Raw genomic sequence first — 115,343 nt, 5'->3', positions numbered from 1 at the left:
TCATCACCCGCGGTTTCACTGACCACCCCGCCGGTTCGGTATTGATCGAATTCGGTCACACCAAGGTCATGTGTACCGCGAGCGTGACCGAGGGGGTGCCGCGCTGGCGCAAGGGATCGGGACTTGGGTGGCTGACCGCGGAGTACGCGATGTTGCCGTCGGCGACCCACACCCGCTCGGACCGCGAAGCGGTCAAGGGCCGCCTGTCCGGACGCACCCAGGAGATCAGTCGGCTGATCGGGCGGTCGCTGCGTGCCTGCATCGATCTGGCGGCACTGGGTGAGAACACCATCGCCGTCGACTGCGACGTCTTGCAGGCCGACGGCGGCACCCGCACCGCGGCCATCACGGGTGCGTTCGTGGCGTTGTCCGACGCGGTGACCTATCTCGCGGCGTTGGGCAAGCTGTCTGATCCCCGCCCACTGTCCTGTGCGATCGCGGCGGTCAGCGTCGGAGTGGTCGACGGGCGGATCCGCGTCGATCTGCCGTATGAGGAGGACTCCCGCGCCGAGGTCGACATGAACGTCGTCGCGACCGACACCGGCACCCTCGTGGAGGTGCAGGGGACCGGTGAGGGAGCGACGTTCCCGCGGTCGACGCTGGACAAACTGCTCGACGTGGCGCTGGTCGCGTGCGACAAGCTGTTCGCCGCGCAGCGCGAAGCACTCCAGCTTCCGTATCCTGGCGTCCTTCCCGAGGGAGCCCCGGCGCCGAAGGCGTTCGGCAGCTGACCCGGCTGCTGGTCGCCAGCCGCACCTTGGCCTAACTGCCCCGCGGTTTACCCACCGCCGACACCGCGGCCAAGACGAGCCTCTTCCGGTCGGTCACGACTCGTTCTTTGCAGCTCGAATATCGGGATGGTGCGTGTGGTTTTTGACTGGTAATTCGCGAACGCGAACGCGGGTACGGTCGCGTTGATCTTGGGGATGATCGCCTGACGTTCGGACGAGTCGAGCTCGTGCGCGACGACGTCAAACGAGTCGGTGGCGAGTTCTACGCGGGCCCGCGGGTTGGCCCGCAGGTTGTGCACCCACCCCGGGTTGACGTCGGCGCCACCGTAACCCGCGACTATCAGCAGCTTGCCGTCGATACGGAAGACCACCAGCGGCGCGACGCGCGGCTCGCCCGACTTCGCGCCCTTCGTAGTGAGTAGCAACAGCTCGTTGCCTTCGAATCGCCCACCGACCTTGCCGGCGTTGGCGCGAAACTCGTCGGTGATGTTGTTATTGAGCGCCTTGAGCGTCTCGTTATCGGGTTTTTGGCTCACTGTGGACGAAGCTACTTCGTCGCCCTGTCTATTCCTTGCGGCGTGTCGCGCTGTACGTCGTACCGGCGCTGCTTAATGCGATTCGCGCCGCCGACTCATATCTCGCAGTGCGTAACGTGGCCGGGGTGCATCGGCAACGGCCCAGACGCGTGTTTAGGAATAGATGATGACCCGCCTGCTGGTCGCCAGCCGTAACCCGAAGAAGCTGGCCGAGCTGCGCCGGGTGCTCGATGCCGCCGGTCTGACCGGATTGAGCTTGGTGTCGCTCGATGACGTTGCGCCGTTCGAGGAAGCGCCGGAGACCGGCGCGGTTTTCGAGGACAACGCCTTGGCCAAGGCGCGCGACGCGTTCGCCGCGACCGGGTTGGCTTCGATGGCCGACGACTCCGGGCTGGAGGTCGCCGCGCTCAATGGCATGCCCGGTGTGCTGTCGGCGCGCTGGTCGGGCGCGCACGGCGACGACGCGGGCAACACCGCGTTGCTGTTATCGCAATTGCGCGACGTGCCCGAGGGACGTCGCGGCGCGGCGTTCGTGTCCGCCTGTGCGCTCGTCTCTGCCGCAGGGGAGGTCGTAGTGCGCGGCGAGTGGCCCGGCAGCATTGCGCGGGAACCGCGCGGCGACGGTGGCTTTGGTTACGACCCCGTCTTCGTTCCGCAAGGGCATGACCGCACGGCAGCGGAGCTGAGCCCGAGCGAGAAGGACGCCGTCTCGCATCGCGGTCGCGCACTGAGGCTGTTGTTGCCGGCGCTGGAAAAGCTGGCTCGATCCGGGGGTTAGCTACGTTGGCGAGGTCCGGCCGGGCGTCGTTGACTTTCGCCCCACCAGACGCGGCGGAGGGGGGTTGACCTTTTGCCCGCCTTCTAGCGACAAACTCGTCTCTGCCCACCGTTGTCGCTCAGAGGTGGGCATTCGCGCTGTCACGCCCGGCGAGATCGGTGTGGCGGTGGTGACCTATAAGCCGAAACGCGCTTTGACGTCCCGGGTTTGGAAGTGTTCGACCATGATGCCGAGCAGCGGAATGGTCCCGGAAAGCAGCACACCGACCGTCTTGCCGAGCGGCCAGCGCACCTTGACCGCCAGATTGAACGCGGTCAAAACGTAGATGAAGTAGACCCAGCCGTGCACGACTTCGATCCATCGGATCTCGTGGTGAAAGACGAGGTGCGAGACGATCTCGTAGCACAACGCGATGAGCCACAGACCGGTCGTCCACGCCATGATCCGGTAGCCGAGCAACGCGGTGCGGATCTTGTCGACGGGGACTGCAGGCACTGATGATCCGGGCGTCTCCGGTGTCGTCATTGGGCTGTCCTCTTCTGCTTTTCGGCGTCTTGTGCGGCGAGCTCGGCCAGGTAGGCGTTGTACTCCCGCAGCGCGGGATCGTCGGATGACTGCGGCGCGGGCTTGGCTCGCTCGGGCAGCAACCCGGCGGGTATCTCCGTCATCGCCGTTGTGCTTCGCGGCGGTGGCGGTTTCTCTTCATAGCGGACGAACTTGCGGTACGCGTACACGCAGAACCCAGCGAACAGCGGCCATTGCAACGCATAGCCAAGGTTCTGGAACGAGCCGGAGACGGAATTGAACCTGGTCCACTGCCACCAGCCCAGGGCAAGGCATCCGCACGCCGCGACGAACACCAGCGCGATCAGCGCCGGCCTGCGACGATGCGTAGTGGACACCCCTTGACCGTACCGCTCACGATTTGGGCCCGACGAATTCATCGGGTCAGCTCGCGGCAACTTGGAACTTTGGCAAGCGATACGATCGCCACGCCGCGGGCGTGATGGAATTGGCAGACATGCCGGCTTTAGGTGCCGGTGCTCGAAAGAGCGTGAGGGTTCGAGTCCCTCCGCCCGCACTCGTTCTGTGGGTCTATGGGCTGGTGAACACCGATACGGTTCTTTGCCGGCACCGCTGCACTGCGACGCGAGACGTTTGTCCCGCCGGTTTACGCGTGAGCCAGACTTGTCTAGTGCGCTTCGAAAATTCGCATAGAGGAAAAGGTGTCGCATTGCCGGGTGTCACAACTGCCTAAGGTACTGCCGAGACCGCCGGTTGCAGCGAGTGTCGAGCTTGCGCGTTCGGTATCATTTCCGGCGGGGCTGTTCTGGCCGGGGACCACCGACGGTTGCCTGGCTGAACCGCATGCCGCCAACCAGGCCTTGCGACTTGAATCTGTTGGCTTTTGTATCAATACGTCCAGCTTGATTGGAGCGATGGACACCGCGATCGCGCGGTCACGTCGGGTATCACCACTGCACCGCGAGGACCCGAGCCGACACTTCGACGGCCTGCGTGTCTGTGGTCTTCCGCTAAAAGACACTGTCGATGCCGGCGCCGTGGGCCGACAAGGGTCAGGTTCCAAAGGTTCAGTGCCTGCGTCTGGACGCCGGACAACGGTTCGCGCCCAACTAGGCGACCGCCGATCACATTCCACCAAAGCAGGTCACCGAAGATAGCTTCGAATTGCATTTTGGCACGAACAGTCTCGGTTATTTTGCAATCGCGGGACTGCCGTCGGAGAACATGTTGACCGTCGAGGGGTCGTGAGTTGTCTTCGTCAGCAGCAACTTTCACAAGATGGGTGGTGCCATTCTCTTCGACGATCTGAATCTGTCGTCCGGGTTGCGACAGCGCGAGGCGATCCAGAGCACGCTGAGAAACCAGGCTTTGCGGCCCGAATCTGTTGACGCTTAGTTGAATAGACCGAAGAGTACCCCACGTCGGTTGCGGCCATCGTCAACCACCTGATGCTCAACAGCCAGTGCCTGCGCTTCGCGCCTAAGTAAGTCGCCGCCGTCGACTCGACGGGGGAGATAGTCAGGTGGTGATGCGCTCCACTTCGACGGGCACGGCGGTGACGCTGGGCTGGCCGGTCAGCAGATCGGGCGCGGGATCTGTCAATCGATTGACGTTCTGGCTGTGCCATCCGTGCGCGATCCAGACGGTCTCGCGGGCCATCGACGGATCCACGAGCACCTCTCCCGTCACCTCGCCGCGTCCCGTGTGCACCCGCACCCGATCTCCGGTCTCTATCGCGCGTTCCCGCGCCACGTCGGCACTGATCCGGATGCGAGGAGCTCCTTCGCCATTCGTTATCCCGTAGTGCGAGCTGTTGACACTTTCGATCGTGCGACCGTTGACCAAGCGGGGTCCGGCAACGTCGCTGCGCAACACGAGGCCGGGCAGGCGCTCGGTCAGCACGCGAGGCGCGAGCCTCCACTTCCCGCCCGGCAGCGCCTTCTCGTGAAACCACCCGTAGCGAAAGTCGACGTCGCGGCCATCGATACCCGCCTCGAAGACGGCCTCGGCGTCTGCACAAGTCAGGCGGGTAATGGCGTACATCAGCTCTCGGTCCGTCACGGTCTCGGCGTCGACTCCGGGGATCACTGACAAAATGTCGAAACCCATGCGGGACCCCACCGCGGAGAGGACCTGCCACACGTGCCGGCGTTGCGCGCCCGGTTCCACGATCGCCGTCGACACATAGGCTCGTTCGAATCCGTACTGCGGGAGGAAGCGCATGTCGTGGCGTTCGGTTTGCCAAGTGCACGGGACGACGTGTGTGGCGATCTCCGTCAGCTCCCACTCGAGGATGTCGATCACCACGAGCACCTCGAGGGTGGCGAGGGCCGCACGGAGCCGCGCTGCGTCAGGTGCGGCCCCGATTGGATCGGCTCCCACGACAATCAGCGCACGAATGTTTCCCGCCTCGATCTCGTCGACCATGGCGACGGACGGTCGCTCAGTGAAGATCTCGCCAAGTTCCGGCCGACTGGCTGGGCCCGGGCCCGTCGAGCCGCCTTCGGGCGCATGCCCTTCCCATTGCGGTCCGTCCATCATCGCGTTGTTCCCGGGCAGGAAGCGCATTCCGCCCTGGCGGTCCAGCGAGCCAGTGAGGATGCTCACTACCCAGATCAGCCAGTACGTCACTACCGCGTCGGGAGAGAAGGAAATCCCGGTGCCGGGCAGGAACGAGACTTTGCCGTGCCGCTTGATAGCGGCGAGCAGATCGAGCAGGTCCCGTTCCTCGAGTCCCGTCCGGTGCGTCGCCACCTGGAGATCAAAGGGTGCAAGCACGGTGCGCAGATTCTCGACATCGCCTGCATCGCAGGCTGTTTCGAGCTCGTCGGCGTCGAAGCCATCCCGCAGGAGCTCGCGTGCGAGCCAGGCGAAGATGAACACGTCTGACCCCGGCCGGGGCGCGAGGTGTCGATCTGCAATCCGGGCGGTGCGCGTGGCTCGTGGATCGATGACCCACACCTCGCCGCCGCGCTTGCGGAACGCGCGGACCCGGTCGTTGAAGTTGGTGGCCGGCGTTCCGACGTAGCCGCCGGACACCGACGGGTTCTGCCCGACGACGACCGTCAACGTCGAGGCCGGCTCATCGGGGACCCAAACCGGCACGGCTTGGGTGAAGCCGGTCACCAACTCAGCCGCCCGCATCAGCGGTGCCACATCGAGTGTCAGTGAACTGTAGAGCGACTTCGTGCCGACCATTCCAAAGAAGGTGTGCATCGCGAACAGCTCGTTGACGGAGAAGGTTCCCGTACCGGAGAACTTCGCAATGCTGTCGGGGCCATACTCGTCCTTCAGCCGATGCAGCTTGGTCGCCAGATCGTCGAAAAATTCGGTCCATTCGACCTCGAGACCGCCGATGCGCGGCCGGTCGATTCGGTGCGCGGCATGGTGCACCCGTGGGATGTTCCGGCCCTTTTTGCAGCTGTAGCCGTGCGATGCTGGATGGTCACGATCGGCGACGACCTTGGTGATCTGGTCGCCCTCCACTGTTGCGTACATTCCGCAGCACGCTGCGCAGAGAAAGCAGTTGAATCGCACCAGTTGAGGCGCCGTCGCCTCTTCATTGATCATGCGGGGTCACTCTCGACTTCGCGTGCTAAGAGGTTGCGGCCTTCACGAGTGGGCGTCCGCCAGATCGGCTGGGTCGGCGGCAGCGTCCCGGCGAGTCACCCGCACATTGAGTTTCGCCAGGCCCCGCAGTGTGGGATTGGTACGCCAGCCGGGCTCTCCCACGATCTCGATGCGGTCCACATGCTTGACGATCTCGCGCAGCACGGTGTGGCCCTCCAGCCGCGCCAACTGCGCGCCCAAGCACAGGTGAACCCCCGAGCCGAACGATAAGTGGCCGGTGGGGTTGCGTTCTACCCGAAACTCGTCCGGGTTTTCGAAATGACGTGGATCTCGATTCGCCGCGCCCCAGAGGAGCAACACCCGTGATCCTGCGGGGATCGTCGCCTTCTCGACCACATAGTCGGCGCGCGCCGTACGGTACAGACCTTGAATCGGCGCGTAGTACCGCAGCTGCTCTTCGATGGCGCTGGGGATCAGATCTGGGCGATCTTGAAGAAGCTGGAGCTGGTCGGGGTTGTCGGACAACGTCAGAAAGAGTGTGCCGAGCATGTTCGTCGTGGTTTCGTTGCCGGCCAGCAGCAGGAGGAAGGCGAAAAAGAACAGCTCGTCGTTGGTGAGTTTGCCGCTGTGCGCGTTGGCCACCAGTCGACCCAGCACGGTGTGCTCGTCGAGCAGTTGTCCTTGGCTCAGCTTGTTGGTGAAGTAATGGTGGAAATGGCCGATCGCCCTCATACCGGCGATCCCCTGCTTCACGCCCGAGAGCGACATGTTCGCGTTGGCCAGGCGTACAGTTTCGTTGGACCAATCCTTGAAGGCCGCCAAATCGTCGTCGGCGATGCCGAGGATGTGCGCAATCACAGCCGTAGGCAATGGCTCGGCGAGCGTATGTACAACGTCCACTTGACGATTCGCGAACAGCGGGGCGGTGTGGTCGACTGCGAGTTGTTCGACCATGGCTTGCCACGACTCCAACGCGCCACGGGTAAAGGCGGGCTGGGCTTGCTTGCGCATTGCGGTGTGTCGGGGAGGATCCACCGTCAGCAGCGACGGCGAGCGCATGCGGTTGTAAGAAATACCGTCAGCGCTCGACAACACATGAGAGGCTCGGGCACCAGCGCGTACGTGCTCGTAGCGACTCAGAATGTAGATGCCTCTGCGCGGGTTGAATAGAACGGGCCCGCGTGACAGGAGCTCACGGTAGTGGGGATAGGGGTCCGCCGTCGTCGCCGGATCGAGCGGATCGAAGTCTGTGATTTCGACGCCGCTGGGAATCGGCCGCCTGCGAGCCGCACGCACGACGCCGTTAGCCATGTCGTCGAGGAAGCCCATGGCAAGGCTGGGCCCGTACATTTTGAGGAATCGCAACTGCGATCGGATGGGCATGGTGGTCAAGCCTAGAACGGCCCCTGCAGGCTGTAAATATCTAAACATCATAGACTTTGTGCCGTTTCGCTTGCGATACATTCCAAGCCAATGCCGTTGTCGCAGGAAATAGGTGCGCTCGTAGCAAGTCGGCGCGGGCTTTTCGATTACGTTCAGGACGCTGAAGCGGCTCGGCCGGAGCTGAGACAATGCCACGGACAGAACGTTATCGACGACATTCGCGCGGTATCTGGAGGGCAAGGTCTCAAGCGGTTGTAGGCGTTTGCTTGACTTATTTATCTGAATTAGGAAAATAGCAATGAGCGCTCAGAGCTGATCTCCGGCCTGAACGGAGCACGTATCCGCGATGTCGCCCGACGTCGGTTTGCAACGGAGGAGCGAGTAGGTGCCGAACTGGGGTCAGGACCTGGAAGGGGTCCGCACACTGGTCGTTGGCGCGTCCTCCGGAATCGGTGAGGCGGTGGCGGTCGCGGCGCATGCCCGAGGGGCCCGCGTGTGTGTGGCCGCTCGCCGCTTCGACCGGTTGAAACGGCTGTCCAAGGCTCTTGGTGGATCGGCGCACGAGCTCGATGTGTCCGACCCTGCAGCGGTTGAAGAAGTGCTCAGGGCCGTCGATACCCGCCTCGGCGGGCTCGATGCCCTCGTATATACCAGTGCTGTTGTTCCGTTCGCCCGTATTGAGGAGACGGACTCCACCACCTGGATGCACGCATTCGCTGTCAATGCCGTCGGCGCATCTCACGTGATGCGAGCGGCCGCGCCCTACTTCGCCCGTGGCGCCGTCGCCCTAGTCACCTCTAGCCACGAGACTGGACGTCCGCGGGTAGGGGTTGCAGCATATAACGCGAGTAAGGCTGCTCTCGATGAGATTTGGCGTTCATGGGGGGTAGAGCACCCTTCGGTGAACGTGGTCCGGGTGAACCTCGGCCCTACGAATGGGACCGAAATTTTGCGAGGAGCCGACCAGGATCTGCTTGCCGACCTCAATAACACGTGGGCACAGCAGGGAATCACATCCGAGTCGGTATGCGACGTCGTTGACGTCGCCAACACTTTGCTGTCGCTGATCGCAAACGCTCGACGCACGCCGTCGGTCCGAATCGAGACAGTCCATATCGTGCCGCGTCCCAGGGCCGAGTAGCCGAGCACTGCGCCGACATGATAAGCGGGAATCCACAATGGTTCTGAGACCCTACGGCGGTACCGTCGTTCATTGTCAGGCCAGTGACGGCTGCCGAGCCGGCACTGACGTTCCCAGTGCTGGTCCGGTGCGACTATGAGCATTTCGGTGTTGTTGGAGATGGCGTCGTCGGCGGATCCGGACCGGACGGCTGTGGTGTCCGATGGCTTTCGGCTGACGGTGGCGGAGTTGAGTGATTTGGCCGACGGTGGAGCAGGTGCCATCGCGTCCTCAGGCGCCGAGCATGTCGCTTATCTCGGCGCCGGCGGGGCGATGCTGCCGCTGCTCTTGTTCGCCTCGGCGCGGGCTGCGATGCCGATAACCCCACTGAACTACCGACTTTCCGCCGATGGTCTGCGTACCCTCATCGGTCGGCTCGCCGAACCACTGGTGATAGTCGACGACGAGTACCGAGACATGATCGGCGCAGCCGGCAAGCAGGTGCTGTCATCGGCCGAGTTCCTGCACGCTGCACGCAGCGCCGAACCCTCTGCTGAGTTCGCCGATCCGGAAGCGGTTGCGGTCGTGCTGTTCACGTCGGGCACAACATCAGCCCCGAAAGCAGTTGAGCTGACCCACAATAATCTGACCAGCTACATCACCGGCGCGGTGGAGTTTGGCTCAGCCGATCGCGATGACGCGGCGCTGATCTGCGTGCCGCCGTACCACATCGCCGGCGTCTCAGCTGCACTGTCGAACCTCTACGCGGGCCGGAAGATGGTTTATCTGACCAACTTCGATGCACATGCCTGGGTCAGGCTCGTGGGCGAGGAAGGGGTTACGTCAGCGACGGTGGTGCCAACGATGCTCGATCGGATCGTCGCCGTGCTCGAAGAGTCTGCCGGAAAGGGGCCGACGTTGCCCACTTTACGGACCCTGGCCTACGGCGGTTCAAAGGTTGCCGCGCCGCTGGTGCGCAAGGCACTTTCGTTGCTACCCGAGGTTGGATTCGTCAACGCCTACGGGCTCACCGAAACCAGCTCCACGATCGCTGTTCTCACACCCGACGACCATCGGGTAGCGCTTGCATCCGATGATCCGGCAGCCGTGCGTCGGCTCGGTTCGGTAGGTCAACCGGTGCCAAGTGTCGAGGTGCAGATCCGCGGTGAGGACGGCACGGTGCTCGGCGCCGGTGAGGTGGGTGAGCTCTTCGTCAGGGGCGAGCAGGTGTCGGGCCGCTACACAGGCGTCGGTTCCGTACTCGACGAATACGGCTGGTTTCCGACCAGGGACGTGGCCTACCTCGACGAGGAGGGCTACCTATTCATCGGGGGGCGTTCGGATGACACGATCATTCGAGGCGGCGAGAACATTGCCCCGGCCGAAATCGAGGAGATCCTCGTCGAGCATCCACGCGTGCGCGACTGCGCGGTGGTGGGCGCCGACGATTCCGAGTGGGGTCAGATCATCGTCGCCGTCGTGGTGCCCACCTCAGGTGCCACACCCGACGTGGAGGACCTGCGCTCCTACGTTCGCCAGCAGCTTCGCGGGTCACGGACCCCGGACAAGGTCGTCTTCCGCGACGAACTGCCCACCAACGCGACCGGCAAGGTGCTACGGCGCGATCTCGTCAGCGAGCTGAATTTCAGTAAGGAGCCTGCATGATCAAGAACGGAACGCGTCTACAGAGTCAGGTATGCGACACCCAGGTGATCGTGGTGCGTAGCGCCGACAGTCTCGATGACCTTCGAGCCGGCGGTGTACCGATGGTCCCCGTTGGCACCGAGGCCGCCGCGGGCGTGACTTTCGACCCCGAGTTCTCGGCAGGCACGCTCATGGGCAAGCGCTACATCGATGACACCGGCGCCGAGGTGCTCGTCACCAAGGCGGGCAACGGTTCGCTGTCGATCGGAACCATCCCCTTGGTCATCAAGGAAGCCAAACCGCTGCCCGCCAGCGACTGACTGCGTGGGTCTGCGCCAAACCCTCGCGTCGCTCACGGGCCGTTTCGAACCCCTTGTGCCCCTTGAGACCTGACTCAATCGCGGATTTGAATAGCCTGCTTAGGACAGGCGTGAGCTGCTGCTTGCACCTTCTTGCGCAGTGCCTCGTCAGGCTGCTCTTGCAGGACTTTCAGAGTATCGTCGGGTTGCATTTCGAACACTTCTGGCGCCTCGGTCGCGCACATGGCGTTACTTTCGCAGATTTCCCAATCCACAACGACTTTCACAGCTGCCTCACCCTACCCTTCACCATGAGCGTGGTTTCAAAAGCCGGTAACCCGGCTTATCGTGAGAACGGGAAATTGGCATGTCTCATAAGGTGATCGGTACAGAACTCCAGCCGCGGACGGTGCTTGTGTGCACCTGTACCGCAGCGGACATGTCGGCGTCCCATTCAGGGAAGCGGCGCACCGTTTCCTGCAGCGCAATTCGACCCTCGAGTCTGGCCAGTGCGGCCCCAAGGCAGTAGTGGGCTCCGATCCCAAAGGCGACGTGCTGCTTGGGTTCTCGGGTGATGTCGAATTTATCTGCGTTCGGATACTGGCGCTCGTCGCGACCGGCCGACCCGGTCAATAATAGTACCTTGGACTCCGCGGGAATCACCGTCCCGTGCATTTCCACCTCGTCGAGCGTCCACCGGCCTTGTACAGGTGACGGCGCCTCATAGCGCAGCAGCTCCTCGACGGCTCCCGGGATGCGGCTGTGGTCCTCGACCATCAAGCGGAGCTGGTCGCGGTGCTTGGGGAATGTGACTGCAGCCCAACCCAGAAGTCGTGCAACGGTTTCGGTGCCTGCGGTGACGAGCAGACCTCCGAAGTCGGCGGCCTCGTTGTCTGTCAGCTTTCGGGTGACACCCTGTTCATCGGTCAGCTCGGTCTGGGTCAGGGCGGTAAACAGGTCGTCTTTGGGATTGTTGCGTCGCTCCTTGAGCGCGTCGAGGATGTAGCCCATCACCCACATGCGCGCATTGATGGAGATCTCGTTGATCATCCCGGCCTGCGGGTCGATGTGGAAGATCTCGTCGATCTTGAGCCGGACCTCTTCGCTATCGGACTCCGGCACGCCGAGCATGGACGAGATGACCATCGAGGGCAGTTGCTGGGCGAAGTCGGTGACGTAGTCGAAGCCGGCACTTCCGAGGTGGGGGTCGAGCAGTCTGCCGCAGAGGGCGCGGATTCGGTCCTCCATCTCTGAGGTCCGCTTTGGAGTAAACGCTCGGGAGATCAGCGCTCGCAGCGCAGTGTGCGAAGGCGGGTCCATGAAGATGAGTACTTCCAACTCACCGAAGTCGTTACCCATGTACTCGAGCACCGTGCCATGAGAGGACGAGAACGTCTTGGTGTTGCAGGAGGCGGCCTGCACGTCGGCGAAGCGGCTCAGTGCCCAGAAATCGTGCTTGTCGTTGCGGTACACGGGGAATTCATCGCGCAATCGCCGCCACACGGCATGCGGGTTTTTGTCGAGCTCGGCGTCGTACGGATCCCAGTAAATCTCGTCAACTGCTGCGACCACGTGCACTCCCCTCGTGTCTGTTCAGTTCGGTGCCGCCGTCTGGCGTTGGATGTGTAACGCCGCGCCACAGCACCCTCCCACGAACCATTCCTTCTCGCCGGTGGACGCGCGCTCTTGCGGGTAAAAGCCGAAGGTGGGTTGATGGAGATTATAATAGGCGACTAAAAAAGTCAATGTCGTGGGAATTTGGGAGGATTGAGGTCGGTTGCCCGGTGACGGCGCGATGCACGGGGACGCCCTTAAAGCCGACGGAGCAGGTCGAATCTTGACCCGGGGGCGTTGGCGCAGGCAGAGGGCCGGCGCCATGGACATAGGGTCGGCTGAGCTAGGCCCTCCGCCGATACTCGACAGACTTCCCGAATTGGTATAAAAAAGAGGCGGTCGTTTGGTTTCCGCTCGACATGCGGGCCGGGATGGGGTTGTGGAGTGACTTTTGGCGCGCGAACCCATGGTGGCGCGGTCGCAGGCGGCTTGCCGACTTTGAGTGCCGCTCCCAACGTCCGACTGCGCAGGCGGCCCGGGAGCGGACGGCGACCAAACACCTTTGAGCCATCTCGGCTTTCTAATGCCACACCCGACAGGAGCTTCCCATGGAATTGAACGACATGATCATGGTCAGCATCGACGACCACTACATCGAACCGCCCGACATGTACGACAAGCACGTGCCCGAGAAGTACAGGGACCAGGCGCCCAAGCTTGTCCGCAACGAGCACGGCATCGACGAGTGGGTGTTCCAGGGCGACAAGGCCTCAACGCTGTTAGGGCTGGGCGCGACCGTCGGTTGGCCCAAGAACGAGTGGGGCTTCAACGCGGGCAGTCTGTCGGAACTGCGGCCGGGCTGTTTCGATGTGCATGCGCGGGTGCGCGACATGGACGCCAACGGCATGCTGGCGTCGCTCAACTTTCCGACGATGGCGGGTTTCAACGCGCGGACGTTCGCCGAAGCGCCCGACAAGCCGTTGGCGTACATCATGCTGCAGGCATACAACGATTGGGTCGTCGACGAATGGTGCGCTGAGTACCCGGGACGATTCATCCCACAGGGCGTCGTGCCCATGTGGGACGTCGAGCTGGCGGCCGCAGAGGTGCACCGGATGGGCAAGAAGGGCCACAAAGCGATGTCCTTCCTGGAGACCCCGCATACCAAGGGGTACCCGAGCTTTCTGTCCGGCTACTGGGATCCGATGCTCAAGGCGCTGTGCGACGAAAACATGGTGCTCTGCCTGCACATCGGTGCCGGCTATGACGTCATTCAGAGTCCTAAGGAAGCGCCGGTCGACCACATGATGGTGCTCGCCTGCCAAATCAGCGCAATCACGGCGCAAGATCTGCTCTTCGGTCCCACATTGCGAAACTTCCCCGACCTGAAGGTTGCGCTGTCCGAGGGCGGAATCGGGTGGATTCCGTTCTACATGGATCGGATCGATCGCCACGTCGATAACCAATCCTGGCTCGACCATGGCAACGACTTCAACGGCAAGAAGCCGTCCGAGATCTTTCGCGAGCACATCCTGGCTTGCTACATCACCGATCCTGCCGGTCTCAAGCTCCGCGATCGGATCGGTATCGACAACATCGCCTGGGAGTGCGACTACCCGCACACCGACACCACCTGGCCCTATTCACCCGAGCTGGCCTGGGGTGAATTCATGGACGCCGGCTGCACGCCAGACGAGATCAACAAGATCACTTTCGAGAACGCGTGCCGGTTCTTCGACTGGGATCCGTTCAAGTACACCCCGCGCGAGGAGGCCACCGTCGGCGCGCTTCGCGCCAGGGCCACCGACGTCGACGTGAGCCGGATGCCGCGTGCCGAGTGGAAGAAGCAAAACGAGGCCGCCGGCATCGGCGTCTGGTGACCGCGACCGACTTCTGAGAGGAACAAACATGACGAACGTCGTGGCGCCCCAGGCGCCGCATACCGACGACTCGATTGCCTCGATCGGATTCATCTCGGCGGATTCGCACGTCAACGAACCGCGCGACCTTTGGTCGTCGAATCTGCCTGCGTCGCTGAAGGATCAGGCCATGCGAGGGCTCGCGTCCTCGGGTGACGGTGGCTGGAGTCTCATCATGGACGGCCAGCACGCGTTCCAGAAGGACATGCAGGCCGAAGAGGACCGGCTGGCGGTCCTCAAGCCCGAGAAGCGACTTGAGGTCATGCGTGAAGACGGCGTCGCCGGCGAGTGCATCTTCCCGACCATCGCCCTTCAGGTCTGGATGCTGGAGAGCCCCGAAGGCGGTCAGGCCAGTTGCCGCATCTACAACGACTACATCTACGATCAATTGCACCGGCACTCGCCCCGGTTCTGCTGTGCCGGCATCGTGCCAACCTGGACCCCCGAGATGGCGGTCGCGGAGGTCGAGCGCATCGCCGAGATCGGTCTGGGCGCCATTATGCTTCCGGCGCTGGCGAACCCGATGTGGAATCACCGGCAATGGGGTCCGATGTGGGACGCGATCGAGCGGACCGGCCTTCCGGTGGCCATGCACCAGGGCACCGGGCACCCCATGAGGGCCTTCCGCGGTCCCGGCGCCACGGTCGCCAACAACCTCTATATCCAGTCGATGGCTCCCCAGGTCGCCACCCTGCTTGCAACCTCCGGAGTGCTCGCCGACCATCCGGGGATCCACGTGGTGCTCGTGGAGTACAACGTCGGGTGGATGGCGTGGGCGAACGAGGCGATGGACAACTCCGACATCGCCTTTCGCCGCTACGACGAGTTCGTGTCCTACGGCGGCCAGAAGGGCCAGCCGTCGGTCTATCCCGACCTGGAGCACCCGCCCAGCTACTACGCAAAGCGTCAGGTGCACTCCACGTTCGCGAGAGACACCGTGGGAATCGGCAACATCGCGCATACCGGCCCGTCAATGCTGATGTTCGGCAACGATTATCCCCACGAAGAAGGGACGTATCCCCACTCGCGCGAGATCGTCGCCGAGCAGGCCAAGCTGATTCCGGACCCGGCGATCGCCCGAAAGGTGTTCCGCGAGAACGCTCTCGAGGTCTTCAAGTTCGACCCCGCGGAAGTCACACCTCTCGTCTGAAACGTCGACGGCAAGCAGTTGCCCAATAGAGCTCTGGGATCAGAGGAGGTACATCATGGTCGCGGCACGCGATGCGCAACAGTGGGTGAAGGACGGCGGCTTACACGGAATCGGAGACTCGCTCTTCACACCATTCTGCGGTAAAGACGGCGACGAGATCGATTGGAATTCCTACCGCACACTCGTTCGCTACTGCATCGGCGACCTCGGTCACAACATGCTCTGGCTGACCAGCGGATGCGCCGAATGGTGGGCGTTGACACTCGACGAGCGCAAACGACTCCTCGAGGTCGCCGTGGCGGAGGCGCGCGCGATCAATCCGGCAGTGGTGATCCAGGCCTGCACGACTGCCGAGTGCGCCAAGGACGTGGTCGACTTGACGCTGCACGCTCAGGAGAACGGCGCCGACATCGCCTTCATCCAAACGCCGACGATGGAGGTGCACGGCGGCGAGGGGGTAAAGCGATTCTTCCAATATGTCGCCGACCGGACGGACATCGCGTTGGGGATGTTCAACAGCAATTCGTCGGGATACGTCATGACGGGCGAGGAGATGGCGGCTGTCCATCACGCGGTCCCCGCGGTAGTGGCCGTCAAGGAAGGCGTAATGGACAGCACGGTGAACACCATGGTGCTGCACGCGCTCGCTCCAGACATCGCCATCTGGGAGTGCGACACGTTGGTCTACGAGGCGGGCTGGTTGCAACAAGGCATCGTTTGTTCCGGACAACTCGGGAACATCGCGTGGCTCTACGAGAGCGCGGACAACAAGTGGTTCAGCGCGTACTGGCAACTGATCTGGGACGGCAAGCTGGACGAGGCGCGCGCCCACCGCGGCGCCAATGTTGGCGGAATGCCGTTGTCGCCGAAGTTCGGCGAGTACCCGGGCAGGCCAGGCTATCTCACGCATTGGGGTGAGGTGGTGAAGGTTGCGGCGAGCACGATTGGCCTGCCTGTAGGCGACTACCCGTACTCGCGTCCGCCCCAGGCGCTGCTCGGCGAAGCGGGGCGCAAGGAGATCGCCGATCTCTTCGAGGCCGCCGGACTGGCGGGAGTAGCACTGAAGAGCTCCGCCGTTACCGGGACGCTCGAACATGCATAACGGATCGATGAATATGCGGCCACGGCATGGCCGGGGGGAAGTAGGCGCCGCATGACCGCACTTGTGCCGCTGGTGGACTATTTGGTGCTTGGTGACGATCCGCACTTGGTGACGCACAAATGCACGTCGTGTGGTGCACAGTTCTTTGATCATCGCAACGCTTGTGCCGGTTGCGGCGGAACGACATTCGAGAGTGCAAGGGTGTCGCAGACCGGCATACTAAGGACATTCACGATTGTCAACTTCGCTATGCCAGGGGTTCCCGTTCCGTTCGTTGCCGGCGTCATCGACTGTGATGGCACCAGCGTGCGGGGGAACGTGATCAACGTCGACCCCCACCCCGACCACGTCAAGACCGGGATGAAGCTCCGGCTAGCGACGTATTCGATCGGGAAGGACGGAGAGGGCGTCGAGGCGATCGGCTTCGGCTTCGAGCCTGTCGATGCGGCGTGATCACATACTGCTGTCCCCTTAAGAGCTGAAATAAGAGGTATCGAATGGCTTCCGACGACATCTACATTCTCGGTATCAGGATGACGAAGTTCGGAAAACACCCCACGCTTGACGTGCTTGACTTGGCTTCCGAAGCGACGTTGGGCGCGTTGTCCGACGGGGGTGTATCCATCCGTGACATCGGCGTGATTGCGGCCGGGAACCTGTCGGGCATGGGCACCGGACTTGGCCAGGACGTGCAGAAGCAGGTAGGGCAGACCGGGATACCGGTATTCAATGTGGCGAATGCCTGTGCGACCGGCGCCACCGCGCTGCGTACGGTGATGATGGCGTTGAAGGCCGGGGAGTGCGAGATCGGTCTGGCCGTCGGTGCCGAGAAACTCTCTGGGGCAGGCATGCTCGGCCTCGCCGAGGCTCCGAGTGAGGACCGTTGGGTCCCCAAGGGTCGGTTCGGTGCCGTGGCACCCCTCGATGGCCGAATCGGCACCGCGGCAATGCCAGGCGTTTTCGCTCAGGTGGGACTGGAATACGGCCACCGGTACGGGGGAGTGAGCTTCGAATTGTTCGCCCGGATCTCTGCGAAGAACCACGACCACTCCACGCTCAATCCGCTTGCCGCGTATACGAAGTCGATGACCGTTGAGCAGATCATGGGCGAGCCGATGATGGCCTATCCGAATACCCGCGCCATGTGCTCGGCGAACTGCGACGGTGCGGCGGCGGCCGTCCTGGTCACCGGGGAACGGCTTAAATCGATGTCGTCTGAACAGCAGAAGCGGGCAGTGAAGGTGTCGGCGTCGGTCCTGACGACCGACCCCTGGGAAGAGGGCTGTCAGGTACTGCCCAACATCAACACGCTGACACGGAACGCCGCGGTGCAGGCATACGAACAGGCAGGTGTAAGTCCGGAAGATCTGGATCTCGTCGAGCTTCACGACTGCTTCGCCACCGCGGAGTTGGTCCACTACGACAACCTGATGCTCTGCCCCGAGGGTGGCGCCGTCGACTTTTTCGAGTCCGGAGCGCCAGGCAGAGACGGCAGCACGCCGGTCAACGTTTCGGGCGGGCTCGAGTCGAAAGGCCACCCCATCGCCGCGACGGGAATCGCGAACGTCTGGGAGATCTGCCACCATCTGCGTGGCGAAGCAGGCCCGCGGCAGATCCCGAATGCCGTTGTGGGCCTGGCCCATGTCATCGGCCTTGGTTCGACATGTGGTGTACACATCTTGGAGAAGTCCGCTTAGGGCCGCCGGGCAACCTTTTCAGGTGTCGGTCGAGGCCAAGATCCGTCCACAGAAACCCTACGGTGAATTATTGAATATACATTACTAAGTCGACTAGGCTACCCGCATGGGTGAAATGCGCATGCTGATCGACGGCAAACTCGTTGAAGCGGACGGCGGAAATGTCTTCGACAACATCAATCCGACGACCGAGGAGTCGTTGGGGCACGTTGCCAACGGTTCGGCGTCGGATATGGCGAACGCGGTGGCCGCCGCACGGAACGCCTTCGACAACACCTCCTGGGCGATCGACACGGAACTTCGCAAGCGTTGTCTCGATCAGCTTCAGGCGGCGCTCGAAAGTGAGCAGGAAGAACTTCGACAGGAGCTCGTGGCCGAGGTGGGCGCCCCGATTGCCTTGACCTACGGCCCGCATCTCGACGCGCCGCTCAAGCACGCCATCACCTGGCCACGCGACATGATCGACAAGTTCGAGTGGTCTCGATCGCTGGGGCCGGCCGACGCGCTGGGTTGGGGTATGCAAACCGAGCGGGTGGTGTGGAAGGAGCCGAAGGGCGTCGTCGGGGCCATCGTCCCGTGGAACTTTCCCGCCGAGCTGACCCTCACCAAGCTCGGGCCAATCCTGGCGATGGGAAACACCTGCGTGCTGAAGCCCGCCCCGGACACACCGTTCAATGCGACCCGCATCGGTCGGCTCATCGCTGAGAAAACCGAGATTCCGCCCGGCGTCGTCAACGTGGTGCCGTCGAGAGACCACTCGGTCGGCGAGGTACTCACTCGCTCGCCCGACGTCGACATGATCGCGTTCACTGGGTCGACCGGTACAGGGCGTCGCATCATGGAGGCGGCGGCATCCACCATCAAAGACGTGTTCCTGGAGCTGGGCGGTAAGTCGGCACTGGTCATACTCGATGACGCGCCGCTCGAGGAGGTGTTGGCCACCGCTGCCATGGCGTGCATCCACGGCGGTCAGGCTTGCGCACAAGCTTCTCGGCTGCTGGTGCCTCGCAGCAGGTACGACGAAGCGGTCGAGATCTGCAAGACCAGTTTCGAGAACTGGAAGTACGGTGACCCCAGCGTATTCGAGAACATGCAGGGTCCACAGATCAACAAGACTCAGCAACAGCGGATCATCGGCTTATTTGACAGTGCGCGCGAACAGGGAGCTGCCACCGTATTCGGGGGTGGAATCCCGACACATTTCGAGAAAGGCTTCTTCGTCGAGCCGACTCTGTTCGCGAATGTCACCAACGATATGCGCATTACTCAAGAAGAGGTTTTCGGACCCGTTCTAAGTGTGATCGCTCATGACAGTGACGACGACGCCGTTCGCATCGCCAACGACAGCACGTACGGCCTCTCGGGCGGCATCCACTCGGCCGATCACGAACGGGCGCTAGCGGTCGCCCGCAGAATCCGGACCGGCACACTGAGCGTCAACGGCGGAATATGGTACGGAGCGGACGCACCGTTCGGCGGCTACAAAATGTCGGGCATCGGTCGTCAGTGTGGCATAGAGGGGCTTGAGATCTTCACCGAGACAAAGCTTGTGGGGTGGCCCGTCGGTGACGAAGCCAAATGACCTGACTGGCTCGGCAGGGCTATGATTGCCGCCGTAAACCGGGCGACCTGCTGTCTCACCGATCAAAGTTGTTGTCGTGAGCCGGCTCGCCCTGCCCACCTAGTGCAGTTCTGAACGCCGTTCTACGGAGGTTTGGGATGTCCGATGCGGCCGGAATCGAGCCGATCAAGGTGGGCTTCCTGACCGACTACATCGCCGGGAGCGCTGCGATCGACGACCAGACCATATACACCAACCCGATGGACTTGGTGTTTGGTCGGGGATACGAATCGGGGGTGATTCACCGGCCCGTAGAGCTTGTTTCCAGGACGGTGCAGGGTCTGCCGCGGGGCAACGTCAGGGCGGTGGTCAACGCGTTCGGTGAGCTCGTCGACGAGGGATGCCTTGTAGTCATCGGGCCGGGCATCAGCGACAACGCCATCCCGCTTCGCCCCGAGATCGAGCGCCGGTTCCGCGTGCCGGCGATCAGCGTTTGCGGGTCTGAGGAATGGCTCGGCAAGTGGACCTTCGTGCTCCCAAACGGATCCATGACCGACGAGCCGATCTTCTGGGCGCAGATGTTGAAGAAACACGGCCACTCCACTGTTGGGATGCTGATCGAGCAGGCATACATCGGCCACAACTACGCAGAGAACTTCCGCCGCGCCGCCAGCGCGGAAGGTATCAAGATCCTGGTCGAGGAGAACGTATCGCAGACGGGTCAGGACGTCTCAGCAGCGATCGAGCGGATCCATCGATCTGGAGCTGAGGCCATCATTCACTGCGGCTTCGGGCTCGGCCACGCCGGGATCAACGCCGCGCTCGACAAGCTGGGGTGGAATCCACCGAGATACATAGGCACCGCTTTCGAGACTGCGTTCAACGAGCACCTGTGGGATGCCACCAGGGGATGGATCGGCCTTGAACAGTACGACGAGGGCAATCAAGTCGCGCAGCAGTTCCTCGACGACTATGAGGCCGTGTACGGCCATCGGCCAGCCTTCTACGCTCCGTTGCTGTTTCGAGACTTGGCAATGGTCGTCCTGCATGCGCTGGCCGGCGCGAAGCCGCTATCCCCGCTCGCCGTGAAGGAATCCATTGAACGGGTGAAGATGCTGCCTGCTGCGTGTGGATCGGCCGGTACCCGAATCTCTTTCGGGCGCTGGATGCACCGGGGATGGGTCGGGTCACGTTACCTGGTTGCACGGACACTGGACCCGGACGGAAAGGAGCTCGGACAGTACTGGAAGTCGACACTGGTCGGCCGTTTCGGCGACGAATGAGTCGGCCCACAGCCGAGGGAAGGTACCGGAATGGCTCGGAACAAGCAACGCATCCTCCTGGTTCGCACGCCCCGCTGGCCGCGACCGATCACGGGCCCGGATCGGGCTCGGGCGGCATGGCCGCATCGGCTGCCGAGGCGGCATGGGCGATCTCGTCGAAGATGATGGTCGGCACGAGAAGGTCTTTCGTATCGTCGATTTCCGATAGGTGGGCTTCGACGTCCTCGGCAGTGAAAGCGCGGTCGGGACTGAACCAGCCTCGTGTCACGCCGATCTGCAGTCTGGCCACACGCCCCTGAAACGCGCTGAAGACCGTGTGCGTTCTCGTGCACCGCTCGCTGGCGAGATACGCGACAACAGGCGCGACCTGATCGACGCGCAACGAGTCCAAAAACTCGCGCGCCTCGGGTGTTTCGACTGCCTCACCGAAAAGCGCGGCGGCCATTCGGGTCGAGGCCATCGGCATGATCGCGTTGGCGGTGATGCCGAATTCGGCTCCCTCGATGGCCGCGACGTTCATCATGCCGAGCATCCCGGTCTTCGCGGTCGCGTAGCCGAGCAATCCCGGCTGCCCGAATACGCCGGCCGCTGAGGACACGAAGACCAACCGTCCGTAACCGGCGTTCTTCATCGCCGCGAAGCCCGGCCTGACAACATGGAATGCGGCCTTAAGGTGGTTTCTCAGTGCCGATTCGAACGCTCCGGTGGAGTACTCGGAGAGCGGCGCAGAAGCGATATTGCCCGCGTTCGCGACGATGATGTCGAGCTTGCCGAACTCACGTAGCGCAAGATCGACCGCTTGAGCGCCTCCCGACTCGGTGCTCGCGTCGCTGGTGCACGGAACCGCTCGACCGCCGGCGGCCACGATCGCATCGGCCACGGATTCCGCTGGTGCGGAATCGGACCCGTTACCTGCCGGATCGGATCCGTTGTCGTGCACAACCACCTGCGCGCCTCGACGAGCGAGTTCGTGGGCATATCCCTCGCCCAGCCCTCGACCCCCGCCGGTTACGATAGCCACACGGTCAGTGAGGGTGATTTTATCGGCCACGTTAACCTGTTGGCGGAGTAGTGGTTACGGAGCGGCCGTGGGTTGGATTCGCGCAGCGACGGTCAGCTGTGGGATGAAGCTGCTGTTGCCACAGCGAATAACGGAATCCACGACACCGGTGAGGTGTTCGACATCGACTATTCCACCGTGCAAGTGGCCTTCCTGCATCCAGGTTTGAATTGCCGCCTCGAGAACCGCCGGATCCCAGTTCTTATTAATCTCCGTGGTCGACTCGCCTTCCCCGCCAGGGCAGTCCCCGAGGGCCATACTGGTAAAGCCGACTCCCGGGTGTTCCACCCGCCATGCCACGACCAGCTTGTCCAGCGCGGCCTTGGTAACTGCGTAGGCACCGAGCATCGGCCACGGGGTGGTGTAGTCCGCGCTGAGTGAGGACAGATAGATGGCCGATCCGTTGCTGCGACCGAGGTGCGGCAGCATCGCCGCGGTGACCAGCGACGCTCCGGTCACGTTGGTTGCGAACAGCGCCGCCCACTGCTCCGCGGTCGTTTCGGCCAGCGGAGCAAGGACGCCCATGCCGGCGCTGTAAACGAGCGTGTCCAAGCCACCGAATTCACTCAGTACGTCGTCTGTGGCCCGCTGGCACGAGGTGGGATCGGTAACGTCACACACCACGGCGACCGCACCGTTACCGGCCTCGCGGGCGGCATTGGTCAGGCGCTCACGCCGGCGCGCGAGTAGGGCGACCTGATGACCCCGCTTACTCAAACCGATCGCGATGCTGCGACCGAGGCCGCTCGAAGCACCGATCACCGCGATGCGCTTTAGCTCGCTTGTCATCGCGTCAGCTCCGTTGCGGCGCCCTTCATGGACGGACACCGTTGGCCATGTCATAAACCTCCCAGATGGCCGGTCGTATTGTCTGGGTTCTCATTGGCCGAAATCCGCACGGCCCCATACGGGCATGTCCAGGCAGCTATAAAGTCCCGGCGCCGCGTCACAAGTAGTGGGGATTGCGTTCACGACGCGCCCGGCGGTCGCGTCGACTCCGGGTTGATCGCCGCCCGAAAGGCTCAGAGTCACATCCACCTTGGGCGTACCGTCGATGACGACCTGACTGGTGCGCACGTTGGCATCAGGTGTCCCGTTGACGACCGGGGCCCAGTCGTCAACTACCTTGTCGATCATTGAGTAAATGATGCTCATGGTGATGCGCGGTGTGCCGCCAACGAACGCTTCGTGGACGAAGCGCACAGTCGCCACAGTCCCTTTGGGGATCGGGCCGGCCAAACACTCGTAGTCGGCGTCGGCCACTGCAACCTCGCGTCGGGTGCGGACTTCGTCGAACGTTGCACCGAGCGTCTTGGCCACGGCCGCGAACGGCCCCAACCACCCGCCGATTCCTGCGCTGTCGACCATCGCGGGCTCGTCGGGTCCCTGACCGAATCCCATGAAGCTGAAGACCATTGGATCCTGGTAGGTGGCCATGAACACCCGCTCGGAAAGAGTGATCGACTTGATCGCATGCGAGACACTGCCACAGGCGATGATGAACGCGTCGGTGGTGTACCCAGGTGCGATACCGCTGCAGAAGAAGGAGGTCTTACCAGCCTTACAGCCATCCTCGAGACGATCGGTGATCTCGCGTGGCACCAAGGGCGGGTACGACAACATTGGCATCGTCGAAGTGACGATGTTCTTCCCGGACGCGAGTATGGCGGCCATCTCATCGATGACCTGACTGTCCTCGCGCCCGAAATCGGTCGCGAAGTAGGTCACACAGTCAGCGTCGCAGGAGAGAAATTCGTCGAAATCAGTTGTAGCACTGAGCCCGACCGGATTGATGCCGACGATTTCTCCTGAATCGCGGCCGGCCTTCTCCGGCGTGTGCACCAGATGCCCGACCAGCTCGAGGTCGGGGCGAGCGATCACCTCCCGTAGGGCCTGTGCGCCGGTGTCACCCGTGCCGTAATGCGCGACGCGGTACGTTTTTGAGCTCATTGCGCGACCCCGGTGATTCGAGGCCTTCGGACGGAGTGCTTCACCGTCGCGATCCTGCGCGCCGGGAAGCGTAGAAGGGTAGATCGACCGGTGACAGGTGCCCGGACCGGGCTGCGACGACCGCGGGGATCGCATTCGTCGCGGCAAGTGCGGTCATGGGGAGGCCAGAGGTTATCCCGTCGGGCATCGGATCCGGCATCAACAGTGCTCGATACGTTGGTCGCCCTTCCACCGTATAAGCGATCGCTCCGTCTATGCCCGCCGGCAGACGCGGCCAGTGATCGGGAACCTGCGCGTCACGGGTGATCTGGGCGATGTATTCGATAGAAACCACCGGCTTGTCGCCCACGACGCCGGCGAGCTGCCAGTAGTACCCACAGATTGTGCCGGCCGGATAGGTCCCGACGTTGGTGGTCACGATGTCGACAGGGGAGGCCGCCGTCTCCCATTCCAGTCTGATGCCGTCGAGCTTGATCCCCAAAAGGTCTGCGATAAACCAGATCTCCGGCGTCCACCGGGTCTCTACCGTTCCGTCGGAAATTCGCGGCGGCACAAAGCCGTCGGGCTTCCCGAATCCCATCGATTCGCGCAGCACCGCCTCGAGCGGGTAGTCGTTCGCGAGGTCGGGAGTGAACTGCTGCTCGCGATATCCGGTCACCTCGCCGGACATCGAGAGCAGCGCCGCCGGGACGTTCATGCTCATCGCTCCGGGTTCGCTTCCGGTGGCGTACAGCGACGCGCCGCCGCTCTCGCATGCCGACTCGATGATCTCTCGAAATTCGGGTGGCGTCGCGCCTGGGTAGCTGATCTCGACCACGGCAAACGTGACCACGTTAGTCCCAGCACGCAGGAACTTGGCCATCTCTCCGACGGCTTCGAGCTCACGACCCACGGCATTGCCCGCATAACAAAGGCAGTCCGCCTTCAATCCCACCACAGCGTCCAGGTCGCCAGTCGCGAGGACCCCGGTGGTAGGGAGCCCGCAGAGCTCCCCGGCATCTTTACCTACCTTTTCCGGTGTGCTGACGTACTGGCCGACGAGTTCGAGTGCCGGGTCCTCGATGATGGCGCGCAGCGCCTCACGTCCCGTGACCCCGGTACCGCAGTGAACGACGCGCAGCGTCAACGTGTGCCCCCACTTCCCTGTGCGGCGTACACCTCGGCGGCACTTCCGCCGATACCGTCCGGATAGAACTGCTTGGCCCACCGTCGAATTGCGGTGAATCCCTCGTATTCCGCGGTCGCCAGCGCGGGCGGGTCCGAATAGCGCTGGTGCTGCCAGATGACGATGTCCTGCTCGAATTGCTTAATCACTTCTTGGCTGAAGACCTGCGCATCGGCTTCGGAGTAGGCGGCGTCATCTCGACCGATGTAAGCGGTGAATCGGACGTCGCTGGTGTAGTCGTCGACCGGGGTGACCCCCTGAACCGTGCGGCCGGCGAGCAAGCCATAGCTCCTGGTCACTGTCACTCCAAGGCCGCCGTTGATGGCTTCTACGTAGCTTTCGGCGACTTCGGTTTGTGCCTCGTCGCTATCTGCCGCACCGAAGGCGAAAGCGAGCTTGAAGTCGACGAAGGAGACCGGCTCGGCGAAGTCGTGCCGGGTGAAGACTGCCTCAGGAGTACCGTGCACATACCTGAAGTGGGCGAAGTCAACGCCGTTTTCCTGCACGTATTGCGGATGTATTTCCAGTCGCTCGCAGTACAACCTGCGCGGTCGGTGGAAGTCGTCGGGGCTGCTGCCGTCGTTGAAGTCGGCGAACACGTCGGGCGCGTCGAAATACGGTTCTCGACCTTGTACGTCATGCCAGATATAGACCGACTCGTTGCGCTCCACCACCGGATACGTGCGAATCCGCCTGCCTCGATTCGGGCGATTCTGGTAGGGAATACAGACGTTGCGGCCCTCCTGGCTCCATTGCCAGCCATGAAACCCACACTGCAACACCTCGCCGACGACTTTTCCACCGAAACCAAGGTGTGCGCCGAGGTGTTCGCAGAAGGCGCTCATGACCGTCAATCGGCCGGACTCGGCCCGCCAGGCGATCATTTCTTCGCCGAAGTAGGTCATCCTGCGGACGTCGCCAACGCCGATTTCATCGGACCACGCAACCTGGAACCAGCCGGTGGGCTTCATCGACAACGGCGGTTTGGGCATGCGAAAAATGCTAGCCGAGCCGACACAGCATTTTCTAGTGGTTCTAGAAATCTAGCTCAGGCCGCGGTGCGTCGTGCGCTGTGGCGGTGCGTCAGTCTTTGATGCCGGATAGTTCTTTCTGAATAGCGACCACATCGACGACCGACGAGCCTGACTTCGTGTCTTTGTGGTGGCTGAGCGCCTGAATGGATACGTCGTGGCCCTCGGCGGCCTTGCGCAAAGCACCGACTGACGCCTGGTCCCTGCTGATGTGGGCGAACGGGTCGAAGGAATACCAGCGCATCGCGTTCTCGTGAGTCAACTTGTCGATCTCGTCGTCTGGCACGTTGTTCGCCGACAGCACGGCCCACAGCTCTTCCGGCGCGCCGGGCCACATCGAGTCGCTGTGCGGGTAATCGGCTTCCCAGCAGATGTTGTCGATGCCGATCATGTTGCGCAGCGTGACGCCGACCTTGTCGCTGATGAAGCAGGTCAGGAAGTGCTCGCGGAACACCTCGCTGGGCAACTTGCCCTTGAAATCCTGGTGCGTCCACGTCGAGTGCATCTCATAGGTGCGATCGGCACGCTCGAGGAAGTAAGGAATCCAGCCGGTGCCACCCTCAGAAAGGGCAATCTTCAAGTCCGGATATTCCTTGATCGGCTTGGACCACAACAGATCCGCCGCAGCTTGGACGATGTTCATCGGCTGAAGGGTGATCATCACGTCCAGTGGCGCATCGGGTGCGGTGATCGCGAGCCGGCCTGAGGAACCGATGTGGATGTTCATCACGGTGTTGTTGTCGCACAACGCATCCCATAGTGGCTTCCAGTAGTCGTCGTGGAAGCTGGGGTAGCCCATCGCGGCCGGGTTCTCGGTGAAGGTCAGCGCGTGCACGCCCTTCTTCGCGACCCGCCGCACCTCTTTGGCGCATTCCTCGGCGTCCCAGATCACCGGGATTGCCATCGGGATGAATCGTGCCGGGTAGGCGCCACACCATTCCTCGATGTGCCAGTCGTTATAGGCCTGCACAAGCGCGATGGAGAAGTCGTGGTCCTCAGTGGCGAACAGCCGCCCGGCGAAGCCGGGGAAAGAGGGGAAGCAGATCGAGGCGAGGATGCCGCCGGCGTTCATGTCCTTGATGCGCTCGTCGACGTTGTAACAGCCAGGCCGAATCTCGTCGAGGCCCTGGGGTTCCAGCCCATACTCCTCTTTGGGGCGACCCGCTACCGCGTTCAGCGCGACGTTGGGGATGACGGTGTCACGGAACTTCCAGACGTCGGAGCCGTCCGGGTTGTGCACCAGCCGCGGCGCATCATCGGCATACCGCTGTGGCAGATGATTCTTGAACATGTCCGGTGGCTCGACGGTGTGGTCATCGACACTGATCAAAATCATGTCTTCCTTTTTCACTGACCATTCCTCTCTGTCGTGGGCTTAACCACCCGCTCAATGTCGAGAGTGATCTCATCACCCGGTTCGACACACTCGGCCCCCTGTATTCGAGGCCAGGACGATGACAGGCCCCGCTCGAAGGTGGTGGCGCTGCGGCCTACAACGGCGCACATCGACCGGCCATGAGCGTCACGATCGATGATGGGCGCCCACGCGCCGAAGGCGTTTGGAGCTCGGCACCAATTACCCTATGAAACATTGGAATTCGCCACCCTGAATTGCAATCAGTCAGTCAGGACATCGGAAGTTGGTCTGCTGAGTCATATCTGGGCGTCCGCGAAATCGGCGGGGTCGGTGGCTGCGTCGCGGCGAGTCACCCGCACGTTGAGTTTAGCGAGCCCCCGCAGGGTGGGATTCGTGCGCCAGCCGGGCGCTCCCAGTATGTCGATGCGGTCCACGTGATCGACGATCTCGCGCAGCACGGTGTGGCCTTCCAACCGGGCCAGATGGGCGCCCAGGCACAGATGAACTCCCGAGCCGAACGCGACGTGTCCGGTGGGATTGCGTTGCACTCGAAACTCGTCGGGATCCTCGAACTGACGGGGGTCCCGGTTGGCCGCCCCCCAGAGCAGCAACACGCGCGACCCGGCGGGAATTGTCGCCTTGCCCACGACGTAGTCGGAACGCGCCGTGCGGTACAGGCCTTGGATTGGCGAAAAGTAGCGCAGCTGCTCTTCTATGGCGCTGCCGATCAGCTCTGGGCGCTGTTGCAGGAGCCGCAGCTGGTCGGCGTTTTCGGACAACGTCAAAAACAGTGTGCCGAGCATGTTCGTGGTGGTCTCGTTGCCGGCGAGCAGCAGCAAGAAGGCAAAGAAGAACAACTCATCGTTGCTGAGTTTGCCCTCGTGGTTGTTCGCCACCAGTCTGCCCAACACCGTGTGGTCATCGAGTAACTCCCCCTGGCTTAGCTTCCTGGTGAAGTACGCATGGAAATGTCCGATCGCTCGGATCCCCGCTACCCCTTGCCGCAGCCCGGACGGCGACATATTCGCGTTGGCCAAGCGAACCGTCTCGTTGGACCATTCCTTGAAGGCCGCGAGATCGTCATCGGCGATGCCGAGGATGTGCGCGATCACGGCGGTGGGCAATGGCTCGGCGAGTGTCTGTACGACGTCCACCGACGAGCCGGTGAACAAAGGGGCCGTGTGGTCGACGCAAAGCCTCTCAACCGTGTCTTGCCATGACTGCAGGGCTCCGCGGGTGAAGGCCGGTTGCGCCTGCTTGCGCATTGCCGTATGCCGCGGTGGATCCACCGTCAACAGAGCGTCTGCACGCATCCGGCTATAAGCGATGCCATCCGCACTGGACAGCACGTCACTGGCCCGGGCGCCGGCGCGCACGTCCTCGTATCGGCTCAGGATGAAGATGTCGCGTCTCGGATTGTAGTGAACGGGCCCACCCGCCAGGAGGTTCCGATAGTGGGGGTAAGGGTCCGCGGCCATCTCCGCATCAAGTGGATCGAAGTCGGTGATCTCGACGCCGGCCGGCGGGGGTTTCCTGCGCACCTTGCGAGCAATAATGTGCGTCGCGTCGTCGGCGAATCCGACTGCAAGGCTTGGCGCGTACATCTTGAGGAACCGCATCTGGGATCGGATCGGCACGATGTGAGTGTAGATCCGCACGCGAGCAGTTGTAAAACAAGATTAGAAAACGCGCCAGGGCACGCCACAGGGCATTTTTCTCACGCCGATCGAGATGCGGTAGTGCCTGAGACTCTTACGGGCGAGTGGTGGGCGTGGATAACTTGGGGCTTTCTAGTATAGTTAGAAAATTGCGGCTGCGGGGCATGCGTCTTGGACCTCAGACAATTGTTTTCGCGCCACGTACGAAGAAGTTTCGGGTACCGGTACAAGGAGGTTCCGTGGTTCATCTACCCATGGCGGGTGTCAGGGTCTTGGAAGTTGCGCAGTTCACTTTCACGCCGGCGGCTGGCGCCGTATTGACGGAGTGGGGCGCAGACGTCATCAAAGTCGAACATGCCGAGACGGGCGACGCGCAACGCGGCCTTCGCATCGGTCCCTACGCCCCGGCGGAGGGTTCGTTCGCGCCGATCATGGACCATCCGAATCGAGGAAAGCGCAGCATCGGCCTAGCGGTCGACACGGCGGCCGGCTATGGGGTGCTGATGGATCTTGCTCGCACCGCAGACGTCTTCCTCACCAATTTTCTTCCCGATGCCCGCCGTCGACTGAAAATTGACGTCGACGACTTGCGAAAGGTGAATCCCAACATCATTTATGTACGGGGCAGCGCCAACGGTCAGCGTGGGCCCGACGCAGAGAGCGGCGGCTTCGACGGCACGACGTTCTGGTGTCGCGGCGGTAGTGCATGGAGTGCGACGCCCCCGGACTGCCCCCGACCGATTTCGATGCCAGGGGGGGCGTATGGCGACACCATCGGCGGAATGACCATTGCCGGTGGAATCGCGGCTGCGCTATTTGCCCGCGAGGCGACCGGCGAGCCTTCGGTGGTCGACGTATCACTGCTCGGCCTCGGGCTGTGGTCCATGGCGTTAAATGTTTCGAATGCTCTGATGACCGGGACCAATATCGAACCCCCGCCGCTAACTGCTCCGGTTGCGGCCGTAGCCAACCCGTTCGTCGGCTTGCTGCGCACATCGGACGATCGCTGGCTTTCTTTGGCGATCCTGCAACCAGGACGCTACTTCGCCGACACTTGCAAACACCTTGGCCTCGACCATTTGCTGGATGATCAGCGTTTCGCGACGGCCGAGGGAATTATGGAGCACACGAAGGAAATCGCCGACGAAGTCGCGCGCGCGATTGCGTCCCAACCTCTTTCGTACTGGCTGAACCGACTGCAGACACTGGAGGGCCAGTGGGCTGCGTTGCAGAATCAGCTGGAGGTCGGTGCCGATCCGCAGGTTCTGGCCAACGGCTACCTCGTTGATGTGATCGACGCCGAGGGAACCAGTCGCCAACTCGTTGCGAACCCCGTCCAGTTCGACGAACGTCCCCCGTCTGGTGCGCGCGGGCCCCTGTTCGCGGAGCACACCGACGATATCCTTCGCGAGCTCGGCAAGACCGAGGATGAGATGATCCAACTGAAAGTCGAGGGTGCTTGCACGTGATGGCAGACGTCGCAGCCCATTCCCGCGAAGTTCCGTCCCACGACGCCCTCGACTTAGGGCACGGCGTGTTCGGCGCCGCGGATGCCCACTTCGAATGTGTCGTTCGTGCGTTCTCCACATTGTTTCCCGGCGGTCGCCTCGGCGGTGGAGCCTTGGCGGTCTATCTCGACGGACAGCCCGTCATCGATGTCTGGAAGGGGCGGGCAGACCGGGACGGCCGCGTGCGCTGGTCTGCAGACACCGCGCCGATGCTGTTCTCAGCGACCAAGGGCATGGCCGCCACGGTGATCCATCGCCTGGCCGACCGAGGGCTGATCGACTACGAGGCACCCGTCGCCGACTACTGGCATGCATTCGCTGCCAACGGCAAGGCGGACTTGACGGTTCGTGAGGTGATGAGGCACACCGCCGGCCTGTCGGGTCTTCGCGGGGCCACGCAGGCAAGCGTGTTTAACCACATCGAGATGGAGGAGCGGCTGGCCGCGGCCTCGCCGGGCCGCCTCTTCGGCCAACCCGCTTATCACGCACTCACGTTCGGCTGGCTGATGTCTGGACTCGCGAGGGCGGTCACCGGCAAGGACATGCGGATCCTGTTCCGGGAGGAGCTCGCCAAACCGCTGAACACCGACGGCTTCCACCTGGGCCGGCCACCCGCCGAATCACCTACCCGAGCGTCCGACATCATCGCGCCACAGAACATGACGGCACATCCGATCCTCACCTGTGCCCTACAGCGGGTCGCCGACCGCGTTTCGGGCGCGTACCGCTCAATGTACTTTCCCGGTGTCACCTCGGCCATCAAAGGTGACAACGACATGCTGGATGCGCAGATTCCGGCTGTCACCGGCTTCGCGACGGCCCGGGCGCTGGCCCGCATGTACGGGGCGATCGCCAACGGGGGAGAGGTCGACGGCACGCGGTTCTTGTCGCGTCGCCTGGTCACGAGTCTTGTCGGCGAACGGAATCTACAGCGGGACCGAAACATCTTCATACCGTTGGCTTTCCACCTTGGCTACCATGCGTTCCCGATCGGCATGCCGGGCTTCGGTCACATGGGCTTGGGTGGCTCATTCGGCTGGAGTTACCCCAAGATGGGCCTGGCGATCAGCGTGGTGCACAACCGGTTGATGACGCCGTTGGGGCCGGCCGACTTCGGCGGGTTCGTCGGTGTGTACGCGCTGATCCGGCAGGCTGCCGCCCGGGCACGCAAGCGCGGGTACCGGCCGGTGCAGGGATTGGGGGCGCCGTACTCCGGCCCGGGCGCCGTCGTGGAGTAGCGGCCTTCGAATCCTTTGAGCGTAGCCCACTTTCATGGTCTGGGCAGTGCGAGGTTGCGCCGTTCACGAGGTGACGGGCGGATCGTGGCAGCGGCACCCCGAGTGCCTGAACCATCTGCGCCGCAACGTCTTTGCCGGCAACTCGATCCGGGATTAAAAGGGCGGTCTTGCACAGCTTCGGGGGCGAATACCCGCGTGGTTGGTATCCGTGGCACCGCAATTCTGTGCCGCGCGATCTGGCTGTTTGTGACCGTTGTTCGTCCATATGCAGACCCTGGATTTCTATGACAGGACTGTGGAATAGCGGGGAGTATCCATCAATTGCCTCCACGTGCGGCCATGATGCTAGATGAATTCGCCTAGGGGACCAAGCGTTTCCGGACGCCATCGATGACTGTGGCTAGCCCATACTCGAACAGGTCGTCGCTATCGAAGACACCCTCGGCGCCCGACACACTAAAATACGTGGCTTCTCCGCTGCCCGCGTTTTGTGTTGAGTTGTCGAACCACAGCTGACCCGTCATAAATGCGGCCACGGTTGCATATGCAAGCATCACTTCTTGCGTGCCCGCACCCGTCTCGGACAGTATCTTTACGCCCGTCTCAAACAGACGTTGGTAGGCAGCACGCGGTTTTCCGGCTTCGAAGGTTTCCGGGAGCATTAAGCGTATGCGTCTTAGCTCGCTCCGCACTGAGCGTTCAAACGTCCGTAGCCGGAGGTCCCACGGTCCAGGCGGCGGCTCCTTGACACGGTTTAAAGCCGCGTCAACCACTAGAGCAACCAGAGCTTCCCTGCTGCGGATGTAATGGTAGAGCGCGGCGGCAGTCACGCCAAGGCTGTCGGCGAGCATGCTCATGGTCAGTGCCCCCACACCGACTTGTCCGGCGAGTTTGGTTGCGGTCTCCAATATGTCGTCGAGGCTGATTACCGGCGGACGCCCCAGGGATGCGGGCCGTCGTGGCTCAGACGACGCGCGGTTCGAGGGTGCACTACGTTTGCGGCTCGGTCGCGCCATGCTGTGGTCAGCCCTCCTGACAAGCGTCAAATTTCGCGCAATATCTAACAACCGCCAAGTATCGCACGCCGAGCAAGTAAGCGCGCGTGGTCTGCGATCCGCCCCCGTTCAGCGCGCCAGGTCGAGCGCGATCGCTAGCCAGGGTGCGGGTAGCGGCCGTCGGGAGCCCTTGACTTTTCTAGCTATCTTAGGAAAAGTCGGTCGCACATTTCAGATCAGATCACCCTAGGAGAACTGATGCGCCTGAAAGGCAAAGTTGCGTTTATCACCGGCGCAGGGCATGGGCAGGGACGTGCCCATGCGATCCGCCTTGCCGAAGAGGGCGCCGACATCATCGCGGTCGACATCTGCGAACCGGTCCCCAGTGTTCCCTATCCGATGGCCTCGAAAGAGGAACTTGAACAGACGGTCAAGGAGGTTGAGGATCGCGGGGGTCGCATCGTCGCCCGTGTCGGAGACGTCCGTTCGCGAGAGCAGCTCGCAGAAGCGGTCAGGGCGGGCGTTGACCAATTCGGTCGGCTCGACATCGTGTGCGCCAACGCAGGCGTGCAGTCGATGTACGACGAATACCTCGGGCAGTCGTGGATCGATGGTGTTGACATCGATCTCTTTGGCGTACACCACACAATGGCCGTGACATTTCCACACCTGAACGACGGTGCCTCCATCATCATCACCGGGTCGACGGCCGGAATGATTCCTGGGCTCGTGGACAACCCGGCGCTCGGCTTCGGCGGAGCCGCCTACGCGTGGTCGAAGCGGATCCTCGCCCAGTACACCGAGGTGTTAGCGCTGCACCTCGCCCCCAAGTTCATCCGGATCAACTGCATCCACCCCACCAACTGCGACACCCAATTGCTGAATCACGAAACCGTGTACAAAGCGTTCCGGCCAGACTTGGAAAACCCGGGCAGGGAGGATGCGATTCCCGCGTTCACCATGATGCAGGCCATGCCGGTCCCGTTCATTCAGCCCGAAGACATGTCCAACCTCGTGGCTTTCCTGGCGAGCGATGACTCACGCTTCATCACGGGACAGAACATTCGCGTCGACGCCGGGTCGATGCTCAAGGCCAACCGTCCGGTCGGCACCTAGTTCTCGAACGTGCCGTGCAGTCGGGATCCGCGGATTAGCATCTTCACACACATTATGTGGAGCGAGCAGGGCAGATAGGGGGTAGGGGAGGGCCAGTGGCGCAGCAGCACGTCGACGCGGCCGCAGCCGCGCCCCGAACCACTAACGCTGTTCGCTCAGATGTGACCTCCGGGATCACCGGCCACAGGCTGCAGCGACCGTTGGCCCCGGCTTTCGCTGGTGGGCGCCGAGCGGTACACCGGGGCGTCAGGATTCCCCTGCGTAGCGCGGCAACAACGGGTCGTGGCTTGCAATTGTTCGTGGACGTGGTGCGCTACGCGGCAGTCGACGCCTTCTCCCTGAAGCTGCCTCTCGGCGAGGCGCTCGTCCAAGCATGGACGTTATTCAAGGTGACCGCGGTCGCTGCGCTGCTGATGGCCATTCCGTTCGGGGCGTTGGTGACGGTAGTGACGTCCGGCCTCGTCAACCAATTGGGGGCGACCTCGCTGCTCGGAGCCGCAAGCGGGGTGGGCGTCATTCGCCAGGGCGCGCCCATCACTGCGGGCCTGCTGATGGGTGGCGCTGCCGCGTCGGCTATTGCCTCGGAACTCGGAGCGCGCGAGATCCGTGAGGAACTCGACGCAATGCGGGTTATGGGTATCGACCCGGCCCGCCGTCTGGTAGTGCCTCGGTTCTTTGCCCTGCTCGCGATCGCTCCTATCTTGGGTGTGTTGATCATGGTGTCGGGCACCGCGACGGCATACATCATGTCCGTCAATTTCACCCAAGTAACACCCGGTAGTTTCTGGCTGTCGTTTGGAGCGTTCGCAAAAATGGTGGACGTTTGGTTTGCCTTGGGTAAGACACTCGTCTTTGCCGCGATTGTGGTGATAATTTCGTCGCTTCGTGGAATGGAGGCAAAGGGCGGGCCGCGTGGTGTCGCCGATGCTGTGAATTCATCGGTAGTACTCAACGTTATCTGCATCGTTTTTGCGAATCTTGCGATAACGCAATTGCAGACAATGTTTTTTCCGATGGAGGTGGCATAGTGACCACCACTCAAGCCGGCGCGCCCTCCGCGTATTGGACCACACGACTGGTATCTAAGGTCTCTGCCTTCCCTTTTCGGGGCTTCCGCATGATCGGACAAGTGGCGCTATTTGCCGCCCAGAGTTTATGGTTGCTGCCGCTGACTGTCCACAAATATAGACGAGAAACGCTCAGGCAAGTCAATAGTCTTGCGTGGGGTCGAGGCTCGATCATAGTGGACGGCGGCGTGATAAGTGTATTGCTGCTCCTTGGAATTGCCCTCGGCGCTTCGCTTGCCATCGAAGCGCTCTCGATCTTGAATCAGATCGGGTTCGGTGCGCTTTCGGGATTGATCTCCGGGGTGGGATGTGTTCGGGAAATCGCTCCGCTGGTAGGGGGAATCGCGTTCGCAGCACAAACGGGTTGTCGGATGACAGCCGAGATCGGCGCCATGCGGATCGGCGAAGAAATTGATGCCGTCGAATCGTTAGGAGTACGACCAATACCCTTCGTAGTCGGTACACGGTTGATCGGCGCTATGGCATGCGTAATCCCCGGATACGCGTTAACGCTGATCGCAACGTTCGTCGTAATGGACACAGTCGTCGTCAAGTTCTACGGCCAGCATGCCGGCACGTTTAACCACTACTTCATCGAGTTCCTGACGCCCAGGGACCTCGCGTACTCCGTGATCAAGGTCGCTGTGTTTTGTGCCGCGGTGACGTTAATCCATTGCTACTATGGATATTTCGCCGCTGGCGGCCCCGAGGGTGTGGGTTCTGCATCGGGCCGCGCGGTGCGCGCGAGCATGGTCATGCTCATGGTGATGGATTTCACATTGACCGTGTTACTGTGGGGCATCCAGCCAGTGTTCGTGTTCAAAGGCTAGGTGGTAAGTTTGCTACTCCAGACTTCGGCCGAATCCGAAACACGAGCGCTGACAATTATCGGCGCGGCGGTGGCGGTCGTAGCTGCTGTCGGCTTGACGTTGGTCATCCTGAAGCCATTCCAAGGTCAACCCAAAGATCAGCTTTCGATTTCGATCGATACCCCCTATATCGCTCAGGGCATCATCGAAGGTACCCCGTTGGTCATGCATGGCGTGGAGCTCGGGAAAGTCACAGAGATTTCCAGCATTGCCGGCGGGCGCATCCGGCTGGGTGTCAATTTACACAGATCGCCCACCGCCGGTTTGACTGACGCAATGCAGATTGATTTTCGGCCCATCAACTATTTCGGCGTCAGCGGAATCAACATAGTTCCCGGGGCCGGTGGTCAGGCGCTCCGGAATGGTCTACTCATACATGCTGTACCGAGAGGAAATTACACGCTGCAGACAATGCTCACTCGTTTTGGCGAGCTTTCCAACAAAGTTATTACACCGCAACTGGTCAGCGTCATCGACCGGATCACCAGATATACCGATGCGCTGAATCCGCTGATCGAAACCGTGTTCATCGCAACTAATACGCTGGCGGAGGTGCAGACGGTGCCGACCGAGCGGCTCCTGGCCAATGCGACGGGTATCAGCGTGACCACTCCTGGTTTACTCAATGCAATCACGGATTCAGGCGACGTCGTCACGCATGGGGACAATAACTGGATGCACGAAGGCATGGGTGACCTTAGCGACAAGCAGTGGTACAAGGAATATGGAGTCCCTCACTGGAATGCCATCGTCGACGGAATTTTCGGATCGGTCGGAAAAGTCGAGTCGTCGCATGTCGGTGACCTGCTGCCGTTAATTAACGGTTTCCAGGGGATCTTGGACACGACGGCCCCGTTGCTGCGCCCTGAGGGCGTCGGCGACACGCTGGTCGAACTCCGTCACCGCTTCGAGAAGTTGTACGGCGGTACCCCTGAGCAGCGGGCGCTCCGGGTTCGCATCGTCCTTGACAAACTTCCCGGCATCGCCGCTCCCGTCGATGCCATGGGGGGTGCCTGATGAAACCCTTTGCGGCGGCGTGGCGACTCGTGTTAGTCGGTGTTGTGGCGGTTAGCGGCCTCATTCTGCTCGCGAGCGCGATCACCAGGCCCGTGGCGCCGTCTGTGCGCTCTTATACTGCCGAGTTCACCGACGTGTCCGGGTTGTACACGGGGGCCGACGTGCGCGTCCGCGGAGTCCCCGCGGGGAAAGTCCGATCCATCGATTTGCAGCGCCACGACGGCCAAAGCGTCGCAGGAGTCACGTTCACGCTCGAGAACCGCTACGGCATCGTGGCGAACACCCGGCTTGCCGTCAAGTATCAGTCTCTGACGGGTTCGCGGTACCTCGACGTGGTTAATTCGTCGGAGTCGTACACGGGAGCCGACCTGGTCAAACACGTGCCCCTGGCGATGACGTCGCCGTCGTTCGACGTCACCAGGTTGTTCAACGGGCTACAACCCGTGCTCGCGACGCTCAGTCCCGAGGAAGTCAACAGATTCACCCAGAACGCTGCGTCTTTTCTGGCCGGTGACGGAGGCGGCCTGGGACCCATGCTGAAAAGCATCGACACTCTCACTCGATTCGTGTCGGATCGCCAGCAAGTGATCGCAGTCCTGATGCGTAACCTCTCCGCCGTCGCCGACGCGATGGGCGGCAAATCACCCGACATGGTTCAGATGTTGGACTGGATCAACCGCCCTTTGGACGGTGTGCTCGGGGTGCTAGACGAATTCCGAAAGACCGAGCTCTACAGCACCGATTTCTTGAAGCCGTTAACGGCTGTTCTGACCAACGTCGGATTCCCGGTAAGGGGCAACAGCGCGGAAAGCTTCATCTATCAACACCCCGACCAGGCATTGGATAGCAACGTAACCAACATCAACGAGGGGATGGACCGGTTTTTCGGAAACATCGATAAATTCATGGATGCGTTCAAGCTCGTGCCGGTCATGTGGGAGAACATCGGACCGCCGTCGGCACCTAACGACCCGCTGCCGTGCTCTCGGGGTCGCTTCCAGCTTCCAGAGCAGATGGACGTCCTTCTGAACGGACAAAGGGTGGTGCTATGCAACCGCTGAAACTGCTGCGTAACCCCACCGCTTGGGGTGCCGGCGCATTGGTGCTGGCCACCGTGGTGTCGCTCGTTGCCGCCTGGTTGTACATCAGTCCTCCGGGCCAGAAGATCGTCACCTTCTATACCGACGACGCCGCGTCGCTCCATTCCGGTGACCTAGTTCGGATCGCAGGCATCAACGTGGGCAAAGTATCCGACCTTTCATTGGAATCCAACCGGGTGCGTGTGCGGACAAAGGTCGACGGCTACGCGTTCGTCGGCGATCAGTCGCAAGTCGAGGTCCGGATGCTCACCGCTGTCGGGGGTTACTACGTGAACCTCGTACCGTTGGGTGACAAACCGTTGGGCACCAAGGCCATTCCGCTGGAGCGAGTGACAATGCCCTACAGCTTGATGACCATCCTCGCCGATACCACGAAGATCACCGACAAGCTCCAAGGCAACCCGCTCAAGGAGTCACTGGATCAACTCCAGAGTGGGCTCAGCGGCGACAACGCCGAGGCGCTCTCCTCGGTGATCGACGCGGGCAACAGCCTGGTGTCGACGATCCAAAAACAACGCGGTCAACTCACGGCCATCCTCAATTTCTCCAACGAGTACATTGACGCGCTAAACGGCTACAACGACGGAATCAGGACGCTGGTCCACAAGATTTCGATCGTCATTCAGACACTCGTGATCTACGGCAAGAAATTCGGCGACGGAATCACTGCGTTCGCCGACGTTCTGGGTCAGCTTTCTCCGATCGCATACTTTTACCGCGACCATCGTGCCGACTTCATGGAGAAGGTGCGGCATTACCTTGAGACCGCGCGGATGTATGCGGAGCACAACGGGGTGGTGGTCCGTTCACTACGGCTCATCGAGAACAAGTTCCAACGGGTGTTCGACGCGCAGAACGCGCCTCCAGACTTATTGGCCACCGACCTTTGTGTGCCGATGCCGGGGAGTCCGTGCTGATGGCCGGGCCGAAGTCGCGCCGCCTTTGTCGGATCGTCGTGGTCGCAGTGACGGCCGTCGTGACGGTGTCGACGGTCGGCTCGTGTGGCTCGTCGCCGAAGGGCGCGAGCGCCGACTATTGCGCAATCATGCCCGACGCCGTGGGGCTGTACGTGGGTAATCCGGTTACCCAGATGGGTTATCCGATCGGCAAGGTCACATCGGTCACACCGGGAAACTCCGACGTCCAGGTGCACTTTACGGTGACCGCGCCTCGTCGGCTGCCCGCCGACGTCAAGGCCATTATCCGCGCGACATCACTGCTCGCCGATCGGTCTCTCGAGCTGGTCGGCAACTCCGGATCGGCGCCCCAACTGCCCCCTGGCGGGTGTATCCCACTGGATCGCTCCTTCACCCCCAAGAGCCTTTCGCAGGTAGTGGGCTCAACCGCCAAACTGCTCAATTCGATAAGCCCCGAGGGTTCGACCAACGTTGCCGCTGCCGTTCGTGGAATCGATCAGGCCTTGCATGGCACCGGTCCGCGGTTCAACCAATTGATGACCAACACGGCGGCGGTGCTGGACAGTCCCGACCAAGCGATCAGTTCGATGGCATCCGTCATCGTCAACCTCGGTCAGCTGACCACCTTCGTCCGGGAACTGAGCGGGCCGATTAAGCAGATCATGCTGGACTTGCAAAGGACCCTGCCCGACATCATCAGGGTGGTCGAACCGGTTGGCCAACAGCTGTTCGGCACCTTGTACCTCTTCAAGATGACGTCGGATATCGAAGTGACGCTCGGCGAGCCGATGCAGGACACCATGGACGCGACGGCGATGGCCCTGCGGAAACTAGCCGCCCACGCTCCCCGGCTGGCCAACCTTCTCAACCCCATACCGTGGTGGATCAATACGGCAGCCAATTACTTCAACGCGCATGCGGCTCGCCACGTCATCAGGTACCGGCCCCCCATGTACCGCATCCGCACGCCCGACGGAGTCGGGATGTGCAACATCATGAACGCGAGCGCGCCGGGCAGCTGCGCCAATGTCCAGGGGACGCCCTACGCCGTCGACGTTGCGCTGTTGCAGTACGTGTTGACACAGGCGGCGAACCGATGAACCGCCGACTGTGCTCGATCGCCGCGGTCGCCGTCGCCGCCGTGGCCATGTCAACGACCGCGTCGGGATGCGCTGCACTCAATGTCAATTCGCTGCCCGAACCCGGCGGCAGCTACAACGGCGGGTACAACGTCGTCCTTCAATTCGAGAACGTACTCAACCTGCCCAACCACGCCAAAGTGGTGATGGGTGGTACTCAGGTCGGGACCGTCACCGATGTGAAGGTTACGAGCCGGCAGGTGGATGTCACCGCAAAGATCGACCGCAGCGTCTCTATTCCGTCGAATACTCATGCGGCACTCGAGCAAGCCACCGTTCTCGGTGACATCTATCTGAGCCTCGATCCACCTGATGGTCAATCCGCAGCACCACCATTGGCCCCGGGCGGCACAATCATGCTGGGGCAAACCAGATCCCCGCCCCAACTGGAAGACACGCTGGCACATCTCGCCGACTTCGTGTCGAGCGGTTCCATCCAACGTCTGCAGAACACGATCATCGGCATAAACCGGGTGACCCCGCCGGAGCCCGCGCTTCGGAACTTGGCTTCGCGGGTAACCGCCGATTTGAAGGATCTGTCCGACAACATAGATGTCGTCGACTATTTTCTGCATGGAGTATCCGGAACCGGCACCGTCCTGCACGACCGGCTTTCGTCCGCGCAGTATTGGTTCTCGCCGAGAGGCATGCGGGGCTTCGACCGTGCCATGCAGACGTCCAACTACCTCGGCAGACTCTTCCCATCGATCGGCAGCGTCTACACCGGCGGATACTGGCTGGCGCCATTTCTGCAATCGTTCGTCCAGTCGACCGACGCGTTACGACGTTCGAAATGGGCTTTCGAGGACGAGGAGCCTGCGTGGCGCAAGCTGTTTACCGACACGTTCCTACCGGAGGACAAATACCCGGCGATCAACATCACCTCGATCGTCGGCCCTGACGGTCGCGAGTTGTCGGGCAATGTGATGGATGTGCTACGGATGTTGGGCGCGGCGCCGTGAGAATACGAGATCTCGCCACGTTCATCGCGTTTGCGGCGATGATCGCTCTTGGGGTGGGCTATATCTGGTCGCTCGGTGTCCGGGTCGCGCCCCCGGCGGACCGGACGAACCTTTCCATGCAAGTCGCCGATATCAACGGAATCCTGCTCGATTCGAATGTCCTGCTCCGAGGGGTTCCGGTCGGCAAAGTGACGGGTATCCATTCGTCCTTGCAGGAGGCGACCATCGACTTCTACATCGACGGCCGCTACCACGTCCCCGTGGACAGCGAAGTGCGACTCGAAAACCTCTCAGCACTCGGTGAGCCCTACATCGGGTTGGTTCCGCGGGTCGACCACGGTCCGATGCTGCGCGATGGCCAGCGCATCGCCACGCAGAGGATCGTGCAACCACCGTCGATTTCGGAGTTAGCCGTCAGCGTCACCCGACTCCTCAACCAAGCGGATCCACAAGCGCTCAAGCGGGTCGTCAATGAACTCGATACCGGCCTGCCGCAACCAAATACCGTGCTGCCCAACCTTTCTCGGGCGTCGATGCTGCTCAGAAATGTCTCCGCGGACATGAACGGCAGGGGCCGGATACTGCTCGACAACTTCCAGGCGCTGCTGCAGAACGCGAGCTGGGTCGGCCCGTGGATTGCCGACGTCACACCCGGATTTCGAACCATCGGCCTGTCCAGCGGAGTCCTGTTCTCGGGATTGGAAATCGACAGGGCACTGGGTGGAGTGGCCATCTACGACACCGTCAACCGTCTGATCGACCGGATCCAGAAGCTTCTGGACGACCGCGGCGGTGACATCAAGGTGCTGGGCCAAGCACTTCTGCCCCATCTTCGGGGGATTGCTGGCTCGCTGATGAACTTCGACACCGGTCAGATGCTGTCCAACGTTCTCGAATCGGTGCCTGCCGACGGCACCATCACATTGAACGTCAATATTCCCTAAACCTCTTGACCCCCAGGTGAATAACTGAGATGAGAGTTCAGAAATCCGATGATGACCGATAAGAAGACAGACAACGAAGAACGCTCCGCGCCCGAGTCCGTCGATCAGGAGACCGATGAGCGCGAGGTGGACACGACTGAAGCGTCGAAGCAGGACGCATTGAAGAACGGCGAGGGACCACCCATCGCGGAGGATGAGCCCAAGGCCAAGCGCAGGCGACTGCAGGCGTCTATTTCGGTTCGCGCGCTGCTCGTTGCCGGATTGATCGCTGCCCTCGTTGCAGGCATCGGCGTGATGACATGGTTGTACGTCGGCGCCAAGCACGAACTGGACCAGCAAGCCCGGCAAGCGGCGAACACCAAGCGTGCCGAACAGATTGCCCTCGACTACGCCAAGAACGCCGCGGCCATGAACTTCAAAGATCTTCCGGCCTGGAAGGACAAGCTCGTCGCGGGAACCAGTCCCGACCTCAAGAAAAGGCTGGGCGCGGCGGCAGACCAGATGGAGCAGATTCTCGTTCCGCTGCAATGGGATTCGACGGCGCGGCCGCTGACGTCCAAAGTGCGATCGGAGGTTGGTGGCGCCTATGTCGTCGACGCGTTTGTCAGCGTGACGACGAAGACGGCGCAGGGTCCAGACCCCCTGCAATCCACCGCTACCTACAGCGTGACCGTCGACAGCAATAAGGACTGGCAGATCACCGACGTCGGCGGGATCGGCGCCGCGATAGAAGGACGATAAAGGGAGCGGGCCGATGATCAGGGCGCTGCGTCAAATGACGACCGCGGTGGTCGCCTCCGCGGTCGCGGTGTTGATGGCTGTCGCGGTGACATCGGCGACGGCAGGGGCCGATCCGGTGTCCGGTGGGGAGATGCCTTCCGATGACCAACTGATCCGGCCACTGCCGGTCGTCGTTGTCAAACCCACGAACTGGGTGCCGAAGTTCCCGTTTCCTTTCGACAAGACACGCAACCGAGTAACCGACGCGGACATCAACGCCGAACGTGAACTGTGCCAGTGGTATACCGCTCAATACGAAATATTAAGAGATCAGATCGACAGGCTGCAGTTCAACAGGATCCAGCAGAACGGACCGGGTGTCCGGATCGGGTCGGGTACCGACTGGGATTACAGCTTCGGGCCCATCCAACAGCAAGTCGACATTGTCACGGGAAACATCGATCGATCGATGGAGTTCATCACCCCTCGCGTGCAGGCGTTCACCATAGACCACGACTATGTGGGCGACATCTACCTGCCGCTATTCCAAGCGCAGAATTTTTACTCCTTGTGGCAGAGCCTGGGTAATGTCAACGACGGCATCAAAGCCCACCAGCCCGATTGGTTTACTGGTCCGTCGGTGCAATTTGTCAAGCGCGCGGGCAGCCAGATCAACCGATCCCACGTGTGCTGGTGAAGCGCGGCGGGAGAAACGAATGTCGAGATTAGGGGGCAGGCCCAGGCGCTGGATGCCGTCGGTTATCGCGACCATGACGCTTCTCGCCATCGGTTTCGCGCCAGCGCCCGCTGCGCGTGCCGACGCCACAGAAAACCTGCGGTCGGCGGTGACACAGGCCCGTGCCGCAACGTCGTGCGGAGCGCTTCGTGCCGATCCGGTTGCCGAACAGGTCGCGGCCAAGATCAACCAGTCGACCCAGGACTACATGGAACACCGGGCGACGCAAACACCGCTGACTGACCCGCTGACGGGCCTGAAGATTCTTGGCTACCGCGGCAGCAAGGCCAGTCTCCTCCAAGGGGCGTCGACGTCCGATGCTGACTCGATCAAGGCGCTTATTTTGCAGGGCTACAACAAGATTCCGGATTGCAGCTTCGCCGATATCGGCGCGAACATGCAACAAAACGAGCGAACCGGCTACTGGTTGACCGCCGTGGTGTTGGCCGGCCCGTGATGGGGGAAATTCGATGAGTCGCCGTCGCGCGGTCATTGTCACGGCGATCGCGGCCGCATCCGGACTGTCGACGGCCCCCGCCGCTAACGCTGCGGTACCCGTCACCTACGAGGTGGTATCAGCCGCCGTGGGGTCGGCGAACGTCGAGTTCTTCGACGGACATGGGCGCCAAGCTCTGCCGAATGTGCACTTGCCGTGGCGGACCACGGTCATGCTGGACAACCCTGGCAGCATGGGAACCGATGTCGCCGAGATCCGCGCTGATTGGCGGCCGGCAGCCGCGCCGAACAGGTGGGTGACGGTACGCGTCTACTTCGGAGACACCGTCCGCTGCGCCAACACCCTCGATGTAGGGGACGCGTCTTGCTATGGCGCTACAGGATTCAACAACTCCTGAACGTGAGGAAGGATGCGCACAATGCCATTCCGTCGATGGCTGACAGCGATCGGGTCCGCGATCGCGTTAGGTCTGTGCACTGCGATCCCTGGACACGCTGACCCGGCCCCTGATCCGTCGATATCGCCGTTCCCGGCTGTGGACACCATCACGGCCTGGTACACCAAACTGCCCGCCGAAGATTTCTTCATACCCAACAGTTCCGGCGTCTGGTTCCTGTCGCCCACCGGACTAAATTGCGGCATATGGACGTGGGGGAGCTTCGGCTGCACCGGTGACATCCCGGGAATACCTCCCGGCGAACGACACATCGCCTGGTTCAACGGGAACCGCTCGGTACACCACGGTTGGACGGCGGCCATCCAATTTCCCGGCGGCCAAGCGCAGCGTCCGCTGCCGCCCGGCAGTTACGTCAACTACGCCACTCCAGGCGCAGGTGAGACGACGTGTGCCGTCACTCCAGAAGGGAACACCTACTGCGGACACGGCGAATTCAAGTTCCTGACGACGCCGAACGGTACGTGGTTCAAAGCGTGGAACGACCGGGATTCCTACATCTGCAACAGTTACGGGACCTGCCCGCCGTGATGAAGCACGGCCGCTGGGCTCCGGCACTCTGCGATAGTTCACCACAAGTCAGGTAGTCCATCGCGGAGCCGGCCGCACACCCGCGAATTTCTCAACGGCATGGTGAAGCGCAGCATCACCGGTGATCGCCTCATCGACGAACTCGACCGCGTGACCACCTCCCGCGGCGCCAACCCAGCGGTGCTGCGGTGTCACAACGGGCCCGAATTAGCCTGCAGCGCAATGGTCGGCCGGCTCGACGGAAAAGTCGGCGTGCACGTCATCCCGCCCGGCGAACCCTGGCGCAACGGCTACGTCTAATCGTTCACGTGACGAATGCCTCAACATCAACAGCTTCTGATCCCTGGCCCATGCCCGCGTCGTCATCAGCGACTGCAAGCACGGCCCCGACACCTCGGCAATCCTTGCGTGAAATGTCGGAAACGACACCGCGAGGATCGGAGTTATTCGCGCAAAGGAAGGTTTCGCGCTCCAGCGCTAGGCCAACGCGAATCGGGCCAGGGCCACTACATCCCTCAGCTTGATCGTCGCCAGAACCCCGCCGTCGCAGGGAATGTCGACCCCAGTGAGGTAGCTGGCCTTGTCGCTGGCGCAGAATGCCAGCACTTCTGCGACCTCCTCCGGCCGGCCGAATCGCTTCAATGCGCCGAACTCCACCATGGCACCCGATCCGGCTTTTTCCTCCAGTCGGCCCATCGCGGTATCGATGCTGCCCGGAGACACCGAGAGGATTCTTGCACCACGCCGGCCGAAGCGCTCCGCCTGCGACGCGCAGTACCAAGTTACGAAATTCTTGCTGATGGCGTACCCCATCGGAATGATCTTGCAGACTGCTGTCATTTTCCTCATGAACGCGTCCTCATCCCGCAGCGCGACTTTGAACCCTCGTGTGGGAATCAGGATTTTAGGGAGCACGTTGGCAGCCACGGACGCGACGTTCACAATCGCGAAGCCTTCACCGGCGATCGCGTAGAAAGCCTCGTTCACGTGCACCGTACCGAGGGCGTTGACCCTGATGATCTTCTCATGTGTGGCCATGCTGGGACTCAGGCCCGCGGTATGGATGACCGACTTAACGGCCCCGAGCGCCGTTGCAGCGCTGACCAATTGCGCCACGGACTCGATGTCCGTAACGTCGCACAACACGGTCGTACATGGGATGCCGATGGCGTCGAGTTGGGTTGCCGCCGCGTCAAGGGCCTTCTGATCAACGTCGCTGATGACGATCGAATGGTCTCGCCCGAGGATTTTGCCTGTGGCGAATCCCATACCCCCGGCGCCGCCGGTGATCACACTCACTGGATGAGTCAACGGCCCCTCCGTTCTAGAACACTCCGCGCATTGGCTGCGGCGACACCCGCGACGCTGTGGGCAACTGCGGCACCTGCCTCTTCGAGCGGTGCCATCGCCTCGGTGCGCACGTCGAAGACGGTCAGCCCCTGGGGCCAGTTGGCCAACCTCCTGGCCAAGGGTGCGCCCAAATTCCCGAGGCCGATATAGCCCAGCGCAGGGGCGCTCATCGGATGGGCTCTCACCGTTTGAATTTCATCATCGCTGTGATGCCCGTCAATGGAGCCGCGCACTGGAGCCAAGCCCGATCTCCATCACCACGCCGGTCAGCACGCCCGGGTCGGTGACAAGGTGCACGACCGCTCGCGTGACGTCCTCGGCTTCGAGCCATGGCTCGGGGATCGGGTTGACCCGGGTAGCGCGCTGCACGATCGCCTCGTCGGGGATCTTGCCCACCGGTATCGCCATCGGGGTGGCCACCGTGCATGGGCACACCACGTTGACGGTGATGCCCTCCTTCGCCACCTCGAGAGCGAGCGACTTGGCCATGCCGATAACGCCCCACTTGGTGGCGTTGTACGCGCTGATGTCGGGGAGGCCCATGCGTCCGCCCATCGATGACGTGACGACGATGCGGCCGAAACCCTTCTGGCGCATCGGTTTTACGGCGGCGCGTAGGCAGTGGAAGACGCCGGTGAGATTTGTGCCCACCAGTTCGGCCCACATCGTGTCCGTAATCTCCCAGAGCTTGGTCGGCGGCGAAACGATTCCGGCGTTGGCGACGAGCACGTCGAGGCTTCCCAGATCGGCCACGGCGGTTCCCACCGCAGCATCGACTGCGGCGGGGTCACGCACATCGGCCTCCACCGGCAAGCACACACCGCCGGCCTCGGCGACCAGTGCGCACGTCTCTGCGAGGTCGTCGCGGCTCGCGAGCGGGTATCTGACGCTGTTCATCGTGTCCGGTACGTCCAGCGCGACGACAGCCGCGCCGAGGCCGGCCAGGGCGATGGCGTGCGAGCGGCCTTGGCCGCGGGCCGCTCCAGTCACCAGCGCTACGCGTCCTTCGAGACGGCCGTCGCCGCTGCGGTCCACCATGGCGGGCAGCCTAATTACCGGTGCTCGTGGTGACGGGACTGTCTACCAGGGTGTCGAGGTAGGTGTCGACGACGGTCCATTTCGGTGTCCAGCCGAGTCGCTGTTTTGCCTTGGTGGAATCGATGATGACCGGCACGCTGTACAGCTCGGCGACGGCGGCGAAATCGGGGACGAATCGGAATCGGGTGGCGGCGGCAACTTGGCTCATCGTCCGGTAGAGCAGATCCTTCCCGAACGGCACCGGACGAAAACCGAAGATGCGCGCGATGTCTTCGCTGCTGATCACGCCCTCGCTGCAGATGTGATACACGCCGGGGGCGCCGGCGCCGAGTATGCATTGGACGAAAGCCGAGCCGACGTCGTCCTCGTGGATGGCTTGAGTTTCGAAGCGCGGCACGGGCATTGGGATCCGCAAAGGTAGCCGGCGGTTTCGGTCGATGAAGCGCCGCAGTCGCCGCAAGCCGCTACCGCTGCTCTTGTGCCCGATGACGTGGGGACCCATGACGCCCGGCGTGCGGAGCACATAGAGATCGATGCCTGGGGTGTCGGCTTCGAGTTCGGTCAGAGCGCGTTCGAGGTTGGCTTTCTGCCGCGCGTAATCGAAGTATTTGATCGGCCTCGGCGCCCATTCCTCGGTGACCCCGTACGGCATGTCGGGATCGAATCCGAGCGCCGAGATGGTCGAAGCGAACACGAAGCGCTTTGCGCCTGCGTCTGCGGCCGCCTTGAAGGTGTTCAAAGTGCCGTCGATGTTGATCGCGTACGTCGCGGGATCCTTCGGCGAACCGGTGATCGCGAAGGCCAGATGTACCACGACGTCCGCGCCGTCGAACGCCGCGGTCAGGTCGGTGGGGCTGCGCACATCGCCCGGCCGGTAGGTCATCTTCGACCAGCCGTGCTGGACGGGGTCGAAGTGGCTTCGCGCGATGCCGATGATCTCGCCGATGCGGTCATCTGCCTCGAGAAGTGGCATCAGACCGAACCCGAATGTTCCCGTCGGTCCGGTGACGGCGACCCGCAGCGCTTTGTCGGCCACCGTTTCAGTCTCTGACCTTGTCGCGCTGGGCTCGTACGACCGGTGGCGTCTTGCCCCACTCGGGCACGCCGTCCTCGGGCTTGGCCATGGGGTTACCGTCGTCATGCACTTGCGCCCAGTGCGCGTGGTTGAGTTCATGCAGTGAGAAGCACGCATTGAGCGAGTTGTGAAAGCCCATATTGTCGACGGTTTGATTGACCGATTCCTTGATGAGCAGCGCCGCCACCGTCGGCACTTCGGCGACCCGCCGGGCGAAATCCAGCGTCATGTCGCCGAGTTCGTCAGCGGGAAAGACTTTCGCCACCATGCCAAGTGCGAAAGCGTCATTCGCCGATAACGAGTCGCCGGTGAGCATCAACTCCTTGGTCTTGCGCGGGCCGAACTCCCAGGGGTGGGCGAAATACTCCATGCCGCACATGCCCATCCGGGTGCCCACGACGTCGGCGAATTCGGTGTTATCGGCGGCGACGATCAGATCACATGCCCACATCAACATGAGTCCGGCGGAGTAGACCTTGCCGTGAACTTGGGCAACGGTGATCTTGCGAAGGTTGCGCCACCGCAGCGTGTTCTGAAAGAAGTAGTGCCACTCCTGCAACATCAGGCTTTCCGCGCCCTTTCGGGTGCCCCCGTTGACCTTCCACGAAGGGTGCTGATTCGGCCCGGGAAGATACTCCTGCTGCGCCTCGGGAGACATGACGTCGTGACCGGCGGAGAACATCTTTCCGGTGCCGCCGAGAATGATCACCCGCACGTTGTCGTCGGCTTCGGCTGCCATGAATGCGTCGTCGAGCTCGACCAGCAGGCCACGGTTCTGGGCGTTCCTGGTTTCCGGTCGATTGAGCAGAATGCGCACCACCCGCCCGCCGTCATGGCTCTCGACGAGCAGGTACTTGTAATCGGCCATGGCGTCCCTCTTTTCCGATTCCGTTCAACTTCATGTGTGCCCGGACGAACATCTGGCTGCCGTCGGCGATTCAGTGGGCATGCATCGGCTATTATCTACGCGGCATAACTTTACCGTCTCAGACGTGTGGAGCAAGCCACTTCGCCGCTGTCGTGGACTCGTGCGGCGTCGACGACGGACACAAGGGACGCCACAGATGGACGACGAGGACCTGACCGAAGAGCAGCGGATGCTGCATCAGACCACCAGGCAGTTCATCGAGGAACAGCTGCCGGTGGCGGCGACCCGAATGCTCCACGACGACCCGATGGGCTACGACAGAGCGTGGTTGTCGCGAACAGCCGACCTGGGCTGGTACTCAATGCTGATCGCCGAGAAATACGGCGGCGGCAGCATCACTGGTCGCCCGCTCGTCGACCTGACGACCATCGCCGACTCGGTGGGCCGTTACCTGCAGCCCGGGCCGTTCATACCAATGAACGTTGTCAGCGCTGCGATCTCGGAGTTCGGCACCGACGCGCAGCGCGAAGATCTGCTCCCCAAGATCGCCTCCGCCGACGTGGTGGCGACGTGGGCCCCGTTCGATTCCGTAGGGGAGTGGGATGCGGGAGCGAGCCTGGAGGTGTCGCGGGATGGCGAGCAGATCGTGCTTCGAGGCGTGCGCGGCTTTGTCCCGGAAGCCCAGTCCTGCGACTACCTGCTCGCGGCCGGTCGGTGTGGTGGCGAGCCGGTGCAGATCATCGTGCCGACCCAGACCGCCGGTCTCGGCGTCGAAGCGCTGACGTGCTACGACCTTTCGCGTCGCGTCGCAGAGGTGTCGTTCGACGGGGTGCGCCTGCCGGCCGCGGCCGTCCTCGGCTCCGCCGAAGCCGCCGCGACCCAGAACCTGGAGCGTCAGCTGCAGATCGCTGTGGTGCTGGCTTGCGCGGAAACCGTGGGCGCGCTCGACGCGATGTTTTCGATGACGGTTGAGTACTCGAAGGACCGTATCGCCTTCGGCCGCCCGATCGGGTCGTTCCAGGCGCTCAAACACGTCATGGCCGACCAGTTGCTCTTCCTCGAGAGCTGTAAAGCCGCCACGGCCGAGGCCGCGCGAGTAGTCGACCGCGGCGCCGATGATGCCGCCGAAATCGCGTCCATGACCGCAGCGTATGTCGATGAGTATGCAACGCAGATTGCCCAGGAGTGCCTGCAGGTGCACGGCGGAATCGGCTTCACGTGGGAGCACGACCTTCATCTGTACATGCGGCGAATTCGGACCACCACGAGTATGTGGTGTGAAAAAGCCTGGCACTACGAGCGAATCTGTGAGGTGTGTGCGCTGTGAGCGAGGCAGGCGAACTCGATCAGTACCGCGCTGCGATGCGGGAATGGTTGTCGGCGAATCTCGCGCGACGCACAGCCGAATCCGACGGAGGAATCCCGAACGAGGTGACCGCTGAGGAAGTCGCCGCTGGCCGAACACTGCAGAGGAGGGTGTACGACGCGGGATATCTGGGCATCAACATCCCGATCGAGTACGGCGGTCAGGGGCTCGGCGACGCTCATCAACAGATATGGGTCGACGAGTCCGCCGGCTATGACGTGCCACTGCCGGCCGGTATCGCGTCTGTCGTCACGATGCGGGTTGTCCTGCCGACGTTGCTGCAGAACGCCACCGAGGAACAAAAGCGCGAGTGGATTCCGCGCATCCTGCGCGGTGAGGACATCTGGGTTCAGTTGTTGTCCGAGCCAGACGCGGGGTCCGACCTTGCCGGAATTCGCACCCAGGCCCGTCGCGACGGCGACAAGTGGATCCTGCAGGGCACGAAACTCTGGTCCTCTGGCGCAATCCACGCCGACTACGGGATCTGTTTGGCGCGTACGGATCCGACTGTGCCCAAACATCGCGGGCTCACCTGGTTCAAGGTTCCGTTGCATGATGAGCGCGTCACCGTGCGTCCGGTCCGCCAGGTCAACGGCAGCGAGGAGTTCTGTGAGGAATTCCTCGACGACGTCGTGGTCGGCGAGGACATGGTCATCGGGTCGGTGAACGACGGCTGGAAGGTCGCGAACTCGATGCTCATGTTCGAACGCGGAGCCGGACACATCGACCTGTCCCGCTCTACCTTCCAGTCCCGCAACAAGCAGGCTTCCGATCTCATCGAGTTGGCGCTGACCTGCGCTCCACCCGGCAGCGAAACGGCTCGCGGGCGCAGGATCGGCCCGATAATCGCAGCCCAGCGCACCAAAGACTGGGTTCACGAAGCGCTCACGCGTCGCGTTACGGCGCGCCTCATGCGGGGATCGGCCAACCCTGCCACGTCTGCGCTGATCAAGCTGTCGATTGGCACCCGCGGACCTGACCGCGCCATCGCCGGCATGCAGATCGCCGGGCGCAATGCGGTCGCCTGGCGCGGCGCCGGTTCGGCAGGGGAGAAGGCGGCCAACAACTTTGTCTATGGGCGACAGTTCGCAATCGCGGGTGGCAGCAATCAGATCCAGCGCAACATCATCAGCGAACGCGTTCTCGGCCTCCCCCGCGAGCCGAGCTACGACAACGAAAAGCCGTTCAAGGACGTCATGCGGGACGCCCGAAAGTGGACGGCCGGCTGACATGACCGGCAGAGGCGGGCAAACCTCGCCGCTTGCGACCGACTTTCCTAAGTTTGTTGGGAAAGTCGCAGCGGGACCCGGCGCGGAGGGAATGGTCCACCGGTTATGTGGATTGTGGCCGGTGACCGGGCGGAAAAGTTCAACCCGACGGTGTCGCAACCCACAGGCGTCATACTGAACATCGAACCGAAGCCCCCGAGGAGCAGAACCCCATGATTCGCGGCTTACGAGTGATGATCGCGCTGATCATGGGTTGCTCCGAGGCGGTGGGAGCCCCCGCAATCGCTCGCGCCGATGAGTCGGTGACGTACGAGGTACTCGCGCAGTCGCCCTCACTCGCTGCGGTGGACGCCGAGTACACCGACGGCGCGGGCCAAGTCGCGGTGCAGAATGTTTCGCTGCCGTGGCGAATGAATGCGACAGTGCCTGACGCTCATAGCGTCGACACGACGATTCGCGTCACGTGGCCATCGCCGGTGCGCTACAAGTGGGTGATCGTCCGAATCTTCACCCGCGGCAGCATGCTGTGCGAATCCATTGCCGACAAGGGCGAAACAACCTGCACCGGTAGGGGATATTACAAAGGCGAGATGCCCAGATGGATGCCGCCCATGTCTCCTCCCGGCGCTAGCTGAGCATCGCAGTCCCGGCCACTCCTACTACAGGCGGATGAAAATGAGAAACCGATTCGTACGCCGCTCAATGATCGGAGCTGCTCTCGCCGGGCTGATAGCCGGAGCCCCCCTCGCATTCACTCCCGCCACGGCGTCCGCCGCGCCATGTGATGGAGCAAGCTGTGTCGCACACGTGAGGACCGATGCAGTCGCGGGTGCGGAGTGCCAAGCGTCCAGACTCTATGCCTTCGGGCTCGACGCGAGCGGAAATACCTTCATCTGCTACGCCACATACCGCAACCCGACAACGGCGACGTGGGTGCCGGTTCCCGGCATCGTTGGAGTGCGTGATTTCGGGGCCCTCTGTTCCGGCGGAGGGGTGGCCCAATCGCTCGACGGCATACCGATGGTATGCAGAGATGGCATCTGGGACCGCTACACACCCGCACTTCCGGTGTCGTAAACGGCGTCAGTCGTCAAACCTGGCGGTAAGCAGCCTCTTAGCTGGGCATTCCTTGAGCGAGGTCGTCGTGGTCGATGCCGTCTGACTGTGTGCGTCGTTGGACGGACAGGTCAAGAACCGATGTCAGTTCCCTTGGCCGTGATTTAGTTATATATATTTGAAAAATCCGACGATCCGTGGCGGCCTCAGTGAGACCGCGCCACAGGAGGGGGTCAAACGTGAGCGATCAGGTGCTCTACCCGCCGATGCCCAAGCCCGACAGCGTGAGCGAATTCTTCTGGAGCGGCGTGGATCGCCATGAACTCTTGATCCTGCGGTGCCAGGCATGTGCGACCTATCTGCATCCACCCAAGGAGGTCTGTCGAACCTGTCTGAGCACAAACCTGAAGCCCGAGCGGGTATCGGGCAAGGCCACGCTCGTCACCTGGACAGAGCCCCGCAAGGCCTACGATCCGTACTTCGCTGCCCATCAGCCTTACATCTTCGCCACTGTAAACCTCGTCGAGCAGGAGCCGCTGCGCTTCGCGACAAATCTCGTCGACTGCACCGGTGACGAGCTGCGGATCGGACAACCGCTGGCAGTGACATTCCGTGAAGTCGCCCCGGGCTGTACCCTGCCGCTGTTCGAGGTCGTCGGGTGACGACCATGATGCAAAATCGCGTCGCGATCGCCGGCATCGGGTATTCGGAAACGGGCCGTATGCTGCCGTTCTCAGACGATCAACTCGTGACGCAGGCCGTCACGGCCGCCCTCGATGACGCGGGCCTGAAACAAGGCGATATCGATGGGATTTCGACGACCGGCGGCGTTTCAATGTCGATCGGATCCCTACTCGGCATCTTGCCCCTGAATTGGTTCTTCACCTCGAGCCTATACGGACCCTCTTTCGCCGAGACGGCAGTAATGGCCATGGACGCAGTCGCTTCCGGCTCGTGCCACACCGCACTGGCCTTGCGTGTCATTCGTCAGCCGCGCGCGGGGGAGCACCCGATTGCCGCGATAACCTCCGGCGGGCCGGCCGACGGACCTACCCGAGTCGGCGGGCAACAGCAGTGGACAGCGCCGTTCGGCGGCAGCCTGCCGGCCGCGTTCATCGGCGGCCTTCAGATGCAGCGATATATGAGCGAATTCGGTGCCACGGAAGAAGATTTCGCGCGGCACGCCGTCGTCCAGCGCAGTCATGCGATGCGAAACCCCGAGGCGTTATTTCGTGAGCCGCTCGGTGCCGACGAGTATCTGGCGTCGCGCTACGTCAGCAAACCGGTGCGACTCCTCGATTGCGACTACCCGGTGGATTCCGCATCCGCGGTCATATTCACCACTCCCGAGCGAGCCAGACAATGCAGTAAGCCTACCGTTCTGGTCGACTCGTGGGCGATGTCCGCGGTGGCCGACATCGACATGGCACTGCTCGACGACTTCACTTCGAACGCGATCGGTCATTGCAGTGAAACCCTATGGTCCCGAACCGATCTGCGGCCCGCAGACGTCGACTGCGCCGGACTGTACGACGGCTTCTCAATCATCACGTTCGAATGGCTTGACGCTCTTGGATTCTGTGGCCGGGGAGAGGCGCCACAATTCATCAACGACGGACACACCGGACCCGGTGGGTCACTCCCGACCAACACAGACGGCGGTGCTTGCAATGTCGGCCGTCGCCACGGGGCCAACTTCTGCATCGAATCGGTCAGGCAACTTCGTGGTGAATGTGGGGAGCGGCAGGTACCCGGGGCGGAAGTCGCGGTCTGGTCGAACGCCACCGGTTCGTTCGCAGGTACCGCGATCCTCACTGTTGATCGATGATGAAGAGGCTCAGCTGCCAATCAGTGCGAGGATCAGGTGCTCCTGGCCCAATCCGACGAGGAACCCGAGCGCCGCACCGACGACGATGATGATCCACTCGTCGTTCTTGAATATAGGACGCATCAGGTTTTCGAACGTCTCCGCGTCCATCTCGTTCATCTTTTCGACCATCAGTTCTTCGAGGTTAATCCGCTCCGAGAAGTATTTCTCGACATAGCCTATGTTCTCCGGGAGCTGCGCGATCACGACGTCAGCGATCCGCCGCTTCATGTCCCGGTACTGTCGGCCGCCGACCGCGTTGATGATGCGCGCCGCGAAACCCAGTTGCCTGTCGATGGATTCACGGATCTCGGTTTGAATCGCGTAAAAAAATTGGTCCGACATAGGGCCGGTGAGAAGGTCATTCAGTATGGCCTTTGGGGTAAAGATTTCATTGGCCATCAGCGCGGCGTAATCGCGGGTGATCTGCACGCGGTTCGCTTGGAACACGCCCTGCCACTTGAAGCCCGGGAAGATAGTGCGTCGGTGCAACGGCCGGAAGATCATCTGCAGCGCCACGTAGTCGGTGAGGCCGCCCGTCAGTAAGCCGAACGCGGGCAACGTCCACGCCCATCCGGTCAGACCGAATGCGAGGGCCTGGACCAGGCCGATGATGAATCCGAAGACCAGTCCGGCCCTGGCGAAGAATTTGAACGAAGTCTTGCCCATGTCGTCGAAGAGCTCGACGAGCTTCCTCTTGTCCCCGACCAGCTTTGTGACAACCATGTGCCTCACGTCGAAAAACCGGTCGAGTTGACCCTGGAACTGCTCGAACATGGCGCGCGAGGCCGCTGGCATGCGAGTTTCCACGCCTTTGACGATCAGGTCTTTGACCTGGTCGGGAGTGGCACGCCAAACCTGGGGCTGGAGCGACATCATCATCACGTCGACGATCTCTGCGGTCGCCCCCCGTAATGGTTCTTGAAGTTCGTTGACCATCTCTTCGGGATCTAACTGGTCGAAAATCTCGTGCGGAGCGATGATTTCGGATGTCAACGAGTCGACCATTTGTGCAGCCATCTTCGGTGCCAGTCGGGGAATCTGGCCCTGCCAGCCGAGGTAAGGCTTGATGCCCTTGAACTCGATCGGATAGAACATCATCTTGAGAGCGAGAATCTTTGTGGCCCAGCCGATCAGGGCGGCGCCGAGTGGGATCGAGATGTAAACCCACAACGGGTGGGTGAAGATGGCACCGAACTCGACATAGATCCTCACTTCGCGGCGTCCCATACTTGCTGGCCCAGCGCGCTGATCCGCACTGTTCGTTTGATCACCCGCGCTGGACGTATTCCGCGTCGCGCTTTGGCCTGCGCGAGGCTCACAGCGTCATCGGCGAGCAAGATCTCGTAGTCGCTCTCCATCGAGGTCGGGCCCTCAGGCCCGATGACCGCCAAACCCAAATGCACCATCCGGGCGAGGTAGAGCGGAGTGTGGTCGGGCAGTGAAACCCCTGCAACGCGACCTACAGTTGACGCGTTTTCCAGCGCCATCACCGAGCTGGCGCCGGCGCTGGGTTCCGCGACGTGCACAACGGGATAGGTCGACCCATCCGACAGCGCCGCGAGGATGCGTGCTTCGTCGGGCAACATTGCCTCTAGCAGAGCGCGGTGGAGATCGTCGAGGCTATCGTCGGGCGAGTTGTAAATCGCCCTGTCAAGCAACGACTGAAGGACATCGGTCGGGGACGCGAGCGCAGCCGCTTCGGCGAGCGGAGGCCCGTTCGCCGAGGTGCCTGCCGCATCGTCGAGCTGCGCGAGGTGTTGTCGAATCAGTCCGACCACATAGCGCTCCGAGGTGAGGACCACCGGCAACACACCGGCGACCATGACGTCTGCCGCGGTCTGAAAGCTGCTGCGAATAAGCCTCGTCGCGTACATTGGATCAGCCGTCGTTCTCTGCACCGCATCGATGGCTCGACCGGTATGGGTTTTCTTGCCAGACTAAATAGGTCACAGCCAGCGAGGTTACTCGGCCGATGCGGTCTAGAAGCCCGTTCTGCTGTCTTTCTTTAGGTGCGTTAAGCTTGGCCGACGACGTGCCTAACTCATGTTGGCCGCCTTTCGTCAGCAACCGATGGGTCCCCCTGCTGTGGTTCCGACCCGTAGTGTTCCGAGGACAACGCCCATGATTCGCAATCTTCCGTGATGATTTGCTGGTGACAGGCGTTGCCCGCGTTCCCTACCGCTCCTGCGCGCTCGCAGCGACGATGCGAAGCGGAGGCGACCGTCGGCTAGCCGACGGCTGAACGGATACTCTGGAAAATGGCCGATGACACGAGGCGGCGCTCGACCGGTCCGCAGGTGACCGTTCGGCACGGTTTCGGGAGCTGACGTGGTCGTCGACGGCGGTGAGATCATCGACCATCGTTGGTTGACGCCGGCAACCACGTTCGCCGAACACGGTCGCCGAAGGCTCGAGTTGCTCCCGCCCACCTGGGTGACACTGCATGGGCTATCGCGCGATACCGCAGCGTCGCCGCGGCGCGGACGGGGCTCGACGCCGCTCCGATGGAGCAGTACGACAGCCATGTGGTCCGCACGGAGAGCGGTTACATCTGCCTGTGGCGCGGCGACGAGGGTTTCGAAGCCGGCGATCCCGAACGCGCCGGCGCACGCCACCGGCTTTACCTTGTCAGTGATGGTCCGTGGCGTTATGAGCGCAATGAAGGCGTTTGACGGACCGAGAGTTCAACGCGCACTGTCGATTCCATTGGACTGCCAGCTCAAGTGTGACCGCTCATAGTGGAAATTTCGTTCCCGTAAGTTGCTCCGACAAGTCCCAAAGCGCGGCAGCCGTCGCGATGTTTCGCGCCGTCGGGCTGCGGCCGACTGGCTGGCTGCGGCCCACCATGACGAAATGTGGACCGATGAAGGTGTCGCCCGGCAGATCCTGCGACACCGCGTACAACGTCTGCCGGGCACCAAAGTCGGCGCTGGTGGACAACCGTTTCGTCGCCGCAGTCAACACGTCACCGAGGCGGCGCCCAGAAGTGCTCATCAAGTTGGTCTGCGAGTACCCGGGATGGGCCGCGATCGAACGCAGCCGCGAACCGGCAGCGTCGAGTCGGCGTTGCAGCTCGCCCGTAAACAGCAGGTTGGCGAGTTTCGATTGGCCGTAGGCGAGATAGCCGGCGTACTTTCGTTTCTTCCAGTTGAGGTCATCAAGGTCGATGCCTCCGCGCCAATGAGTGATCGAGGAGACCGTTACCACTCGGTCGTTGAGCTTGGGCAGTAGCAGGTTCGTTAGCGCAAAATGCCCGAAATGGTTTGTGCCGATCTGGCTTTCGAAGCCATCAACCGTCATCGAGTAGGGCACCGCCATGATGCCCGCGTTGTTGACCAGGACGTCGGCCGCGTCCACACCTTCGGCGAACTTCCGGACGGACGACAGATCCTGCAGATCGAGTGCGCGCACCTCGATGTCGCCGGTCATCTGTTGTGCGGCGGCCGTGCCCTTGTCTATATCACGCACGGCCATAATGACTTTGGCGCCCGCCCGGGCCAACTCGCGAGCCGTCACCGCGCCTAAGCCACTGTTGGCACCGGTGATGACGACGGTGCGTCCGAGGAATGACGGTAGATCCTCTGCGGTCCAATTGGTCACGCCCCGAGCATTCCTTTCGGCAGTTGACGGGCGCGGTGAGGCTCGACGCGCTGTTGACTTGGTTAGAAGTGAGTGGTAGACACGAATACAGAACGCGTCTCTTTGTCTACTATAGAGGAGCATGCGGTGCCGTTGCAAGACGATGTCCAGATCGTGTCGGTGGACGATCACCTGATTGAGCACCCGCGTGTTTGGCAGGATCGCCTGCCGTCCAAGTATTTGGAGGATGGGCCGAAGATCGTCGAGGACGAGCAAGGCCACCATCTTTGGGCGTACGAGGGTGAACTGCACGCTCAGGTCGGCTTGAACGCGGTGGCGGGCAGGCCTTATGAGGAATATGGGCTCGAGCCCATGAGATTCCAGGACATGATTCCGGGTTGTTACGACTCAGTGGAACGCGCCAGGGACATGGATTTGGATGGAGTGCAGGCGGCCTTGTGCTTTCCCTCATTCCCGGGCTTTTCGGGTTCGACGTTCCATAAAGCCAAGGACAAAACGCTGGCACTCGAATGCGTACGGGCGTGGAACGACTTCTCTCTGGATGAATGGTGTGCCTCAGCGCCGGACCGCTACATTCCGGTCGTAATGGTGCCGACGTGGGACGTCGATTTGGCTGTTGCGGAAGTGGAACGGACAGCAGCAAAAGGCGCCCGCACGATCAGTTTTCCCGAGAGTCCAGTGCCACTGGGTATGCCGTCCCTGCATTCTCGATACTGGGACCCGCTGTGGAGTGCCGCTGAGGCCACTGACATGCCGCTGAGCATGCACTTCGGCACGTCGACGTACCTGCCGGGATACAGCTTCGGTGCGAGCGGGGTCACCACCGACGATCAAGATCAATACGACCAGCACAGCGAGCAGGAGGATATCCCGTTCGCGGTGGCCATCACGCTCTTCGGCACCAATCTGATGTGGACCACCGTCGATCTGCTGCTATCCGGTGCGTTGCAACGTCACCCCAACCTGAAGATCTCGCTGGCCGAGGGCGGCATCGGATGGATTCCATACATCCTCGAGCGCACGGACTACGTGTGGGAGCGGCACCGCTGGTACCAGAAGATCGATAAGGAAGCTCGGCCTTCCGATCTGTTCAAGCAGCACTTCTACGGCTGCTTCATCGACGACGAGTTCGGTCTCGCGAACCGCGACGCAATCGGGGTGGACCGCCTGCTGCTCGAAGTGGACTATCCGCATTCCGATTCGAGCTGGCCGAATTCGCGTAAACGTGCTCAGGAGGTTCTGGTCTCGGTGTCCGACGGCGATGCACGAAAAATCGCCGAGGACAACGCCAGAGCGCTGTTCCGCTTCCCTCGGTCGGGCTGGAAGTGACACCTAATCCCCAAGCCGGAGCCGAGGGCTTCCTGGCCGGCGTCACCGTGGTCGAGCTTGCCGACGAGACCGCCGAATATGTGGGCAAGCTGCTTGCCGGCCTCGGCGCGAATGTGATCAAGGTCGAACCGCCGGGAGGCGAAGTCACCCGGACTTACGGGCCCTTCAAGGATGACGTCGAGAATCCCGAACAGAGCCTTCATTTTTGGCACTCCAATATCGGCAAACGAAGCGTTGTTCTGGATCTCGACGACGCAGGAGATCAGGCGCGAATGCGGGACTTGGTGTCCCATGCAGACGTTTTCGTACACACCCGATCAGCGGACTACATGCGTACCCGTGGTCTCCATCAGGCGGACTTGCGTGCCGATGCGTCCGCACTGATCTACTGCCGGGTATCGCCGTTCGGTGACGACGGACCGTGGGCCGAGTATCCGGGCAGCGACCTCGTCCATCTCGCGCTGGGCGGCGTGGCCATGAACTGTGGCTACGACCCCGAGCCGTCAGGACACTACGACACGCCTCCGATCGCGCCCCAGATGTGGCAGGCTTACTGCATTGCCGGCGAGACGACATCGATCGCGATCATCACGGCATTGATCTATCGGCAATCTTCTGGCCGGGGACAATACCTTTCGGTGTCTATCCATGATTCGGTCAGCAAGAACACCGAAACCGATGTGCCGAACTGGGTGTACCAACGCCTTACGAACCTGCGGCAGACATGTCGGCATTCGATGCCGACGGCGGCCGTCCCGGCGCTGGCACTGACCAAAGACGGTCGTTGGCTGCTGCCGTACCGGACCTACCTGCCCGGTGGCAGTGCGCTTTTCAAAGCTCTGGTCGACATGCTGGCGCGACACGGGATGCAGGCCGACCTGGACGATCCGAAGTACCTCGACGACGCCTACCGCGCCCAACCCGTGGTCGCCCAGCATATCGGCGACGTCACCGACCGCCTCATCGGTCAGTTCCTCGCCAACCGGGAGATCTGGCAGGAGGCGCAACAGGTCGGCATGCCCTGGGCGCCAATCCGTTCGCCACACGAGAACGTCACCGACCCGCACTTCAGCGCGCGAGAGGCATTCAAGGTTGTCGAGCATCCCGAGTTGGGCGAGAGTTACACCTATACCGGGGCCCGGTGGTACTGCCCTGAGGTGCCATGGCAATCGGACACTCGGCCACCGATGCTCGGTGAGCACACCGCGGAGGTATTCGAAGAGATCTCTACCCGCTGCGCACCTGAACTTCCCTCGAGCCATGCGGCCCACCGGGGGGCAGCCGCGGTGTCCCCGTTGGGAAAGCCATTCGCGTTGGCGGGGGTTCGCGTCATCGACTTGTCCTGGCTGCTTGCCAGCGCCGGTGCGGGCCGGTTTCTCGCGGCGCACGGCGCGGAAGTTGTCAAGGTCGAACACTCCAGCCGATGGGACACAATGCGTTTCGGTGCCGGCTTTGCTCCTGAGGGCGGACGTGCCGAGCGTGATAAGGCCCGGGGGCCGATTGCCGTACCGCCCGGGGACCGTGGGCCGAACAAATCGGGTGCGTTCATGGAGATCAATTCGGGCAAGCTCGGCGTGAGCCTGAATCTGAAATCAGATGAGGGCAAGCAAATTCTCGAGCGGCTGATCGCCGATGCCGACATGGTGATCGAGGGATTCTCACCGGGCACCATGGAGCGTATGGGATTCGGTTATCAGAGGTTAAAGGAGATCAATCCCGGAATCATCTATGTCCAGCAGTCGGGCACCGGTGAGCACGGCTGCTACAAGGGTATGCGGACTTACGGTCCGACCGCGGCCGCATTCGCCGGCAATAGCGAAATGTCCGGCATGCCAGCGCCGTTCCCGCCCGCTGGTATCGGCTATTCCTACCTCGACTGGTTCGGTGCCTACAACATGGCCACAGCGATGTTGGCGGCGTTGTTCAGAAAACAGTCGACTGGGCTCGGCTGCCACATCGACGCTTCCCAGATCGAGATCGGCATCTATCTGACCGGCACCGCGGTACTCGACCACAGTGTCAATGGACGCGTATATGAGCGGACTGGAAATCGCTCCCCGTACAAGCCTGCCGCTCCGCACGGTATCTATCCGACGCGCGGCGTGGACCGCTGGATCGCATTGTCGTCTTTCAGCGACGAACACTGGACGACGTTGATCGAGGTGTTCAACAAACCCGAACTCGGGGCCGACGCGCGGTTCGGCACACTCGCCGACCGCCTAGCACATCAGGACGAACTTGACGCGATCGTCGCTGCATGTACCGCCGAGTGTGACGGTTACGAGCTGATGCACACGCTCGCGCGCCGCCACTTCCCGGCAGGGGTCTGTCAGACGGCGCAGGATCGTTGTGAGAACGACCCGCAACTCGCTCACCTGGGGTGGCTGGAAGAAGTTCCACAGTCCGAGATCGGCACTTGGCCGGTCAGAACGCTGCCGGTTGCTTTCAGTGAAACTCCCTCCTACATAGGTGGTTTCGTCGGCCGTTCCGGTCCCAACTACGGTGAAGACAATTTCAGCTTCTACCCAAGGCAACTAGGGCTGACCACAGCGGAGGTCGAACAGTTGTTACGGACTGGTGTCTTGTAATACGTAGTCCTCGCGGATCAGAGAACTGATTCCACTACCCACCGAACAGGAGATTGACATGGGACGAGTGCAGGACAAGGTCGTCTTCATAACCGGTGTGGCGCGCGGCCAAGGGCGTGCACATGCCATTCGTCTGGCCGAAGAGGGCGCCAACATAATCGGCATCGACATCGCCGAAAATATCCCGACGGTGCCGTATCCAATGGCGTCCGAGGCGGAACTCGACCAAACGAGAGACCTCATCAGTGACGCCGGTGGAAAACACCATCTCGTCAAGGGCGACGTACGCGACAAGCAGGCTGTCGCCGAAGTTTTGCGCGAGGGTCTTGAATTGTTCGGCGGCCTGGACGGCGTTGTGGCACAAGCCGGCATTATGGCAGTGGGGAACACGGACCCTGCATCGTTCAACGACACCGTGGATGTCAACTTGGTCGGCGTGCTCAACACGGTCAGCGCCGCCTATCCGTTCCTGAAGGACGGCTCGTCGATCGTGATCACGGGTTCTTATGCGGCGTTCACGTCGGCCCTGAAAGCCGATCCCAACGGCGGGGCCGGCGGCCTGGGTTATGTCGCCTCGAAGCGCCTGCTCGCCGCGTACACCCACGAACTGGCGCTTGCGGTGGCGCCGCGCCGGATCCGTGCGAACGCGGTGCACCCGACGTCGGTGGATACGGCGATCATGCGCAATGAGCCGCTGTACAAGTCATTCCGGCCCGATTTGGAGTCACCGACGCTCGAGGATGCGCTCCCGGTCCTGCCGGCGCTGAATCTGTTTCCGGACCCGTGGATCGATGTCTCGGACGTCGCACACGCTGTGGTCTACCTCATCTCTGACGAATCGCGCGCGGTGACCGGCACGCAAATGCGAGTCGATCTCGGCGCTTGGATCAAGTTGCACGATTACACCTTCCCGTGAGTCGATGTGGGAAATCGGAACTGAACTCGGCCGCTCGGTCTTGGGTCGTCGGTGCAGCTCGCTCGTGCTGTTACGCTGGCTGTTTGTGAACGGCGATAATCCCGTGTGGCACGGTAGCCCGGTCGGGTGCGTTTGATGACCACTCAACAGGGCGCCACCTTCGGCCGTCGCTTCAAGGTGTTCACATCTCGCGCCGCGCAGGTTTCGGACGACTCACCGCGCAGAGACCGCATCGTCGATGCAGCTCGACGGTGCTACGTGACCATCGGCTGGGACAAGACCACAATGGAGGACGTCGGGCGCATTGCTGGTATGTCGCGTGCGACCCTGTATAAGAACTTCCCGACCAGCGAGGAGCTGCACCAAGCTGTCCGCAGTAAAGCCGTGGACCTGATGCGTCGTGATTTCGAAGACGCACTGGCCGAGGGTAAGGACCTGCCGGACAGTTTGGGGAATGTAGCTGCTGCGCTGACGGTTTGGTGTTCGACGATGCGGTCGGTGGACAATCCCAACGCGTTCTACTTTCGTATTCATGCCGAGGAGTCGGCCGTTATCATCGACGTGCTGGCAGAGGTTTTGGCTCCTCGAATGGCGCTCGCGCAAAAGGCTGGCGAGATCGACCGAAGTCGAGACATCGATCGGGCGGTGGAGTGGGTCGCGCGATGCGTGGCCGGCTTTGCGCTGTTGCCCACTGGCCGGGATTCGGAGCGCGATTATCCTTTTATCGCACGCGAATTCATTCGCGAATTTGTGGTGTCGCCCCTGTAAGGAGTGGCGCCAACACCCTTGCTTCGTCGGTGGTTTATTCCGTGCGCAGCCTCTCGATCAGATCGACGAGCTCCCGTTTACGGACCTTCGATGCCGGTGTCATCGGGATGTCAGCGGCAGACTCAAGGAACACGATGACCGTGGGTACCTTGAACGGCGAAAGTCGTTCACGTAAAGCCTCTTTGATCGACGCCTCGGTGAGATGTACGCCAGTAACTGGCACTACTGCCGCCGCCACCAATTGACCGCGATCCGCATCAGGCAGGCCGACTACGTGGGCCATCTCGACGCCTTCGATGATGTTCATTTCGCGTTCGACCTCGACCGGCGATACGTTGGCACCGGAGGTCTTGATGATGTCGTTCAATCGCCCGACGAATCTCAACCGTCCATTGTCATCGCGGACTGCGAGATCGCCGGTGCGATAGAACCCGTCGGCGTCGAACACCGCACCGCGAGACAATTTGTGCAAGCGTGAGGTCAGCGTCGGGCCACGAACCAGGAGCTCGCGGGCACCTCGTTGGTCGGCAGCTTCGGAGAGGCGGACCTCGAATCCGGGCTGAAATCTGTCGAGCGGTGCCGCGATCGAATACGGTCCCGAAGGGACCTCGGTGCCCCAGGCATACATCCCGAAAGTTTCGGTCATTCCCAACGCGGGCACCAGCTGCATTCCGGGTAATGCGGTAGCCGAGGATGCCGATCCGGTTGCGCGGTCCCGGATCACGGCATTGGCGCCCAGCGTCGACCGCTCAGTGCAGCGTGTTACTCCACCCGCAGCCATCGTGGGGAAGAGCGCCATGACGAGTCCGCCGACCCAAAAGAACGGCAGCGTCACGTCGGTCACCGTGGCTTCGGTGAACCCGAACATATCGCGCAGGTAGTGGGTTTTGTCGATGATCGCGCGGTGGGTGAACAGCGCTCCTTTCGGGTCGGCACTTTGTCCGGATGTATAGATGCAGAGCGCTTCGTCCTCCGGATGAACCTCGTATCGTGCTTGATCGAGGATCAGCTGCCAGCGACCGTCCCGCCCCCCGCTGACGATCCAATCGACGTCGCGTGACCATCCTGGCCCAGGGCCGTCGAACGCCACCATGCGCAGGTAGGGGGCTTCGGTGAGCGCCAGCTCGGGATCCTGCGCCGAAGCCAGGCCGGGCAACGCCTCGGCCACGAGTTTGACGAAGTCGCGGTCCAGGAACGAGCGGCTGGCTACCAGCAGGTGTAGATCGGAGTGGCGCACCAGCCGGGCGAGCTCGGCCGGCCGGCTGAACGTGCTCAACGGAATACACAGAGCGCCAATCTTTTCGATGGCCGCCCACCACACCACCCAGTCGGTGCCGTTGCCGAACAACAGTCCGACCCGAGTGCCTTTGCCGATGCCGCGCGCGAGTAGACCTCGCGCGATGCCATCCGAGCAGCGATCGAGTTCTGCGAACGACAACGATCCGGATTCTGCGATAACGCAGCAATTCGACCCAAATGATGCGGTCAGCTCACGTAGCCAGATCGGAATCGACACAGCGTCATGGGCCGACTCGGCAGGGCTGGTAGACATAGCGCCTCTTCCCTTCGCGCACACCTGCCCACGGCGTGCCTCTCCTATCCACGGTTCCCGGTAGGCATTCTGCATGATGCTCGCCCAGCCATTGACGCGTATACAAAAATTGTATTAGCGTCTACCTGTGTTATCCAGCGAAGAAGGGCGCCGTGACGACATGCTCTGAGTCCGCAGGTACCGAGGCGGTGGGCAGGTCGCTGAAGTTCATCGGTCCCGGCGTCGACGACATCAACCAGTTCTTCTTCGATGCCACCAGCAATGGCCAATTGGCATTTCAGCGATGTCGCGCCTGCGAGACATGGTGGAGTCTGCCGGCCTACGCGTGCTACGCCTGCGGTGCAAGCGAATTCGATGTTGTCGCGACTGGGGGGCGTGGGTCTGTCTATACCTATGCCATCCCGCGTCGTCCAAGCGCCGCTCTCGTCGACGTAGACCTCGTGTTCGTCGTGATCGAGCTCGATGAAGGGGTGCGGTATTTCTCCCGACTCGTCGGTATCGACCCTTCGCAGGTTGATTTCGGCATGCGCGTGGAGGTGCAGTTCGCGCCCGCCGATTCGGGTGTCATGGTTCCGGTTTTCGCTCCGGCCGGAGGTCCACCATAGCCATGCGGAGCTCTGACACCGAGGTGGTGGTTGCAGGGATCGGTATCACCGAAATGTCGACGGATTCCGGGGTGTCGTCGTCGACTTTGGCGATGAAGGCCGTTTCGATGGCTCTTGCAGACGCAGGACTGTCGCTGCGAGATGTCGACGGTCTGGTGACATATGAGGCCGATCCGACATCTCCATTCCTGCTCGCCCAACTACTCGGATTGCCTGAGTTAAAATGGTTTTCGATCACGCTGGCGGGCGGGGGCGGCGCGTGTATGACCTTCCAAGACGCGGCGCTCGCGGTGAGCACGGGACTGGCCGATCATGTGGTGATATATCGCGCAGAAAACTTGCGTTCAGGACGGCGGTTCGGGCAGGGAATCTCTGACTCCGACGCCGGCACGACCCAAGCTGTGCTGCGCCAGGTCTTTACCTACGGCTCCATCACGCCGGCGTGGTGGGAGGCGCCGACTTTTCATCGCTATCTTCACGATTACGGCAAGACCAATGCCGATTTAGCGCATGTCGTGGTGTCAGCCCGAAAGTGGGCGGAAACCAACCCCGCGGCTCGTTTCTTCGGGCGGCCGCTGACGTTCGAGGGCCACCAGGAATCCAAGTGGGTGGCCGAACCGGTTCTGCGCGTTAATGACTGCTGCTTGGAGAGCGATGGAGGCGCGGCGTTCGTGGTGACCACGGCGACGCGTGCATGCGACCTGAAGGCAACACCGGTCAAGATTCACGGCGCGGTCAGGGGAATGGCTCACCGGTCAACTCTGATGCAGAACTACTATGCGCCTGACATCAGCGGGGTGCCGGATCTCGACGTCGTGGCCGAGAACCTCTACCGGCACACCGGTATGACAGCGAGAGACTTCGACGCCGCCATCATCTACGACTCGTTCAGTCCACTCATCCCGATGTCACTCGAAGCCCTCGGATTCTGCGGACGTGGGCAAGGAATTGACTTCATCGCGGAGGGCCACACGTCTCCAGGTGGCGCGCATCCCGTGAATCCGAACGGCGGCCAGATCGGAGAGGGCTATCTGCACGGCTTCAACGGGATCGTCGAAGCGGTCCGGCAGATCCGCGGCAACTCGGTGAATCAAATCCCCGATGTCAACACCATGGTCGTGACCTCCGGGCCGGCCCTGCCGACGAGCGCGATGGTCCTGCAAGCGTGCTGACGATTCGGGCCATGCCTCATGGCTTCTGACCGGATAGGGCTTGCATTACGGAGAAGGGAGGAGCGAAATGTCGACCGTGTCATTGAGCCCCGGGAGACCCTACGTGAACGGAGCGTGGGACCACGGTAGCGGCGAGCGGGCCACGACGATTATCAATCCGGCAACCGAACAACCCATAGGCGAGGTTTACGAATCGTCTGTAGACGACGTCATTCGAGCCGTCGACGCCGCCCGGGAGGCTTTCGGCGACGGCCGGGGACCGTGGCCGAAGATGTCACCCAAAGAACGATCCGCAGTTCTTCACCGTTTCGCCGATGCCGTTGCCGCCCGGCGTGATGACCTGATGTTCCTGTTGAAGAACGAAATCGGCTGTGCGGGAATGGCCGGGGAGGTCAGTCAAGTCGAAGAAGCTATTCGGTTCGCCTACTTTTGGGCGGACCGAGCCGCGGAGCTCAAGTTCGACGAACCATTGCCGCCGAAAGCGGGCCTGACCGGAATGGGACAGGCGCTGGTACGGAAGGAACCGGCAGGCGTGATCGGGGCGATCACCCCGTTCAACTATCCAATTCTCTTGAACATGTGGAAGATTGGGCCAGCTTTGGCGACCGGCAACACGATGGTGCTCAAACCCTCGCCCTACACGCCGTTTTCGGCGTTGATCCTGGCGGATGCGGCCGCGGAAGCTGATATTCCGCCGGGTGTCTTCAATGTCGTTACCGGTGGCATCGACGAGGCGCGGGCGCTCACTGAGCATCCCGATGTGGCCGTCGTCTCTTTCACAGGCTCCAACGCCATTGGCCGGGAAGTGATGCGGCAGGCCGCGGGCACACTCAAGCGCGTAGTGCTGGAGTTGGGCGGCAAATCGCCCAACATCGTCTTCGCCGATGCGGACATCGACGATCCCATGCTGGTGATGTCGCTGGTCATGGGATTCACGGTGCACGCAGGTCAAGGTTGCGTGTTGCAAACTCGGCTGCTCGTGGAGCGGCCGGTCTACGACGCGGTCGCGGATCGGATCAAGAACGCGATCCAGGCGATGAAGGTGGGTGACCCGGCAGACCCCGCGTCAGAGATGGGACCCCTAATCAGTGCCGGTCAACGCGATCGTGTGCTTGGTTACGTCCAGTCCGGCGTCGCGGAACGGGCGACGCTGGCCTTCGGAGGCGGCCGACCCGCACACCTGGACCGCGGATTCTTCGTCGAGCCGACGTTGTTCACCGATGTCACAAACGACATGAAGATCGCCAGAGAGGAGATATTCGGCCCCGTGGGAGTGATGATTCCGTTCGACGGGCCCGATGAGGCGATCGCAATCGCGAACGACACACCCTACGGTCTCGGTGGCTCAGTATGGAGCGGCGACTCGGTGAAGGCCTTCGAGGTGGCCGGAGCGCTGCGAGCCGGCTACATCCATATCAACGGCGGTGACCAGAGCTTTGGTGGACCGATCGGGCCCGCGCCTTTCGGCGGATACAAACAATCGGGAATCGGTCGCGAACACGGCTCCGCAGGAGCCGACGAGTACATGGAGATCAAGACCATGCATTACCCGGTCGGCTGATGCGCTCAGCCGAAATCACTGTGAAAGCGAGTCTTTCGTGACCGGGGCGGGACCAGTTTTAGTCACCGGCGCGTTCGGCCTTGTTGGTACCGCGACGATCGAGCAATTGGCCTCGGAAGGTCGCCGGGTGGTGGCCACCGACCTAAAGACGCCCGCGTACGTCAAAGCGGCCAAGAAGTTGCCCGCCGGCGTCGAGGTGAAGTGGGCCGACCTGACCGTCCAGTCACAGCTCGACGAGTTGCTGGGAGCCTCGTCACCGTCAGCGATCATCCACCTCGTGGGCATGATCGCTCCCGCGATCTACCGTAACCCGGCACTCGGGCGCAAGGTCAACGTCGACATCACTCGCGCGCTGGTGTCGGCGGCCCAGGCGTTACCCAAACCGCCGCGCATCGTGCACGCTTCCAGTGTCGCCGTCTACGGCCCGCGCAACCCCTTCCGTCATCCGGAGAAGGTGGACGAGAACACCGTCACCGCGCCCAACGAGGTGTACGGCTCGACGAAACTCGAAGCCGAGCAGGTTATTCGGACGTCGACGCTCGACTGGGTGATACTGCGACTGGGCGGCGTGGTGAGCACCCGGCTCGTGTCGATGGTGAGCGGTTGGGACGTTCTCCTGTTCGAAAGCGCGCTACCAAAGAACGGTCGCATCCACACCGTCGACGTTCGGGACGTTGCAAAGGCATTCGCCGCAGCCACCACCGCGGACGCCGTGGGAAGGATCTTGCTCATTGGCGGCGACGGCACTCACATGCTGCGTTACACCGACGCCACGCACGATCTGACGGCTGCCGCCGGCATCGGCAACGTTCTTCCAGAGGGCCGTCCGGGCGATCCCGACAGTGAGACGGCCTGGTTTGCCACCGACTGGATGGACACCGGCCCGGCGCAGGAATTGCTGCAATTCCAGAACCATTCGTGGGGCGACATCTTGGCGGAGGTCCGTCGAAAAGTCGGTCCTGCGCGTCATGTGCTGCGAGTCGTTGCACCGCTGGTTCGCAACGTCCTCGAACGCCGGTCCGCGTACCGCGATGCTCCCGGCGTGTATGCGGATCCGTGGGAGATCGTGCGCGAACACTTGGGCGATCCCGCGGCGCCGAAGTCCTGACATGCGTCGGCACGTCGCCATGGACCGGTTCGATCCAACCGGCACAACCCGCTTGTATGAGCCGTACGTCTCGTACCGGGGCGGTCGACAAAGGAGGGGCCATGGACTTCGAAGTTAGCCGTCGTTCTGCGGACTTGCTGGAACGCCTTACCGGTTTCATGGACGAGTGCGTGTACCCGGCCGAGGCGACTTATCATCGGGAGCTCGGCGAAGCCGGACACCCCCATGCGCAACCCGGGGTCATGCAGGAGCTCAAGGCCGAGGCTCGCAGGCGGGGACTGTGGAACCTCTTCCACCCCGACCCCGAGTACGGCGCGGGGTTGTCTTGTATTGAATACGCACCTCTGGCAGAGATCATGGGCCGCAGCGCGATTGGGTCGGAGGCGTGCAACTGCTCGGCGCCGGATACCGGCAACATGGAGCTCCTCACGCAGTTCGGCTCCGCCGAACAAAAGGAGCGATGGCTTCGGCCGCTGCTGGACGGCGAGATTCGGTCCGCGTTCGCGATGACCGAGCCTGACGTCGCATCGTCGGACGCTACGAATGTCCGGATGCGCATCGAGCGGCAGGGGGGCGAGTACCTGCTCAACGGACGAAAGTGGTGGATCACCAATGCAATGCACCCTCATTGCCGCGTGTTCATCGTGATGGGTAAGACCAATCCCGACGCACCGACGCACCGCCAGCAAAGCATGATCCTGGTCCCGCGTGATACCCAGGGGGTCACGGTGCTGCGCAACCTGACGGTGTTCGGCTACGCCGACCAGGAGAGTCACTGCGAAGTCGTGTTCGAGAACGTGCGAGTCCCGGTTGAGAACATCATCGCGGAGGAGGGCGCCGGCTTCGCCATCGCTCAGGCGCGGCTCGGTCCGGGCCGCATCCACCACTGCATGCGGGCGCTGGGTGCGGCCGAGCGTGCGTTGGAGCTGATGTGCCGACGGGCCTGCGAGCGGGTGACGTTCGGCGCACCGGTCGCCTCGCGGGCGAACATCATGGACTGGATCGCCGAGTCGCGGACCGAGATCGAAATGGGCCGGCTACTGACCCTCAAGACCGCCTGGCTGATTGACACCGCCGGCAACCGTCAAGCGCGAACGGAGATCGCCGCGATCAAGGTCGCCGTACCCCGAATCGCGGCCAAGGTCATTGACCGAGCAATCCAAGTCCACGGCTCGGGCGGCCTGTGCGGCGACTTCCCGCTGGCGGCCATGTACGCGCTTATCAGATGCCTGCGCTTAGCCGACGGACCCGACGAGGTGCACAACGTGACAGTCGCCCGCCGCGAGCTGGGGAAATACGCGGCGGCGAACTGACGGCGATACCGTCCGGTTGGTCGTACTAAGTGCGGCACGGACTACGTTTTCGACCGTCCAGTCGGTCTGCTAGGCTCGCATGATACGTGCGGAGAGGACGGGTCATAGGGTGGCTATCCCAAGCCTGCTTGACGGAGTGCGGGTGGTCGAGCTTGCCGGCCGGCCGTCGATCAGGGTGGCCGCCTCGATCTGCGCAGTGATGGGCGCAGATGTCGTCCGCGTCGAGTCCGGGCTCACTGCGGAGGCGTCAATTAGCGGCGTGCATCCGCTCGTGGACGAGCGCGCGATGAGCGTTGCGTGGGACCGAGACAAGCGCACGGTCACGGTCGGCGGCCACGGCAGGGCAGGCCTCGACGAAATGATCGCGAGCGCCGACATCCTGCTCACCTCGGCTGAAACTGGTGCGGGCGAACCGTTTTCGAGTAGTCGTGGCGGAGCTCCTTACGGCGGCGTCCAGCTGCTGATCACGCCGTTCGGCACCACTGGGCCCTACGCGGCATACCGCGGCGACGAGCTCAACGTCTGCGCCTTTGGCGGTCCCGCCGTTTACGTCGGGGAACCCGGGCGTGAGCCGATCGTCCCGCCATTCATGCTCGCCAGCTTTCAGGCCGCGCTGTCCGGACTTGCCGGCGCGCTGGGGGCGTTGCTCGGCGGACGGGGCGCGCAGATTGACGTCGCCGAGTATGAGGCACTCGCCACCAGCCACATGACCGGCCTGTACAGCCTCTCGTTGTTTTCCGGCGAGGTGCCGCGACGGGCCGGGCACCGTAAGCCCAACCCCTACCCGTTCACTGTTCTGCCGTGCAGGGACGGTCGTGTCTGCCTGGCGTTCCTGGCCGGCCACCAGTGGAGGCGCCTCCTCGACGCGATGGGCCAACCAGAGTGGTCGAAGGATCCGCGTTACGCCGACCGCCGCCGCAACGGTGAGCTTTATGCCGACGAACTCGACGAGCTCGTGTCCGGGTGGCTGGCGAACTACACCAAAGACGAGTTGCGTGCGATGAGCGTGCAGCGGGGCATTCCGCTCGGGCCCTTGGAGACCATCGAGGGCCTACGCGAGTCGGAGCAGTTCCGGCAGCGTGGTTTCCTGCGCCCCGTGAGCGTCGACGGGCACAAGATCGATATGCCCGGCCTGCCGTTCCTGGACCGACCCGCGTCGCGCACCCGGATGGGTGCACCGGCTGCATGTAACACCGCGCGCGCCTCAGGCAACTCCGCGCTGCCGCTCGCCGGTCTGCGCGCCGTCGACCTCAGCTGGGTGATGAGCGGGCCGATGGCCGCTCAGTTCCTAGCCGACATGGGGGCCGACGTGATCAAGGTCGAGTCCCGAACTCATCTGGACGCATCCCGCCAGGGCCTCCCGCTGATCGCAGATGTCGAGGCAGGCGACGCAGGTGCAACGCCGAATATGATGCCGCACTTCAATGCCGTCAATCGCGGCAAGCGCAGCGTTCAGCTGGACTTGCGGTCCGACGCGGGGCGGTCGGTGCTGACGCGGTTGGTTCAGGATGCGGACGTCGTGGTGGAAAATATTGGCGCTGGATCCCTTGAACGGCTTGGCTTTTCGATGGACGAGCTGCATCGGCTTCGACCTGAGCTCGTCGTGCTCCGGATCAGCATGGCCGGCCAAGAGGGTCCCGACGCAGCCTTGCCCGGTTACGCGCCGCAAAGTACGTCCATCGGCGGGCTCGACGTGCTCGCCGGCTATCTGGGCGAACCGCCGGTTGGGATGGTCGCGCTCAACCTCGGCGACATCACGGTTGCTTCCTTCGGGGCGGTGGCTCTGCTGGCCGCACTGCACCGGGCTCGCACGCGGGGGATAGGCACGGTCATCGACTTGTCGATGATCGAAGTCCACGCGGCGACTATCGCCCCGTTATTCGCCGCGCGTCAGCTCGACGGCACCGACCTCAGCCCGATCGGTAACGGTCACCGGGTCCACTTCCCTCACGGCATGTATCCGAGCGCTGGCGATGACGCGTGGATCAGCATCGCGGTGCGGGACGAGCGGGAGTGGGCCGCACTGGCCGCGATCGTGGGAGCGCCTGCGGAGATCGCCGGCCGCACCGATGTCGCGCGCCGGCGCGAGGTCGCCGACGACATCGAGGAGCTGATCTCCGCATGGACCCGGACGCGCCCTGCCGACGAGGGCGCCAAGCAACTGCAGGAGGCCGGGGTTCCGGCAGCGCCGGCATACGGCGTCGAGGAGCTGATGACCGATCCGCATTCGTGCGCACGCCAAGTCGTCGTCGAGCTCGACCATCATCTGATCGGCTTCGTGCCGGTGTACGGCTCGCCGCTGCATGCGCAGCCAGCGATAGCTGAGGTGACCATGCGCGCGCCCGATCTAGGCGAGCACACCCTCCAGGTTCTCGACGAGCTCGGGTTCGACCACGAGCAGATCGCCGAGTTGGCCCAATCCGGCGCGTTCGACGGACTGGACCCGTTCAGCCTCGCGATCAAGGAGACCTTATGACCGAGTTGAAAGACACCACGCGCGAGCGGCCCGGTCCGCTTCGAGACATCACGGTCGTCGATCTGACGCACTGGGCAGCCGGGCCGATCGCCTCAATGGTGCTCGGCGACCTCGGCGCCGACATCCTGAAAATCGAGCCACCTGCGGGCGAGCCGCAGCGCGGGATGGGCGTTACGTTCCCGGGCGGCTGGAGCACGTTCTTCCTCGCCTGCCAGCGCAACAAGCGCTTCGTCAGCATCGACTATCGCAACCCGCGCGGTCGTGAGCTCATCAAGAAACTGGCCAGCACCGCCGACGTCGTGATGGAGAACGCGCGGCCCGGGACCTGGGAGCGCCACGGCCTGGACTACGAGAGCCTGCGCGCGCTCAACCCACGGCTGATCTATGCCTCCATCACCGGCTTCGGGCAGACGGGCCCGATGCGCGACTGGCTGGCGATGGATCCGATCGCTCAGGCGGCCGGCGGAGTGGTCGGGATTACCGGCACGCCGGAGGGTGGGCCCGCGAAGGTCGGGGCGGCCATCACCGATGTCGTATCGGGTCGCCTGGCGGCCTTCGGAGTCGTCACCGCGCTGTATGACCGGATGCGCACGGGCGTCGGCCAGCGCGTCGACGCGTCGCTGTTCTCGACCGCGGTCGGCCTGCTCACTATGCGCGAGACCGAGTTCCAGTTCACCCAGCAGAACCCGCCCCTGCTCGGCACGGCGCACGGTCAGATCGTGCCCGCCGAGGCGTTTACGACGCGCGACGATCGGCGCGTGATGCTCTGCATCTACAGCGACTGGCACTGGGCGCGCTTCGCCGAGCTGGCCGGGGCTCCCCAGCTCGCGGCTGACGACAGATTCACCACGAACTCCGCGCGCTGCGAGCACCGGGTGGCCACGATTGCCGCCGTGCAGGACGTGATCCGCACCCGCACCGAGGTCGAATGGACGGAGCTGCTTGCCGGCGAGATCCCCTATGGCCCGGTACTCGAATTCGACCAGCTTTGGCGGCACTCGCAGCTCGACGCCAACGAGCTGATCGCGCGCTACGAAATGCCCGGCGTCGGAGAGGTCCGCTCCATCGGCAGTCCCGTACGGTTCTCGGGCTTTACCCAGCCGGTGCGCCGCGTGCCGGCAGCCACGGGGGCCGACACGGTCGAAGTCCTCCGCGAGCACGGACTTTCAGACGACGAGATCGATGAATTGATCGCCGCCGGGGTGGTGCACACGGCACCGGCTCACACCGCGGCATCCGCGTAGCCCGCACGACGACACATCGCATGAGACAGCAGAAAACCTACAGCTGAAAGATAGAGAGGAAACAAATGACCGAGGTGGCGGAAAAAAGGACTGACTTGCCGTGGGGCGAGATCACCGACGAGACGATCGCTCACGCAGCTGAGCTGCTCGGGACCACGCTGCGACGCGACCGGATGGGCGGCTGGGTCACCGAGGTGAACGTCGACGCGATCAAGCATTTCGCTCAGGGCCTCGGTGACCGCAACCCGCTTTGGCGCGACCCCGAATACGGCAAGTCCACGCGGTGGGGCACGATGCTGGCCCCACCGACCATCCTGTATTCCGTCGACGGCACCACCGTGGCGCCGCGCCTCGCCGGCGTGCAGTGGCTCTACGTCGGCACCGACTGGGTGTGGTACGACGTGGTGCGGCGCGGCGATGTCTACGACGCCCCCGCCACGTTCGTCAAGCAGGAGGTCAAGGGCGGCGAGTTCGCCAGCCGCTGGTTGATCCAGACCGGCCACATCCGCTACCTGCGCAAGCCCGACGGTTTCATGGTCGGCGAGGCGTTCGGCAAGTGCGCCCGCACGCCACGCGGTGCCGCGCTGAAGAAGGATGGCAAGCAGAAGTACAAGGCGCGCGAAGCTTACGAATACACGAGCGAGGAGTTGGCAGCGATCGAGCGCGCCCTGATCGACGAAATGCCACGTGGCGCCGACACGCTCTACGCCGAGGATGTCGAGGTCGGCGAGGTGTTGCGGCCGACCGTCAAGGGTCCGCTGACCTCCACCGACATGATCGCCTGGTACGCGGGCTGGTCGGGCGCAGCGCCGTATGGCGGCGCGCACGGAGACGCCGTGCGCTATCGCACGCGTCACCAGGATTACCACGTCTCGGAGAAGACGGGCGCCAAGGATTCCGCCGGGCGCGGTCACCTGGAGAAGAAGACCGGCGAGGACGTCGGCATGGGTGGCGCGTATGACATTGGCCCGCAGCGCATCTCGTGGGGTGTCCACATGCTGACCGACTGGATGGGTGACGAGGGCTTTCTGCACACGCTTTCCGCATCGGTGAAGCGTCCCAATCTGATTGGTGACACGACGACCTGGCACGGCACCGTCACCGGCAAGGACGTCGTCGACGGCTACCACCTGATTTCGATCGACATGCACGCCGACAATCAGCGTGGCGAGACCAACGCGACCGCCACGGCCACCGTGTTACTGCCGTCGAAGGTGGACGGCCCCGTGGTGACGCCGGTGCCGCGCAACCTCACGAGCAAGTGACCGAGGTGCAGGCGGCGATCGTCGGCATCGGTGAGACCGAGTTCACCAAAGAGTCAGGCGTTTCGGACCTTCGGCTGAGCCTCGAGGCGACGAAGGCGGCGCTGGCCGACGCCAAGATCAACGCCCACGATATCGACGGCATCATCATTCCGACGGTCGTCGGCGCCACCACCGAGGACTTGACCACCAATCTCGGCATCGAGAACCTGCGCTACCACGCGGCGGTCATGCTCGGCGGCGCGGGCCCGGCTGCCGCCCTTCTGCACGCCAAGACGGCCATCGAAAACGGATTGGCCTCCCGGATCCTGGTGTGTTATGGGTTCAACGGGCGCTCCGGTGCGCGGCTCGGTCGCAGGGGGCCAACGCTGATGTTCGGCGAGGCCCCGAGCATGCGTCGCAACTACGAGGGCGTGCACGGCCTGCTGGTGCCGGCTCAGTACTACGCGCTGTGGGCGCAGCGGTACATGTACGAGAACGGCTGGAAGTCGACCGAACCGATGGCGCACGTGGCGGTAACCCAGAGTCGCCACGCGGTGATGAACGGTAAAGCGGTGGGCGCCAAAGAGATCAGCATCGAAGACCACCAGTCCTCGCGGATGATCAGCGCACCGTTCCGGCTCTACGACTGCAGTCGCGAAACCGACGGGGGTGCGGCCTACATCGTTGCCGCGGCCGAGCCCGGCGACCGCAACGCCGTCGCCATCCGGGGCGTGGCCGAGGGGCACCCCGGCCAGGCCGACCAGCCGACCACCCGCCGGCGCTTCTTGCACACCGGCATGGCCGAGGCGGCCCAACGCGCCTTCGCGCAGGCCGGCTGGAAGCCGAGCGATGTCGACTTCGCCGAGTTATACGACGCGTTCACGTTCAACGTGCTGTGGCAGTTGGAGCTGTTGGGACTGTGCGATCCGGGTGAGGCGGCAGAATTCGTGATGGCGGGCAGCACACAAGTGGGCGGTTCGTTGCCGGTCAATACCCACGGAGGTCTGCTCTCGCAGGCGCATCTGTGGGGTATCAACCACATCACCGAAGCCGTGAAGCAGCTGCGCGGGACCGCGGGCGAGGCACAGGTGAAGGGCGCCAAGAGGGGGCTGGTCACCGGTAGCGGTGACTTCGGCGACAACGCCGTCGTCCTGTTGGAGGGAAGCTTCGTTGAGTGACATCGAGTACAAAAAACCGCTGCCGCGACCGACGGGAACCGACCAGGAGCATTGGGCGGGCCTCAAGCGCCATCAGGTTCTGGTGCAAAGATGCGACGACTGCCAGACGTGGCTGTGGTATCCGCGCCAAATGTGCAGCAACTGCGCGAGTTTCGCGCTCTCGTGGACCGAGGTCGACCCGACTGGAACCATCTACTCGTTCACGACTCAGCACCACGCGACGGGATCGAAGTTCGATTCGGACCTGCCGTACTCGGTTGCGGTGGTTGAGCTGGACGCGGCACCGGAGGTCAAACTGGTGGGCCCAGTGAACAACGTCACCCCCGACGGGATCCACATCGGGCAGCGGGTACGCGGCACTTTCCTCGACGCGACCGAAGACGTGACCTTCCTGCACTTCGAACCATTCGACAGCGAAACCGGAAGTTAGACATGAGCGATACGGAAAGCCCCAAGGTCCTCCTCGAGCGCGAGGACGGGGTCGGCGTGATCACGATCAACCGACCCGACGTCCGCAACGTCGTCGACCCTGATGTCGCTTCGGGAATCGAAGCGGCACTCGATGAAATCGATGCGGACCGCGAGGTTCGCGCCATCGTGCTGACCGGCGCGGGGGAGAAGGCGTTCTGCGCGGGTATGGACCTGCGCGCGTTCGCCAAGCTCGGCCCCAAGGCCGGATTCTTCACCGAGAAGGGCGGATTCGCGGGATTCACTGCCCGCAAACTCATCAAGCCGGTCGTGGTCGCGGTCAACGGACCCGCTTTCGGCGGGGGTCTGGAGATGGTCCTGGCCGCCGACTGCGCGATCGCTTCCTCGAGTGCGAAGTTCGCGGTGCCCGAGGTGAAGGTCGGCATGCATGCCGGTGCCGGCGGCGTTATCCGTCTCGCCAAGCGGATACCGCGGGCGGTGGCGCTGCAGATGGTGATGTCCGGCGAACCGATCGGCGCCCAACGCGCGCATGACCTGGGTCTGGTCAACGAGGTCGTTGCGCCCGACCAGGTACGAGAGCAGGCGCTGCGGTTGGCCAAGAGCTTCGCCGCGGCGTCCCCAACGGCCGTCCTCGTGTCGCGCGAGCTGATGCTGCGCTCGCTCGAAACACCCAACGAGGCCGACGCGTGGAAACTCAACCAGGCCGCCGCGCGGATCGTGCTGAAATGCGGGGATGCCAAGGAAGGTCCACGCGCATTCGCCGAGAAGCGCTCGCCCGAGTGGGCGGACGCGGGGCCGATCGACCTCGGCTAAGCCGGTGCGGTCAGCGTATGACTTACCGAGTCGTGCATTGCGGAACGGGCAACGTCGGTCGGGTGGGCCTGAGGGCCATCATCGATCAGCCAGGTCTCGAACTCATCGATGTGGCCGTGCACAACCCCGAGAGATCAGGGTCGACGCGGGCGAATTGTGCGGCCTCGATTGACAGGTGTGCTCGAGCGACTGGACTTCATCCGTGTCCGGGAGGTATCGAATTACGCCACTTATGCTGAGCGCTGGCTTGATAACAGGGCGTGGTGCCGTGCGCTGATTTGGTAGCGAATCACAAAGAAGCCGAAGGAGTTACGCGTGGACGATATGGGGGAATGGCTCGAGCGCCTCAGGATTAGGGACGTCATCGAGAGATACATGCGATACAACGACGACGGCGACGCCGAACGCCTCACATCCCTGTTCCACGAGGACGCCACGTTTCAGACCGCCGGTCAGACCCACCAGGGTCGTGACGCCATCGGCGAGCTGTTCCGTGGCGCTTTTTCGGACACGGCGCCCGGGCGCTGGACCGATCCGGGAAATCTTTTCGCCCAACCGCGTTCACTCCACATTGGCTCGAATCCGGTGATCGATCTCGACGGTGACCGTGCCACCGCGGAGACCGACTTTCAGGTTGTCGTCCGCAACGCCGAAGGACGAGCCGCGCTCAGCGTAGTCGGTCGTTTCAGGGACCGGATGCGGCGCGGCGCTGACGGAGCCTGGCTGATCGAGAGCCGGACTATCGTCCCGGTCGGTCGACAAACCGACAAGGCACTCTGATGCGTGGGTGACCCCGCTCGCCACTCAGTTCGCGAAATTGATCTGAGCATGCCGATTGCTCAACGCAGTCACCAAACCAGAGCCAATGGGTCCGCAAGCATCCGACAGTGTTGCCGTTCCCACCGAGATGCCGTCGGATGCCCAATGTGTGTCGGCGTGCACACAGATCCAGTCGCTGCGCGGCAGGCGGGCGAGCGCGACAGTGAGATCGCCGTTGATGTAGCCAACGCCGGCGGTGCCTAGATTCGTGACTAGGCTGGTCGCTTCGGCGGCTGCAGCCGCTTGCACAAAAGGTGTATTCGGTTGGCCTGCAACGATATCAACGCTTCGGATGACGACACGCTTGCGGGCAGCGTTCTGGTGGTCAGCAATCTCTGACGTCCACCCGAGTTCGGCGCTTCGCAATTGCCGCACCGATCCGTTCTGCACCGGCAGACCGTCCAGGCTGGGCGCTACCAGGCTTTCGGCCTTTGGAGTCCACTCATGACCGTCCGGCGCCTCAGCCCGGCGGTACTGCACGAGCACGGCTCGAGCGACCGCGATACCTTCCTGCTCGATGGTGCACACCGAGTTTCGGACCCGACGGCCGTTGCGTAGCAGATCGACTGCCGTGGTCATCGGGGCCCGCCGGGGCGATTTGAATAGATCGACCGTCAACCGTGCCGGTGTGAAGTCGGGCAGGCCGAAAGCGGTGTCTAGCGTGAAAGCCGCGAGCCCGGCAACGGCGGCACCGACGACATGATCCTCAGCCCAGAGACTCTGTACTTCCGCGTAATCCGTTGGCACGAAAACATTTGTGTCCGTTTGCCAGAAGTGGGCGATCTCTGAATACATCGACACTCCTCGCAGAGTCTCGTTTTACAAACTTGTCTTCTCATCCGCATCGTCTGTGCGAGAGTAGTCCCGAATCAGCAGCAATGGCCATTGTTGTCCGGCTATCACGAGCTGCTTGGCATGCTGGCGAAGTCAATCTGAGCGCTTCGGTTGCTCAACGCCGTCACGAGGCCAGAGCCGAACGGCCCGGTATCGTCCAACAGCGTCGCCGTTCCGACAGCGATGCCGTCCGCTGCCCAATGTGTGTCGGCCTGCAAGAAGATCCTTTCGCCGCGGGGCAGGCGGGCGAGGGCGAGAGTGACGTCGCCGTTGATGTAGCCAAGGCCCGCGGTGCCCAAGTTCGTGACCAGGCTGGCCGCGTCTACGACCGCGGCCGCCTGCACAAAAGGTGAATTTTTCTGGCCCGCAACGACACTGACTCCGCGGACGGCGACACGCTTGCGCCTGGCGTTCTGGTGATCGGAAAGCGAAGACGTCCAACCGATGTCGGCGCTGTATAGCTGTACAAACGAATCGTCGTCGTCGTTCGGGGCCGCCACGAGTGGTGGCTCGGCCATCCACTCGTCACCGAGTGGCGGCTCGCTGCGGCGGTACTGGACCAGCACCGCACGCGCGACCTCGGCGCCGTCTTGTTCGATGGTGCACACCGAATTCCGTATCCTGCGTCCGTCGCGCACCAGCTCGGCCCTGGTCGTTGTCGGTATGGTCCGAGCCGATTTGAACAGGTCGACCGTCAGACGTGCCGGTGCGAAATCGGGCAATCCGAAACGGGATTCCAGCGCAAGCGCAGCCAGCCCGATGATGGCACCCCCCTGGAGGTGATCGTCGGCCCAACGACTCCGAATATCGACATGCTTGATGGGAACGAAGCGATCAGCTTCAGTCTGCGTGAAAATCGCGCGCTCTGAATCCATCAATGCTTCCTCGCAGAATCTGCGGCTCGAATATTGACGTTATCGGCGGCTCATCGGCGCGCCGACGGTCAGACTACACAGCCGTCGTCCCAGACGTCCGACCGGTCAGTCGGCAACGCGGTAATATCGCGCCGTGCCGCCTACACCGCTGCATCCGCGTTCCCAGGAGCTGATCAACATGTTCCTTGCCGCGGGCGCGCCGCCGGCGCCGCATTGCACGCCCGCGCAGCGCCGCGAACGGGCAGCCAACCTCCCGAGAATGCTGGGACCCGGGCCGAACGTCGAGCAGGTCCGCGACGCCTGCCTTCCTGGCCCTGCTGGTGACCTTCCGGCGCGCATCTACCGCCCTGACCCCCCTCGCGCAACGATCCTTTATCTTCACGGCGGCGGGTGGGTCGTCGGTACGCTCGACATGTTCGACGCCTTCGCCCGCAAGCTGGCCGTCGAATCCCGCTGCAAAGTAATAAGTCTCGAGTACCGACTGGCGCCGGAACATCCCTTCCCGAGTGCTGTCCAGGACGCCCATGCCGCGCTACGGTGGGTGGCCGCCCAGGAACTCGAAGGGCCGCTCGTCGTCTGCGGAGACAGCGCCGGCGGCAACCTGGCCACTGTGTGCGCACGTCGCGCTCGCGACGACGGCGGTCCGCGGATCGCGATGCAGGTGCTCGCTTACCCAGTCGTCGATCACGACTTCGACACCGACTCCTACCGCGAACAGGCTGATAACCCGTTGATGGGTCGCAACGACATGACGTGGTACTGGGACCTCTATGCGCCGTCAGCCATGGACCGCGACCAGGTTGACGCGTCGCCGCTGCGCGCCGACGACCTATCGGGCCTGCCCCCGACATACCTGATCATTCCCGCGTACGACCCGCTCCGCGACGAGGTGGAGGCGTACGCGCACCGACTACAGGACGCCGGCGTCCCAGTGATTCGGCGCCATTACGACGATCAGCCCCACGGGTTTCTGACGATGGTGAACTTTCTGCCGACTGCCGATATGGCGGTCGCCGAGCTCGGTGTCACGCTGCGCGCGTGCCTCGGCGACGAGGGCGTAGCCGTTCCTTGATTCCCGTCTGCAGCACGGACTACCATCCGACCGATCGGTCGGGAGAAGTAGGATGTACTCGGCCCACGGCGGACAGCGGCACTTGCGCGGGCTGACGGCGGATGTAGCGATTAACCACAAGGAGCGTAAGCGTGAGCAGAATGCTGCAGGGTCGGGTGATCGTCGTGACCGGAGCGGGTCGCGGAATCGGGGCAGGCATTGCCCGCCTCGCCGGCCGCGAGGGAGCATCCGTCGTCGTTAACGACCTCGGTGCGGCTGTCGACGGCGAGGGTGCCGACCCCACGCCAGCGAGCAAGGTTGTCGATGAGATTGTCGCCGCCGGTGGTCAGGCGGTTGTGAACGGGTCTGACGTAGGCGACCACGATTCGGCGGGTGAGCTTATTCAGCAGGCCATTGACACCTACGGCCGTCTCGACGTGCTCGTCAACGTGGCCGGCATTCTGCGCGACAAGATGATCTTCAACCTCGAACCCGAAGACTGGGACGCCGTCGTCAACGTGCATCTCACCGGCACGTTCAACACGATCCGGCACGCAAGCGCCTACTGGCGCGGACTCCGCGACGAAGCCGCGCATCACCGCATCATCAACTTCACTTCGGCTTCGGGCATGCACGGCGCGCCCACACAGCCCAACTATGCGGCGGCCAAGTACGGTGTCGTCGGGTTGACCTATTCCTGCGCCAACGCATTGCGCCGCTACGGCGTCACCACGAACGCGATCAGTCCTTGGGCGAGCACGCGGATGACCGACGCGATACCCGACGATCAGTCCGGCCACCACGACCTGGGATGGCGGGCGCCCGAGAATGTCGCGCCCGCCGTTGCCTACCTAGCCAGCGAGCGGTCGGACTGGTGCAACGGCCAGGTGCTGCTGTCGGGCGGCTATCACATCGGCCTCTACGACCAACCGCATCTGGTCAGCCGCATCTCCTCCCTCGGGTCGTGGGACCTCCCGAGGGCCTTCGACCTGATCGAGGAGGCGTTCTCGCGCAACGTCGGCATGGTCGGTCCAGAGGCACTTCCGGCCGTCATGCTGGCGCACTAGTGTCTTGGTTTTGGTGGCAGGTATGCAACTACTCCTGATAAGACACGCCAAGCCGCAGAGCAGCATCGGCGACGGCTTGGAACCCAATCTCTCATATGACGGCAACGAGCAGGCGCGACGGTTGCCGGACGCGCTGAGCAAATTTTCTCTCGCGCGGATCGTCAGCAGCCCGCGGCTGCAAGCGCTGCAGACGGCGGCACCCGTGGCTGACCAGCTCGGCATGACTGTCGAGATCGACGATCGGTTCGCCGAGCACAACTGCGGAATGGCGGAGGGGACGTCGGTGGAACAGGCGTCGTGCACGGATCGGCGGTTGCCGGGCGAGGTGGATGTGGAGGGGTTCGTCGAGCGAGTCAAGAGGGCCATCGACGACGTGATCGCATCGGGTGAGCACGGTCAGACGGTGGCGGTATTCACCCACAGCGGCGTGATCAACGCCATGGTGCACGCCGTGATGAAGACTGAAGAGCTGTTCAGCGTGCAGCCCGACTATGCGGGTGTCACGCGTCTGCTCGTATCCGAAGACGGAGGCCTCAGTGTTGCGTCGGTCAACGTGACCGAGCACGTCTGGGATCTGCTGTACCGGACGCAGTGGTGGTCCGAAGAGCACTGACTCGCATCGGCGGTCCTGCAAGTCACACCGCGCACCACCACGGCTGGCTCAAGCGCTGTCGGAGTAATCGACTTGCGGTGTGGTAGCCACCTGTCAGTCCGCGAATCAGGCCATTCGCCGGTCGATCCCGGTGAACCGGCGTCGGCTTGACGGGCGCGTGCGCAGACGGCTTGAATAGGGACATGTCGACAGACCAGTCGGTCGAATCGCCACCCGAGGCACCGTTGTCGGGAGACGATGGTTTCGCCGCCGCTCTCGCGGCTCGCGACGTCCCGTACCTGTTCAACCTCCCTGGGACGCAAACGCTCTCGCTGCTGCGCAAGATGGCCGAGAACCCTGACGGTCCGCGGGCAATTTTCATTCGCCACGAGCAGGCCGCCGCTTACGGCGCGATCGGCTACGCGAAGGTCACCGGCCGCTCGGGGGTTTGTCTGGCCGTGCCGGGTCCGGGTGCGACCAACATGCTGACCGGCGTTGCGTCGGCGCTGGCTGACGGGATCCCGCTCGTTGTCGCGACACCGCAGGTGCCCTCCGAGCTGCTGGGCCGTGGCGTCCTGCACGACGCGGACCTGCGCGCATTGTTCGCGCCGACAGTCAAAGCGGTGGTCGAAGTCGACGCACCCGAGGACCTCGGGCCCGGGCTTGCCCGTGCGATCGACCTGGCGGTGACCCCACGACACGGCCCTGTACAGCTGCTTTTCCCGTCGAGTTTTCTGGTGACGCGCATCGATGGGTTCGAGCTGCCAGACGCACCCTATGGCGTCCAGCAGCCGGCGATCGCCGATCTGGACGCGGCGCGGGCTCTGCTGCAAACGGCGCGGCGACCGGTCATCTGGGCCGGCGACAGAGTTCACTTCGCGGGCGCCCGGGAAGCGCTGCGGGAGCTTGCGGAGGCGCTCGGCGCGCCGGTCGTCACCGACGAGATGGCGCGCGGCGTCTTCGCTGAAGATCATCCGCTGGCGATGGGCACGGCATCGTTTCGGGCGATGCCCGAGGTGCTCGCGGAGGCCGACGTATGCGTCGCGGTCGGCACGGCCTTCCCGGAGTGGTCGACGGTGTCATGGACGATGCCGGTGCCGCAATCGCTCGTGCACCTCAACGACGAGCCCGGCGTCTTCCACGTCAACTACCCGGCCACCGTCACAGTGGCCGGTGATCTCGCCGCGTCGCTGGCCCACCTCGTCAGCGCTTTCGCCGGCCACACCCTGCCGCGAGACGACTGGGGAGCCGCACGGGTCTCGCGGGCCAGGGACAGCGGCATCGCGGCCATCGCGGCCGACCGTGCCGAGCACGTCGACGAGGGTCGTGGCATGCACCCCGGCGATGTCGTGAGCGCGCTGCGTGCGGCGCTGCCTGCAGACGTCCTCGTCTGCACCGACGGCTCGGCGACGGGCAACTGGCTCAGCGAGGAGAGCTTTCCTGTCCTTGCCAGCTCCGGGATGCTGCAGTCCGATGTCTTCAAAGAGACCGGGTCCGCACTCTGCGCCGGCATGGGCGCGAAGCTCGCCGCGCCACAGCGCGAGGTGGTCGTCGTGCAGGGTGACGGCGGCCTCCTATTCCAGCTCGGCGAGCTGGCGAGCCTGTGCCACAACGAGATCAAGCTCATCGTGGTCGTCTTCGATGACGGCTTCTTCAACGCCGATCGCATCTACCAGGAATACGTGTTCGGGGGCCGAGAGTCCGACTGCGCTCTGTTCAACCCGGACTTCGCTGCGGTGGCGACGGCGTTCGGGCTGCACGGCGAGAACGTCACCTCGGTGGCCGAGCTCGACGCGTCGTTGCGGGATGCACTCAAACGCAACTCGTCGACCGTGATCGCAGCCGCGATCGACCCAATGGCACTGCCCTATCGACTGCGCTCCCGTATCGAGGTATGGAGGCGCCGTACCGCTGCCGCGCAGGCCGTCACCGCCGACTCCGGGCACAACGGCGCCCGCGTCACTGCGTCGTAACCATGGCCCAGGTCATGTCCGAGGCTGGTCCGAGCACCTGGGTCGTCGGTATCGGCGGCATCGGCGCCACCCTCGGGTGCCGCCTGGCCCGCGACGGCGACGTGCTGCTCGTCGACGGGTGGGAAGAGAACATTGCCGCGATCCAAGACCGCGGGTTGGCGGTGGAGTATGCGGACGAGACGGTGATCGCGAGGGCACCTGCGGTGACCCTCGATCGGCTGGCCGGTGCCAGGGGACCGGCTCCGCACGTGGTGATCCTTGCTGTCAAGTCCTATCAAACCGCTGAGACGATCGGGATTCTCAAGCCGTTGATCGGGTCCGAGACACAAGTGGTTTCGGCGCAGAACGGGCTCAACGAGGATACGATCGCCGACCTGATCGGAACTGAACGCACGGTCGGCGCGATCTGCCTGTTCGACGGCCAACTGATGGAGCCGGGGCGGGCGCGCCAGCGGCGTACCGACGGCAAGATGGTGATCGGCGACTTAAGTGCTGCCCCTGAGCAAAAGCGGCAAGTCCTGCAGGACATTGCACGGCGGCTCCGCCCGGCCGTGGACGTCGAGATCAGCGGCAACATCTATGGCGAGTTGTGGACCAAGGTCATCCGCAACGGGATGATCAACGGCGTGTGCGCGCTGGCCGGCGCCGACGTCGGGACCGCTGCCGGCGATGACGACATGCTGAGCATCATCGTGGCCCTCGGGGTCGAGGGGGTGCGAGTCGCGCGCGCGCTCGGTGTGACGCTCATCGAGGCCGATCTGTATGGCGCCAGCGTGACCGACTTCGAACGGGGGCTCAACGATCCGGCGAGTTATGAGCGCGTGGCGGCGAAGGTCCGCGCGGAATATCTGAGCTTCGCGCGGGTGATTCCGTCCATGGCGCAGGATGTCGCGAAAGGACGGCCGACCGAGATCGAATATCTCAACGGCGTTGTCGTCGCCAAGGGTGAGATGTTGGGGCTTGAGACGAAGGTCAGCGCGGCGCTCGTCGAGGCCGTCAAACGGATCGAAGGCACCGAGCATCGGTCCGCGGACGGCAGCTCGGCGATCGAGGCGCTGGCCGCGTTGGTCGCTCGGCTTAGGAATGGAGGCTGACGATATGAGGCCGGCGACATGAGCGTGATCGATCGCCCGCCGATCAACCTGCGCCATCTTGACAAGCTTTTCATCGACGGGCAGTGGGTCGTGCCGTCCAGCGACGCGAGAATCACCGTGATCGACTCCGCCACCGAGATGCCGGCGTTCACCGTGCCCGAGGCGCAGGCGGCCGACATCGCGCGAGCCGTGGCGGCCGCACGCGAGGCGTTCGACACCGGGCCGTGGCCGCGCTTCACCCATGAGGAGCGCGCCTGGTACCTGCGCGCGATTGCGGCCGCACTCCGCGAACGCAGTGAGGAGATCGGCGGCCTGTGGCCCCGCGAGGCCGGAGTGCTGCACAGCATCGCCCGCGAAATCGCCGCGGGCGCCGCCTGGCGGTTCGACTTCTACGCCTCGCTTGCCGACACGTTTCTTTTTGAGGAGGAGATGGCGCCGACCGCGGGTGGCGAGTTCGGACTGCTCGTCCGCGAACCGGTCGGAGTCGTCGGTGCGATCGTGCCATGGAACGCGCCACTCGGACTGATGTCCAGCAAGCTGGCGCCCGCACTGCTGGCCGGCTGCACCGCAGTGCTGAAGTTGTCACCCGAGGCCCCCGGCGAGGGCTACGTGCTCGCCGAAATTGCTGAAGACGTCGGGCTGCCGCCCGGCGTGCTCAACGTCGTCACCGCCGACCGTGAGGTGTCCGAGCTTTTGGTGCGCAACCCCGGTGTCGACAAGATCTCTTTCACCGGATCGACGCTGGCCGGGCGACGAATCGCTTCAATCTGCGGCGAGCGGATCGCACGCTGCACGCTCGAACTGGGCGGCAAGTCGGCGGCCGTCGTCCTCGATGACATCGATCTTGGGCGCGCCGCCCAGGCACTCGCGTCTGCCGAATGCTCGATTTCGGGCCAGGTGTGCTCCTCGCTGACCCGCATCGTCGTCTCGCGTCACCGCCACGACGAACTGGTCGACGCACTGTCGTCAATATTCTCCGAAGTGCGGGTCGGTGATCCCTTTGATGCCCAATCCCAGATGGGACCGTTAGCCTCAGAGCGCCAGCTCGAACGCGTACTCGGCTTTATCAGCACCGGGGTCGAGGAGGGTGCCACCCTGGCAACGGGTGGCGGTCGACCGGCCGACCACGTACGGGGCTACTTTGTCGAGCCGACGGTATTCGGCAACGTCGACAACGCCTCGACGATCGCGCGCGAGGAGATCTTCGGCCCGGTGCTCAGCGTCATCCCGGCGGCAGACGAGCGCGACGCCGTGCGGATCGCCAACGACACGATCTACGGACTCAACGCGTCGGTGTTCACCGATGACGTCGAGAGAGCGCGGTCCGTGGCCGCGCAGCTTCGGTCGGGTACCGTAGGACACAATGCATTCCGCACCGACGTCGGGATCGCCTTCGGCGGTTTCAAACAGTCGGGCATCGGTCGGGAAGGCGGTCGCGAGGGGCTCTACCCGTACCTCGAAACCAAGACCGTCATCCTCGACGGGCGGCCAAAGCGATACGGGGCGGGGTAAGCGATTCTCGACCGTCTATTCGGTCGGCTTGACCGCACCGATCGCGCACTGTTAACCTGCGCCGATGGCTCCCCGGAGTAAGACCGCGGCCGCCGCGTCCGGTGGGGCAGATACGACAGGGTATGACCGCAAACGCCGCGACATCGCCAAGGCGGCCGCCAAGGTCTTCTACAAAAAGGGTTACCTTTCGACGAACGTCGACCAGATCGCGGCCGCGGCCGGTCTGCGGAAACCTTCGCTCTACCACTACTTCAAGAGCAAGAGCGACATCTTGTTCGCGATCCACGAGGAATTCATCGACGTCCTACTCGAGAAGCAACAGGCCCGGCATGACGGTGCGCGCACTGTTCGCGAGTCGCTGACACAGGATATGGCCGACGCGCTCGGCTTGCTCGATAGCCACCACGGGCACCACCGCGTCTTCTACGAGAATTTCGACGAGCTGCCTCGCAGCCAGCGCAATACCATCCTGGCCAAAAACCGGGATTACTACGCGGCTATCGAGGACAAGATCGAGCGAGGCATCTCCAACGGAGAGATACGCGACCTGCCCCCCCGGATGATCGCACTGGCCATGTTTGGGGCATGCAATTGGGCGTACCAGTGGTATCACCCTGGCGGAGCGATGACGACGCGCGAGATCGCCGAGATGTTTGCGACCATCTTCTTTGACGGGATCGCCGTATCGGGCGACTGAGGCCGGCCCCGAGAAGAGCCCGGCTTTCGGCGAGGAAGACCTTCGGTTCGGGCGCGTCTTCGTGGGGCTGATCCCTTCCGTTTGAGCCACCATACCGACCGTCTGGACGGTCGAGATTGTGGTAGCGTGACCCGCCGTGGCGCCTTCGAAGCCGTCGTTGTCCAAGGCGGAGCTGGAGGTCGGGCTGCAACGACTATGCCGCGCACGCACGGGAGACCGAGCGGCGCGGGTGACCGATCTTCGACCGGTTGGTGGGCACGCCGGCCTTACTCTGGGATTCGATCTTCATTGGACGCCGGAGGCGCGGACTCCCCGCAATGAGGCACTGATCGTGCGGCTTGCGCCGCCAGGGGTCCGCGCCGCGGGCCCGGCCGACGTTGTGCGCCAGGCGCGCCTGCTGCGCTGCCTGAGCTCGCTCGGTGTGCCGGTCCCTGGTGTGCGATGGTCTGGCTCGGACACGAGGTATTTCGGCACGCCGTTTCATGTCGTCGAGCACATCCACGGGCGAACGTTCGGGCTCGATGAGCCCGACGGGACGCGTGAAATGGGCGACGTCCACAAGGTTGGCCGCGACGCGATCCGCCGCCTGGCGGAGCTGCATCGGCTGGACCCGGCCCGAACGGCGTCCGTGTTGGATGAACCACTGGACCTGCAGACGGATATCGTTCGCTGGGACCGATTCGTCGAGCGCGCAGGAGACCCACATCTCGTCGTCGACATCCCCGAGCTGCGTTCGAAGTTGCGCGCGCGAATGCCGCGGGCGCCGCGGATCGGCATTGTGCACGGCGACTATCAGTGGTCCAACGTACTCGTGCGCGAGGAGCAGATCGCAGCGATCCTCGATTGGGAATTGGCGGCCGTCGGACCGGTATTGACCGATCTCGGGTGGTTGTGCCTTTTTAGCGAACCCCAATGTTGGAGCCCCCCGATCGTGTTGCCTCCGTTGCCCAGTCCGCGGGAACTCGTTTCCGAGTACGCGCGCCAATGCGGTGATGACGTCGACGAAATCGACTGGTACCGCGCGCATGCCGCATATAAGTTCGGAATCATTGCTGCACTCAACCTCGGGCTGCACCTGCGCGGCAAACGCCACGACCCGTTCTGGGAAGAGCTCGCCCCGTCGGTTCCGCAGATGATCAGGCACGGGATCGCGCTGATCTCCACCTGAGCCGACCATCACCGCGTCGCAAACCCGTGCTTGACAGTGCACCGCGGGGTTTCGGCGGCGCCGGTCGTGCCGCTGTCCGGGTTTGACTTCCGGACACGTCGCGATAGCATCAGAGATGCCAACCCGACCGAACGGTCGGGCGGAAGCAATACCCGGGAGAGAATTGTGAGCCGCCGTAATCGCTTCTGTTCTGCGCTGGTGATGCCCTGATGACGTCGACGATCGCGCATGGCCCTACCGAAGTCCGCCCACAGGACAGCACCGATTCGAGTGGCACTGCGCCAAATCGACCGTTGACCATCGATTGCGACGTTCATCCGACGCCGCACGATTTCGATGAATTTCTGAGCTACGTGCCGGAGCCGTGGCGCAGCCGCGAGGCCATGGCCTACAGCACGCGTGGCGCAGGCACCTCCTACAGCTACTACGTCCCTGGCGGTTCAACCCGCAAGGAAGCGATTCCGAACACCGGTGGCCCGGCGGCGTCCGACCCATATCTGACTGCCGAGCAGTTGCTCGAGGGAATCGGTGTGGATATCGCGATCCTCTTGTCGCTCGTCGCTCGACCTGTGGCCAACCCGGTGCACGAGTCGGCGTTGTCCGAGGGCTCCAACCGGTGGCTCCAGGAGCGCTGGCTGCACGGTGAGTTTGGCGACCGCTATCGCGGCGCGATCCGCGTGTGCGCTGACGCCCCGGATCGCGCTGTCGCTGAGATCGCGCGCGCACACGACGCCTCCGACCGCTTCAATTCCGTGCTCGTGGTACCCAATGTGCTGCGGCCGCTCGGCCACGAGCCATACATGCCGATCTACGAGGCGGCGGCCGAGCGGAGGCTTCCGGTCGTCATGCATCTCACCCGGCCCGCCGGAATGGCGCTTGGCACCCCTGTTGGATTCCCGCAGCACTTCGTGGAAGTGCAGCCGATGTACTCGCTGCTATACGCCACCCACCTCGTGAGCATGGTCTTCAACGGCGTCTTCGCGCGCTTCCCGGATCTCCGGGTCGCCTACGTCGAGGGGGGTATTGCCTGGGTGCCTGCGCTCATGCGCCGGATGGATCGCAACTGGGAGGGTCTGCGCTCGGAGGTTCCGTGGGTAACGAAACCGCCGTCGGAGTACGTCGCCGAGCAGGCTTTCTTCACCACCCAACCGATCGAAGAGCCGCTCGAGGGACCCGCTCCGCTCATGGAGGCTTTCGCTGGCGCCGAGCACCTGCTGACTCGCAACATTCTGTTTTCGACCGACTATCCGCACTGGGACGCCGACGAGCCTCGTTGGGTGCTGCGCCAATTCCCAGCCGAATACCACGACGCGATCCGCGGCGCCAACGCCCGCGCGCTGTACAAACTGTGAGCGCGCCAGCCGGGCCCCGGGTTGAGCACTTCGACTGCGGTCCGCTCGCCGATCTCGAAGACGGCGGCATGACGCTCGTCGACGGGCCGGACGGGAGCATCGGCCTTTTCCGGCGCGGAGTCACGGTGTACGCACTGCGCAACTGGTGCCCACACAACGGCGGACCGGTGTGCCTGGGCCCCGTGACGGGCACCAACGTGACCAAGGGCGGCTACGAGGTCGAGCATGTGCGTGAGGGTGAGATCCTCAAGTGCCCGTGGCACAAGTGGGAGTTCGAGCTCGCGACGGGAATGTCGATCACCAAGCCCGTCAAGAAGGTGGAGTCTTACCGGGTCATCATCGAGAACGACCGGGTGTACGTGGTTATCCGACGTCTCAGGAAGCGAAAGAATGTCGATACGACCCACGATTGATTGCGTGGTCCATCCATGGCCGGGCGCCTCCGAGGACATCCGCGAGTTCTTGCCCGCACGCTGGGACGGGCAGCCCATCCCGATGATTGGACGTTACTTCTACCCGCCGTCCATCCCGGAATGGACGCCGATTAGTGCTGACGACTCTCGGCCGGCGACGTCGAGCCCCGAGCTGCTCGCCGAGTCGTGGGATACGGCGATCTCGACAGACGGGGCGATCCTCGTCCCGTTGACACGTGGTCTGATTCCCGAGCCAGACCTCGGGCCGGCGGTGTGCAGGGCGACCAACGAGTGGCTGCGCGCCCAGTGGCTGGACCACCCAGCGTTGCGCGACCGCGTGGCCGGTGCGGTGCGGGTCGACCCTGAGGACGCCGTCGCCGCGGTCGCAGAGCTGGATCGGGTCGCCGACGATCGACACTTCGTGACAATCGCGGTGCCATTACAGGGCCGCGAACCATACGGTAGCCGGCGCTACCTGCCGGTGTGGCAGAAGGCAGCTGAGCTCGGGTTCGCCGTGACGATCTTGGCCGACGGCGGCTGCGGCATCAACCAATTCCCGACTATGGCCGGATATTGCGACCACTACGTGGAGTACAACTCCCTGTTGCCGTGGACCGCGGCGATGGTCCACCTAGCGAGCTTCGTGGGTGGCGGTGTGTTCGAACGCATCCCGGAACTGCGGATCGTATTTCTCGACGGCGGCGCCGACGTCGTGTACCCGTTCATGTGGCGAATGGACAAGCCTTGGCGCGGCGTCCGCTACCAGGTGCCGTGGATCGAGAAGCACCCGACGGAGTATCTCGCCGACCACGTGCGCTTCTGTGTCCAGCGCGCCGAAGGGGCTGCGCTCCCGGCGGCCAGCCTTACGTCGCAGGCGGCCGGACTGACGGTGTACGGCAGCCGTTTTCCGCACTGGGACGCCATCACCCCCAAAGAGGCGAGTGCGGGTCTGGACGCCGACGCCGCCGAGAGATTGTTACGTGGCGCAGCGGACTTCTACGGAGGCCGTTTCGCGCGGTGGGCCGCAAAGCTTCCGGCGCGGCCCGGGCTGTCGGTGAGTTAGTGGCCGGCGCTGGCTCGGAGCGCGCGACCTCGCCGAACTTTGACCTTGCGGGGCGGGTGGCGATAGTGACCGGCGGCAGCCGCGGACTCGGACGCGCGATCGCGTTCGGGCTGGCGCGGGCCGGCGCCGACGTCGTGATCACCAGCCGTCGCATCGACAGCTGTCGCGAGACCGCCGCGGCGATCACCGAGGAGACCGGGCGCGAGGCGCTGCCGGTGGCCTGCCATGTCGGGGACTGGGACCAGATCGACGATCTGCTGGCCGAGACGGAGAGCGCGTTCGGTCGAATCGACATTCTTGTGAACAATGCGGGCCTGTCGCCGATCTACCGGTCTGCTGCCTCGGTCTCAGAGGATCTGTTCGACAAGGTGATTGCGGTCAACCTCAAGGGGCCGTTTCGGTTGATGGCGCTCGTAGCCGACCGGATGTCCCGAAGCGGGGGCGGGGCGATCGTGAACGTCAGCAGTGTCGCCGCGCAGTGGCCGCGCGGCGATGCGATGCCGTACGGCGCGGCCAAGGCGGGGTTGAACAATCTCACTACTGCGTTCGCCCACGCGTACGGCCCCGTTGTGCGCGTCAACGCCGTGCAGCCGGGTGCGTTCTTCACCGACGTAGCCAAACATTGGGACATGGAAGCGTTCGCCAGGCATTGCAGGGGAATCGCCCAACGGCGCGGCGGCGAGCCTGACGAGATCGTCGGCGCTGTCCTGTATCTGGTCAGCGACGCCGCCAGTTACACCACCGGGGTGACGATCCCGGTCGACGGCGGCTATTGGCAGCCGTTCGAGCTCGCCGCCCGCCCCGATGCGTGAGCCGGCTCGTCGGGGAATCGCATCGGGATGCGGCTGAGCAACTCGAGCGTTTCGCCCGGCACATAGTGCCCGCGCTTCGCTTGGCCGGCGACAATCCTCAATCGGACTCCTGGGGCCCCGCCCGCATCTCTCTCAGCCGGCTCGTCAGGGGTACGGAATTGCCCTGCGACCAAGTCACTCGCAGACGTCGATGGGCGATGCGCCAGCCTTCGGGCGTTCGCACCAGCTTGTCGTCGTAGCGGCCGCCGATGACGTAGTGCTCGCCACCCGGGGCCCCGCGGCTAACGTGCTGGGCCTGCAGGTCGCAGGCGCAATCGGCGCGGTCACCGTCGATCGTGCACCGGGGGTTGGCAATCAGGTGTTGGGTAACGTCAAAGCCCGACAGCACGCCCTCCGCGAACGCGACGATCGCATCGATTCCGCTGAGCGTGGCCCCGACCTCACACACGGCGTCATCGGTGAAACACGTTCGCAGGAGCTGCGAGTCGCGATCGTCCAGTGCGTGTGCGTAGCGGAACAGCACATCGTGGATGGCGAGTCGGTCGACTATTTCCTCCGTTGGCATCAGGCACCGAGCCTGGGCAGCACCTTGGACTCGAAGAGCTCCAGCGATTCCCATCCCAAAGCCGGCGGCATGCCGCCCATCAGCGGCTTGAACATCGCCCCGCCGCGCTGGGTGATGGCCTGCACCGCTTCGTCGGGCGTGAGCACCTCGTACATGCCCGGGGCGCGCAGGTGGTCGGGGTTGGAAATCTCGGAGTAGGGCGAGGCGCTGTTTGTGGCCGCCCAGCGGCCATAATCGTTCATCTCGTACATCGCGTGTTTCCCTATGGTCGCCCATGCTTTCTCGGGGTCCTCGGCGACGTGGAAGAACAACACCATTCGCGCGCGGTTGTCCGCTGGTGGCGGTGCCGCCTTGCCCAATTTCTTGCACTCGGCGATGTAGAGGTCGTACAAGTGGGGGACCAGCGGTTCGTACCCATCGGCGAACTGCGCCGCCCGCACCGCAGTGGCGGGTACCGAGCCGCCGAGATAGATCGGCGGAGAGGGATTCTGCGCAGGTCGCGGCAGGATGCGCACCGTCGCGCCGCGAAATTCGAAGGACTCGCCGGTCCAGGCCTGCTTCACCGCTTGGAGCGCCTCCTCCATCATCGACGGGCGCTTCGTGATATCCAGGCCGAATTGCTCGTATTCCTCGACCCGGTAGCCGGCGCCCACGGTGAACAGTGTTCGCCCGTTGGAGATCAGGTCGAGCACCGCCGCGTCCTCGGCGAAACGCAGTGGGTGGTACAGCGGCAGGAGGGCTACGTTCGTGCGGATTCTGAGGTTCTCGGTGACCGCGGCAATCCCGGCGCCCAGGACGAGCGGCGATGGCAGATACCCGTCGTTCGAGGCGTGGTGTTCGAGCAGGTTCACGTCGCGGAAGCCCCGTTTGTCGGCCCACGCCGACATCTCGATTGCGGCTCGGTACAACTCGGGCGCCGGAGCGCCGAAGTCCGGGGCGCGCATGTCGAACAGAAGCGAGAACGTGTACTCAGCGGGACTCTGCATGGACGGATCGTAGTCCGATTGTTGAATAGATTTAGAAATCCAAGCTCTTCCTTACCGGCTTTCGAGTTAGGTTGCCTGAAGCGTGCGGTGCGATCCGACAGGGCTAAGGAGGCGCGAATGAGTGCGTCAATGAACCGCATCTGCATTTGGTTGGGGCCGATCGGAACGCTGATCATGATCATCGGACTCGCGATAGCAGGCCTCCAGGTGGCGCCGTCGCCGGACGCGCCGGTGACGTTCTACACCGACCACCGGGACGCGATTCAGGCGGGGCTCATGGTCGCCATGCTCGGGGGCGCGCTGTACCTGCCGTGGATGGCAATGCTGGCTCGCTCGTTCAAGCTCGCTGAGGGGGATCGCTCCGGGATGGCGTACCTGCAGCTGGCGTTCGGAATCACCTTCACGATTCTTGTGGAGTTTCCGTACTTGCTGTTGGAAGTTGCGATCTACCGGGCGGGCACCCCGGCCGCTGTTGTCCAGGGCTTGGTCGACACGGCGTGGATAATGGCGGCCGGCTTCGGCTACACCCACGTGGTAGCGGTGCTGCTGACCGGCATCTACATCGTTCGCGAGCAACGTATGCTGACCGTGTTCCCAGGGTGGCTCGGATGGTTGAACATCGTCTGTGCGCTTTTGTCAGTGCCCTCCTTTTTCGCGGGAACCGTGACCTCGGGGGTGATGGCCTGGAACGGCATCGTGGCGTTCGGGTTTCCGTCAGTGGGGTTCTTCCCGTGGTATCTGGCGTGGACGTACGTGCTGCTGCGCATGGAGCGGCGAGCGTCGGCAAACGCGGGTACCAGGCCGGTCGCCGCCGGGGCCTGACGCCCTTATTGATGGGATCTAGATAAGGCGATCGGGAGTTCGATGAATCGCACTTGCATCTGGCTCGGCCCGATCGGCACCGCGATCATTTATGTCGGGCTGTCGATGGCCGGCCTGGCTGTCGCGCCGTCGCCGGACGCGCCGGTGGAGTTCTACACGGGCAACCGGCATGCGATTCGGGTGGGAATGGTCGTCGCCATGTTCGGCGGCGCTCTTTACGGGCCGTGGTTGGCAATGCTGGCGCGTGCCTTCAAACTGGCCGACCGGGGCCGGTCGGGATTCGCCAACTATCAAATCGTGTTCGGCGTTTTCTTGATGATCGCGACGTTGGTGCCGTTTTACCTGCTAGAGGTCGCCGTCTTTCGGCCCGGCGCCTCGCCCGACGTCGTCCAGGCATTCGTCGATGCGGCGTGGATCATGGTGCTGGGATTCGTGTACGCCCCGTCTCGGCCGTCCTGCTGACCGGTGTGTACATCTTGCGGGAGTGCCGCGGATCGCGGATGTTCCCCCGCTGGCTCGGGTGGTTGAACGTGGTCGTGGCGCTACTCAGCGTGCCCGGCCTGTTCACGGGCACTGCGACGGCAGGGGTGCTGACGTGGAACGGCATCGTGGCGTTCGGTATACCCTCTGTCGCGTTCTTCCCGTGGCTCGTCGCGTGGACCTATGTGCTTCTGCGCATCGAGGGGCTGGCGCAGGAGTCGGGATGCGAACCCTCAGCCCTCACGTGAAAAGTCGATCGCGACGCGGGCGGACTCGCCGCGGTGAATCAATTCAATGCCCTCGTTGATCTCTTCCAGCGAGATCGTGTGCGACACAACGTCATCAAGACTGATCTTGCCTTCGACATACCAGTCGACGTAGCGCGCAGCGTCCTCGACTGTCGCGCTTCCCATCTGCGACCGCCGCCAGGTGCGGTTGCGAAGCGTGTTCAGAGAGATGCCGAGCGGCGCGCTCTCGGGAATCATGCCGACCGATACGACCTGTCCCCAGCCGAGACTGACGCAGGCGAAGGCCTGCTTGGTCAATTCGACACTTCCGACGCACTCCAAGGCATGATCGGCCCCCACGCCGGTCAGCTCGATGATGCGGGCCACGGCGTCCACCTGCTTGGCGTTGATGAAGTCGGTGGCCCCGAACCGCCTCGCGATCTCCTCCTTTGCCGGGTTGACGTCGACAGCGATGATGCGGCTCGCCCCCGCCAGCGCCGCGCCCTGGATCGCGGCCGCCCCGACGCCACCGGCGCCGAAGATCACGACCGAATCACCCTCGCCGACCTTGGCGGTGAGCAGCGCGGAGCCCAGTCCGGTGGTAACCCCGCACCCGATGCAGCAGGTCGGAATCGCGGGAGGCGCGTCACTGACTTTTGCGATCTGGTCGTCGCGCATGACGCTGTACTCCGAGAATGCGCCGACGCCGAAGAAGTCGGCGATCGGCTTTTTACCGGACGAGAACCGCGTCAGCTGCGGGTCGCGGAAGGTGCGCTGGAATTCCGCGCAGAAGTTCGTGCGCCCGGAGCGACAGTAGGCGCAGGTCCCACAGTGCGGGATCACGAACGGCACCACACGGTCGCCGGGCGCGAACCTCGTGACCGCGCTTCCGCAAGACACGACACGAGCGATCCCCTCGTGGCCGAAGATGACAGGGAACGCGTGCGGAAAGGCGCCGGAGGCGAAGTTGAGGTCGGTGTGGCAGATGCCGGCCGCCTCGAACTTGACCAGCACCTCGCGCTCGCTGGGGGCTGCGACGTCGACCATCACGATCGCGAGCTCGGCGCCGGGCTCGAACGCTACGGCGGCGCGCGACGTCACTCCCGGCGATGCGGCGCTGCGCTGGTCCGGCGGTTCCTGCCCTTGCATCTCGGACTCCTTCGTCGCCGCGGGGCGGGGGGCGATTGCGGCCCGCGTAACGGTGACCGGTGGCGGCCGCATCCATGTTATGTTAGACCGACCAGACGGTCGAATACCCGGAATGGGTAGGCGCTTGATGGTCCTCGGGACCAGAGCTCCCGCGGCACCGGCAGCGCACTTAGGGAGACAGAGATCATGGTGTCAAGCAACACCGCGGCTCAAAACGGTGAGAACCCCAGAGTCGACGGCGAAGCCGACGTCATCGTCATCGGTGCGGGATTTGCCGGCCTCTATGCGCTGTATCGGTTGCGCGGAATGGGTCTGTCGGTGGTAGTGCTCGACGCAGCCGACGACATCGGTGGGACCTGGTATCTGAACCGGTATCCGGGCTGCCGATGCGATGTGGAGAGCCTCGCGTACTCGTACTCGTTCTCACCGGAACTCGAACAAGAGTGGGACTGGTCGGAACGCTACGCGACTCAACCCGAGATATTGAGCTACATCCGCCATGTCGCCGATCGGTTCGACCTTCGTCGCGATATCCACCTGAACATGCGAGTGGAGTCGGCGCACTGGGATCAGGATGCCGAGCGTTGGCGCGTCGGCACCGAGCATGGCAACCGCTGGACGGCACCGTATCTGGTGACCGCCGTCGGCTGCATCTCCGCGCCGAAGTTACCGGACATCGAAGGCTTGGACAGGTTCACAGGGGAGCGCTACCACACTGCCGAATGGCCGCGCGAGGGAGTGGATTTCACCGGCAAACGGGTCGCTGTCATCGGCACGGGATCCTCGGGCGTGCAGGTGATTCCGATCATCGCGGAGCAGGCAAAACAGCTCACCGTTTTTCAGCGGACGCCGGTCTTCACCATCCCGGCGCAGAACCGCCCGTACACCGAGGAGGAGCGCGCGGAGATGAAGGCGCGCTACCAGCAGTACCGGGAGGAGTCGCGCTGGACGACTTTCGGGACCGCCGGTCACAGGCCAACCGCGGCGGCACTCGAGGTCGATGAAGAGACTCGCCGCAACACCTACGAGGGTGCATGGCGGGTGGGCCGGGTCAACGAATTGCTGGGCGCTTTCACCGATCTCATGGTCGACGAGGCGGCCAACGATACCGCGGCGGAATTCGTCCGCGAGAAGATCCGCACGATCGTCAAGGACCCGGATGTCGCTGCGTCGCTGATGCCGACCGACTATCCGTTCGGTGCCAAACGGCCGTGCATGGACACGAACTATTACCAGACCTTCAACCGGCCCAACGTATCGCTCGTCGATCTGCGCAAGGAGCCGATGAAGACTCTGCTGCCGAACGGCATTCGCACGTCGAAGGCCGAGTACCCTTTCGACACCCTCGTGCTGGCCATCGGGTTCGACAATTTCACGGGCTCGCTGCTGCGGATGAACATACGGGGTCGAGGCGGCATCTCCCTCAATGATCACTGGGCCGACGGTGCGCGTTCCTACCTTGGGCTCGCGGTCGCCGGCTTCCCGAACATGTTCACGATCACCGGTCCCGGCAGCCCCTCGGTGCTGAGTAACACGATCGTCTCGATCGAACAGCACGTGGATTGGATCAGCGCGTGCATCGGTTATCTCCGCGAGCACTCGATCTCCACGATCGAGGCGCGGCCGGATGCCGAGGACAGCTGGGTGAAGCTCGTCAGCAAGCTCGCGGAGAAGACGCTGATGACCAAGGCGGACTCGTGGTACCTGGGTGCGAACGTCCCAGGCAAACCGCGGGTTTTCATGGCCTACCTGGCGGGGGTGGGGAACTACCGGAAGACCTGCGACAGCGTGGCCGACAACAACTACGAGGGATTCACGTTGACGCCGGCCGGGGCGACGCTCTACGCATGAACGTCGATGTTCAATCTTGACGGCTCGAGGACGCCCCGAGCGAAGGGACAGGGCACGTGCGAGGTCTGACCAGTGGATTTCCGCTAAGTGACGCCCAGCGCGCGATGCTGGACCAGCTGAAGGTCTACCTGGACGAGAACTTTCCGGAAGAGCGCGCAGTAGCCGCTGACCTGACAGCGGAGTGGGCCAGCGACGAGGAATACGAGTGGCTGCATCAGTTCAATCGCCGGCTGGCCGAAGATGGCTGGCTGATCGGGCACTGGCCCACAGAGTGGGGTGGCCGCGGCCTGACCGACGTCGATCAGATGCTGATCCGCGAGGAACTGGCATATCGACGCATCCCGCTGGTCAATGTCAACGGTCTGGACATGTTGGCGCCGATCCTGCTGCGCTTCGGTACCGAGGAGCAGAAGCAGCGCCACCTCCCTGGCATCGCTTCCGTGGATACGATGTGGTGCCAAGGGTTTTCGGAACCCGAGGCGGGATCCGATCTGACCTCACTGCGCACGACGGCAGTCCGCAATGGCGATCACTACGTCGTCAACGGCAGCAAGGTGTGGACTGGCCACGCGATGCGGTCGACGTGGATGATTCTGTTGTGTCGCACAGGCGAAGGCTCGACGGGCAGCCGCGGCCTGAGTCTGCTGTTAGTCGATATGGCGAACACGCCCGGCGTGGAGATGACGCCGACGGTCGCGATGACCGGCGTCGTGACGTTCTGCCAAGAATCCTTCGTTGACGCGAAGGTGCCTGTCGAGAACATCGTCGGTGCCGAGAACGAGGGCTGGGCGGTGTCGCGGGCGTTGCTGGAGCACGAGCGCGGGGGTCCGGGCGTGGCCGCCAAGCTACGGCGAATGCTCGACGATCTACTCGACCTCGTCGCCGGGGCGCAAAAATACGCGTCCGACGCCGATGTGGTCCGTCTCGGCGGCCTTATCGAGAAGGTCGAGGGCGCGCGGGCGATGGCCTACGAGATGGCCGAGGCCAGAACCCGGGCCGAAATGTCGCCCCACATGCCCTCGGTTTTCAAGCTTTTCAGCTCCGCGCTGGGTGTCGAGCTGTCCGAGGTGGGAGTCAATCTGCTGGGCTTGGATGCCCCCGCGCACCGGCCCGACGTCGGCGCGTGGACACACTGGGAGGACTACCTGTACTCGTTTCTCATGCCGATCGCAGGCGGCAGCAATGAGATTCAGCACGAGATCATCGCTTCGACCTTCCTTGGGATCGGCCGCAAATGACTTCCCGAGTCGACTACCTCGCCGGTTTCCACTGTGTGGTCCTTGGCCATGGCGCAGTCGCCCTCACGGCGCGCGACACGCTCCTCAGTCTGGGCGCTGACGTCGCCACCGTCACCTATGGGGCCGACGCCGCGGACATCGTCATCTGCGACCGCGTCGCCGAGGGGACCGACGAGCTGTACCTATCGCAGGTTGCCCACTGGGTTGAGAATCGTCACTCCGGCCGCCCCGGGACGTGGGTCAGCGTCTCGGCCTTCGGGCTTGACGGCCCGGCTGGCGGTTTGCCGGGCTCCGACCTGGTGTGCGCGGCGGCCGGCGGCATGCTGGCGGCGCTGACCGACGGCGAGGGTCGGTTCCATCAAATGCCGGGTGAGCAGGCGCTGCAGGCGACGGGGCTGCTGGCGGTTCTCTCTGCGCTGCACGGAGTTTCGCTGAGCCGCAGCGAGGGGATCGCCGTGCACCAGGACCTGTCTGCTCAGGAGGCCACCGCGTTCTCTTCCGTGCAGCAGGAGCTTGCTCACATTTTGTATCGGTGCGGTGGTGCCGGCGGTGCGGCCCGCTACTCGGCGCCCGCGGGCGTGTTCGAATGCGCGGACGGGTTGATCAACATCATCGTCATCGACGACCACCAATTCGCCCGCGTCGCCGAGGTGGTCGGGCGACCGGAGTGGATCACGCTGTATCCGACGCTTCCCGACCGAGTCGCCAACGGGGACACCATCAATTCGGTGGTGCAAGATTGGCTTGCCACTCGGCCCAAGGTCGAGTGTGAACGACTGATGCAGGCCAACGGGGTTCCTGCGACCGCCGTGCGCACCGTCGCCGAGGTCAACACTTCCGACCAATTCCAGGAGCGGGACTGGACGGCCCGATGCGGCGGATTCGACTCCGCCGTCCCGCCGGTCCCTGCCGTCATTGCCCGTCACCCGGCGGCCTCCCCGCCTAGCGAAGGGCCGGCCGAGCGCACCCTGGATGACCTGCGGGTGGTCGAGGTAACCAATGTGCTCGCCGGTCCGCTCAGTGGCTCCATCTTGGGAGCGATGGGCGCGAAGGTGGTGCGGCTGGAGGATCAAGGCCGACTCGACGTCTACCGACGCAACGGTCCCTTCGCCGACGGTGAGGTCGGCCTCGAACGTGCGGCGTATTTCATGTGCGCGAACTATTGCAAACGCAGCGTCACCGAGGGCGTCGGTGAGGATCCGGAGATCGCTCGACTGGCGCTCGGCTGGGCGAACCTGCTGATCGAGAACGTCGGCTCGAGCCGGCTGGCGCGCCTTGGGACCGGTCCGGTAACGGTGGGCAGTGGAGCCGGGGGAATGGCGGCGTCGATCTCGGGCTACGGCCGCAGCGGACCGCATGCGGACTTCCGGGGCTATGCACCCAACGTGCACGCCTACGCGGGTCTTACCGAGGCGATCCACGAGGCAGTTGGATCCAGGGTCTACCTGATCGGCGCGCTAGCCGATTACGCCGCAGCGATCTGGGTGGCCACGCTCGCCGCGGCCTGGTACCTCGGCGGTGCGAATGATGAACAGCGCGTTGATCTTTCGATGGCTGAGACCGTAGCGGTAAAACTGCGCCATCTGCACCGCGAGGTTGGCAAGGCCACCCGGGATCTGCTTGTGGAAACCACAGACGGTCGTACCGTCGCGCTCTCGTTCTCCGAGGGCGACGGCGAGCGCGTTGCCGGCGCTCTCGGGCAGCAGGTTTCCGACGGCGACGTGGATGCGGTCGTGGCCCGCGCCGTCAGCGAGGATCCCGAGGCGGCGGTCTCCTCACTGCAAAAGGCGGGCCTCGCCGTGTATTTCGTCAGGTTGACCGCAGACGTGGTGACCGACCCGCAGTTGCGTGCTCGCCAATTCTTCCTGCGCGCCGATCATCCGGTGGTGGGCCCGGCCGAAATCATCACCCTGCCGTGGAAGGTGGCGGGCTGCGCGCGGACTGGCTATCGCCCCGCCCCAGTGCTGGGCGCGGACGACGCCGGGGCACGCGAAGCGTTCGCCATTCACAACGCAACCGGTTCCCGACAAGAGGCGACGAGGTGACGAAGAACATCGCTGCGGGCTATCGCGAAAGTGACGAGCGGCGAGAGTTCCGCGCGTCCACGAGCGGAATGCTGGCTCGGCTGTGGCGAAACGATGTACTGCGCGACTTTCCCGATAGCGCGCAAGGCAAACTGGCCGAGCTCAACGCGGATATCCACCGCAACATGGCCCTCGGCGGAATTCTCGTGGCCGAAGAGCATGGTGGCCTTGGTGCCACCCTCGAATATGCGACGGTCGCCGCCGAGGAACTGGGTGCGGGGCTGGCTCCCTATGACCTCCTTGGTGCCTGCATGTCGGCACATATGCTCAACGTCGTCCAGGCTTCGGACCGGGACCTTTGGTTGCGGCGCATCGCCGAGGAGCCTCGTCCGTTCGTGTTTGCGTGGCCGGGGGTGGACTCGTGGTGGAACATCCGCGACGTGACGCCGGCCTCGGTGATACGCGACACCGCGTGGGCTCGATTCACCTATGTGCCGGGGCTGGTGGGCGAACCGTTCCTCGCGGTGCCTGCGCAACGGGATCACGGGTTCGGCGTCACGCTCATCGATTCGGCGACGGCCGTCGACCGGATCTCGGTGACCGAGGTCCCAAGCGCGGACACCTTGCGGGCGATCGGGCACCTAGTGCTCGACGGCGTCGAGTGCACGTACCTACCCGTTCCCGAACGCGCTTTCACCGAGGCGGTGATGCTCGGGGCGATCTTGCTCTCGGCAGAGATGGTTGGCGCCGCGCGTACGTGCATTGAGCGCATGGTCGAATATGGGTTGTTGCGGCAGCAGTTCGGCCAACCGATCGTCACTTTCCAAGCCCTCAAGCACGCCGTCGTCGATGCCGCGGTTGACTTTGAGCGGGCTCGGGCGAGCGTCTACCGTGCCGCTAGACGAGCCGACGCGACGTCCGTCGACGGTTCTGATGGCGGCCTGGGGGAGGCCCTCATGTTCGCCAGGATCGCCAAGGCGTCGGCCGGCACAGCGCTGCGATCGGCAGCCAAGTTGTCCATTCAGCTTCACGGCGGGACCGGCTTTACCTGGGAGAATTTGTCACACCGGTATCTGAAGAAGTGGGTCACGGGCAACGAGCTTTTCGGCTCCGCGGACGCACAGCGCCGACTGATCTATGCACAGGCTCAATCCCAAGTCAGCTAGCGGCTCGTCGGCTCAGCTGATTACCCCTTCCCACGCGCGTGCAGGCATCCCGATCGCCTGGCGGCGTTGGCATTTCACATCCGTCGGCGCGTGGCGCACCGTTGGTCTCGTTCGTCGCTACACGGTCGCCTGCTCTGGTCGATTTATCGGTTCCGCTGATCAGACACGAGGGTCGCGTCGGCCTTCTATCGGACAGCGCCGCGCCCACTCAGTGCCGGGTTCAGTTCCTTGACAAGAATTATCTATGGTGATTAAAATCATAATTTATTATCCTTAAATTAATCTGACACGTGGAGTTATGGCAGCGCGCAGTGGCGAACGTGCGGTTGTAGTAGCTGGCCTGCCGAAGTCGGTTTCAACCGGTTATCGATGGAGGATATGTTCGATGCTTCGGGTAGTGCAGTGGGCGACGGGGTTCGTCGGAAAGTTCTCCCTGACCGCCATGATCGAGGATCCGGATCTCGAAGTGGTCGGGGCGCGCGTCTACAGCGACGACAAGCACGGCAAGGACGTCGGTGAGATCTGCGGCCTCGATCCTATCGGCGTCAAGGCGACCAAGAACCGCGACGAGATCCTGGCACTCGACGCGGACTGCGTCGTTTACATGGCAGACGCCGAGACCAATCCCATGGGCGGCCTTGATGACATCTGCGACATCCTGGCGTCGGGCAAGAATGTGGTATCCACCGCGGTGTCGCCTCTGATTTATCCGGCCGTCATGGGCCCGGAGGCCGTGGAGCGCATGGAAAAGGCCTGTGCCGAAGGCAATTCGAGCTTTCACGGCACCGGATTCAACCCCGGCTGGGCGTCGGGGGTGCTGCCCCTGACCATGTTGTCGTGCATCTACCGGCTGGACTCGATCCGGTACCAGGAGATTCTCAACTATGCCCACTGGGACAACGCCGAAATGCTCTTCAACAACATGGGTTTCGGGATGGCTCCCGATTACGAGGCCCTGTGGACCAGGCCCGAAGTTATGGGGGCGTTCTTCCATGCGCCGCTCTCGCTCATCGCTGCCGGCATCGACGCCACCATCGAGAGGTTCGCGTATGACCGGCAGACATGGCTGGCCAAGGAGGACTTCGAGATCGCGGCAGGGACGATCAAGGCGGGAACCGTAGCCGCGATGAAGTTCTCGGCAACGGCCGTCGTCAACGGCAAGCCGATGATCACCGGAGAGCACGTCACACGGCTGCGAGCAGATGCCGCTCCGGAGTGGCCGGACGGACGAGGGTTCAAGTTGATGGTCGAGGGTTCGCCGTCGTTGCTGGTGGAGGCCAAGATCGACATCCACGGTGACGACGAAGCCAATCAGGCCTGCTTGGCCACTGCGATGCACGCCGTGCATTCGATCGCCCCAGTGTGCGCTGCCGAGCCCGGAATCAGGACCATCCTCGACTTCCCGATGGTCGTCGGCCGTCACGTGGCGGACGCGCCGGTCCGCCCGCTGGCACATCGGGATTAGCCCACAACTACAGAACCGTCTTGACACTTTAGAGGAGCAAAGGTGCTGACAGGCAAGAAGATTCTGGTCACGGGCGGAACCGGGCAGATTGCAGGCCCTATCGTCGAGGACTTCGCCAGGGATAACGAGGTCTGGTGCGCCGCGCGCTTCAGCGACCCGGCGCGAAAGGCCGAGCTTGAGGGAATGGGCGTGCACACGTGTACGTGGGACATGAGTGACGGTGACATGTCGCCGTTGCCCGATGACTTCACCCACGTGGTTCACTCGGCCATCTACCCGGCCGTCGAACACGAAGATTCCATCCACCGTAACGCCGAGTCTTCCGGCCTGCTCATGAAGCACTGCGAGAACGCGGAAGCATTCCTGTTTGTGTCGAGCTTCTGCATGTACCACGAGCACGAGGACCACCCCAACCACGCGTATTGCGAGACTGACAAACTCGGGGGATCCGCCAGTTACAACGACTCCTATGCGGTCGGGAAGCTGGCGGCCGAAGGGGCGGTCCGGTCGGCATGCCGGATCCTCAATCTGCCGACGACCATTGCGAGGATGAACGTCGGGTACAGCTGGACCGGTCATGGCGGCTTGCCGGTGGCGTACTACTACCTCATGTCCCAGGGCCAACCGGTGCCGGTTCCCGTGGGTTCGTCGAACATGAGCTCCCCGATCGCCGGCGAGGACATCGCCCGCCAGGCCCACTTACTGCTCGAAGCAGCCACCGTTCCGGCGACGATCGTGAATTGGGCCGGCGATGAAGCGGTTTCGGATCGTGAAATCTGCGACTACGTCGCCGAGCTGACCGGAGTGACCGCGACCTATGTTGAGAGTCCCGTCAGCTTCGACAGCTTCATCTCGGACAACACCCGCCGGGAGAAGCTCATCGGCAAGTGCGAAATCCATTGGCGCGACGGCATTCGCGACACGTTTAAGCGGCGCGGCATCCTCACCTAGCGTTGGCCGCTGTTTCGGAGACGGAACTTCGGATGGATGACATCGAAGCGATCAAACGCCTGAAGGCCCGGTACTGTCGGCTGATGGACACCAAGGATTGGAACGGCTACCGCGAGCTCTTCACCGACGACGTCACCGTCGACCTCGAACTCGCGGGGGAAGCAGTGCCCGGCCAGGGCCAAGACTCGACGGAGGCGGCCGGGGCCGTGATCGCCGGGGCCGATTCCTTTCTCGCCATGCTCGTGCCGACGCTCGGCGAGGTGGTCACTGTCCACCAGTGCCACACCCCTGAGATCGATGTGCTGTCGCCGTCAACAGCGAGGGGCATCTGGGCGATGGAGGACTTGCTCCGCTTCCCGGATGGCACGGAGCTGCATGGTTTTGGGCATTACCACGAGACGTATGAAAAGCAAGGCGAAGATTGGCTCATCAAGTCGACGAGACTCACCCGACTGCGCACCGATGTTGTTGCTGGTCCTCAACTCGCACGCCGTCAGATCGCGGAGTAGCCGCCGTCGACGACGAGCGTCTGCCCGGTAACGTAGCTGGCTCCGGGGCCGGCGAGGAACAAGAGTGCGCTGTCAAGTTCGTCGTCTCGGCCCGCACGTCGCATCGGCACCGTGCGGTCGATGAAGGCGAGACTTTTTTCGTCGGTCATCATCGCAGCTGTCATCTCTGTCGGAAACCAGCCCGGCGCAAGGCAATTGACCCGGATGCCGCTGCGGGCCCACTGGGCGGCCAATTCCCGGGTGAGGTTGGCGACGCCGCCCTTGGAGGCGCAGTAGGAGGCCTGGGGGATGCGACCGATGCCGATCTGTCCGAGCATCGAGGAGACATTCACGATGCTGCCGCCGCCATTGTCGCGCATCGGTCCGTACGCCTCCCGGCAGCAGACGAACACCGCGACCAGGTTCGTGCTGATCACCTGCTGGAAGTGTTCGGTCGACTCTTCCTCGGCACGCACCATCGACCCCGTCCCCGCGTTGTTGACCAGGATGTCGAGCCGACCGAAGCGCTCGACGGTCGACCTGACGAGCTGAGCCGGGAACGCCTCGTCGCTGATGTCGCCGGCCACGACGTGGATGCGGTCGGGGCCGAGCTCGGAACGCAGTTCCTCGAGACGGTCCGCGCGCCGTGCGGTGATCGACACGAGCGCGCCGGCTTCGACAAGCACCTTCGCGAAGCGCCTACCGAGGCCGGAGGACGCGCCGGTAACGATCGCGACTTGACCCTCAATCCCGTTACCGGCAGAGGGTGCTGCGGGGCGGTTGGTGACAGCTGTGTGGTCGACGGATTCAGCGGCCATGCGTCAACCATAGGCGACCGTCCGGACGGTCGATAATTGCGGTCGCCGGTGGCGGCGAGGGGCTGCGGGCTAGCCCGTGAACACGGGCATCTTGGACCATCCCCGCACGCTCGTCGTGTGTGCCCTGACGGCGTTGGCGTAGTCAACCTCCCAGTCCGGCCAGCGCTTGATTACCTCTTCCAGCACCACCTTGGCCTGCATTCGCGCCAGGGCCGAACCCAAGCAGAAGTGCAATCCATGGCCGAAACTGAGATGCGCGGCGCCGCGATGGATGTCAAATGTGTCGGCGTTGGGATACTTTCGCTCGTCTCGATTGGCTGATCCGTTGAGCAGCAACATGACCGAGCCTTGGGGAACCAGGGTGTCGTGGCATTCGACATCACGGGCGACGTAGCGCGCCTGCACCGGGGATGGCGCCTCGTAACGTAAGACCTCCTCGATGGCGCTGGGGATCAGCGACGGGTTTGCCACGACCTCGCGGCGCTGATCCGGGTGCTCGGCAAGCAGCTGGCCCATGAATCCGATCAGGCGTGTCGTCGTCTCATTGGCGGCGCCGGCGATGCCGCTGGCGTAGCACAGCACCTCATCACGCGTGAGTGGTCGCGTCCCGTACTCATCCTCGAGCTCGGAGTTCAACAGCTGCGTCATCAGATCGTCGGAAGGATGCTCCATCCGCCAGTCGATGTAGTCGGCGAACAGGGCATAGCTGTGCGTCATGAAGTCTTCGGCAACCCGCTTGAATGCGCCATCGCTGAGGCTGAGGATGCGGCCGCCGCGGTCGCGGATCTGCTCCTGGTTTTCTTCGGGGATGCCCAGCAGGTAACCGATGGTGCGCATCGGGACCGTCGCGCCGATGTCCTCGACAAAGTCCAACCGCCCGGTGCCCATCAACGGATCCAGTGCCCGCACACAATAGTCCCGGGTGAGTGGCTCGATCGCCTCCATTCGGCGCGGGGTGAAAACCCGTGAGACGACCCGACGATGGTAATTGTGGCTTGGCGGGTCCTCGAAGAGGATACTTCCCGGCGGAAACTCTATGTTGCTCATGATGATGTCCAAGGTGGTCCCGCGGCCTGACCGGTAAACCTCCCAGTTGGTGAGTTCAGGGGCAACGTCGTCATAGCGGCTCAGCGCGTAGAAGTTGTAGCTGTCGTTGCGGTACAGCGGGGCTTCGTCGCGCATCCTCTTCCAGACTGGATAAGGATCGTCGTCGATGTCGAAATCAAAAGGGTCGTAGTACAATTCGGGTTGGCTCATGACCGTCTCCTGATCTCCCACGGCACTCGCTTCGATGGAGTGCGCATCTGTTGGCTGCCCCGTTGGCGCCGAGACGTCGGGTGGCAGTGAGGGCCTATTGCGGAGGAGCTCATCCCGGCCATGCTGCCCTCTATCCGTGTCTGCCACGCCGCCATATTGCCGGGATACGCCGGTGACGATCACAGCAACCTGACGGTCTGCGCAATATGGTAATGTCCAACCGACTGGTCGGATGGCAATTGGCCGATTGACATCAGGTTTGGAGCGCGACGAAATGTCTGCCGTTAAGACACGGATGTCCGAAGGGGTTCGTGACCTAGTCGCAGCCCCTGCCGGCTACGTCAACGGCTGCTGGCTCAGCGGAGGCGACAGCCAAATAGACGCCATCGACCCGACAACCGAGCAGGTTCTGGCGGGGGTGCCGACGACCACTGTCAGTCAGGTCGACGAGGCGGTCATGGCGGCACGCAAGGCTTTTGACGAAGGACCGTGGCCGCGGATGCGTCCGCGTGATCGCGCGGCGGCGATCAATCGCCTTATCGACCGCCTGCGTGCACACCGTGACGATCTCGTCGAACTCGGCATGCTCGAAGTTGGCTCGCCGCGGATGCTCAGCGAGGCGATGCACGCCGATCTCCCCATCAACTTCTGGGAGTGGTTCGCCGATGCCGCAATCCGCGGCCCGCGTGGTGGCTGGGAGAACGGGATCGGCCTGCATCATTCTCCGGTCCTGTCGACGAGCATCCTGTTCCACGATCCGATTGGCGTGGTGGCCGCGATCACGGCGTACAACACCCCGCAGCTGATCACCGCCTTCAAGGTGGGCGGCGCCCTTGCTGCCGGCTGCACGACCGTGCTCATGCCATCGCCGCGAACGCCACTGGCGGCGGTCGCCTTCGCCCGCATCGTCGAAGAGGCCGAGTTACCTGCCGGCGTCGTCAACGTCGTCATCGGCGAAGCCGAGGTCGGGCGCGCACTGACCGAGAATCCCGCCGTCGATCTCGTCACCTTCACCGGGTCGGTGGCTGTCGGCCGACAGGTCATGCGTCAAGCCGCCGACGGACTGAAGAAGGTCGTACTCGAACTCGGAGGCAAGTCACCGAACATCTTGCTGCCCGGTGCCGACGTGGAGGCCGCGGCGGCGCCGTCGATCCTGCGCTTCACCCGCAACAGTGGACAGGCCTGCGGGGCGACAACCCGCACGCTCGTGCCGCGCGCCGACTACGAGCGCTTTGTGGGCGCGGCCGCCGCTTTCATGGACACGGTCGTGGTCGGCGATCCGTTCGAGCCGTCGACCGTGTTGGGACCGCTTATCCGCCGATCCCAGGTGGACAGCGTTCAGGGCTACGTGAATCGCGCCTTGGATCGGGGCGCCGAAATCGTGGCAGGCGGCAAGCCCATCGACGCCGAGACCGGATTCTTCATGGCACCGGCGTTGGTCGGCAACGTCGGCAACGACGACGAAATCTGCCAGGAGGAACTCTTTGGACCCGTCGGCGCGGTGATGCCATACGACACCGTCGACGAGGCGGTGGCCATGGCCAACGGCACCCGCTACGGGCTCAACGCGAACATCTGGGGACCGGCGGACGACGCGATGGGTGTCGCGCGCCGTCTGCGTACCGGAACCGCCACCCTCAACGGCGGTGGCGGCGACCGGCCCGACGCCCCGTGGGGCGGTGTCGGCGAGAGCGGCATCGGATTCGACAGGGGTGAGGCCGGATTCGCGGAGTTCTTCACCGTCCAGCACGTGCAATGGCCACTGGCCGGTGTGGGTCGGGCCAGCGGCCTTCCGCCGGGCCGCGGCCCGGAAAAGTAGGCCGCGTGGACACCGCGGAGACCAGGGCCGGCAGCTTGACCCTCTGCCCTCAACGTGATGAAATGCCGATTATGTCGACAGACCGGTCGGTCGAATCATGACCCTCGAACAGGCGGTTGAAAAGGCCCGACAGTACGTCGGGCTTGTCGGGCCCGCGGTCGCCATGACGGTCGAGCGCACCACGATCCGGCGCTTCGCCGAAGCGATCGGGGATACCAACCCGCTTTATTACGACGAGGAATTCGCCAGGGCGACTAGATGGGGCGGCATCATCGCCCCTCCCACATTTCTCTGCCTGCTGCTGCCGCCGCTGCCCACGCCCGACATCGACTTCGGCACCATCAAGCTCAACGGCGGAAGTGCCTTCGAGTCGTACCGACCGGTTCGGCCTGGAGACGTCATCATCGGCCAGGCCGAATACGCCGACGTCCAAGCAAAGCAGGGAAAGGGTGGCGGCATGCTGATCTTCCAGGGAAGAACGCGATACACCGACGGTGACGGCCACCTCGTCGCGATCGGTACCGGCACCGGAATTCAGAGATGAGCACCGCGACCGAGCAGGAAGCCGCTCCGAGGCCTGAGGCGATTGTGCCGCCGCGCACCCTGGACCCGACGACCGTGGCTGTCGGCGATCGGCTTCCGACGGTCACCAAACAGCCGACGACGCGCCAGCTCGTCATGTTCGCAGGAGCCTCCGGCGATTTTTACGAGATCCATTACGACCACGCGGTCGCCGTCGAATCGGGTCTGCCCGGTGTCATCGTCCACGGCTACTTGAAGATGGCGTGGCTTGGTGAGCTCGTATCGACGTGGGCAGGCCCCGACGCGTTCGTCCAACGGGTCGACGTGTCCTACCGCGGTACCGATGTCCCCGGCGACGCATACCGGCTCGAGGGCCAGGTGAGCGCGATTTCTCCGGGCGACGGCGTAACCACGGTTGAACTCGAGATCTGGGGCGAGGGCCCCGCAGGGGCGAAGACGACTATCGGCACTGCCGCCGTGCAGCTGCCGATTACGCGTGGTCGGTGAGAGACGGTGTCCATTCGTGGAAAGGCCTGTATCGCGGGGGTTTTCGAGCACCCGCTGCGGAAAATCCCCGATCGTACGACGGCCCAGATCCACGCCGAGGTCGCCGTGGGCGCGCTGACGGACGCCGGTCTTACGCTGGCCGACGTCGACGGCTACTTCTGCGACTCGACCGCGGGCTTCGGCCCGATCTCGATGACCGAGTACCTCGGGCTCAAACCCCACTATGTCGACTCCACGGAGACCGGCGGATCGTCCTACATCGTGCACGTCGGCCACGCCGCGGCCGCGATCGCGGCCGGTAAGTGCCGGGTCGCGTTGATCACGATGGCGGGCCGTCCGCGCAGCGCTCCGCAGGGCATGCCGGCCCCCGCGGAGCCATCTCCCGAAACGACCTTCGAGGAGTCGTGGGGCATGTTCGGTATCGCCCCCGCATATGCCCTTGCCGCGCAACGGCATATGTACGAGTTCGGGACGACCTCGGCACAACTGGCCGAGGTCAAGGTGGCCGCGGCGCACCACGCGCAATACAACCCGAACGCCATGCTGCGGGATCCGGTCACGGTCGAGCAGGTCGTGGAGTCGCCGATGGTCAGCGATCCGCTGCACCGGCTGGACTGCTGCGTGGTGAGCGACGGCGGCGGGGCGATCGTCGTGGTCGACCCTTCTGTCGCAAAGGATCTCGGCGATCGCTGCGTCACAGTGCTCGGGCAGGGCGAGGCGATCAAGCACACCGACAACGGCGGCGTCGACCTCACCTACACCGCGGCGGTGGAGTCGGGTCCTCGAGCGTTCGCCGAGGCCGGCGTCACCCCCGCAGACATCGACTACGTGTCGATCTATGACTCGTTCACGATCACCGCAATGGTGGCGATCGAGGACCTGGGCTTCTGCCCGAAAGGACAAGGCGGCAAGTTCGTGCAGGACGGCGCACTCCAAGCACCGCACGGCGTGTTGCCCTTCAACACCGACGGCGGCGGCTTGTGCAACAACCACCCCAGCAATCGCGGCGGAGTCACCAAGGTGATCGAGGCCGTGCGGCAGCTGCGCGGCGAGGCGCACTCCGAAGTCCAGGTACCCGATTGCGAGCTCGCGCTGGCGCACGGCACCGGCGGCTCGATCGGTACCCGGATGGGAAGCGCCACACTGATCATGGGGAGGCTCCCGTGAGTGCGGCAAGCTTGCCGGTTGGGGCGCCCACCGTGACGGCGGAGACCCGTGAATTCTGGGAGGCGCTCACACAATCCCGTTTCGTGCTGCCCCGCTGCAACGGTTGCGCCGCCTGGATCTGGTATCCGCGTCGATTCTGCCCCGCGTGCGGCAGCCTGGACACGGCGTGGCAGGAGGCCAGCGGACGCGGACGCATTTACAGCTACACGGTGGTACGCAAGAGCGGCCTTCCCGGTTGGAGTGACGTGGTGCCCTACGTGATCGCCTACATCGAGCTTGATGAGGGGCCGCGGGTGATGAGCAACATCGTCGGCTGCGATCCCGAAGCGCTGACGATCGGAAGCCCGGTCCGCGTAGTGATGCCCACCGGCGACGACGGCCAGGCCCTGTTCCGTTTTCAGCCCGATGGCGGTCCGCCGGCGCAATGACCTACCAGACGGTACGAACCGAGGAGGACGGTCGCGTAGCGACCGTGGTGCTCAACCGGCCCGACCGGATGAACGCCTGGACGCGGCGCATGGAAGCCGAATTGGGCCATGCGATTGCGGGATTCGAGGTACGCGACGATATCGGCGCGATCATCGTCACCGGTGCCGGGCGGGCCTTCTGCGCCGGAGCCGATCTCGACGAGGACCAAACCAGCGACGCCGCGCTGCGGGAGCTCTTTCGGCCAGCGACGGATCGGCCCTATTGGGAGATGCGCACGCCGACGATCGCCGCGATCAACGGCGCAGCCGTCGGCGTCGGCATGACCTTGCCGATGAAACTCGACATCCGAATCGCCGCCGAGGACGCGAAGCTCGGTTTCGTCTTCACCAGGCGCGGATTGACCCCCGAATTCGGGGCCAGCTGGATCCTGCCTCGGTTTGTCGGGGCCACCAACGCCATGGAACTGCTGCTGACCGGCCGCATCTTCGACGGTCGCGAGGCGGTCAGAATCGGCTTGGCCAACGAGGCCCACCCCGCCGATCGCGTGTTGGACCGCGCGCGAGAGATCGCCGACGACATCGTGCGCAACGTCTCGCCGGTCGCCGCGGCGGTCACCAAGAGCCTGGTGTATCGCGGGCTCGAATCGGCCGATCTGTCTGCGCACGCGCGGCTGGAGCAAAAGCTGTACGACTGGGCGCTCGGCAGCGCCGACTTTCCCGAGGGGATGGCGTCCTTCGTGGAGAAGCGGTGCCCCGAGTGGCCCCTGCGCAAGAACGCCGCGTTCCCGGCGGAGTTGTTTCGGGGCCGGGACGACGGCGGTGAGTGCCAGTGATGTTGGGAGGGCAATGGTGAGCATCGCGCAGCAGGCGCGGTCCGAGCTTCTCGAGACGACCGACGAACAGCTCGAGGACATCGTTCAGTTCGCCGATCCACTGGTCCTGCGTGGGTTGCTCTATCAGCTCACCGGCGACGAGGAGCTCAAAACCCAGGTGAAGACGCTGCGCGCTCAGGTCATGTTCGCTGAAGCGGCGATTCCGGCCTCCGAGGACGACATCGCGCTGGTTCGGCGCAAAGCCGTGGCGTTCTTGAAGTCCTATCGCGACTCTGGCGGCGGCCGCCTCGACATCGGCCCCCTCGATCGCCTTGAAGAGTCGATCCGGCTGGCGACGGGAAACAAACCGGGGCCAGACCAGATGGCCATGCTCGTCGAGGAGTTGGGGCTCGACCCCTGGGTGCGTGCCCACAAGTGGTCTCAGACACCAGATCCCGCCAAGCTCGCGGACTTCTCGGTGACGGTCATCGGTGCCGGCTACGGCGGGCTCAACGCCGCGGTGATGCTCAAGAGGGCAGGCATTCCCTACACGCACCTCGAAAAGGACGGCGGCGTCGGCGGCACGTGGTACCGCAATCGGTATCCGGGGGCCCGCGTCGACTCGCCAAGCCGGGCCTACACACACGTGTTCGGCGCGAACGTCGATCTCGAGTACCCGTTCTGCCCA

Annotated in this window: 109 protein-coding genes, 1 tRNA gene and 2 pseudogenes (2 of these 112 running past the window's edge); 81 read left to right on the top strand and 31 right to left on the bottom strand. The window is 63.3% G+C overall.

Annotated elements, in window-relative coordinates; translation table 11 throughout:
• Positions 1–731: the 3' portion of a ribonuclease PH gene (gene rph, locus AC5Y4F_RS01095; protein WP_067939328.1), read on the top strand. It extends 49 nt beyond the left edge of the window; 731 of the gene's 780 nt are visible here — the last part of the coding sequence; its start codon lies off the left edge, out of view; it ends in the stop codon at positions 729–731.
• 47 nt (positions 732–778) lie between these two features.
• On the opposite strand, the gene AC5Y4F_RS01090 is transcribed toward rph, so the two are convergent.
• Positions 779–1,267 carry a nitroreductase family deazaflavin-dependent oxidoreductase gene (locus AC5Y4F_RS01090; protein WP_067939332.1) on the bottom strand — a complete coding sequence of 163 codons (489 nt, stop codon included), beginning with the start codon at positions 1,265–1,267 and terminating at the stop codon, positions 779–781.
• A gap of 163 nt (positions 1,268–1,430) precedes the next feature.
• On the opposite strand from AC5Y4F_RS01090, the gene rdgB reads away from it, so the two are divergent.
• Positions 1,431–2,045 carry an RdgB/HAM1 family non-canonical purine NTP pyrophosphatase gene (gene rdgB, locus AC5Y4F_RS01085; RefSeq protein ID WP_197520678.1) on the top strand — a complete coding sequence of 205 codons (615 nt, stop codon included), beginning with the start codon at positions 1,431–1,433 and terminating at the stop codon, positions 2,043–2,045.
• Positions 2,046–2,219: 174 nt separating this feature from the next.
• On the opposite strand, the gene AC5Y4F_RS01080 is transcribed toward rdgB, so the two are convergent.
• Together AC5Y4F_RS01080 and AC5Y4F_RS01075 are read right to left on the bottom strand one after the other, a co-directional pair.
• The gene (locus AC5Y4F_RS01080) at positions 2,220–2,570 is read right to left on the bottom strand and encodes a DUF3817 domain-containing protein (RefSeq protein WP_499994683.1); all 351 of its coding nucleotides are present in this window, start codon (positions 2,568–2,570) and stop codon (positions 2,220–2,222) included.
• Complete coding sequence (locus tag AC5Y4F_RS01075; RefSeq protein WP_067939340.1) at positions 2,567–2,947, bottom strand: hypothetical protein; 381 nt, start codon at positions 2,945–2,947, stop codon at positions 2,567–2,569. Before AC5Y4F_RS01075 ends, AC5Y4F_RS01080 begins: the two co-directional genes overlap by 4 nt.
• Positions 2,948–3,042: 95 nt before the next feature.
• Between AC5Y4F_RS01075 and AC5Y4F_RS01070 the strand changes: the two genes are divergently transcribed.
• Positions 3,043–3,126 (top strand) — tRNA-Leu (locus AC5Y4F_RS01070).
• Between the two features lie 962 nt (positions 3,127–4,088).
• Here the strand turns inward: AC5Y4F_RS01070 and AC5Y4F_RS01065 are convergent.
• On the bottom strand, positions 4,089–6,140 hold the full coding sequence (locus AC5Y4F_RS01065) for a molybdopterin-containing oxidoreductase family protein (RefSeq protein WP_067939343.1): 2,052 nt from the start codon (positions 6,138–6,140) through the stop codon (positions 4,089–4,091).
• Positions 6,141–6,182: 42 nt separating this feature from the next.
• Positions 6,183–7,718, bottom strand: coding sequence for a cytochrome P450 (locus AC5Y4F_RS01060; RefSeq protein ID WP_231986464.1), 1,536 nt, complete (start codon positions 7,716–7,718; stop codon positions 6,183–6,185).
• A 190-nt stretch (positions 7,719–7,908) separates the two neighbouring features.
• Between AC5Y4F_RS01060 and AC5Y4F_RS01055 the strand changes: the two genes are divergently transcribed.
• The 3 genes from AC5Y4F_RS01055 (at position 7,909) to AC5Y4F_RS01045 (ending at position 10,607) form a co-directional block, all read left to right on the top strand.
• Positions 7,909–8,664 (top strand): SDR family oxidoreductase, encoded by a 756-nt coding sequence (locus tag AC5Y4F_RS01055; RefSeq protein ID WP_067939351.1) that lies wholly within the window; start codon positions 7,909–7,911, stop codon positions 8,662–8,664.
• Between the two features lie 135 nt (positions 8,665–8,799).
• Positions 8,800–10,308: a class I adenylate-forming enzyme family protein gene (locus tag AC5Y4F_RS01050; RefSeq protein ID WP_499994679.1), complete on the top strand. Its 1,509-nt coding sequence runs from the start codon at positions 8,800–8,802 to the stop codon at positions 10,306–10,308.
• Positions 10,305–10,607, top strand: coding sequence for a hypothetical protein (locus AC5Y4F_RS01045; RefSeq protein ID WP_067939356.1), 303 nt, complete (start codon positions 10,305–10,307; stop codon positions 10,605–10,607). Before AC5Y4F_RS01050 ends, AC5Y4F_RS01045 begins: the two co-directional genes overlap by 4 nt.
• Positions 10,608–10,681: 74 nt before the next feature.
• On the opposite strand, the gene AC5Y4F_RS01040 is transcribed toward AC5Y4F_RS01045, so the two are convergent.
• Positions 10,682–10,873, bottom strand: coding sequence for a ferredoxin (locus AC5Y4F_RS01040; RefSeq protein WP_067939359.1), 192 nt, complete (start codon positions 10,871–10,873; stop codon positions 10,682–10,684).
• Positions 10,874–10,958: 85 nt separating this feature from the next.
• Positions 10,959–12,158: a cytochrome P450 gene (locus AC5Y4F_RS01035; protein ID WP_156750210.1), complete on the bottom strand. Its 1,200-nt coding sequence runs from the start codon at positions 12,156–12,158 to the stop codon at positions 10,959–10,961.
• 590 nt (positions 12,159–12,748) lie between these two features.
• Between AC5Y4F_RS01035 and AC5Y4F_RS01030 the strand changes: the two genes are divergently transcribed.
• From AC5Y4F_RS01030 to AC5Y4F_RS01000, 7 genes are all read left to right on the top strand, one after another.
• On the top strand, positions 12,749–14,020 hold the full coding sequence (locus AC5Y4F_RS01030; RefSeq protein ID WP_067939362.1) for an amidohydrolase family protein: 1,272 nt from the start codon (positions 12,749–12,751) through the stop codon (positions 14,018–14,020).
• Between the two features lie 28 nt (positions 14,021–14,048).
• Positions 14,049–15,209, top strand: coding sequence for an amidohydrolase family protein (locus AC5Y4F_RS01025; protein ID WP_067939365.1), 1,161 nt, complete (start codon positions 14,049–14,051; stop codon positions 15,207–15,209).
• A gap of 55 nt (positions 15,210–15,264) precedes the next feature.
• On the top strand, positions 15,265–16,311 hold the full coding sequence (locus AC5Y4F_RS01020) for a dihydrodipicolinate synthase family protein (RefSeq protein WP_499994674.1): 1,047 nt from the start codon (positions 15,265–15,267) through the stop codon (positions 16,309–16,311).
• A 51-nt stretch (positions 16,312–16,362) separates the two neighbouring features.
• Complete coding sequence (locus AC5Y4F_RS01015) at positions 16,363–16,764, top strand: Zn-ribbon domain-containing OB-fold protein (RefSeq protein WP_067939370.1); 402 nt, start codon at positions 16,363–16,365, stop codon at positions 16,762–16,764.
• A 44-nt stretch (positions 16,765–16,808) separates the two neighbouring features.
• Positions 16,809–18,008, top strand: a complete 1,200-nt coding sequence (locus AC5Y4F_RS01010; protein ID WP_067939373.1) for a thiolase family protein — start codon at positions 16,809–16,811, stop codon at positions 18,006–18,008.
• A gap of 121 nt (positions 18,009–18,129) precedes the next feature.
• The gene (locus AC5Y4F_RS01005) at positions 18,130–19,590 is read left to right on the top strand and encodes an aldehyde dehydrogenase family protein (RefSeq protein ID WP_499995738.1); all 1,461 of its coding nucleotides are present in this window, start codon (positions 18,130–18,132) and stop codon (positions 19,588–19,590) included.
• Positions 19,591–19,727: 137 nt separating this feature from the next.
• On the top strand, positions 19,728–20,852 hold the full coding sequence (locus AC5Y4F_RS01000; protein WP_499994669.1) for an ABC transporter substrate-binding protein: 1,125 nt from the start codon (positions 19,728–19,730) through the stop codon (positions 20,850–20,852).
• 88 nt (positions 20,853–20,940) lie between these two features.
• Here AC5Y4F_RS01000 and AC5Y4F_RS00995 read toward each other — a convergent pair whose 3' ends face one another.
• The 7 genes from AC5Y4F_RS00995 to AC5Y4F_RS00965 all read right to left on the bottom strand — a co-directional run bounded on the left by AC5Y4F_RS00995 (position 20,941) and on the right by AC5Y4F_RS00965 (position 29,052).
• Positions 20,941–21,873, bottom strand: a complete 933-nt coding sequence (locus tag AC5Y4F_RS00995; RefSeq protein ID WP_197520680.1) for an SDR family NAD(P)-dependent oxidoreductase — start codon at positions 21,871–21,873, stop codon at positions 20,941–20,943.
• Positions 21,874–21,927: 54 nt separating this feature from the next.
• Positions 21,928–22,701 (bottom strand): SDR family oxidoreductase, encoded by a 774-nt coding sequence (locus AC5Y4F_RS00990; RefSeq protein ID WP_499994664.1) that lies wholly within the window; start codon positions 22,699–22,701, stop codon positions 21,928–21,930.
• A 90-nt stretch (positions 22,702–22,791) separates the two neighbouring features.
• The gene (locus AC5Y4F_RS00985; RefSeq protein ID WP_499994661.1) at positions 22,792–23,862 is read right to left on the bottom strand and encodes an NAD(P)H-dependent amine dehydrogenase family protein; all 1,071 of its coding nucleotides are present in this window, start codon (positions 23,860–23,862) and stop codon (positions 22,792–22,794) included.
• A gap of 40 nt (positions 23,863–23,902) precedes the next feature.
• The gene (locus tag AC5Y4F_RS00980; protein WP_156750212.1) at positions 23,903–24,988 is read right to left on the bottom strand and encodes a dihydrodipicolinate reductase; all 1,086 of its coding nucleotides are present in this window, start codon (positions 24,986–24,988) and stop codon (positions 23,903–23,905) included.
• Complete coding sequence (locus tag AC5Y4F_RS00975; RefSeq protein ID WP_067939383.1) at positions 24,985–26,019, bottom strand: aromatic ring-hydroxylating dioxygenase subunit alpha; 1,035 nt, start codon at positions 26,017–26,019, stop codon at positions 24,985–24,987. Before AC5Y4F_RS00975 ends, AC5Y4F_RS00980 begins: the two co-directional genes overlap by 4 nt.
• Positions 26,020–26,110: 91 nt before the next feature.
• Positions 26,111–27,409, bottom strand: coding sequence for an amidohydrolase family protein (locus tag AC5Y4F_RS00970; protein WP_499994656.1), 1,299 nt, complete (start codon positions 27,407–27,409; stop codon positions 26,111–26,113).
• 302 nt (positions 27,410–27,711) lie between these two features.
• A complete protein-coding gene (locus tag AC5Y4F_RS00965; RefSeq protein WP_231986465.1) occupies positions 27,712–29,052 on the bottom strand; it encodes a cytochrome P450 in 1,341 nt (446 codons plus the stop codon).
• A 260-nt stretch (positions 29,053–29,312) separates the two neighbouring features.
• Here AC5Y4F_RS00965 and AC5Y4F_RS00960 point away from each other — a divergent pair, with 260 nt between their 5' ends.
• Positions 29,313–30,542, top strand: coding sequence for a CaiB/BaiF CoA transferase family protein (locus tag AC5Y4F_RS00960; RefSeq protein ID WP_369829739.1), 1,230 nt, complete (start codon positions 29,313–29,315; stop codon positions 30,540–30,542).
• A complete protein-coding gene (gene lipL / locus AC5Y4F_RS00955; protein ID WP_499994654.1) occupies positions 30,542–31,819 on the top strand; it encodes an esterase/beta-lactamase LipL in 1,278 nt (425 codons plus the stop codon). The genes AC5Y4F_RS00960 and lipL overlap by 1 nt, the downstream gene beginning before the upstream one ends.
• 359 nt (positions 31,820–32,178) lie before the next feature.
• Here the strand turns inward: lipL and AC5Y4F_RS00950 are convergent, their stop codons facing one another.
• On the bottom strand, positions 32,179–32,727 hold the full coding sequence (locus tag AC5Y4F_RS00950; RefSeq protein WP_197520681.1) for a TetR/AcrR family transcriptional regulator: 549 nt from the start codon (positions 32,725–32,727) through the stop codon (positions 32,179–32,181).
• Between the two features lie 345 nt (positions 32,728–33,072).
• Between AC5Y4F_RS00950 and AC5Y4F_RS00945 the strand changes: the two genes are divergently transcribed.
• The 15 genes and pseudogenes from AC5Y4F_RS00945 to AC5Y4F_RS00875 form a co-directional block, all read left to right on the top strand.
• Positions 33,073–33,930 carry a mycofactocin-coupled SDR family oxidoreductase gene (locus tag AC5Y4F_RS00945; RefSeq protein ID WP_067939397.1) on the top strand — a complete coding sequence of 286 codons (858 nt, stop codon included), beginning with the start codon at positions 33,073–33,075 and terminating at the stop codon, positions 33,928–33,930.
• 200 nt (positions 33,931–34,130) lie between these two features.
• Positions 34,131–34,958 (top strand): ABC transporter permease, encoded by an 828-nt coding sequence (locus tag AC5Y4F_RS00940; RefSeq protein WP_499995736.1) that lies wholly within the window; start codon positions 34,131–34,133, stop codon positions 34,956–34,958.
• Complete coding sequence (locus tag AC5Y4F_RS00935; RefSeq protein WP_067939399.1) at positions 34,958–35,827, top strand: MlaE family ABC transporter permease; 870 nt, start codon at positions 34,958–34,960, stop codon at positions 35,825–35,827. Before AC5Y4F_RS00940 ends, AC5Y4F_RS00935 begins: the two co-directional genes overlap by 1 nt.
• Complete coding sequence (locus tag AC5Y4F_RS00930; protein WP_499994649.1) at positions 35,828–36,883, top strand: MlaD family protein; 1,056 nt, start codon at positions 35,828–35,830, stop codon at positions 36,881–36,883.
• Complete coding sequence (locus tag AC5Y4F_RS00925) at positions 36,880–37,944, top strand: MlaD family protein (protein WP_067939402.1); 1,065 nt, start codon at positions 36,880–36,882, stop codon at positions 37,942–37,944. Before AC5Y4F_RS00930 ends, AC5Y4F_RS00925 begins: the two co-directional genes overlap by 4 nt.
• On the top strand, positions 37,932–38,900 hold the full coding sequence (locus AC5Y4F_RS00920; protein WP_197520682.1) for an MlaD family protein: 969 nt from the start codon (positions 37,932–37,934) through the stop codon (positions 38,898–38,900). The genes AC5Y4F_RS00925 and AC5Y4F_RS00920 overlap by 13 nt, the downstream gene beginning before the upstream one ends.
• Positions 38,900–40,000: an MlaD family protein gene (locus tag AC5Y4F_RS00915; protein ID WP_082947802.1), complete on the top strand. Its 1,101-nt coding sequence runs from the start codon at positions 38,900–38,902 to the stop codon at positions 39,998–40,000. The genes AC5Y4F_RS00920 and AC5Y4F_RS00915 overlap by 1 nt, the downstream gene beginning before the upstream one ends.
• On the top strand, positions 39,997–41,001 hold the full coding sequence (locus AC5Y4F_RS00910) for an MlaD family protein (RefSeq protein WP_082947771.1): 1,005 nt from the start codon (positions 39,997–39,999) through the stop codon (positions 40,999–41,001). The genes AC5Y4F_RS00915 and AC5Y4F_RS00910 overlap by 4 nt, the downstream gene beginning before the upstream one ends.
• 38 nt (positions 41,002–41,039) lie before the next feature.
• A complete protein-coding gene (locus tag AC5Y4F_RS00905; protein ID WP_197520691.1) occupies positions 41,040–41,945 on the top strand; it encodes an MlaD family protein in 906 nt (301 codons plus the stop codon).
• Positions 41,946–41,996: 51 nt separating this feature from the next.
• Positions 41,997–42,686 carry a hypothetical protein gene (locus AC5Y4F_RS00900; RefSeq protein WP_067939642.1) on the top strand — a complete coding sequence of 230 codons (690 nt, stop codon included), beginning with the start codon at positions 41,997–41,999 and terminating at the stop codon, positions 42,684–42,686.
• 13 nt (positions 42,687–42,699) lie between these two features.
• Positions 42,700–43,362, top strand: a complete 663-nt coding sequence (locus AC5Y4F_RS00895) for a hypothetical protein (protein ID WP_231986466.1) — start codon at positions 42,700–42,702, stop codon at positions 43,360–43,362.
• A gap of 73 nt (positions 43,363–43,435) precedes the next feature.
• Entirely contained in the window at positions 43,436–43,858 is a 423-nt protein-coding gene (locus tag AC5Y4F_RS00890; protein WP_156750214.1) for a hypothetical protein, read from the top strand.
• 13 nt (positions 43,859–43,871) lie between these two features.
• The gene (locus AC5Y4F_RS00885; protein WP_082947772.1) at positions 43,872–44,255 is read left to right on the top strand and encodes a hypothetical protein; all 384 of its coding nucleotides are present in this window, start codon (positions 43,872–43,874) and stop codon (positions 44,253–44,255) included.
• Between the two features lie 21 nt (positions 44,256–44,276).
• Positions 44,277–44,843, top strand: coding sequence for a hypothetical protein (locus AC5Y4F_RS00880; protein ID WP_156750215.1), 567 nt, complete (start codon positions 44,277–44,279; stop codon positions 44,841–44,843).
• 75 nt (positions 44,844–44,918) lie between these two features.
• Positions 44,919–45,180, top strand: a pseudogene (locus tag AC5Y4F_RS00875) (integrase core domain-containing protein); the annotation flags it as partial.
• Between the two features lie 140 nt (positions 45,181–45,320).
• Here the strand turns inward: AC5Y4F_RS00875 and AC5Y4F_RS00870 are convergent.
• From AC5Y4F_RS00870 to AC5Y4F_RS00850, 5 genes and pseudogenes are all read right to left on the bottom strand, one after another.
• Entirely contained in the window at positions 45,321–46,142 is an 822-nt protein-coding gene (locus tag AC5Y4F_RS00870; RefSeq protein ID WP_082947773.1) for an SDR family oxidoreductase, read from the bottom strand.
• A gap of 41 nt (positions 46,143–46,183) precedes the next feature.
• Positions 46,184–46,387 (bottom strand): annotated as a pseudogene (locus AC5Y4F_RS00865) (NAD(P)-binding domain-containing protein); the annotation flags it as partial.
• A gap of 22 nt (positions 46,388–46,409) precedes the next feature.
• On the bottom strand, positions 46,410–47,231 hold the full coding sequence (locus tag AC5Y4F_RS00860; protein ID WP_067939418.1) for an SDR family NAD(P)-dependent oxidoreductase: 822 nt from the start codon (positions 47,229–47,231) through the stop codon (positions 46,410–46,412).
• Positions 47,232–47,241: 10 nt separating this feature from the next.
• Positions 47,242–48,267, bottom strand: coding sequence for an NAD-dependent epimerase/dehydratase family protein (locus AC5Y4F_RS00855; RefSeq protein WP_499994641.1), 1,026 nt, complete (start codon positions 48,265–48,267; stop codon positions 47,242–47,244).
• 4 nt (positions 48,268–48,271) lie between these two features.
• Positions 48,272–49,174, bottom strand: coding sequence for an enoyl-CoA hydratase (locus AC5Y4F_RS00850; RefSeq protein ID WP_067939423.1), 903 nt, complete (start codon positions 49,172–49,174; stop codon positions 48,272–48,274).
• A gap of 196 nt (positions 49,175–49,370) precedes the next feature.
• On the opposite strand from AC5Y4F_RS00850, the gene AC5Y4F_RS00845 reads away from it, so the two are divergent.
• The 5 genes from AC5Y4F_RS00845 (at position 49,371) to AC5Y4F_RS00825 (ending at position 54,653) form a co-directional block, all read left to right on the top strand.
• Positions 49,371–50,501, top strand: coding sequence for an acyl-CoA dehydrogenase family protein (locus AC5Y4F_RS00845; protein WP_499994637.1), 1,131 nt, complete (start codon positions 49,371–49,373; stop codon positions 50,499–50,501).
• Positions 50,498–51,769 (top strand): acyl-CoA dehydrogenase family protein, encoded by a 1,272-nt coding sequence (locus tag AC5Y4F_RS00840; RefSeq protein ID WP_067939429.1) that lies wholly within the window; start codon positions 50,498–50,500, stop codon positions 51,767–51,769. The genes AC5Y4F_RS00845 and AC5Y4F_RS00840 overlap by 4 nt, the downstream gene beginning before the upstream one ends.
• Before the next feature lie 212 nt (positions 51,770–51,981).
• A complete protein-coding gene (locus tag AC5Y4F_RS00835; protein ID WP_499994632.1) occupies positions 51,982–52,404 on the top strand; it encodes a hypothetical protein in 423 nt (140 codons plus the stop codon).
• A gap of 660 nt (positions 52,405–53,064) precedes the next feature.
• Positions 53,065–53,487 carry a Zn-ribbon domain-containing OB-fold protein gene (locus AC5Y4F_RS00830; protein ID WP_082947777.1) on the top strand — a complete coding sequence of 141 codons (423 nt, stop codon included), beginning with the start codon at positions 53,065–53,067 and terminating at the stop codon, positions 53,485–53,487.
• A 5-nt stretch (positions 53,488–53,492) separates the two neighbouring features.
• Positions 53,493–54,653: a thiolase family protein gene (locus AC5Y4F_RS00825; RefSeq protein ID WP_499994630.1), complete on the top strand. Its 1,161-nt coding sequence runs from the start codon at positions 53,493–53,495 to the stop codon at positions 54,651–54,653.
• A gap of 9 nt (positions 54,654–54,662) precedes the next feature.
• On the opposite strand, the gene AC5Y4F_RS00820 is transcribed toward AC5Y4F_RS00825, so the two are convergent.
• Positions 54,663–55,922 carry a DUF445 domain-containing protein gene (locus AC5Y4F_RS00820; protein WP_067939436.1) on the bottom strand — a complete coding sequence of 420 codons (1,260 nt, stop codon included), beginning with the start codon at positions 55,920–55,922 and terminating at the stop codon, positions 54,663–54,665.
• Complete coding sequence (locus AC5Y4F_RS00815; protein WP_067939441.1) at positions 55,904–56,569, bottom strand: Abi-alpha family protein; 666 nt, start codon at positions 56,567–56,569, stop codon at positions 55,904–55,906. Before AC5Y4F_RS00815 ends, AC5Y4F_RS00820 begins: the two co-directional genes overlap by 19 nt.
• A gap of 630 nt (positions 56,570–57,199) precedes the next feature.
• Between AC5Y4F_RS00815 and AC5Y4F_RS00810 the strand changes: the two genes are divergently transcribed.
• Positions 57,200–57,367 (top strand): hypothetical protein, encoded by a 168-nt coding sequence (locus AC5Y4F_RS00810; protein ID WP_156750216.1) that lies wholly within the window; start codon positions 57,200–57,202, stop codon positions 57,365–57,367.
• Positions 57,368–57,428: 61 nt separating this feature from the next.
• Here AC5Y4F_RS00810 and AC5Y4F_RS00805 read toward each other — a convergent pair whose 3' ends face one another.
• Positions 57,429–58,295, bottom strand: a complete 867-nt coding sequence (locus AC5Y4F_RS00805) for an oxidoreductase (protein ID WP_067939446.1) — start codon at positions 58,293–58,295, stop codon at positions 57,429–57,431.
• A gap of 126 nt (positions 58,296–58,421) precedes the next feature.
• Between AC5Y4F_RS00805 and AC5Y4F_RS00800 the strand changes: the two genes are divergently transcribed.
• The 4 genes from AC5Y4F_RS00800 to AC5Y4F_RS00785 all read left to right on the top strand — a co-directional run bounded on the left by AC5Y4F_RS00800 (position 58,422) and on the right by AC5Y4F_RS00785 (position 63,896).
• Positions 58,422–59,624 carry an amidohydrolase family protein gene (locus AC5Y4F_RS00800; RefSeq protein WP_067939449.1) on the top strand — a complete coding sequence of 401 codons (1,203 nt, stop codon included), beginning with the start codon at positions 58,422–58,424 and terminating at the stop codon, positions 59,622–59,624.
• On the top strand, positions 59,621–62,212 hold the full coding sequence (locus AC5Y4F_RS00795) for a CaiB/BaiF CoA transferase family protein (RefSeq protein WP_197520684.1): 2,592 nt from the start codon (positions 59,621–59,623) through the stop codon (positions 62,210–62,212). Before AC5Y4F_RS00800 ends, AC5Y4F_RS00795 begins: the two co-directional genes overlap by 4 nt.
• A 58-nt stretch (positions 62,213–62,270) precedes the next feature.
• A complete protein-coding gene (locus tag AC5Y4F_RS00790) occupies positions 62,271–63,128 on the top strand; it encodes a mycofactocin-coupled SDR family oxidoreductase (protein WP_067939452.1) in 858 nt (285 codons plus the stop codon).
• Positions 63,129–63,263: 135 nt separating this feature from the next.
• Positions 63,264–63,896 carry a TetR/AcrR family transcriptional regulator gene (locus AC5Y4F_RS00785; RefSeq protein ID WP_156750217.1) on the top strand — a complete coding sequence of 211 codons (633 nt, stop codon included), beginning with the start codon at positions 63,264–63,266 and terminating at the stop codon, positions 63,894–63,896.
• A 34-nt stretch (positions 63,897–63,930) separates the two neighbouring features.
• Here the strand turns inward: AC5Y4F_RS00785 and AC5Y4F_RS00780 are convergent, their stop codons facing one another.
• On the bottom strand, positions 63,931–65,448 hold the full coding sequence (locus AC5Y4F_RS00780) for a class I adenylate-forming enzyme family protein (protein ID WP_499994623.1): 1,518 nt from the start codon (positions 65,446–65,448) through the stop codon (positions 63,931–63,933).
• Positions 65,449–65,600: 152 nt separating this feature from the next.
• Between AC5Y4F_RS00780 and AC5Y4F_RS00775 the strand changes: the two genes are divergently transcribed.
• From AC5Y4F_RS00775 to AC5Y4F_RS00720, 12 genes are all read left to right on the top strand, one after another.
• The gene (locus AC5Y4F_RS00775) at positions 65,601–66,053 is read left to right on the top strand and encodes a Zn-ribbon domain-containing OB-fold protein (protein WP_499994621.1); all 453 of its coding nucleotides are present in this window, start codon (positions 65,601–65,603) and stop codon (positions 66,051–66,053) included.
• A 92-nt stretch (positions 66,054–66,145) separates the two neighbouring features.
• Positions 66,146–67,225, top strand: a complete 1,080-nt coding sequence (locus AC5Y4F_RS00770) for a thiolase C-terminal domain-containing protein (protein ID WP_499994619.1) — start codon at positions 66,146–66,148, stop codon at positions 67,223–67,225.
• A 67-nt stretch (positions 67,226–67,292) separates the two neighbouring features.
• Positions 67,293–68,786 carry an aldehyde dehydrogenase family protein gene (locus AC5Y4F_RS00765; protein ID WP_067939468.1) on the top strand — a complete coding sequence of 498 codons (1,494 nt, stop codon included), beginning with the start codon at positions 67,293–67,295 and terminating at the stop codon, positions 68,784–68,786.
• A 37-nt stretch (positions 68,787–68,823) separates the two neighbouring features.
• Positions 68,824–69,894, top strand: coding sequence for an NAD-dependent epimerase/dehydratase family protein (locus tag AC5Y4F_RS00760; protein WP_067939470.1), 1,071 nt, complete (start codon positions 68,824–68,826; stop codon positions 69,892–69,894).
• Between the two features lie 101 nt (positions 69,895–69,995).
• The gene (locus AC5Y4F_RS00755; protein ID WP_067939473.1) at positions 69,996–71,207 is read left to right on the top strand and encodes an acyl-CoA dehydrogenase family protein; all 1,212 of its coding nucleotides are present in this window, start codon (positions 69,996–69,998) and stop codon (positions 71,205–71,207) included.
• Between the two features lie 109 nt (positions 71,208–71,316).
• A complete protein-coding gene (locus AC5Y4F_RS00750) occupies positions 71,317–73,683 on the top strand; it encodes a CaiB/BaiF CoA-transferase family protein (protein ID WP_197520687.1) in 2,367 nt (788 codons plus the stop codon).
• The gene (locus tag AC5Y4F_RS00745) at positions 73,680–74,927 is read left to right on the top strand and encodes a CaiB/BaiF CoA transferase family protein (RefSeq protein WP_067939478.1); all 1,248 of its coding nucleotides are present in this window, start codon (positions 73,680–73,682) and stop codon (positions 74,925–74,927) included. Before AC5Y4F_RS00750 ends, AC5Y4F_RS00745 begins: the two co-directional genes overlap by 4 nt.
• A gap of 65 nt (positions 74,928–74,992) precedes the next feature.
• Positions 74,993–76,192 (top strand): MaoC family dehydratase, encoded by a 1,200-nt coding sequence (locus tag AC5Y4F_RS00740; protein WP_067939481.1) that lies wholly within the window; start codon positions 74,993–74,995, stop codon positions 76,190–76,192.
• Positions 76,189–77,349 carry a thiolase C-terminal domain-containing protein gene (locus tag AC5Y4F_RS00735; protein ID WP_499994608.1) on the top strand — a complete coding sequence of 387 codons (1,161 nt, stop codon included), beginning with the start codon at positions 76,189–76,191 and terminating at the stop codon, positions 77,347–77,349. The genes AC5Y4F_RS00740 and AC5Y4F_RS00735 overlap by 4 nt, the downstream gene beginning before the upstream one ends.
• Positions 77,342–77,779 carry a Zn-ribbon domain-containing OB-fold protein gene (locus AC5Y4F_RS00730; RefSeq protein WP_197520688.1) on the top strand — a complete coding sequence of 146 codons (438 nt, stop codon included), beginning with the start codon at positions 77,342–77,344 and terminating at the stop codon, positions 77,777–77,779. Before AC5Y4F_RS00735 ends, AC5Y4F_RS00730 begins: the two co-directional genes overlap by 8 nt.
• 2 nt (positions 77,780–77,781) lie before the next feature.
• Positions 77,782–78,591, top strand: coding sequence for an enoyl-CoA hydratase-related protein (locus tag AC5Y4F_RS00725; RefSeq protein ID WP_499994600.1), 810 nt, complete (start codon positions 77,782–77,784; stop codon positions 78,589–78,591).
• 324 nt (positions 78,592–78,915) lie between these two features.
• Entirely contained in the window at positions 78,916–79,371 is a 456-nt protein-coding gene (locus AC5Y4F_RS00720; protein ID WP_499995734.1) for a nuclear transport factor 2 family protein, read from the top strand.
• Between the two features lie 24 nt (positions 79,372–79,395).
• On the opposite strand, the gene AC5Y4F_RS00715 is transcribed toward AC5Y4F_RS00720, so the two are convergent.
• Both AC5Y4F_RS00715 and AC5Y4F_RS00710 read right to left on the bottom strand, forming a co-directional pair.
• The gene (locus AC5Y4F_RS00715; RefSeq protein WP_499994598.1) at positions 79,396–80,205 is read right to left on the bottom strand and encodes an acyl-CoA thioesterase domain-containing protein; all 810 of its coding nucleotides are present in this window, start codon (positions 80,203–80,205) and stop codon (positions 79,396–79,398) included.
• A gap of 104 nt (positions 80,206–80,309) precedes the next feature.
• Positions 80,310–81,119, bottom strand: coding sequence for an acyl-CoA thioesterase domain-containing protein (locus AC5Y4F_RS00710; protein WP_499994596.1), 810 nt, complete (start codon positions 81,117–81,119; stop codon positions 80,310–80,312).
• A gap of 133 nt (positions 81,120–81,252) precedes the next feature.
• Here AC5Y4F_RS00710 and AC5Y4F_RS00705 point away from each other — a divergent pair, with 133 nt between their 5' ends.
• The 12 genes from AC5Y4F_RS00705 to AC5Y4F_RS00650 all read left to right on the top strand — a co-directional run bounded on the left by AC5Y4F_RS00705 (position 81,253) and on the right by AC5Y4F_RS00650 (position 93,913).
• Complete coding sequence (locus AC5Y4F_RS00705; protein ID WP_499994593.1) at positions 81,253–82,191, top strand: alpha/beta hydrolase; 939 nt, start codon at positions 81,253–81,255, stop codon at positions 82,189–82,191.
• A 140-nt stretch (positions 82,192–82,331) separates the two neighbouring features.
• Complete coding sequence (locus tag AC5Y4F_RS00700) at positions 82,332–83,237, top strand: SDR family NAD(P)-dependent oxidoreductase (protein WP_067939498.1); 906 nt, start codon at positions 82,332–82,334, stop codon at positions 83,235–83,237.
• Between the two features lie 22 nt (positions 83,238–83,259).
• On the top strand, positions 83,260–83,850 hold the full coding sequence (locus tag AC5Y4F_RS00695) for a histidine phosphatase family protein (protein ID WP_067939501.1): 591 nt from the start codon (positions 83,260–83,262) through the stop codon (positions 83,848–83,850).
• A gap of 182 nt (positions 83,851–84,032) precedes the next feature.
• The gene (locus AC5Y4F_RS00690) at positions 84,033–85,802 is read left to right on the top strand and encodes a thiamine pyrophosphate-binding protein (protein ID WP_067939503.1); all 1,770 of its coding nucleotides are present in this window, start codon (positions 84,033–84,035) and stop codon (positions 85,800–85,802) included.
• Positions 85,803–85,816: 14 nt separating this feature from the next.
• Entirely contained in the window at positions 85,817–86,896 is a 1,080-nt protein-coding gene (locus AC5Y4F_RS00685) for a ketopantoate reductase family protein (protein WP_197520689.1), read from the top strand.
• An 18-nt stretch (positions 86,897–86,914) separates the two neighbouring features.
• Positions 86,915–88,408, top strand: a complete 1,494-nt coding sequence (locus tag AC5Y4F_RS00680) for an aldehyde dehydrogenase (RefSeq protein ID WP_499994586.1) — start codon at positions 86,915–86,917, stop codon at positions 88,406–88,408.
• 64 nt (positions 88,409–88,472) lie between these two features.
• Entirely contained in the window at positions 88,473–89,105 is a 633-nt protein-coding gene (locus AC5Y4F_RS00675; protein ID WP_082947785.1) for a TetR/AcrR family transcriptional regulator, read from the top strand.
• A 136-nt stretch (positions 89,106–89,241) separates the two neighbouring features.
• Positions 89,242–90,273: a phosphotransferase family protein gene (locus AC5Y4F_RS00670; protein ID WP_067939510.1), complete on the top strand. Its 1,032-nt coding sequence runs from the start codon at positions 89,242–89,244 to the stop codon at positions 90,271–90,273.
• Between the two features lie 293 nt (positions 90,274–90,566).
• Positions 90,567–91,625, top strand: coding sequence for an amidohydrolase family protein (locus tag AC5Y4F_RS00665; protein ID WP_067939668.1), 1,059 nt, complete (start codon positions 90,567–90,569; stop codon positions 91,623–91,625).
• On the top strand, positions 91,622–92,038 hold the full coding sequence (locus AC5Y4F_RS00660; protein ID WP_156750218.1) for a Rieske (2Fe-2S) protein: 417 nt from the start codon (positions 91,622–91,624) through the stop codon (positions 92,036–92,038). The genes AC5Y4F_RS00665 and AC5Y4F_RS00660 overlap by 4 nt, the downstream gene beginning before the upstream one ends.
• A gap of 4 nt (positions 92,039–92,042) precedes the next feature.
• Entirely contained in the window at positions 92,043–93,101 is a 1,059-nt protein-coding gene (locus tag AC5Y4F_RS00655; RefSeq protein WP_499994583.1) for an amidohydrolase family protein, read from the top strand.
• The gene (locus tag AC5Y4F_RS00650) at positions 93,101–93,913 is read left to right on the top strand and encodes an SDR family NAD(P)-dependent oxidoreductase (RefSeq protein ID WP_499994581.1); all 813 of its coding nucleotides are present in this window, start codon (positions 93,101–93,103) and stop codon (positions 93,911–93,913) included. The genes AC5Y4F_RS00655 and AC5Y4F_RS00650 overlap by 1 nt, the downstream gene beginning before the upstream one ends.
• A 97-nt stretch (positions 93,914–94,010) precedes the next feature.
• Here the strand turns inward: AC5Y4F_RS00650 and AC5Y4F_RS00645 are convergent, their stop codons facing one another.
• Positions 94,011–94,478 (bottom strand): nuclear transport factor 2 family protein, encoded by a 468-nt coding sequence (locus AC5Y4F_RS00645; RefSeq protein ID WP_499994579.1) that lies wholly within the window; start codon positions 94,476–94,478, stop codon positions 94,011–94,013.
• On the bottom strand, positions 94,478–95,464 hold the full coding sequence (locus tag AC5Y4F_RS00640; protein ID WP_082947789.1) for an LLM class flavin-dependent oxidoreductase: 987 nt from the start codon (positions 95,462–95,464) through the stop codon (positions 94,478–94,480). The genes AC5Y4F_RS00645 and AC5Y4F_RS00640 overlap by 1 nt, the downstream gene beginning before the upstream one ends.
• 117 nt (positions 95,465–95,581) lie before the next feature.
• Here AC5Y4F_RS00640 and AC5Y4F_RS00635 point away from each other — a divergent pair, with 117 nt between their 5' ends.
• From AC5Y4F_RS00635 to AC5Y4F_RS00625, 3 genes are read left to right on the top strand one after another with little or no spacing between them, the layout of a single operon-like run.
• Entirely contained in the window at positions 95,582–96,286 is a 705-nt protein-coding gene (locus AC5Y4F_RS00635; protein WP_499994574.1) for a hypothetical protein, read from the top strand.
• A gap of 42 nt (positions 96,287–96,328) precedes the next feature.
• Complete coding sequence (locus tag AC5Y4F_RS00630; protein WP_067939525.1) at positions 96,329–96,748, top strand: hypothetical protein; 420 nt, start codon at positions 96,329–96,331, stop codon at positions 96,746–96,748.
• 38 nt (positions 96,749–96,786) lie between these two features.
• Positions 96,787–97,014 (top strand): hypothetical protein, encoded by a 228-nt coding sequence (locus tag AC5Y4F_RS00625; RefSeq protein WP_156750219.1) that lies wholly within the window; start codon positions 96,787–96,789, stop codon positions 97,012–97,014.
• Here AC5Y4F_RS00625 and AC5Y4F_RS00620 read toward each other — a convergent pair.
• Positions 97,000–98,214, bottom strand: coding sequence for a zinc-binding dehydrogenase (locus AC5Y4F_RS00620; RefSeq protein ID WP_082947790.1), 1,215 nt, complete (start codon positions 98,212–98,214; stop codon positions 97,000–97,002). The genes AC5Y4F_RS00625 and AC5Y4F_RS00620 overlap by 15 nt on opposite strands.
• Before the next feature lie 114 nt (positions 98,215–98,328).
• On the opposite strand from AC5Y4F_RS00620, the gene AC5Y4F_RS00615 reads away from it, so the two are divergent.
• The 7 genes from AC5Y4F_RS00615 to AC5Y4F_RS00585 all read left to right on the top strand — a co-directional run bounded on the left by AC5Y4F_RS00615 (position 98,329) and on the right by AC5Y4F_RS00585 (position 107,346).
• Complete coding sequence (locus tag AC5Y4F_RS00615) at positions 98,329–99,993, top strand: flavin-containing monooxygenase (protein ID WP_067939529.1); 1,665 nt, start codon at positions 98,329–98,331, stop codon at positions 99,991–99,993.
• 56 nt (positions 99,994–100,049) lie between these two features.
• Positions 100,050–101,231, top strand: coding sequence for an acyl-CoA dehydrogenase family protein (locus AC5Y4F_RS00610; protein ID WP_499994571.1), 1,182 nt, complete (start codon positions 100,050–100,052; stop codon positions 101,229–101,231).
• Entirely contained in the window at positions 101,228–103,276 is a 2,049-nt protein-coding gene (locus AC5Y4F_RS00605; RefSeq protein ID WP_499994569.1) for a CoA transferase, read from the top strand. The genes AC5Y4F_RS00610 and AC5Y4F_RS00605 overlap by 4 nt, the downstream gene beginning before the upstream one ends.
• Positions 103,273–104,421, top strand: coding sequence for an acyl-CoA dehydrogenase family protein (locus tag AC5Y4F_RS00600; RefSeq protein WP_067939537.1), 1,149 nt, complete (start codon positions 103,273–103,275; stop codon positions 104,419–104,421). The genes AC5Y4F_RS00605 and AC5Y4F_RS00600 overlap by 4 nt, the downstream gene beginning before the upstream one ends.
• 385 nt (positions 104,422–104,806) lie before the next feature.
• Positions 104,807–105,886 carry an NAD(P)H-dependent amine dehydrogenase family protein gene (locus AC5Y4F_RS00595; RefSeq protein ID WP_499994561.1) on the top strand — a complete coding sequence of 360 codons (1,080 nt, stop codon included), beginning with the start codon at positions 104,807–104,809 and terminating at the stop codon, positions 105,884–105,886.
• Positions 105,887–105,928: 42 nt separating this feature from the next.
• Positions 105,929–106,837 (top strand): NAD-dependent epimerase/dehydratase family protein, encoded by a 909-nt coding sequence (locus AC5Y4F_RS00590; protein ID WP_082947791.1) that lies wholly within the window; start codon positions 105,929–105,931, stop codon positions 106,835–106,837.
• Between the two features lie 32 nt (positions 106,838–106,869).
• Positions 106,870–107,346, top strand: coding sequence for a nuclear transport factor 2 family protein (locus AC5Y4F_RS00585; RefSeq protein WP_499994558.1), 477 nt, complete (start codon positions 106,870–106,872; stop codon positions 107,344–107,346).
• Here the strand turns inward: AC5Y4F_RS00585 and AC5Y4F_RS00580 are convergent.
• Both AC5Y4F_RS00580 and AC5Y4F_RS00575 read right to left on the bottom strand, forming a co-directional pair.
• On the bottom strand, positions 107,331–108,143 hold the full coding sequence (locus AC5Y4F_RS00580) for an SDR family NAD(P)-dependent oxidoreductase (protein WP_082947792.1): 813 nt from the start codon (positions 108,141–108,143) through the stop codon (positions 107,331–107,333). The two genes, AC5Y4F_RS00585 and AC5Y4F_RS00580, sit on opposite strands and share 16 nt — an antisense overlap.
• A 69-nt stretch (positions 108,144–108,212) precedes the next feature.
• On the bottom strand, positions 108,213–109,400 hold the full coding sequence (locus tag AC5Y4F_RS00575; protein ID WP_067939543.1) for a cytochrome P450: 1,188 nt from the start codon (positions 109,398–109,400) through the stop codon (positions 108,213–108,215).
• A 274-nt stretch (positions 109,401–109,674) separates the two neighbouring features.
• On the opposite strand from AC5Y4F_RS00575, the gene AC5Y4F_RS00570 reads away from it, so the two are divergent.
• The 7 genes from AC5Y4F_RS00570 to AC5Y4F_RS00540 all read left to right on the top strand — a co-directional run.
• Complete coding sequence (locus tag AC5Y4F_RS00570) at positions 109,675–111,219, top strand: aldehyde dehydrogenase family protein (RefSeq protein ID WP_231986468.1); 1,545 nt, start codon at positions 109,675–109,677, stop codon at positions 111,217–111,219.
• A 97-nt stretch (positions 111,220–111,316) separates the two neighbouring features.
• Positions 111,317–111,763 carry an FAS1-like dehydratase domain-containing protein gene (locus AC5Y4F_RS00565; protein ID WP_082947793.1) on the top strand — a complete coding sequence of 149 codons (447 nt, stop codon included), beginning with the start codon at positions 111,317–111,319 and terminating at the stop codon, positions 111,761–111,763.
• A complete protein-coding gene (locus AC5Y4F_RS00560; RefSeq protein WP_067939550.1) occupies positions 111,760–112,248 on the top strand; it encodes a MaoC/PaaZ C-terminal domain-containing protein in 489 nt (162 codons plus the stop codon). Before AC5Y4F_RS00565 ends, AC5Y4F_RS00560 begins: the two co-directional genes overlap by 4 nt.
• Positions 112,249–112,254: 6 nt before the next feature.
• Positions 112,255–113,415: a thiolase family protein gene (locus tag AC5Y4F_RS00555; protein ID WP_067939553.1), complete on the top strand. Its 1,161-nt coding sequence runs from the start codon at positions 112,255–112,257 to the stop codon at positions 113,413–113,415.
• Positions 113,412–113,843 carry a Zn-ribbon domain-containing OB-fold protein gene (locus AC5Y4F_RS00550; RefSeq protein WP_499994554.1) on the top strand — a complete coding sequence of 144 codons (432 nt, stop codon included), beginning with the start codon at positions 113,412–113,414 and terminating at the stop codon, positions 113,841–113,843. The genes AC5Y4F_RS00555 and AC5Y4F_RS00550 overlap by 4 nt, the downstream gene beginning before the upstream one ends.
• A complete protein-coding gene (locus AC5Y4F_RS00545) occupies positions 113,840–114,676 on the top strand; it encodes an enoyl-CoA hydratase-related protein (protein ID WP_499994552.1) in 837 nt (278 codons plus the stop codon). The genes AC5Y4F_RS00550 and AC5Y4F_RS00545 overlap by 4 nt, the downstream gene beginning before the upstream one ends.
• A gap of 13 nt (positions 114,677–114,689) precedes the next feature.
• A protein-coding gene (locus AC5Y4F_RS00540) for a flavin-containing monooxygenase (RefSeq protein ID WP_499994549.1) crosses the window boundary here: on the top strand, positions 114,690–115,343 show its start. It continues 1,281 nt past the right edge of the window; the window shows 654 of its 1,935 coding nt (coding positions 1–654); the start codon lies at positions 114,690–114,692; its stop codon lies beyond the right edge, outside the window.

This window comes from Mycobacterium sp. NGS56, from assembly GCF_059812425.1.
The sequence above is the reverse complement of the archived record's forward strand: the minus strand, read 5'-3'. Positions and strand labels throughout refer to the sequence as shown.

Excerpts from the sequence above, each read along its gene's own strand:
- AC5Y4F_RS00745 (WP_067939478.1), top strand. The coding sequence starts at position 73,680 with ATGACCGAGTTGAAAGACACCACGCGCGAGCGGCCCGGTCCGCTTCGA.
- AC5Y4F_RS00595 (WP_499994561.1), top strand. The coding sequence starts at position 104,807 with ATGCTTCGGGTAGTGCAGTGGGCGACGGGGTTCGTCGGAAAGTTCTCC.
- AC5Y4F_RS00915 (WP_082947802.1), top strand. The coding sequence starts at position 38,900 with ATGGCCGGGCCGAAGTCGCGCCGCCTTTGTCGGATCGTCGTGGTCGCA.
- AC5Y4F_RS00820 (WP_067939436.1), bottom strand. The coding sequence starts at position 55,922 with ATGGGACGCCGCGAAGTGAGGATCTATGTCGAGTTCGGTGCCATCTTC.
- AC5Y4F_RS00810 (WP_156750216.1), top strand. The coding sequence starts at position 57,200 with ATGGAGCAGTACGACAGCCATGTGGTCCGCACGGAGAGCGGTTACATC.
- AC5Y4F_RS00845 (WP_499994637.1), top strand. The coding sequence starts at position 49,371 with ATGGACGACGAGGACCTGACCGAAGAGCAGCGGATGCTGCATCAGACC.
- AC5Y4F_RS00575 (WP_067939543.1), bottom strand. The coding sequence starts at position 109,400 with ATGAGCCAACCCGAATTGTACTACGACCCTTTTGATTTCGACATCGAC.
- AC5Y4F_RS00620 (WP_082947790.1), bottom strand. The coding sequence starts at position 98,214 with ATGCGGCCGCCACCGGTCACCGTTACGCGGGCCGCAATCGCCCCCCGC.
- AC5Y4F_RS00630 (WP_067939525.1), top strand. The coding sequence starts at position 96,329 with ATGAATCGCACTTGCATCTGGCTCGGCCCGATCGGCACCGCGATCATT.
- AC5Y4F_RS01005 (WP_499995738.1), top strand. The coding sequence starts at position 18,130 with ATGCTGATCGACGGCAAACTCGTTGAAGCGGACGGCGGAAATGTCTTC.
- AC5Y4F_RS00560 (WP_067939550.1), top strand. The coding sequence starts at position 111,760 with ATGAGCACCGCGACCGAGCAGGAAGCCGCTCCGAGGCCTGAGGCGATT.
- AC5Y4F_RS00720 (WP_499995734.1), top strand. The coding sequence starts at position 78,916 with ATGGGGGAATGGCTCGAGCGCCTCAGGATTAGGGACGTCATCGAGAGA.
- AC5Y4F_RS00765 (WP_067939468.1), top strand. The coding sequence starts at position 67,293 with ATGTCGACCGTGTCATTGAGCCCCGGGAGACCCTACGTGAACGGAGCG.
- AC5Y4F_RS00850 (WP_067939423.1), bottom strand. The coding sequence starts at position 49,174 with ATGGCCGATTACAAGTACCTGCTCGTCGAGAGCCATGACGGCGGGCGG.
- AC5Y4F_RS00755 (WP_067939473.1), top strand. The coding sequence starts at position 69,996 with ATGGACTTCGAAGTTAGCCGTCGTTCTGCGGACTTGCTGGAACGCCTT.
- AC5Y4F_RS01000 (WP_499994669.1), top strand. The coding sequence starts at position 19,728 with ATGTCCGATGCGGCCGGAATCGAGCCGATCAAGGTGGGCTTCCTGACC.
- AC5Y4F_RS00725 (WP_499994600.1), top strand. The coding sequence starts at position 77,782 with ATGAGCGATACGGAAAGCCCCAAGGTCCTCCTCGAGCGCGAGGACGGG.
- AC5Y4F_RS00715 (WP_499994598.1), bottom strand. The coding sequence starts at position 80,205 with ATGTATTCAGAGATCGCCCACTTCTGGCAAACGGACACAAATGTTTTC.
- AC5Y4F_RS00985 (WP_499994661.1), bottom strand. The coding sequence starts at position 23,862 with ATGAGCTCAAAAACGTACCGCGTCGCGCATTACGGCACGGGTGACACC.
- AC5Y4F_RS00785 (WP_156750217.1), top strand. The coding sequence starts at position 63,264 with ATGACCACTCAACAGGGCGCCACCTTCGGCCGTCGCTTCAAGGTGTTC.
- AC5Y4F_RS01015 (WP_067939370.1), top strand. The coding sequence starts at position 16,363 with ATGACCGCACTTGTGCCGCTGGTGGACTATTTGGTGCTTGGTGACGAT.
- AC5Y4F_RS00685 (WP_197520689.1), top strand. The coding sequence starts at position 85,817 with ATGTCCGAGGCTGGTCCGAGCACCTGGGTCGTCGGTATCGGCGGCATC.
- AC5Y4F_RS00880 (WP_156750215.1), top strand. The coding sequence starts at position 44,277 with ATGCCATTCCGTCGATGGCTGACAGCGATCGGGTCCGCGATCGCGTTA.
- AC5Y4F_RS00570 (WP_231986468.1), top strand. The coding sequence starts at position 109,675 with ATGTCTGCCGTTAAGACACGGATGTCCGAAGGGGTTCGTGACCTAGTC.
- AC5Y4F_RS01010 (WP_067939373.1), top strand. The coding sequence starts at position 16,809 with ATGGCTTCCGACGACATCTACATTCTCGGTATCAGGATGACGAAGTTC.
- AC5Y4F_RS00990 (WP_499994664.1), bottom strand. The coding sequence starts at position 22,701 with ATGACAAGCGAGCTAAAGCGCATCGCGGTGATCGGTGCTTCGAGCGGC.
- AC5Y4F_RS00740 (WP_067939481.1), top strand. The coding sequence starts at position 74,993 with ATGACCGAGGTGGCGGAAAAAAGGACTGACTTGCCGTGGGGCGAGATC.
- AC5Y4F_RS00605 (WP_499994569.1), top strand. The coding sequence starts at position 101,228 with ATGACTTCCCGAGTCGACTACCTCGCCGGTTTCCACTGTGTGGTCCTT.
- AC5Y4F_RS00920 (WP_197520682.1), top strand. The coding sequence starts at position 37,932 with ATGCAACCGCTGAAACTGCTGCGTAACCCCACCGCTTGGGGTGCCGGC.
- AC5Y4F_RS00890 (WP_156750214.1), top strand. The coding sequence starts at position 43,436 with ATGACGCTTCTCGCCATCGGTTTCGCGCCAGCGCCCGCTGCGCGTGCC.
- AC5Y4F_RS01020 (WP_499994674.1), top strand. The coding sequence starts at position 15,265 with ATGGTCGCGGCACGCGATGCGCAACAGTGGGTGAAGGACGGCGGCTTA.
- AC5Y4F_RS01030 (WP_067939362.1), top strand. The coding sequence starts at position 12,749 with ATGGAATTGAACGACATGATCATGGTCAGCATCGACGACCACTACATC.
- AC5Y4F_RS00545 (WP_499994552.1), top strand. The coding sequence starts at position 113,840 with ATGACCTACCAGACGGTACGAACCGAGGAGGACGGTCGCGTAGCGACC.
- AC5Y4F_RS00615 (WP_067939529.1), top strand. The coding sequence starts at position 98,329 with ATGGTGTCAAGCAACACCGCGGCTCAAAACGGTGAGAACCCCAGAGTC.
- AC5Y4F_RS00580 (WP_082947792.1), bottom strand. The coding sequence starts at position 108,143 with ATGGCCGCTGAATCCGTCGACCACACAGCTGTCACCAACCGCCCCGCA.
- AC5Y4F_RS01080 (WP_499994683.1), bottom strand. The coding sequence starts at position 2,570 with ATGACGACACCGGAGACGCCCGGATCATCAGTGCCTGCAGTCCCCGTC.
- AC5Y4F_RS00975 (WP_067939383.1), bottom strand. The coding sequence starts at position 26,019 with ATGCCCAAACCGCCGTTGTCGATGAAGCCCACCGGCTGGTTCCAGGTT.
- AC5Y4F_RS00825 (WP_499994630.1), top strand. The coding sequence starts at position 53,493 with ATGATGCAAAATCGCGTCGCGATCGCCGGCATCGGGTATTCGGAAACG.
- AC5Y4F_RS00640 (WP_082947789.1), bottom strand. The coding sequence starts at position 95,464 with ATGCAGAGTCCCGCTGAGTACACGTTCTCGCTTCTGTTCGACATGCGC.
- AC5Y4F_RS01050 (WP_499994679.1), top strand. The coding sequence starts at position 8,800 with ATGAGCATTTCGGTGTTGTTGGAGATGGCGTCGTCGGCGGATCCGGAC.
- AC5Y4F_RS00885 (WP_082947772.1), top strand. The coding sequence starts at position 43,872 with ATGAGTCGCCGTCGCGCGGTCATTGTCACGGCGATCGCGGCCGCATCC.
- AC5Y4F_RS00860 (WP_067939418.1), bottom strand. The coding sequence starts at position 47,231 with ATGGTGGACCGCAGCGGCGACGGCCGTCTCGAAGGACGCGTAGCGCTG.
- AC5Y4F_RS00815 (WP_067939441.1), bottom strand. The coding sequence starts at position 56,569 with ATGTACGCGACGAGGCTTATTCGCAGCAGCTTTCAGACCGCGGCAGAC.
- AC5Y4F_RS00790 (WP_067939452.1), top strand. The coding sequence starts at position 62,271 with ATGGGACGAGTGCAGGACAAGGTCGTCTTCATAACCGGTGTGGCGCGC.
- AC5Y4F_RS00895 (WP_231986466.1), top strand. The coding sequence starts at position 42,700 with ATGATCAGGGCGCTGCGTCAAATGACGACCGCGGTGGTCGCCTCCGCG.
- AC5Y4F_RS00835 (WP_499994632.1), top strand. The coding sequence starts at position 51,982 with ATGATTCGCGGCTTACGAGTGATGATCGCGCTGATCATGGGTTGCTCC.
- AC5Y4F_RS01025 (WP_067939365.1), top strand. The coding sequence starts at position 14,049 with ATGACGAACGTCGTGGCGCCCCAGGCGCCGCATACCGACGACTCGATT.
- AC5Y4F_RS01045 (WP_067939356.1), top strand. The coding sequence starts at position 10,305 with ATGATCAAGAACGGAACGCGTCTACAGAGTCAGGTATGCGACACCCAG.
- lipL (WP_499994654.1), top strand. The coding sequence starts at position 30,542 with ATGGCAGACGTCGCAGCCCATTCCCGCGAAGTTCCGTCCCACGACGCC.
- AC5Y4F_RS00680 (WP_499994586.1), top strand. The coding sequence starts at position 86,915 with ATGAGCGTGATCGATCGCCCGCCGATCAACCTGCGCCATCTTGACAAG.
- AC5Y4F_RS00625 (WP_156750219.1), top strand. The coding sequence starts at position 96,787 with ATGTTCCCCCGCTGGCTCGGGTGGTTGAACGTGGTCGTGGCGCTACTC.
- AC5Y4F_RS00645 (WP_499994579.1), bottom strand. The coding sequence starts at position 94,478 with ATGCCAACGGAGGAAATAGTCGACCGACTCGCCATCCACGATGTGCTG.
- AC5Y4F_RS00780 (WP_499994623.1), bottom strand. The coding sequence starts at position 65,448 with ATGTCTACCAGCCCTGCCGAGTCGGCCCATGACGCTGTGTCGATTCCG.
- AC5Y4F_RS00585 (WP_499994558.1), top strand. The coding sequence starts at position 106,870 with ATGGATGACATCGAAGCGATCAAACGCCTGAAGGCCCGGTACTGTCGG.
- AC5Y4F_RS00770 (WP_499994619.1), top strand. The coding sequence starts at position 66,146 with ATGAAGGCCGTTTCGATGGCTCTTGCAGACGCAGGACTGTCGCTGCGA.
- AC5Y4F_RS00710 (WP_499994596.1), bottom strand. The coding sequence starts at position 81,119 with ATGGATTCAGAGCGCGCGATTTTCACGCAGACTGAAGCTGATCGCTTC.
- AC5Y4F_RS00690 (WP_067939503.1), top strand. The coding sequence starts at position 84,033 with ATGTCGACAGACCAGTCGGTCGAATCGCCACCCGAGGCACCGTTGTCG.
- AC5Y4F_RS01065 (WP_067939343.1), bottom strand. The coding sequence starts at position 6,140 with ATGATCAATGAAGAGGCGACGGCGCCTCAACTGGTGCGATTCAACTGC.
- AC5Y4F_RS00945 (WP_067939397.1), top strand. The coding sequence starts at position 33,073 with ATGCGCCTGAAAGGCAAAGTTGCGTTTATCACCGGCGCAGGGCATGGG.
- AC5Y4F_RS00675 (WP_082947785.1), top strand. The coding sequence starts at position 88,473 with ATGGCTCCCCGGAGTAAGACCGCGGCCGCCGCGTCCGGTGGGGCAGAT.
- AC5Y4F_RS00695 (WP_067939501.1), top strand. The coding sequence starts at position 83,260 with ATGCAACTACTCCTGATAAGACACGCCAAGCCGCAGAGCAGCATCGGC.
- AC5Y4F_RS00565 (WP_082947793.1), top strand. The coding sequence starts at position 111,317 with ATGACCCTCGAACAGGCGGTTGAAAAGGCCCGACAGTACGTCGGGCTT.
- AC5Y4F_RS00905 (WP_197520691.1), top strand. The coding sequence starts at position 41,040 with ATGATCGCTCTTGGGGTGGGCTATATCTGGTCGCTCGGTGTCCGGGTC.
- AC5Y4F_RS00635 (WP_499994574.1), top strand. The coding sequence starts at position 95,582 with ATGAGTGCGTCAATGAACCGCATCTGCATTTGGTTGGGGCCGATCGGA.
- rdgB (WP_197520678.1), top strand. The coding sequence starts at position 1,431 with ATGATGACCCGCCTGCTGGTCGCCAGCCGTAACCCGAAGAAGCTGGCC.
- AC5Y4F_RS00910 (WP_082947771.1), top strand. The coding sequence starts at position 39,997 with ATGAACCGCCGACTGTGCTCGATCGCCGCGGTCGCCGTCGCCGCCGTG.
- AC5Y4F_RS00900 (WP_067939642.1), top strand. The coding sequence starts at position 41,997 with ATGACCGATAAGAAGACAGACAACGAAGAACGCTCCGCGCCCGAGTCC.
- AC5Y4F_RS00700 (WP_067939498.1), top strand. The coding sequence starts at position 82,332 with ATGCTGCAGGGTCGGGTGATCGTCGTGACCGGAGCGGGTCGCGGAATC.